This is a genomic window from Amycolatopsis sp. NPDC104819 (assembly GCF_055583145.1).
Map to the genome: position 1 here is coordinate 124,223 of NZ_JBVJON010000002.1, position 111,858 is coordinate 236,080.

105 protein-coding genes and 2 pseudogenes (2 of these 107 only partly in view) are annotated in these 111,858 nt (G+C 71.2%); 53 read left to right on the forward strand and 54 right to left on the reverse strand.

All coding sequences use genetic code 11. The features are described 5' to 3' along the window. A protein-coding gene (locus ACZ63E_RS05425) for a ricin-type beta-trefoil lectin domain protein (RefSeq protein ID WP_465334531.1) crosses the window boundary here: on the forward strand, positions 1-138 show its final stretch. The gene continues 3,306 nt to the left of window position 1, outside the view; the window shows 138 of its 3,444 coding nt (coding positions 3,307-3,444); its start codon lies beyond the left edge, outside the window; it ends in the stop codon at positions 136-138. A 98-nt stretch (positions 139-236) separates the two neighbouring features. Here ACZ63E_RS05425 and ACZ63E_RS05430 read toward each other — a convergent pair whose 3' ends face one another. Then, positions 237-1,271 carry an NAD(P)-dependent alcohol dehydrogenase gene (locus ACZ63E_RS05430; RefSeq protein WP_465334533.1) on the reverse strand — a complete coding sequence of 345 codons (1,035 nt, stop codon included), beginning with the start codon at positions 1,269-1,271 and terminating at the stop codon, positions 237-239. A gap of 94 nt (positions 1,272-1,365) precedes the next feature. On the opposite strand from ACZ63E_RS05430, the gene ACZ63E_RS05435 reads away from it, so the two are divergent. Continuing rightward, positions 1,366-1,953, forward strand: a complete 588-nt coding sequence (locus ACZ63E_RS05435; RefSeq protein ID WP_465334535.1) for a TetR/AcrR family transcriptional regulator — start codon at positions 1,366-1,368, stop codon at positions 1,951-1,953. Here the strand turns inward: ACZ63E_RS05435 and ACZ63E_RS05440 are convergent. After that, complete coding sequence (locus ACZ63E_RS05440) at positions 1,950-3,866, reverse strand: potassium transporter Kup (protein WP_465334537.1); 1,917 nt, start codon at positions 3,864-3,866, stop codon at positions 1,950-1,952. The genes ACZ63E_RS05435 and ACZ63E_RS05440 overlap by 4 nt on opposite strands. 130 nt (positions 3,867-3,996) lie before the next feature. Further along, positions 3,997-4,668, reverse strand: a complete 672-nt coding sequence (locus ACZ63E_RS05445) for a GntR family transcriptional regulator (protein ID WP_465334539.1) — start codon at positions 4,666-4,668, stop codon at positions 3,997-3,999. Positions 4,669-4,768: 100 nt separating this feature from the next. On the opposite strand from ACZ63E_RS05445, the gene ACZ63E_RS05450 reads away from it, so the two are divergent. Further along, entirely contained in the window at positions 4,769-5,554 is a 786-nt protein-coding gene (locus ACZ63E_RS05450) for an alpha/beta fold hydrolase (protein ID WP_465334540.1), read from the forward strand. A 7-nt stretch (positions 5,555-5,561) separates the two neighbouring features. Further along, complete coding sequence (locus ACZ63E_RS05455; RefSeq protein WP_465334543.1) at positions 5,562-6,023, forward strand: mycothiol transferase; 462 nt, start codon at positions 5,562-5,564, stop codon at positions 6,021-6,023. A gap of 3 nt (positions 6,024-6,026) precedes the next feature. Here ACZ63E_RS05455 and ACZ63E_RS05460 read toward each other — a convergent pair whose 3' ends face one another. Beyond that, complete coding sequence (locus tag ACZ63E_RS05460; RefSeq protein WP_465335495.1) at positions 6,027-6,590, reverse strand: TetR/AcrR family transcriptional regulator; 564 nt, start codon at positions 6,588-6,590, stop codon at positions 6,027-6,029. Between ACZ63E_RS05460 and ACZ63E_RS05465 the strand changes: the two genes are divergently transcribed. Continuing rightward, positions 6,524-6,892 (forward strand): VOC family protein, encoded by a 369-nt coding sequence (locus ACZ63E_RS05465; protein ID WP_465334545.1) that lies wholly within the window; start codon positions 6,524-6,526, stop codon positions 6,890-6,892. The two genes, ACZ63E_RS05460 and ACZ63E_RS05465, sit on opposite strands and share 67 nt — an antisense overlap. Here ACZ63E_RS05465 and ACZ63E_RS05470 read toward each other — a convergent pair. Then, positions 6,864-7,790, reverse strand: coding sequence for a LysR family transcriptional regulator (locus ACZ63E_RS05470; protein WP_465334547.1), 927 nt, complete (start codon positions 7,788-7,790; stop codon positions 6,864-6,866). The two genes, ACZ63E_RS05465 and ACZ63E_RS05470, sit on opposite strands and share 29 nt — an antisense overlap. Positions 7,791-7,916: 126 nt before the next feature. On the opposite strand from ACZ63E_RS05470, the gene ACZ63E_RS05475 reads away from it, so the two are divergent. Next, positions 7,917-8,537 (forward strand): LysE family translocator, encoded by a 621-nt coding sequence (locus ACZ63E_RS05475; RefSeq protein ID WP_465334549.1) that lies wholly within the window; start codon positions 7,917-7,919, stop codon positions 8,535-8,537. On the opposite strand, the gene ACZ63E_RS05480 is transcribed toward ACZ63E_RS05475, so the two are convergent. From ACZ63E_RS05480 to ACZ63E_RS05505, 6 genes are all read right to left on the reverse strand, one after another. Further along, positions 8,486-8,848, reverse strand: a complete 363-nt coding sequence (locus tag ACZ63E_RS05480) for a hypothetical protein (RefSeq protein ID WP_465334551.1) — start codon at positions 8,846-8,848, stop codon at positions 8,486-8,488. The two genes, ACZ63E_RS05475 and ACZ63E_RS05480, sit on opposite strands and share 52 nt — an antisense overlap. A gap of 112 nt (positions 8,849-8,960) precedes the next feature. Then, positions 8,961-10,943 (reverse strand): MGH1-like glycoside hydrolase domain-containing protein, encoded by a 1,983-nt coding sequence (locus ACZ63E_RS05485; protein ID WP_465334553.1) that lies wholly within the window; start codon positions 10,941-10,943, stop codon positions 8,961-8,963. Positions 10,944-11,156: 213 nt separating this feature from the next. Continuing rightward, complete coding sequence (locus ACZ63E_RS05490; protein WP_465334555.1) at positions 11,157-11,726, reverse strand: LutC/YkgG family protein; 570 nt, start codon at positions 11,724-11,726, stop codon at positions 11,157-11,159. Beyond that, on the reverse strand, positions 11,723-13,174 hold the full coding sequence (locus tag ACZ63E_RS05495) for a lactate utilization protein B (RefSeq protein ID WP_465335496.1): 1,452 nt from the start codon (positions 13,172-13,174) through the stop codon (positions 11,723-11,725). Before ACZ63E_RS05495 ends, ACZ63E_RS05490 begins: the two co-directional genes overlap by 4 nt. A gap of 17 nt (positions 13,175-13,191) precedes the next feature. After that, positions 13,192-13,917: a (Fe-S)-binding protein gene (locus ACZ63E_RS05500; RefSeq protein WP_465334557.1), complete on the reverse strand. Its 726-nt coding sequence runs from the start codon at positions 13,915-13,917 to the stop codon at positions 13,192-13,194. 103 nt (positions 13,918-14,020) lie between these two features. Beyond that, positions 14,021-15,463 (reverse strand): aromatic amino acid ammonia-lyase, encoded by a 1,443-nt coding sequence (locus tag ACZ63E_RS05505; protein WP_465334559.1) that lies wholly within the window; start codon positions 15,461-15,463, stop codon positions 14,021-14,023. 74 nt (positions 15,464-15,537) lie between these two features. On the opposite strand from ACZ63E_RS05505, the gene ACZ63E_RS05510 reads away from it, so the two are divergent. Beyond that, on the forward strand, positions 15,538-16,362 hold the full coding sequence (locus tag ACZ63E_RS05510) for a MurR/RpiR family transcriptional regulator (RefSeq protein ID WP_465334561.1): 825 nt from the start codon (positions 15,538-15,540) through the stop codon (positions 16,360-16,362). Then, entirely contained in the window at positions 16,328-17,659 is a 1,332-nt protein-coding gene (locus ACZ63E_RS05515) for an MFS transporter (RefSeq protein WP_465313381.1), read from the forward strand. Before ACZ63E_RS05510 ends, ACZ63E_RS05515 begins: the two co-directional genes overlap by 35 nt. 3 nt (positions 17,660-17,662) lie before the next feature. Here the strand turns inward: ACZ63E_RS05515 and ACZ63E_RS05520 are convergent, their stop codons facing one another. Both ACZ63E_RS05520 and ACZ63E_RS05525 read right to left on the reverse strand, forming a co-directional pair. After that, positions 17,663-19,477, reverse strand: a complete 1,815-nt coding sequence (locus ACZ63E_RS05520; protein ID WP_465334563.1) for a bifunctional sugar phosphate isomerase/epimerase/4-hydroxyphenylpyruvate dioxygenase family protein — start codon at positions 19,475-19,477, stop codon at positions 17,663-17,665. Further along, the gene (locus tag ACZ63E_RS05525) at positions 19,464-20,501 is read right to left on the reverse strand and encodes a shikimate dehydrogenase (protein WP_465335497.1); all 1,038 of its coding nucleotides are present in this window, start codon (positions 20,499-20,501) and stop codon (positions 19,464-19,466) included. Before ACZ63E_RS05525 ends, ACZ63E_RS05520 begins: the two co-directional genes overlap by 14 nt. A gap of 115 nt (positions 20,502-20,616) precedes the next feature. Between ACZ63E_RS05525 and ACZ63E_RS05530 the strand changes: the two genes are divergently transcribed. Next, positions 20,617-21,267, forward strand: coding sequence for a TetR/AcrR family transcriptional regulator (locus ACZ63E_RS05530; RefSeq protein ID WP_465313383.1), 651 nt, complete (start codon positions 20,617-20,619; stop codon positions 21,265-21,267). Here ACZ63E_RS05530 and ACZ63E_RS05535 read toward each other — a convergent pair. From ACZ63E_RS05535 to ACZ63E_RS05555, 5 genes are all read right to left on the reverse strand, one after another. Then, positions 21,245-21,997: an N-acyl homoserine lactonase family protein gene (locus tag ACZ63E_RS05535; RefSeq protein WP_465334565.1), complete on the reverse strand. Its 753-nt coding sequence runs from the start codon at positions 21,995-21,997 to the stop codon at positions 21,245-21,247. The two genes, ACZ63E_RS05530 and ACZ63E_RS05535, sit on opposite strands and share 23 nt — an antisense overlap. After that, positions 21,994-23,337 (reverse strand): MFS transporter, encoded by a 1,344-nt coding sequence (locus tag ACZ63E_RS05540; RefSeq protein WP_465334566.1) that lies wholly within the window; start codon positions 23,335-23,337, stop codon positions 21,994-21,996. The genes ACZ63E_RS05535 and ACZ63E_RS05540 overlap by 4 nt, the downstream gene beginning before the upstream one ends. 132 nt (positions 23,338-23,469) lie before the next feature. Further along, positions 23,470-25,764: a GH92 family glycosyl hydrolase gene (locus ACZ63E_RS05545; protein WP_465334567.1), complete on the reverse strand. Its 2,295-nt coding sequence runs from the start codon at positions 25,762-25,764 to the stop codon at positions 23,470-23,472. A gap of 121 nt (positions 25,765-25,885) precedes the next feature. After that, entirely contained in the window at positions 25,886-26,710 is an 825-nt protein-coding gene (locus tag ACZ63E_RS05550; protein WP_465334569.1) for an alpha/beta fold hydrolase, read from the reverse strand. A 99-nt stretch (positions 26,711-26,809) separates the two neighbouring features. Then, complete coding sequence (locus tag ACZ63E_RS05555) at positions 26,810-27,322, reverse strand: hypothetical protein (RefSeq protein ID WP_465334571.1); 513 nt, start codon at positions 27,320-27,322, stop codon at positions 26,810-26,812. A gap of 43 nt (positions 27,323-27,365) precedes the next feature. On the opposite strand from ACZ63E_RS05555, the gene ACZ63E_RS05560 reads away from it, so the two are divergent. Genes ACZ63E_RS05560 through ACZ63E_RS05570 form a run of 3 tightly spaced genes read left to right on the forward strand, consistent with a single transcriptional unit; the run spans position 27,366 to position 29,675 of the window. Continuing rightward, a complete protein-coding gene (locus ACZ63E_RS05560) occupies positions 27,366-28,544 on the forward strand; it encodes an alpha/beta hydrolase fold domain-containing protein (RefSeq protein WP_465334572.1) in 1,179 nt (392 codons plus the stop codon). Continuing rightward, positions 28,541-29,158: a hypothetical protein gene (locus ACZ63E_RS05565; protein ID WP_465334574.1), complete on the forward strand. Its 618-nt coding sequence runs from the start codon at positions 28,541-28,543 to the stop codon at positions 29,156-29,158. Before ACZ63E_RS05560 ends, ACZ63E_RS05565 begins: the two co-directional genes overlap by 4 nt. 46 nt (positions 29,159-29,204) lie before the next feature. Then, the gene (locus ACZ63E_RS05570; RefSeq protein ID WP_465334575.1) at positions 29,205-29,675 is read left to right on the forward strand and encodes a MarR family winged helix-turn-helix transcriptional regulator; all 471 of its coding nucleotides are present in this window, start codon (positions 29,205-29,207) and stop codon (positions 29,673-29,675) included. Positions 29,676-29,679: 4 nt separating this feature from the next. Here the strand turns inward: ACZ63E_RS05570 and ACZ63E_RS05575 are convergent, their stop codons facing one another. Continuing rightward, positions 29,680-30,627 carry a zinc-binding dehydrogenase gene (locus ACZ63E_RS05575; protein WP_465334576.1) on the reverse strand — a complete coding sequence of 316 codons (948 nt, stop codon included), beginning with the start codon at positions 30,625-30,627 and terminating at the stop codon, positions 29,680-29,682. A gap of 48 nt (positions 30,628-30,675) precedes the next feature. On the opposite strand from ACZ63E_RS05575, the gene ACZ63E_RS05580 reads away from it, so the two are divergent. The 4 genes from ACZ63E_RS05580 to ACZ63E_RS05595 all read left to right on the forward strand — a co-directional run bounded on the left by ACZ63E_RS05580 (position 30,676) and on the right by ACZ63E_RS05595 (position 33,336). Next, positions 30,676-31,266 (forward strand): TetR/AcrR family transcriptional regulator, encoded by a 591-nt coding sequence (locus ACZ63E_RS05580; protein ID WP_465334577.1) that lies wholly within the window; start codon positions 30,676-30,678, stop codon positions 31,264-31,266. 152 nt (positions 31,267-31,418) lie between these two features. Beyond that, on the forward strand, positions 31,419-31,832 hold the full coding sequence (locus ACZ63E_RS05585) for an STAS domain-containing protein (RefSeq protein WP_465334579.1): 414 nt from the start codon (positions 31,419-31,421) through the stop codon (positions 31,830-31,832). Positions 31,833-31,964: 132 nt separating this feature from the next. Next, positions 31,965-32,516, forward strand: a complete 552-nt coding sequence (locus ACZ63E_RS05590) for a hemerythrin domain-containing protein (protein ID WP_465313393.1) — start codon at positions 31,965-31,967, stop codon at positions 32,514-32,516. 1 nt (position 32,517) lies between these two features. Continuing rightward, the gene (locus ACZ63E_RS05595; protein WP_465334581.1) at positions 32,518-33,336 is read left to right on the forward strand and encodes a family 1 encapsulin nanocompartment shell protein; all 819 of its coding nucleotides are present in this window, start codon (positions 32,518-32,520) and stop codon (positions 33,334-33,336) included. A 4-nt stretch (positions 33,337-33,340) separates the two neighbouring features. Here ACZ63E_RS05595 and ACZ63E_RS05600 read toward each other — a convergent pair whose 3' ends face one another. Beyond that, a complete protein-coding gene (locus ACZ63E_RS05600; protein WP_465334583.1) occupies positions 33,341-34,576 on the reverse strand; it encodes an FAD-dependent oxidoreductase in 1,236 nt (411 codons plus the stop codon). A gap of 106 nt (positions 34,577-34,682) precedes the next feature. Further along, positions 34,683-35,318, reverse strand: coding sequence for a TetR/AcrR family transcriptional regulator (locus ACZ63E_RS05605; RefSeq protein ID WP_465334585.1), 636 nt, complete (start codon positions 35,316-35,318; stop codon positions 34,683-34,685). Positions 35,319-35,422: 104 nt separating this feature from the next. Between ACZ63E_RS05605 and ACZ63E_RS05610 the strand changes: the two genes are divergently transcribed. Further along, positions 35,423-35,668, forward strand: coding sequence for a hypothetical protein (locus ACZ63E_RS05610; protein WP_465334587.1), 246 nt, complete (start codon positions 35,423-35,425; stop codon positions 35,666-35,668). Positions 35,669-35,704: 36 nt separating this feature from the next. Here ACZ63E_RS05610 and ACZ63E_RS05615 read toward each other — a convergent pair whose 3' ends face one another. Beyond that, a complete protein-coding gene (locus ACZ63E_RS05615; protein WP_465334589.1) occupies positions 35,705-36,406 on the reverse strand; it encodes an SDR family NAD(P)-dependent oxidoreductase in 702 nt (233 codons plus the stop codon). Positions 36,407-36,521: 115 nt separating this feature from the next. Here ACZ63E_RS05615 and ACZ63E_RS05620 point away from each other — a divergent pair, with 115 nt between their 5' ends. Further along, positions 36,522-37,505, forward strand: coding sequence for an Lrp/AsnC family transcriptional regulator (locus ACZ63E_RS05620; RefSeq protein WP_465334591.1), 984 nt, complete (start codon positions 36,522-36,524; stop codon positions 37,503-37,505). On the opposite strand, the gene ACZ63E_RS05625 is transcribed toward ACZ63E_RS05620, so the two are convergent. Further along, positions 37,502-38,347: a helix-turn-helix transcriptional regulator gene (locus ACZ63E_RS05625; RefSeq protein ID WP_465334593.1), complete on the reverse strand. Its 846-nt coding sequence runs from the start codon at positions 38,345-38,347 to the stop codon at positions 37,502-37,504. The two genes, ACZ63E_RS05620 and ACZ63E_RS05625, sit on opposite strands and share 4 nt — an antisense overlap. A 100-nt stretch (positions 38,348-38,447) precedes the next feature. Here ACZ63E_RS05625 and ACZ63E_RS05630 point away from each other — a divergent pair, with 100 nt between their 5' ends. Then, on the forward strand, positions 38,448-39,212 hold the full coding sequence (locus ACZ63E_RS05630) for an SDR family oxidoreductase (protein ID WP_465334595.1): 765 nt from the start codon (positions 38,448-38,450) through the stop codon (positions 39,210-39,212). Between the two features lie 12 nt (positions 39,213-39,224). Here ACZ63E_RS05630 and ACZ63E_RS05635 read toward each other — a convergent pair whose 3' ends face one another. After that, positions 39,225-39,800 carry a TetR/AcrR family transcriptional regulator gene (locus ACZ63E_RS05635; RefSeq protein WP_465313403.1) on the reverse strand — a complete coding sequence of 192 codons (576 nt, stop codon included), beginning with the start codon at positions 39,798-39,800 and terminating at the stop codon, positions 39,225-39,227. A gap of 118 nt (positions 39,801-39,918) precedes the next feature. Here ACZ63E_RS05635 and ACZ63E_RS05640 point away from each other — a divergent pair, with 118 nt between their 5' ends. Further along, positions 39,919-41,457: an MFS transporter gene (locus ACZ63E_RS05640; protein WP_465335498.1), complete on the forward strand. Its 1,539-nt coding sequence runs from the start codon at positions 39,919-39,921 to the stop codon at positions 41,455-41,457. 13 nt (positions 41,458-41,470) lie between these two features. Beyond that, positions 41,471-41,962: a universal stress protein gene (locus ACZ63E_RS05645; protein WP_465334597.1), complete on the forward strand. Its 492-nt coding sequence runs from the start codon at positions 41,471-41,473 to the stop codon at positions 41,960-41,962. Positions 41,963-42,040: 78 nt separating this feature from the next. Here ACZ63E_RS05645 and ACZ63E_RS05650 read toward each other — a convergent pair whose 3' ends face one another. Beyond that, positions 42,041-48,379 (reverse strand): SDR family NAD(P)-dependent oxidoreductase, encoded by a 6,339-nt coding sequence (locus ACZ63E_RS05650; RefSeq protein ID WP_465334599.1) that lies wholly within the window; start codon positions 48,377-48,379, stop codon positions 42,041-42,043. A 113-nt stretch (positions 48,380-48,492) separates the two neighbouring features. Between ACZ63E_RS05650 and ACZ63E_RS05655 the strand changes: the two genes are divergently transcribed. Both ACZ63E_RS05655 and ACZ63E_RS05660 read left to right on the forward strand, forming a co-directional pair. Continuing rightward, positions 48,493-50,157: a glycoside hydrolase family 99 protein gene (locus ACZ63E_RS05655; protein WP_465334601.1), complete on the forward strand. Its 1,665-nt coding sequence runs from the start codon at positions 48,493-48,495 to the stop codon at positions 50,155-50,157. 74 nt (positions 50,158-50,231) lie between these two features. After that, positions 50,232-51,602, forward strand: a complete 1,371-nt coding sequence (locus tag ACZ63E_RS05660) for a PLP-dependent cysteine synthase family protein (protein ID WP_465334603.1) — start codon at positions 50,232-50,234, stop codon at positions 51,600-51,602. On the opposite strand, the gene ACZ63E_RS05665 is transcribed toward ACZ63E_RS05660, so the two are convergent. After that, entirely contained in the window at positions 51,587-51,847 is a 261-nt protein-coding gene (locus ACZ63E_RS05665; RefSeq protein WP_465335524.1) for a hypothetical protein, read from the reverse strand. The two genes, ACZ63E_RS05660 and ACZ63E_RS05665, sit on opposite strands and share 16 nt — an antisense overlap. 74 nt (positions 51,848-51,921) lie before the next feature. Next, a pseudogene (locus tag ACZ63E_RS05670) lies at positions 51,922-51,993 on the reverse strand (hypothetical protein); the annotation flags it as partial. A 244-nt stretch (positions 51,994-52,237) separates the two neighbouring features. Between ACZ63E_RS05670 and ACZ63E_RS05675 the strand changes: the two are divergent. Next, a complete protein-coding gene (locus tag ACZ63E_RS05675; protein WP_465313408.1) occupies positions 52,238-52,666 on the forward strand; it encodes a cupin domain-containing protein in 429 nt (142 codons plus the stop codon). 54 nt (positions 52,667-52,720) lie between these two features. On the opposite strand, the gene ACZ63E_RS05680 is transcribed toward ACZ63E_RS05675, so the two are convergent. The 5 genes from ACZ63E_RS05680 to ACZ63E_RS05700 form a co-directional block, all read right to left on the reverse strand. Further along, the gene (locus ACZ63E_RS05680) at positions 52,721-53,575 is read right to left on the reverse strand and encodes a dimethylarginine dimethylaminohydrolase family protein (protein WP_465334605.1); all 855 of its coding nucleotides are present in this window, start codon (positions 53,573-53,575) and stop codon (positions 52,721-52,723) included. A gap of 148 nt (positions 53,576-53,723) precedes the next feature. Then, a complete protein-coding gene (locus tag ACZ63E_RS05685; RefSeq protein ID WP_465313410.1) occupies positions 53,724-53,879 on the reverse strand; it encodes a hypothetical protein in 156 nt (51 codons plus the stop codon). A 199-nt stretch (positions 53,880-54,078) separates the two neighbouring features. Beyond that, on the reverse strand, positions 54,079-54,681 hold the full coding sequence (locus ACZ63E_RS05690) for a hypothetical protein (RefSeq protein ID WP_465313411.1): 603 nt from the start codon (positions 54,679-54,681) through the stop codon (positions 54,079-54,081). Positions 54,682-55,098: 417 nt separating this feature from the next. Further along, complete coding sequence (locus ACZ63E_RS05695; protein ID WP_465334607.1) at positions 55,099-55,932, reverse strand: aldo/keto reductase; 834 nt, start codon at positions 55,930-55,932, stop codon at positions 55,099-55,101. Positions 55,933-55,955: 23 nt separating this feature from the next. Further along, complete coding sequence (locus ACZ63E_RS05700; protein WP_465334609.1) at positions 55,956-57,140, reverse strand: MFS transporter; 1,185 nt, start codon at positions 57,138-57,140, stop codon at positions 55,956-55,958. A gap of 135 nt (positions 57,141-57,275) precedes the next feature. On the opposite strand from ACZ63E_RS05700, the gene ACZ63E_RS05705 reads away from it, so the two are divergent. From ACZ63E_RS05705 to ACZ63E_RS05755, 11 genes are all read left to right on the forward strand, one after another. Then, entirely contained in the window at positions 57,276-57,725 is a 450-nt protein-coding gene (locus tag ACZ63E_RS05705) for a MarR family winged helix-turn-helix transcriptional regulator (protein ID WP_465313211.1), read from the forward strand. 343 nt (positions 57,726-58,068) lie between these two features. After that, entirely contained in the window at positions 58,069-59,340 is a 1,272-nt protein-coding gene (locus ACZ63E_RS05710; RefSeq protein ID WP_465334611.1) for an ROK family protein, read from the forward strand. Between the two features lie 108 nt (positions 59,341-59,448). Next, a complete protein-coding gene (locus tag ACZ63E_RS05715; RefSeq protein ID WP_465334613.1) occupies positions 59,449-60,558 on the forward strand; it encodes an inositol-3-phosphate synthase in 1,110 nt (369 codons plus the stop codon). Next, entirely contained in the window at positions 60,555-61,382 is an 828-nt protein-coding gene (locus ACZ63E_RS05720) for an SCO3242 family prenyltransferase (protein WP_465335499.1), read from the forward strand. Before ACZ63E_RS05715 ends, ACZ63E_RS05720 begins: the two co-directional genes overlap by 4 nt. Beyond that, a complete protein-coding gene (locus tag ACZ63E_RS05725) occupies positions 61,379-62,200 on the forward strand; it encodes a sugar phosphate isomerase/epimerase family protein (protein WP_465334615.1) in 822 nt (273 codons plus the stop codon). Before ACZ63E_RS05720 ends, ACZ63E_RS05725 begins: the two co-directional genes overlap by 4 nt. Next, complete coding sequence (locus ACZ63E_RS05730; RefSeq protein WP_465334617.1) at positions 62,197-62,751, forward strand: EboA domain-containing protein; 555 nt, start codon at positions 62,197-62,199, stop codon at positions 62,749-62,751. Before ACZ63E_RS05725 ends, ACZ63E_RS05730 begins: the two co-directional genes overlap by 4 nt. Next, entirely contained in the window at positions 62,751-63,602 is an 852-nt protein-coding gene (locus ACZ63E_RS05735) for a TatD family hydrolase (protein WP_465334619.1), read from the forward strand. Before ACZ63E_RS05730 ends, ACZ63E_RS05735 begins: the two co-directional genes overlap by 1 nt. Further along, entirely contained in the window at positions 63,599-64,726 is a 1,128-nt protein-coding gene (eboE, locus tag ACZ63E_RS05740) for a metabolite traffic protein EboE (RefSeq protein ID WP_465334621.1), read from the forward strand. Before ACZ63E_RS05735 ends, eboE begins: the two co-directional genes overlap by 4 nt. Further along, positions 64,723-66,090, forward strand: a complete 1,368-nt coding sequence (locus tag ACZ63E_RS05745) for a nucleotide pyrophosphatase/phosphodiesterase family protein (protein ID WP_465334623.1) — start codon at positions 64,723-64,725, stop codon at positions 66,088-66,090. Before eboE ends, ACZ63E_RS05745 begins: the two co-directional genes overlap by 4 nt. A gap of 20 nt (positions 66,091-66,110) precedes the next feature. Then, on the forward strand, positions 66,111-67,112 hold the full coding sequence (locus ACZ63E_RS05750) for a sugar phosphate isomerase/epimerase family protein (protein WP_465334625.1): 1,002 nt from the start codon (positions 66,111-66,113) through the stop codon (positions 67,110-67,112). Positions 67,113-67,215: 103 nt separating this feature from the next. Continuing rightward, entirely contained in the window at positions 67,216-71,094 is a 3,879-nt protein-coding gene (locus ACZ63E_RS05755) for a carbohydrate-binding protein (protein WP_465334627.1), read from the forward strand. Between the two features lie 44 nt (positions 71,095-71,138). Here the strand turns inward: ACZ63E_RS05755 and ACZ63E_RS05760 are convergent, their stop codons facing one another. Both ACZ63E_RS05760 and xylA read right to left on the reverse strand, forming a co-directional pair. Then, the gene (locus ACZ63E_RS05760; protein WP_465334629.1) at positions 71,139-71,528 is read right to left on the reverse strand and encodes a VOC family protein; all 390 of its coding nucleotides are present in this window, start codon (positions 71,526-71,528) and stop codon (positions 71,139-71,141) included. Between the two features lie 17 nt (positions 71,529-71,545). Further along, a complete protein-coding gene (gene xylA / locus ACZ63E_RS05765) occupies positions 71,546-72,694 on the reverse strand; it encodes a xylose isomerase (RefSeq protein WP_465334631.1) in 1,149 nt (382 codons plus the stop codon). Between the two features lie 99 nt (positions 72,695-72,793). On the opposite strand from xylA, the gene ACZ63E_RS05770 reads away from it, so the two are divergent. Next, positions 72,794-73,957 carry an ROK family protein gene (locus ACZ63E_RS05770; protein ID WP_465334633.1) on the forward strand — a complete coding sequence of 388 codons (1,164 nt, stop codon included), beginning with the start codon at positions 72,794-72,796 and terminating at the stop codon, positions 73,955-73,957. Here the strand turns inward: ACZ63E_RS05770 and ACZ63E_RS05775 are convergent. The 3 genes and pseudogenes from ACZ63E_RS05775 to ACZ63E_RS05785 form a co-directional block, all read right to left on the reverse strand. Then, entirely contained in the window at positions 73,945-75,336 is a 1,392-nt protein-coding gene (locus ACZ63E_RS05775; protein ID WP_465334635.1) for a discoidin domain-containing protein, read from the reverse strand. The two genes, ACZ63E_RS05770 and ACZ63E_RS05775, sit on opposite strands and share 13 nt — an antisense overlap. Before the next feature lie 567 nt (positions 75,337-75,903). Then, positions 75,904-76,125 (reverse strand): annotated as a pseudogene (locus ACZ63E_RS05780) (IS110 family transposase); the annotation flags it as partial. Positions 76,126-76,225: 100 nt separating this feature from the next. Then, positions 76,226-79,459: a S8 family serine peptidase gene (locus tag ACZ63E_RS05785; RefSeq protein ID WP_465334637.1), complete on the reverse strand. Its 3,234-nt coding sequence runs from the start codon at positions 79,457-79,459 to the stop codon at positions 76,226-76,228. A 250-nt stretch (positions 79,460-79,709) separates the two neighbouring features. On the opposite strand from ACZ63E_RS05785, the gene ACZ63E_RS05790 reads away from it, so the two are divergent. The 5 genes from ACZ63E_RS05790 (at position 79,710) to ACZ63E_RS05810 (ending at position 85,137) form a co-directional block, all read left to right on the forward strand. After that, positions 79,710-80,324: a TetR/AcrR family transcriptional regulator gene (locus ACZ63E_RS05790; RefSeq protein WP_465334639.1), complete on the forward strand. Its 615-nt coding sequence runs from the start codon at positions 79,710-79,712 to the stop codon at positions 80,322-80,324. 2 nt (positions 80,325-80,326) lie between these two features. Further along, positions 80,327-81,235: an ABC transporter ATP-binding protein gene (locus tag ACZ63E_RS05795; protein ID WP_465334641.1), complete on the forward strand. Its 909-nt coding sequence runs from the start codon at positions 80,327-80,329 to the stop codon at positions 81,233-81,235. After that, complete coding sequence (locus ACZ63E_RS05800; protein WP_465334643.1) at positions 81,232-82,788, forward strand: ABC transporter permease; 1,557 nt, start codon at positions 81,232-81,234, stop codon at positions 82,786-82,788. Before ACZ63E_RS05795 ends, ACZ63E_RS05800 begins: the two co-directional genes overlap by 4 nt. 305 nt (positions 82,789-83,093) lie before the next feature. Then, positions 83,094-84,542, forward strand: coding sequence for an amidohydrolase (locus ACZ63E_RS05805; RefSeq protein WP_465334645.1), 1,449 nt, complete (start codon positions 83,094-83,096; stop codon positions 84,540-84,542). Between the two features lie 22 nt (positions 84,543-84,564). Next, a complete protein-coding gene (locus tag ACZ63E_RS05810; RefSeq protein ID WP_465334647.1) occupies positions 84,565-85,137 on the forward strand; it encodes a TetR/AcrR family transcriptional regulator in 573 nt (190 codons plus the stop codon). On the opposite strand, the gene ACZ63E_RS05815 is transcribed toward ACZ63E_RS05810, so the two are convergent. Next, complete coding sequence (locus tag ACZ63E_RS05815) at positions 85,088-85,252, reverse strand: DUF397 domain-containing protein (protein WP_465334649.1); 165 nt, start codon at positions 85,250-85,252, stop codon at positions 85,088-85,090. The genes ACZ63E_RS05810 and ACZ63E_RS05815 overlap by 50 nt on opposite strands. 12 nt (positions 85,253-85,264) lie before the next feature. Next, complete coding sequence (locus ACZ63E_RS05820; RefSeq protein WP_465334651.1) at positions 85,265-86,098, reverse strand: helix-turn-helix domain-containing protein; 834 nt, start codon at positions 86,096-86,098, stop codon at positions 85,265-85,267. 79 nt (positions 86,099-86,177) lie between these two features. On the opposite strand from ACZ63E_RS05820, the gene ACZ63E_RS05825 reads away from it, so the two are divergent. The 3 genes from ACZ63E_RS05825 to ACZ63E_RS05835 are packed head-to-tail and all read left to right on the forward strand — an operon-like array spanning position 86,178 to position 87,294. After that, positions 86,178-86,372 carry an HC3 family zinc finger protein gene (locus ACZ63E_RS05825; protein WP_465334653.1) on the forward strand — a complete coding sequence of 65 codons (195 nt, stop codon included), beginning with the start codon at positions 86,178-86,180 and terminating at the stop codon, positions 86,370-86,372. Beyond that, complete coding sequence (locus ACZ63E_RS05830; RefSeq protein ID WP_465313188.1) at positions 86,366-86,782, forward strand: hypothetical protein; 417 nt, start codon at positions 86,366-86,368, stop codon at positions 86,780-86,782. The genes ACZ63E_RS05825 and ACZ63E_RS05830 overlap by 7 nt, the downstream gene beginning before the upstream one ends. Positions 86,783-86,808: 26 nt before the next feature. After that, positions 86,809-87,294, forward strand: coding sequence for a DUF2127 domain-containing protein (locus ACZ63E_RS05835; protein ID WP_465334655.1), 486 nt, complete (start codon positions 86,809-86,811; stop codon positions 87,292-87,294). Here the strand turns inward: ACZ63E_RS05835 and ACZ63E_RS05840 are convergent. The 4 genes from ACZ63E_RS05840 to ACZ63E_RS05855 all read right to left on the reverse strand — a co-directional run bounded on the left by ACZ63E_RS05840 (position 87,280) and on the right by ACZ63E_RS05855 (position 92,460). Beyond that, positions 87,280-88,815, reverse strand: coding sequence for an ABC transporter substrate-binding protein (locus tag ACZ63E_RS05840; protein WP_465334657.1), 1,536 nt, complete (start codon positions 88,813-88,815; stop codon positions 87,280-87,282). The two genes, ACZ63E_RS05835 and ACZ63E_RS05840, sit on opposite strands and share 15 nt — an antisense overlap. 14 nt (positions 88,816-88,829) lie before the next feature. Beyond that, positions 88,830-90,815, reverse strand: coding sequence for a hypothetical protein (locus tag ACZ63E_RS05845; RefSeq protein ID WP_465334659.1), 1,986 nt, complete (start codon positions 90,813-90,815; stop codon positions 88,830-88,832). Between the two features lie 115 nt (positions 90,816-90,930). Beyond that, a complete protein-coding gene (locus ACZ63E_RS05850; protein WP_465334661.1) occupies positions 90,931-91,641 on the reverse strand; it encodes a PP2C family protein-serine/threonine phosphatase in 711 nt (236 codons plus the stop codon). 78 nt (positions 91,642-91,719) lie between these two features. Further along, on the reverse strand, positions 91,720-92,460 hold the full coding sequence (locus ACZ63E_RS05855; protein ID WP_465334663.1) for a hypothetical protein: 741 nt from the start codon (positions 92,458-92,460) through the stop codon (positions 91,720-91,722). A 77-nt stretch (positions 92,461-92,537) separates the two neighbouring features. On the opposite strand from ACZ63E_RS05855, the gene ACZ63E_RS05860 reads away from it, so the two are divergent. After that, complete coding sequence (locus tag ACZ63E_RS05860; RefSeq protein ID WP_465334665.1) at positions 92,538-92,963, forward strand: nuclear transport factor 2 family protein; 426 nt, start codon at positions 92,538-92,540, stop codon at positions 92,961-92,963. A gap of 136 nt (positions 92,964-93,099) precedes the next feature. Beyond that, positions 93,100-93,873: a hypothetical protein gene (locus ACZ63E_RS05865; protein ID WP_465334667.1), complete on the forward strand. Its 774-nt coding sequence runs from the start codon at positions 93,100-93,102 to the stop codon at positions 93,871-93,873. Between the two features lie 33 nt (positions 93,874-93,906). Here the strand turns inward: ACZ63E_RS05865 and ACZ63E_RS05870 are convergent, their stop codons facing one another. From ACZ63E_RS05870 to ACZ63E_RS05880, 3 genes are all read right to left on the reverse strand, one after another. Next, complete coding sequence (locus ACZ63E_RS05870; RefSeq protein ID WP_465334669.1) at positions 93,907-95,742, reverse strand: glycosyltransferase family 39 protein; 1,836 nt, start codon at positions 95,740-95,742, stop codon at positions 93,907-93,909. Continuing rightward, the gene (locus ACZ63E_RS05875; RefSeq protein WP_465334671.1) at positions 95,742-96,998 is read right to left on the reverse strand and encodes a bifunctional glycosyltransferase family 2/GtrA family protein; all 1,257 of its coding nucleotides are present in this window, start codon (positions 96,996-96,998) and stop codon (positions 95,742-95,744) included. The genes ACZ63E_RS05870 and ACZ63E_RS05875 overlap by 1 nt, the downstream gene beginning before the upstream one ends. A gap of 74 nt (positions 96,999-97,072) precedes the next feature. Continuing rightward, positions 97,073-98,116, reverse strand: a complete 1,044-nt coding sequence (locus ACZ63E_RS05880) for a hypothetical protein (RefSeq protein WP_465334673.1) — start codon at positions 98,114-98,116, stop codon at positions 97,073-97,075. A gap of 342 nt (positions 98,117-98,458) precedes the next feature. Here ACZ63E_RS05880 and ACZ63E_RS05885 point away from each other — a divergent pair, with 342 nt between their 5' ends. The 3 genes from ACZ63E_RS05885 to ACZ63E_RS05895 are packed head-to-tail and all read left to right on the forward strand — an operon-like array spanning position 98,459 to position 100,843. Next, complete coding sequence (locus ACZ63E_RS05885) at positions 98,459-99,205, forward strand: hypothetical protein (RefSeq protein ID WP_465334675.1); 747 nt, start codon at positions 98,459-98,461, stop codon at positions 99,203-99,205. Continuing rightward, entirely contained in the window at positions 99,187-99,798 is a 612-nt protein-coding gene (dcd, locus tag ACZ63E_RS05890; protein ID WP_465334677.1) for a dCTP deaminase, read from the forward strand. The genes ACZ63E_RS05885 and dcd overlap by 19 nt, the downstream gene beginning before the upstream one ends. Further along, the gene (locus ACZ63E_RS05895; RefSeq protein WP_465334679.1) at positions 99,782-100,843 is read left to right on the forward strand and encodes a thiamine-phosphate kinase; all 1,062 of its coding nucleotides are present in this window, start codon (positions 99,782-99,784) and stop codon (positions 100,841-100,843) included. Before dcd ends, ACZ63E_RS05895 begins: the two co-directional genes overlap by 17 nt. 6 nt (positions 100,844-100,849) lie before the next feature. On the opposite strand, the gene ACZ63E_RS05900 is transcribed toward ACZ63E_RS05895, so the two are convergent. The 3 genes from ACZ63E_RS05900 to ACZ63E_RS05910 form a co-directional block, all read right to left on the reverse strand. Then, entirely contained in the window at positions 100,850-101,347 is a 498-nt protein-coding gene (locus tag ACZ63E_RS05900) for a hypothetical protein (protein ID WP_465334681.1), read from the reverse strand. Between the two features lie 110 nt (positions 101,348-101,457). After that, complete coding sequence (locus ACZ63E_RS05905; RefSeq protein WP_465313177.1) at positions 101,458-101,718, reverse strand: hypothetical protein; 261 nt, start codon at positions 101,716-101,718, stop codon at positions 101,458-101,460. Between the two features lie 79 nt (positions 101,719-101,797). Continuing rightward, positions 101,798-102,460: a Crp/Fnr family transcriptional regulator gene (locus ACZ63E_RS05910; protein WP_465334683.1), complete on the reverse strand. Its 663-nt coding sequence runs from the start codon at positions 102,458-102,460 to the stop codon at positions 101,798-101,800. Between the two features lie 306 nt (positions 102,461-102,766). On the opposite strand from ACZ63E_RS05910, the gene ACZ63E_RS05915 reads away from it, so the two are divergent. Beyond that, complete coding sequence (locus ACZ63E_RS05915) at positions 102,767-103,819, forward strand: helix-turn-helix domain-containing protein (protein WP_465334685.1); 1,053 nt, start codon at positions 102,767-102,769, stop codon at positions 103,817-103,819. A 163-nt stretch (positions 103,820-103,982) separates the two neighbouring features. Here the strand turns inward: ACZ63E_RS05915 and ACZ63E_RS05920 are convergent, their stop codons facing one another. After that, a complete protein-coding gene (locus ACZ63E_RS05920) occupies positions 103,983-104,282 on the reverse strand; it encodes a hypothetical protein (protein WP_465334687.1) in 300 nt (99 codons plus the stop codon). Positions 104,283-104,522: 240 nt separating this feature from the next. Here ACZ63E_RS05920 and ACZ63E_RS05925 point away from each other — a divergent pair, with 240 nt between their 5' ends. Continuing rightward, a complete protein-coding gene (locus ACZ63E_RS05925) occupies positions 104,523-105,512 on the forward strand; it encodes an XRE family transcriptional regulator (protein WP_465334689.1) in 990 nt (329 codons plus the stop codon). Between the two features lie 71 nt (positions 105,513-105,583). Beyond that, entirely contained in the window at positions 105,584-106,669 is a 1,086-nt protein-coding gene (locus ACZ63E_RS05930) for a hypothetical protein (protein ID WP_465334691.1), read from the forward strand. Between the two features lie 4 nt (positions 106,670-106,673). Here the strand turns inward: ACZ63E_RS05930 and ACZ63E_RS05935 are convergent, their stop codons facing one another. The 3 genes from ACZ63E_RS05935 to ACZ63E_RS05945 form a co-directional block, all read right to left on the reverse strand. After that, positions 106,674-106,973: a GNAT family N-acetyltransferase gene (locus ACZ63E_RS05935; RefSeq protein ID WP_465334693.1), complete on the reverse strand. Its 300-nt coding sequence runs from the start codon at positions 106,971-106,973 to the stop codon at positions 106,674-106,676. A 321-nt stretch (positions 106,974-107,294) separates the two neighbouring features. Further along, a complete protein-coding gene (locus ACZ63E_RS05940) occupies positions 107,295-109,160 on the reverse strand; it encodes a glycosyltransferase family 39 protein (protein ID WP_465334695.1) in 1,866 nt (621 codons plus the stop codon). A 4-nt stretch (positions 109,161-109,164) separates the two neighbouring features. Continuing rightward, positions 109,165-110,694 (reverse strand): sensor histidine kinase, encoded by a 1,530-nt coding sequence (locus ACZ63E_RS05945; protein ID WP_465334697.1) that lies wholly within the window; start codon positions 110,692-110,694, stop codon positions 109,165-109,167. Positions 110,695-110,869: 175 nt separating this feature from the next. On the opposite strand from ACZ63E_RS05945, the gene ACZ63E_RS05950 reads away from it, so the two are divergent. After that, positions 110,870-111,412: a hypothetical protein gene (locus tag ACZ63E_RS05950; protein WP_465334699.1), complete on the forward strand. Its 543-nt coding sequence runs from the start codon at positions 110,870-110,872 to the stop codon at positions 111,410-111,412. A 37-nt stretch (positions 111,413-111,449) separates the two neighbouring features. On the opposite strand, the gene ACZ63E_RS05955 is transcribed toward ACZ63E_RS05950, so the two are convergent. Next, positions 111,450-111,858 carry the 3' portion of a hypothetical protein gene (locus tag ACZ63E_RS05955; protein ID WP_465334701.1) on the reverse strand. It continues 407 nt past the right edge of the window, so 409 of the gene's 816 nt are visible here — the last part of the coding sequence; the start codon falls outside the window, past its right edge — the gene reads right to left on this strand; the stop codon is at positions 111,450-111,452.

Here is a 111,858-nt window from a genome sequence, read left to right on the forward strand (position 1 = left end):
GGGACGGACGGGTCATTGCGCAACGTGAGTTCCGGACGCTGCCTCGACGACCCGGACAACGCCGGCCGCGCGGGTGACCGGCTGAGGATCCACGACTGCAACGCGACGGCGGCGCAGCGGTTCACCTTGGGGACGTGACGAGCGTCCGGGTCTAAGATCGACCTCGGGCGCGCCTCGCCAGGGCCGCCGAGGAACGCGCGCCGGCCTTCGGCGTGGACCGAGCTGACTCCGCGCCCTCACGGCAAATCGGCCAGGTCGAGCACGAACCGATAGCGGACATCGTTACGCCGCAACCGGTCGAACGCCTCGTTCACCCGAGCCGACGGCAGCACCTCGACGTCGGCGGTCACGCCGTGCTCGGCGCAGAACGCCAGCATCGCCGCGGTCGAAGGGCGGCCGCCGCTGCCGGCGGACGTGAGCTTCTTGCGTCCCACCAACAGGTCCATCGTCTGAACGGTCACCGGGCCGAGGTGGCCGACCTGGCTGAGCGTGCCGTCCATCGCGACGAGCCCCAGGTAGGGACCGAGGTCGTGCGGCACTGAAATCGTGTCGATGACGACGTCGAAGCGGTCGCGCGCGGCGGCCATCTCATCCTCGTCCGTGGAGACCACCACGTCCCCGGCCCCCAGCCGGCGGGCGTCGGCGGTCTTGGCCGCCGAGCGGCTGATGACCGCGGTCTCGGCGCCGAGTGCGACGGCGAACTTGACCGCGAGGTGCCCGAGCCCGCCCAGCCCGGCGACCGCGACCCGCGTGCCCGGCCCGACCCCGAGGCTGTGCAACGGTTCCCAGACGGTGATCCCGGCGCAGAGCAGCGGCGCCGCGCCCGCCGGGTCGAGGCCGTCCGGGAGGGGGTAGGCGAAGCGGTCACGGACGACGTATTCACGCGAGTACGCGCCCGCCGTCGTCGAGCCGTCGTGGCGGTCGGTGCCGCCGTAGGTCAGGGTCGGGAAGTCGCGGCAGAAGTTCTCCTGCCCGGCTTCGCACATCACGCACACCCCGCACGAGTCGACGATGTTGCCGACGGCGACCGGGTCGCCGGCCGCGAACGCCGTGACCGCCGGCCCGACCTCCGTCACCACGCCGGTGAACTCGTGGCCCGGCACGAGCAGGCCGCCGGTGTGGGCGCCGACGGAATGAAGATCGGTGTGGCAGACGCCGCAGTAGTCCACGCGAACCGCGATGTCGTCGCCGCGCAGGTCGCGCCGGTCGAGACGCACCTGTCGCAGCGTGTCCGCGTCGCTGTCCACTCCCCAGGCCGTGGTCGTCCTCATGCCGCTCCTTCAAACAGACTGTTCGGTCTATTCCACCGTAGCCACACCCGACCCGGAAAAGCAAACCGACTGTTCTGTTTGGTAAGCTGCCGCCATGGTCGACCGGCCCCTGACGTCCCGCGGCACCGCCACCCGCGACCGCATCCTCGAGGTGGCGACCCGCGAGTTCGCGGACCACGGCATCGCCGGAGCGCGCGTCGAGCGGATCGTGAGCACCGCGCGCACCAACAAGGCCCAGCTCTACGCCTACTTCGGCAGCAAAGACGGGCTCTTCGACGCCATCTTCTTCGCCTCGCTCGAGCGGATCATGAACGTCGTCCCGATCGACGCCACCGACCTCGCGGACTGGGCGGTGCGCCTCTACGACGAGTACCTGCGCCGCCCCGACCTGATCCGGCTGGCCACCTGGGCCCGCCTGGAACGCCGCCCGGCCGGCCACCTGGTCGCGGACGCCGACCGGGTCGACGACCACAAGCTGCGCGCGATCGCCGAGGCCCAGGCCGCCGGTCTGGTGCGCCCGGGCGACCCGTTCGACGTGATGGCGATGGTCATCGCGATGTCGATGGCGTGGTCGCCGGTCAGCAACGTCTACGCCGCGACCGCCGACGAGCCGGCCGACCACCACGACGGGCGCCGCGCGTGGTTGCGCGAGACCGTCCGGCGCGCGGTGATGACGGACTAGACCTCGATGTGCGACCCCATGATGACCGTGCGATCGCGGGGCAGGCCGAAGTACTCCGCGGCGTCGGCGGTGATGTACGACGTCGCGATGAACAACCGCTTGCGCCAGCCCGCCATCGTCGGCTGCTTGCCGCGTTGCAGCTCGATCTTCGACAGGAAGTACGACGCCTCGTCCAGCTGCAGCCGGCCTTCGGTGACCGCCGGGTCGAGGCGCGCCAGTGCGCCCGGGACGTCCGGGGTCTCCATGTAGCCGTAGCGGGCGGTGACGAAGATGATCCCGTCGTCCTTGTGCCCGAGATCCGCCACCGTCACGCGCTCTTCGGGCGGCACACGCGGGATCGGCTCGGTCTCGAGCGAGAGGATCACGACGTGCTCGTGGCGCACGTGGTTGTGCTCGGCGTTGGCACGCAGGGCCAGCGGCGCCGTCCGGTTGCCCCGGTTGAGGAACACGGCCGTGCCGGGGACGTGCCGGATCGGCAGGTCGCGGTCGCGCAGCTCCTCGACGAACTCCGTCAGCGAGCCTTCGTCCCGTTCGCGTTCGGCGGTGACGATCTGGCGGCCGCGCTGCCAGGTGGTCATGATCGTGAACGCGGTGAGCCCGATCAGCAGCGGCAGCCACGCGCCGTGCACGAGCTTGGTCAGGTTGGCGCCGACGAAGAGCAGGTCGACGGTCAGCAGCAGGGTCGCGCCGATGCCGATCAGCCAGCGCGGGGTCCCCCACTTCGACCCGGCGAGGTAGAAGAACAGCAGGGTGGTGATGGTGATCGTGCCGGTGACCGCCATGCCGAAGGCGAACGCCAGCGCCGTCGAGCTGCGGAAGGCGAACACGAGCGTCAGCACCGAAACCAGGAGGAGCCAGTTGATCCACGGGACGTAGATCTGGCCGCGTTCGGTCTCCGACGTGTGCGCGATCCGCAGCCGGGGCAGGTACCCGAGCTGGGCGGCCTGGGAGGCGACCGAGTACGCCCCGGTGATCACCGCCTGGGAGGCGATCACGGTCGCGGCGGTGGCCAGCACGACCATCGGCAGCCGGCCCCACTCCGGCACGAGCAGGAAGAACGGGCTGCTGATGTTCGCCTGGTCCTCGAGGATCAGCGCGCCTTGGCCGAGGTAGCCGAGCGCGCAGGCGGGGAGCACCAGGAAGAGCCAGCCGCGGGTGATCGCCCGCCGGCCGAAGTGGCCCATGTCGGCGTACAGCGCTTCGGCGCCGGTGACCGCGAGCACGATGGCGGCGAGGGCGAAGAACGCGATGTCGAAGTGACCCACCAGGAACTCGAGCGCGTAGGTCGGCGAGAGCGCCTTGAGGATCGCCGGGTTCCCGGCGATCCCGGCGATGCCGCAGGCGCCGATCACGACGAACCAGGCGATCATCACCGGCCCGAACACCCGGCCGACCGCGGCGGTGCCGCGCCGCTGCACGAGGAACAGCCCGATGATGATGACGGCGGTGATCGGCACGATCCAGGCGTCGAGCCCGTCCGAAACGACTTTCAGCCCTTCGACCGCCGAGAGCACGGAGATCGCGGGGGTGATCATGCTGTCGCCGAAGAACAGCGCGGCGCCGAAGATGCCGACACCGGCCAGGACGACGGCGGCGCGCTTGCCGCGTTGCGCGCCCCAGCGCCGCAGCAGGGTGATGAGGGCCATGATGCCGCCCTCGCCGTTGTTGTCGGCGCGCATCGCGAGCAGCACGTAGATGACGGTCACGATGATCATGACCGACCAGAAGATCAGCGACACCACCCCGAAGACGTTCTGCGTGGTCACCGGCACCGGGTGCGGGTCGGCCGGGTTGAAGACGGTCTGCAGGGTGTAGATCGGGCTCGTGCCGATGTCGCCGAAGACGACCCCGAGCGCGCCGATCACCAGCCCCAGCCGCACCGTGTCCCGCACCGGCTTGGTTTCCGCGCGCACCGCTCCCCCTTCCACCCGACCCTACCGGTCCACTGTGGCCGGACCGGGGCAGCTCCGGCTCGAAAGAGCGGGCTTCGAGGAAGAATTGACGAAATTTTTGCGCCGTCCGGGTGAAGCGGCCGGGCGCCCGTTAGTGCCCCAGCAGGCGCGCGCTCTCCTCGGCGCGGCGCAACGCCGTCAGCAGCGCGGCCCGGCCGGTGTGGTCGATGTCCTCGGTCAGGGCGTCCGTCGCGGCTTCGCCGCCCAGGCGGAGCTTGTCGACCAGGCCCCGGTGCACCGCCGCCAGGCTCGCGGCGTCGAAGTCCGGCCGGACGAACGTGAGCAGCAGCCGCACTTCGTCCTCGCAGCGGCGGTAGCCGTCCAGGACGTGCTGGTTGCCGGCGGCCGCGACGATCGCCCGGTGGATCGCGCTGTGCACGCCGGTCAGCTCCCGCCACGACGGCCGCGGGGTGCGCTCGGCCAGCGCTTCGAGCCGCTCGACCTCGGTGACCACCGGGGTCAGGTCCGCGCCCGCGGCCAGCGCCAGGCGCAACGCGCCGAGCTCGAGGACCTTGCGGTAGTCGAAGACCTCGTCGATGCGGGCCTTCGTCAGCGGAGCGACAACCGCGCCGCGGTGGCGTTCGTGGGCCACCAGGCCGCGCTCGACCAGCAGCCGCAGCGCCGAGCGGACCGTGTGCCTGCCGACGTCGAAGCGCTCCGCCAGGTCCTCCTCGCGGAAGCGGGTGCCGACCGGGTGCGCCCCGTCGAGCAGCTCGTCACGCACCGCCGCGGCGATCCGCTCCGGCGCGGCGGGCACCACCATGGCTCCCCCTCGTCTCGCTGATCGCGTCACAGTACACCGGCAGATTGTGTCACAATCTTCGTGTACGCTCTGCGGGACGGACCGACGGTGAGGGGCGCGCATGGAGATCGACGGAGTCCGGGTGCACGGCGAGTCCGGCCCGCCGGTCATCCTCCTGCCCGGCGGGGCCGAGGCCTGTGACGGCTTCTTCCCGGGCCTGGTCGAAGGACTCTCCACGCGGGTGGTCGTGCACGACCGCCCGGGCACCGGAACGTCCACTGTGGACGGATCACTGGCCGGTGCCGCGGCCCACCTCAGCTCGCTCGTCGACCGCCTCGGCCACGGCCCGGCCGTGCTGGTCGGGCAGAGCCTCGGCGGCGCCGTCGCGGTGCTGCTCGCCCGCGACCACCCGGACCAGGTCGCCGGGCTCGTCCTGCTCGACCCGACGCCGATCAACGACGCCCGCACCTGCGCGGGCCTGGAGCGCATGACGCGCGTGCTCGGGGCGCTCGCGGCCGTGCCCGGGCTGCGCCGGGTGCTGACCGCGGCCGTCCGCTCCGCCGCCCTGCGGACCGCGCGCGGACATGACCTGCGGCCCGACTGCGCGGAAGCGCTCGCCCGCACCGCCGAGCTCGACATCCCGACGCTGGCCCGCGCGGTCCGCGGCATCACCGAACTCTCCCGCGGGGTGAGGGAAGCCGACCTCCCGCACCTCCCGGCCGTGGTGGTGACCGCCGACCGCAAGCCGGACCACGCCGTCCGCCGCGCCCACGAACGGCTCGCCGCCGCGTTCGGCGGGGACCTGGTGAACTGGCCGGGCTCCACGCACAGCGTCCACCTCGACCACCCCGACGAGGTCCTCACCACGGTGCGGGAGCTGGTCACCCGCGTCGGTTCCGCGAGCTGAGCGCCCGATGCGGATCACCGACGAGGACTACCTCTGGTTCTGCGGGCGCGCCCTCGACGGGCTGGCCGCGATCCTCACCGAGCTCGGCGACGAACTCGCCAACCGGCGGCCACCGCTGCCGGGAGCGAACACGCCGTACGCGATCGTCACGCATTGCCTGGGAGTACTGGACTTCTGGGCCGGCGCGCTGGTCGCGGGACGCTCGGTGGAACGCGACCGCGAGGCCGAGTTCACGGCGTCGGGCCCGGTCGCCGGGCTGCTCGACCGGGTCGCCGCCGCGAAGGCGCAGCTCCCGCTGGACGTGGCCGCCGCTTCACCTGACGAACCGCTTCGCGGCCCGGTGCCGGTCAAGTACCGCGACACCCCGGCGGGCCGTTCCCAGGGCGGCGCGCTGCAGCACGTGTACGAGGAGCTGGCCCAGCACCACGGCCAGCTCGAGCTGACGCGGGATGTGCTCCTCGACCTCTGAGCGTCAGTCCCGGGGCCGCAGGCCGGCCACCAGGGTGTGCACCGTCCCGGCCACCACGGCGTCCGGCGAACGGTCGCCGATCAGGCCGCCGGTGACGACCGACGCGAGGCCCTGCAGGACGGCCAGCACGGCCATCGCGACCCGGTCGGGGTGGTCGGCGACGATCTCACCGCGTTCCCGCGCGCCGTCGATCAGGGCGGCCGGGGCCGCGAACGTCCGCTCGTTCGCCGCCCGCAGCTCCGGGCGGGCCGGGTTGTCCTTGTGCGCGAACACCAGCGCGAGCAACGCCGGACGCCGGGATGCGAACCCGACGTAGCTGCGGGCGAACGCCGTCAGCCGCTCTTCGAAGCCGCCCTGCGCCCGAGCCAGGCCGTCGTCCAGCTCGGCGCCGAGCCGCTCCAGCCCGCGCAACGCGAGCGCGTCCAGCAGCGCCCGCTTGTCGGCGAAGTGCTGCCGCGGCGCGCTGTGACTGACCCCCAGCTCCCGGGCCAGGCCGCGTAGTGACAACCCCTCGACGCCGCCGTCCTCCAGCGCGCGTTCCGCCAGGTCCAGCAGCTCGGAGCGCAGGTTGCCGTGGTGTCCGGACCACCGTCCTGCAAGCCGCCGGCGGTCTCCGGATCGAGCTGATCGCCCGCTCGGGTTCCGGGCGCGCGCAGACGTTCACCGACCCGATGGACGCCCTGCGCGCCCAGGGTTACGGCCATTGGGCCCTCGAAGTCGACGACCTCGAGACGACGTACGGCCACCTGACCGGCGCGGGCGCGCAAGCGGTGTGGCCGCCGGCCGACGCCGTCCAGCCGGGCGCGCGGTTCGGCTACGTCAAGGACCCGGAAGGCAACCTCATCGAGCTGGTCCAGCCTGCGCGGTAGGCGCCCCGGCTTCGGTGCGGAGGGCGGCGACCATCGTGCGGACCGGCGTGGTGCCGTCGACCGCGGGGCGGGTGGCGGCCAGGACGTGCCGGACGGGCTCGGCCGGGTGCGCCAGCCGCCGCACGACAACGCCGGTGTGGAGCACGCCGAGCGCCAGCGCGGGGATCAGGGCCAGCCCGAGCCCGGCGGCCACAAACCCTTGCGCTGGCCAGTATTCGTCGGCCTCGATCGCCCGGTGCGGCTCGAAGCCGGCCGTCTCGAAGGCCGCCGTGGTGGCCTCACGGCAGCAGCCGATCTCACACCTGATGTCGATCCACGGTTCGGCGGCGGTGTCGGCGAGCGTGACCGTGCGCTTGGCGGCGAGCCGGTGGCCGCGAGGCAGGACGATCCGGAACGGGTCGGCACACAGCCGGTGGTAGGTCAGCCCGCCGTCCGGCTCGGGGAAGTCGTGGGCTTCGATCACGGCCAGGTCCAGCTCACCCTGGCGCAGGAGCCCGAGCGCGTGCTCGGTTTCGGCGCTGCGCAGGCTGATCTCCAGGCCGGGCAGCCCGGCCCGGATCCGCGCGAGCGCGGGCGGCACGAGCTCCGCCCCGGCGGTGGCGAACGACGCGAGCCGCAGCACACCCAGCTCCCCCGCGGTCAACGCGGCGAGCGCCGCTTCGGCCTCGGCGAGCTGGTCCAGGAGGCCGCCGGCGTGCCGCGCGAGCAGCTCCCCGGCCGCGGTGGGCCGCACGCCTCGGCCCGCGGGCTCGAGCAACGCCGTGCCGGTCCGGCGTTCCAGCGCGGTGATGTGCTGGCTGATCGCCGACGGCGTGTAGCCGAGCCTCGCGGCCGCGCCGCGGACCGACCCCGTGGCCACCACGGCGTGCAGGGCCCGCAGGTGCCGCATGTCCAGCATGCGGGGAGCGTACAGCGTCACTTAACGGTCCGGTAGGAACATTCGCTTGTGCTGCACTGACCGGCACGCGACCGTGGGCGTCGGCGAGCAGAGCGCTCGCCGACGTGACGAACGGAGCTTCCGGGAATGCCCACGCAGCAGACGCTGATCGCGTTCGCGCTCGTCTCGGCGGGCATCGTGCTCGTGCCGGGCCCGTCGAACTTCTTCCTGCTCGCACAGGGCGTCGGGCACGGCCGCCGGGCCGCGCTGGCCGCCGCCGCGGGGATCGAAACGGCGTCGCTCGTCCGGGTCCTGCTGGCCGCGACCGGCCTGTCCGCGCTGGTGGCGACATCTACGGTGGCGTTCGACGTCGTCCGCTGGGCCGGCGCCGGTTACCTGGTGGTGCTCGGCGTCCAGGCCTGGCGCGCGGGCCCGCCCACCGCGTCCGGCGCGGCGGTCGCCGGGTCGATCGGCCGAGGGCTGGTCGTCGGGCTGGCGAACCCCAAGATGCTGGTCTTCTTCCTGGCGTTCCTGCCGCAGTTCATCCACCCGGACCGCGGTTCGGCGGCGGGCCAGATCCTGGTCCTGGGCGCGGTGTTCTGGGTCCTCGGAGCGGCCTGGGACCTGGCGTTCGCGTGCGCGTCGGGCGCGATCGGCGGGTGGCTGCGCCGCCGGCCGCGGATCGGCGCCGCGCAACCCCGGTTCGAGGGCTTGGCCTACTTCGGCTTGGCCGGCTGGGCGGTGCTCACCGGTTCCCCGGCGCGCTGAGACTCCGGCAGGGCGAAGAGGGTGTGCTGGCCGGGGTCGTCGGGCTCACCGCCGAGGCGCAGGCACTTGCGGCAGCTGACCGGGCCGTGGGTCGGGGTGATCTCCCCCGCCGCGCCGACTCCCGACCAGCCCTGGTGACACGCGGGCGCCGGCAGGGTCAGCTCGTCCAGCCAGGGCACCCACGCGACCCGGTGGGCGATGCCCGACCGGCCGATGTGCAGGCGCATGCCGGTGAACAGGCGGTGCTGCGCGGCCGCGAACCGCTCCGGGTCGACCCGGGTGACCGGGAACAGCGGGATCGGTTCGCTCACCCCTCCAGTATGCGTGCGCGGTGGCCGGCCGGTCGGGGGGCGTGCCGCCCGGCCACCGCAACACCCGACATGAGGGCTCCCCGCCGCCGAAATGACGGCCGGGTGCCCGCATTCACCGGACCGGGTGACGGTACTCGAGCCAGTCGAGGTTGATCCGGCCCGTGTCCCCTGGCGCGTACGAGAGCGTGACCACCGGGTCCCGGCCGCTCAGGGGCAGGTCGCCGACGGTCACCGTGCCCCAGGTGTCCCAGCTGTCGGACACCTTCGGGAAGCTCACCTGCCGCACGGGCCGCCCGTCGACCGACAGCGTCATCGTGCGTGCGTCGCCGTTGGCGTTCGCGTACCGCAGGGTCAGCGCGCCGGACTCCGGACCGGCCGACGCGCGGTGCAGCGTGAACGACGACGCCGCGCCCTCGGCCCAGAGCCCGTCGACGAACGCCCGCCCGGAGTAGCCCGTGTGGTTGTCGTTCGTCTTCACCCCGCCGGTGTTTCGGGCGTCTTCGGCTTCGAGGTGGGCCGGTGCGGGGCAGCCGGCGACGGTGCCCGCGGTGTCGGCGCAGCGGTCGCTCGCGTCGGGCACCTGGTCGCCGTCGCGGTCACCGCCGGCCGCGCCGGTGAGGGTGATCTCGACGGTGTGCGCGCCCTTGAGCGTTGCCGGGATCTCAGCGTGGGACGGCCGGCCGTCGAGGGTCACCGAGCGGATCCTGGTGCCCGCGCCGCGCAGGGTGATCGTCAGGTCGGCGTCGCGGTAACGCAGGTTCCGCAGCGTGACGTCGCCCCAGCCCGCGGGCAGGTCCGGTGCGAGCGTCAGGCCGTGGTCGGTGAACGTCAGGCCGAACAGCCCGCTGTGGATCATGTCGAGGAACGCCGTCGCCGACCAGGTCTGGTCGGGTTGGGAGCCCCAGTGGAACTTCACCGTGTCGCCGAGGCGCTGCCAGCCGCCGTCCACTACCCCCGTGGTGCCGTTGTAGATCTCCCAGAAGCCGCTGTTGTTGTTCGCGAGTTTCGCCAGGCGTGCTGTTTCCGATGCGAAGGAGCTCTGGTCGCCTTGTTTGGCCAGTGCTTTTGCCCATAGGCCTTGGACCAGTGGCCAGACGATCGCGTTGTGCCGGCCGGGTTGCGTGTCGGAGTAGCGGTCCCAGTTCGGGTATGTGTCGGGGATGCCCCAGGGCATTTCCCGGGTGTGCGTGAGGATCGACCGCGTCTGGGTGGGGTCTGCTACGCCGAAGAGGATCGCGAAGGACAGTCCGGTGCCCTCCTGGTAGGCGCCTCGGGTGCCGTCCGCCAGCAGCTGGTAGTCGTACAGGCCGGTGGTGCGGTTCCAGAAGTTGCGGTTGATGGCGGTCTTCAGTGCTGCCGCCTTGGTCCGGTAGGCGGAGGCTTCGCTCCGCTGTCCCAGCTGGTCGGCCATGTTTGCCGCGTTCACGTATGCCGCGTAGTAGACCTCGTTCGTGCTCAGGTACATGCCGGTTGCTACTCCCGGCCAGGGCATGCTGCCGGTGCTCACCGACTCGGTCGCGTCTGCGGGCGGTGCGGGGTAGCCCGCGATTCCGTCGTTGAAGAACGATGCTCCGGTGAACAGGCCGTACTTCGGGTTGAACCCCGCTGTGGTGGCGTGTTCTCGGATGGTGAGAGTGTTGCCTGCGGTGCGGTAGGCGTTGTTGAGGAACTCGCGGTTGCCGGTGACCAGGTAGTGGTTCCAGGCTGCCGTTACCCAGATGACCTGGTCCCACTGTTGGTCGTCCTGTTGGACCTGGAGGGCGCCGGTGGTGTCCTTGTCCACTACCGCCCAGAGGGTGTTCTGGGCCGTCGGTGGGGACAGGAGGCTTGTTGCGTTCCAGCTGTTGATCGATGCGTCTCGGGTCCACGGCTGGTTGTATCCGCCGCCTGCTCGGATGATGCCGGCTGTGGGGTCCAGTAGGCCGGATTTGTTGTACGTGGCGTTGTAGGCCATCGTGTTCGTGGTCAGGAGGTTGTTCAGGGCGGTGTTGTATGCCGTTGCGAACAGCGTTTGGCTGTTGGGGTTCGTGAACTCCAGGGACGGTGTGGTGGGCTCCGCTTTCGCTGGCGCCGCGGCGATTACCGTCGTGGACAAGGCTAGGAGGACGAGCGCTATTCGTCGACTCATGCCGAGGGCCTCTCCCGGCTCCGGGAGGCTTCCGGGGCCGGAGATCATTGCACCATGGGGTTCTGGGTGTTGTCGGGATTCTGTCCGGTTCTGTCAGTGGTTCCTTGTTCGGTGGCTGCACCCCGAAGCTGGGGTGGGGGTGGGTGCTTCCCGGGTTTTGTTGGTTCCTCGCGTCTTCTCTTACTTCTGGACGATGATCACGTGCAGGGTTCTGGGGCCATGGACGCCTTCCACCCTCGTCAGCTCTATGTCGCTCGTTGCGCTTGGGCCGCTGATCCAGGTCTGGGGGCGTCCTGGGTCCAGTGCCGCTATCGCCTGCGGAACTCCTGGCACTATTCGGTCCTCCTCCAGTACGCACACATGCACGTCTGGGAGCAGGGTCAATGCTCGTCTGCCCTGGCCTGGGCCGTGGTCCAGCACCAACGTTCCTGTTGTTGCTATGCCCAACGTTGCCGTGGTTACGACCGCGTCGACCGTGTCCAGGTCGGTGGTGCCCTCTACCTTGATCGGGAAACCCTCGGGCACCAACACCTTGCTTGCCGGGCCCAGTGCCGTGCGGATTGCCTTCGGGAGTTCGGGCGTTGTGCAGCGGGTCACCGTTGCGCGGTAGTCCGCTACCCGCTCGGCGAACAGGTTCACCATGTCCGGCGTCGTGGTCGATCGGTAGGCGCGCGGGACCGGGGTTTCCGTGCGGTCCGCTTCTCGTAGTGCTCCGCGGACCGCGGCCAGGATTTCCTCGCGTGCGTTCACGATCGGCCTCCCCTTCGCCACCACGAGCGGAACGACTCCTTGGGTGGTGCGGGCAGATCGCGGGCGTTGGTCCACAGGGAGCCCGGCCACGGGAGGCGGCCCACGGCTCGGCGGCCACCCGGGAGCACTCGGCGTCCGAAGCGGGTCAGGAACGAGTGTGCGATGCCCAGGCCGCGTTCGGCTCTGGTCAGACGTCGGGCGTCCGACAGCAGCCATGCCGCCGACTTCATCGCCACCGCCTCGGGTTTCGGGACGCCTTCGCGGTGGGCGTCGACCACCTTTGCGCGCAGATGGACCAGGACCTCGGGGATGTCGATGCGGACCGGGCACGCCTCGAAGCACGCGCCGCAGAGGCTTGACGCGTACGGGAGGGAATCCGTCTGGTCGTCGACGCCGACTCCCTTGAGCAGCGGGTTGAGGATTGCTCCGATCGGGCCCGGGTAGACCGATCCGTACGCGTGGCCGCCCGTGCGTTCGTACACCGGGCAGACGTTCAGGCACGCCGAACAGCGGATGCAGCGCAGGGCCTGGCGGCCCACCTCGTCGGCCAGGGCTCGGGTGCGGCCGTTGTCCAGCAGCACCACGTGCATCTCCTGGGGGCCGTCGCCCGGTGTTATCCCTGACCACGTTGATGTGTACGGGTTCATCCGCTCGCCCGTGCTCGACCTCGGGAGCAGCTGGAGGAACACGTCGAGGTCCGCCCACGTCGGCACCAGCTTCTCGATGCCGACCACCGAGACCAGCACCTCCGGCAGCGTCAGGCACATGCGGCCGTTGCCCTCGGACTCGACGACCACGAGCGTTCCGGTCTCGGCCACCGCGAAGTTCGCGCCGGACACCGCCATGCGGGCCCGGAGGAACTTCTCCCTCAGGTGCAGCCTCGCCGCCGCGGCCAGGTCTGCTGGGTCGTCCGACAAATCAGCCGGCGCGGGGCGGCCCGCGCCGGCCATGCCGCGGCGGAAGATTTCGCGGATCTCCGCTCGGTTGCGGTGGATCGCCGGGACCAGGATGTGGCTCGGGAGGTCGTCGCCGAGCTGGACGATCAGCTCCGCCAGGTCGGTCTCCCACGCCGTCACGCCTTGGCCGGCGAGCGCCTCGTTGAGGCCGATCTCCTGGGTGGCCATCGACTTGACCTTCACAACCTCGTCGACGCCGTGGGTGTGCGCGATCTTCGCGACGATCTCGCACGCCTCCGCCGCGTCGCGCGCCCAGTGCACCGTCGCGCCGCGGGCCTGCAGGGACTCCTCCAGCTTCAGCAGGTGCTCGTCGAGGCGGCGCAGCGTGTTGTCCTTGATCGCCGCGCCGGCCAGGCGCAGCTCCTCCCACTCTTCGACCTCACCGACGACCGCCGCGCGCTTGGCGCGGATCGTGCCGGTGGCGTGGGCGAGGTTGCGGCGCAGCTGGGTGTCGGCAAGCGCCTTCCGCGCCGCTTCGGGAAACGCGGGCATGCCGACGAACGTGGCGCTCACGCGTCCTCCTCGGTCGAGGCGAGCACGTCGGCCAGGTGCATCACCCGGACGCCGCCGCGTTCGCGCGAGAGCAGGCCGCCGATGTGCAGCAGGCACGAGTTGTCCCCCGCCACCAGCACTTCGGCGCCGGTGGCGCGGACGTGGCGGGCCTTGTCCGCGCCCATCGCCGTCGACGTCTCGGCGTTCTTCACCGCGAACGTGCCGCCGAAACCGCAGCACTCGTCGGCCGCGGGCAGCTCGACGAGGTCCAGGCCGCGCACCTTCCGCAGCAGCCGCAGGGGTTTGTCGCCGACGCCGAGCATCCGCAGCGAGTGGCAGGTCGGGTGGTAGGTGACGCGGTGCGGGAAGTAGGCGTTGACGTCGGTGACCCCGAGGACGTCGACGAGGAACTCACTCAGCTCGTAGACCCGCGGCCCGGCCGAGGCCAGCCGCTCGTCACCGGCACGGCGCGCGACGATCGAATGCTGGTGGCGCACCGAACCGGCGCACGAGCCGGACGGCGTGACGATCGTGTCGTACCCCTCGAAGGCGTCGACGAAGGTCCGCACCACCGGCACGGCTTCGTCGAGGTAGCCGGTGTTGACCATCGGCTGGGCACAACAGGTCTGCGCGGCGGGGAAGTCGGCGTCGACCCCGAGCCGGCGCAGCAGCCGGAAGACCGCCTTGCCGGTGTCCGGGAAGAGGGCGTCGTTGACGCACGTGACCAGCACGGCGACCTTCACGGCGCCTCCTCGTGATTGAAAGGTTTCACAACCTGGGCGGACCGAAAGTACCCCGCCGGGCACATCTGGTCAATTCTCGCTAAATCGTTTCAATATATCCTGCTCACAGCACCGCGAGCCGGTCCAAGAGACGCTCGGCCTGCTTGACCTCCGCACTGAGCGGGTGGTCCTCCGGGATGTGCGGAAGGCCCCCATCGGCAAGGCGGAACGCCTCCCGCAACGGCGTGTCGGGCAACGACGTCCCCGCCAGGCGCAACGCCCGCACCGCGCCGAGCAGCTCGCACGCCAGCACCGTCCGGTACGCCGCCGTGGCGGCGACCGTGCTGCGGACCGCGTGCGTCGAGAAGCTCGCGTGGTCCTCCAGCCCGCGGGAGATCACCGCGGTGCCGAGGGTGACCGGGGAGGCCGCGTGGCGCAGCGTTCCCAGCGCGTCGTGCGCGACGTACTCCAGGATCATGATCCCCGAGCTGCCCGCCGGCCCCTCGGCGAGGAACGGCGGCAGGCCGCTCAGGTCCGGCTCCACCAGGTCGCCGAGCCGGGCGGTGGACAGCTCCGCGACGTGGTGCAATGCCGCCCGGAGCTGGTCGAAGGCCAGCGCCACGTGGGCTGTCGAAAACTGGCCGTGGTGGTACGCCTGCTCGGTCTCGACGTCGATCAGCGGGTTCTCCGCGGCGGCGTTGATGTCGATGGCCAGCACCCGCTCGACCGCGGCCGCGGCGTCCAGTGCCGGGCCTTGCACCTGCGGGAACGCACGCAGCCCGAACGGGTCCTGCAGCCGCCGTCCCTCCGCGACGCCCGTCAGCAGGCGGCGCAGTTCCGCCGCGCACCGGACGGCCCCGGGGTGCGGGCGCGCGGCGTGCACGCGCTCCGAATACGCCTCGGCCGAACCGCCGAGTGCGCAGAACGTCAACGCCGTGACGACGTGGCTCGCCGCCAGCAGCCGGCTCAGGTCGTGCCAGGCGAGCACCGCCTCGCCGAGCGTGGCGGCGTTGCTGGAGATGAACGCGAGCGCGTCGCCCGGGCTGATCGCGACCGGGTCCAGGTCACCCGCCGCCCACGGGAGCTCCCCCGCCAGCGTCAGGGCGATCTCGGCGAGCTGGGCGAGGTCGCCGGTGCCGATCGCGCCGCGCGAGTGGACGTGCGGGAGCGCGCCGACGCGCAACGCCGTCTGCAGCACCTCCAGCAGCCGGGGGTGCACGCCGCTGCCACCGGCGGCGAGCTGGTTGAGGCGGATCGCCATCACCGCGCGCACGGCGTCGTCGGGCAGCGGCTCGCCGGTGCCGCCCGCGTGGCTGCGCAGCAGGCGCAGGCCGTGGTGGTCGGCGGACTCCGGGTCGACGACGGTGTGCCGGTTGGCGCCGACGCCGGTCGTGCGGCCGTACACCGCGCGCTTCGCGCCCAGCTCCACGGCCAGCTGGTAGCTCGACTCCGCCTGCTTCACCGCGTCGGCGCCGAGCTCGGTCGACGCGCTGCGCCGGGCCACGCGCACGACGTCGGCGCACCGGAGGCCGGCGCCGGTGATCTCGATGCGGTTGGTGTCGGTCATCGCCACCTCTCTTGACAAGTTTTCATTCATTCTTAAGGTGGCATGAAACTACTCATTCACACAAGGAGACCCGGGTGCCCCGGTCGCTGCACGAGCTGCTCACCGCCCACCGGCTGACCCCGGCGCAGCGGCGCATCGCCAGCTACCTCGCCGACCACGCGGCCGAGGCCGTGGCGCTCACCAGCGCCGAGCTCGCCGAGTACGCGCAGGTCAGCCAGCCGTCGGTCACCCGGTTCGTCGCGCTCCTCGGGTTCGACGGGTACGCCGGGTTCCGCCGCTACCTGCGGGAGGCCTCGGCCGAGCCCGCGCCCGAGCCGGGCGGCAACAAGTTCCAGGAGGCCATCGACGCCGACCTGCGCACCCTCGCGGCGTTGCGGGCCCAGCTGGCCGACGACACGCGGCTGCGCGCCATCGCCGCGGGGCTGATGGACTCGGACCCGCTCGCCGTGGCGGGCTACCGCGTCTCCTCGGCGCAGGCGGCGTCCTTCGCCTACCTGGCCAGGAAGATCCACCCGGACGTCCGGCTGCTGACCGACTCCGGCAGCGTGTTCGGCGACTCCCTGCGCCACGCCCACCGGTGCGGCGCGCGGTCCCTCGTTCTGGTCGCGCTCCCCCGCTACCCGCGGGAGAGCCTGGCCGCGCTCGACGACGCCCGCACGCTGGGCCTGCGCACCCTCCTGATCACGGACCGGCCCGTCACGGCGCTCACCCCGCACGCCGACGACGTGCTGAGCGCGGGTGTCGCGTCGGAGTTCGTGTTCGACTCCCACGCCGCGGTCGTCTCGCTGACCGTGGCGCTGGTCGAGGCGATGGCCGACGCGGCCGGCGCCACGGCCCGGCAACGACTGGAAGGCTTCGAAGACTATGCCGCAGAGCACGACCTCTTCGTCCCCGAGTGAGGTCACGGCGTTCGACGACGTCCCCCTCAACCGGTTCCACCTGCGCATCACGGCGTTGACGTTCTGCGCCAACTACTCCGACGGCTACGAGCTGGGCATCATCAGCATCGCCCTGCCCGTGATCGCCTCGCGGCTCGGTTTCGGCACGGTGTGGGAGGGCCTGCTCGGCGCGTCGGCGCTGATCGGGATCTTCCTCGGCAGTGTGCTCGTGGGCTGGGCGGCGGACAAGATCGGCCGGCAGCGGCTGTACACTTTGGACTTCCTGCTGATCGCCGTCGCCTCGGCGGCGGAGTTCTTCGTCCAGGACCCAGTGCAGCTGTTCGTCCTGCGGCTGTTGATCGGGATAGGCATCGGCGCGGACTACGCGCTCGGGCCGACGCTCGTCGCCGAGTTCGTGCCGCGCAAGTACCGCGGCGGGCTCTTGGCTTCGCTGACGGTGTTGTGGACCGTCGGGTACGTCGCGGCGTTCTTCCTGGGCAACTACCTGGTCTCGCTCAGCGACGACTCGTGGCGGTGGCTGCTGGCGACCAGCTGTGTGCCCGCGATCGCCGTGGTGCTGCTGCGCATCGGCGTCCCGGAGTCACCTCGGTGGTTGCTCACGCAGGGCCGCCTCGAGCAGGCCCGCGCCGTCGTGCGCCGGCTGCGTGGCGACGAAGCGGCGTTCGACCAGCTCGTGGCCACCCACCGCCCGGAGCGGCGCGCGAAGTACCGCGAGCTGTTCGGCCCGAAGTACCGGCGCGCCACGGCGTTCGGCGCGATCTTCTACAACGCCCAGGTGATCCCGTACTTCGCGATCTACACGTTCCTGCCGCTGGTGCTGCTCAAGATCGGCATCGGCGAGGAGGACACGACCAGCGACGGCCTGCTCAACCTGTTCCTCCTGCTGGGCAGCCTCGGCGGGCTGTGGCTGGTGGCGAAGATGAGCCGCCGCGGCCTTACCATCTGGTCGTTCGTGGTGCTCATCGTGTCGATGGCCCCGATGGCCGTCTGGCCGGACGCCCCGACGGCGCTGCTGTTCCCGCTGTTCCTGGTCTTCACCTTCACCATGTCGGCGGCGGTGAACCTCGACCAGGTGTACCCGCCGGAGCTGTTCCCGACGGACCTGCGCAGCTCGGGCGTGGGCCTGCTGAACGGCTTGAGCCGCATCGGCTCGGCCATCGGCACGTTCCTGCTCCCGCTGGCCCTGGACGGGATCGGGTTCTCCCCGACGATGCTGATCCTGACGCTCGTGCTGGTCGTGGGTCTGGTGGTGTCGGTGAAGTGGGCGCCGGAGACGAAGAACTCCATGCTGGACTGAGGGTTACGCGGCCGCCTCGCGCTGCCGCCGGTGCGCCGCCATCCGGACCGGCGAGTTCGCGGCGCCGTCACCGGCGTACCCGCCGATCCGCTGCACGACTTGGAAGAAGACGCGGCCGCCGAGGACGACCGTGAAGAAGTGCAGCAGCTCGCCGTGTTCGTCGCGGTCGTAGAGCACGGACTGCTGTCGCAGCGCGGCGAGCAGCTCGGGATCGGGGGCCAGGCGCGCGTCGAGGTCGTCGTAGTAATTCCCGGGAATGTCCAGCAGCGGCGCCCCGAGCTCGCGCATCCGGCGGGCGCTCGCCAGCGCGTCACCGGTGGTCACCGCGACGCGCTGCGGCTCGCGCACGCCGGGCGCCCAGTCGCCGCGGCGGAGCAGGGCCGCTTCGAGCGCGATGCGGACGCGGCCGGAGGTGTCGGTCACGGTGCGGCTGCGCACCAGCCCGAACGGCGCGGCGAACTCCGTCACCGGCTCGGGTGCAAGTCCGAGGACCGCGCGGTAGAAGAGCGCGGCCTCGTCGAAGTGGTCGAAGGGCTGGGTCAGGGCGAGGTGGTCGATCCCGGTCACGCCGGCGCCCGGGCCCGGCGTCTCGGTCACCGTGAAGTCGCCCAGCCAGCCGGTTTTGCCGGCGGTGCGGCAGAAGAAGAGCGACGTCCCGTCCGGGGCGGCGATCGCCGCCAGGTCCGCCTCGTCCGCGCGGTGGCTGCGCGGCAGGATCGGGGCGAGCAGCCGCTGGGCCCGGCGGGCCGAGGCGACCGGGTCCGCGCTCTCGACGGCGACCGCGCCGACCGACGCGCCCGCGGCCCCGGAGCCGTTGAGCAGGATCCGCGCGTCACCCTGCTGCCACAGCCGGACGGGCTTGGACCGATGCGCGCCCGTCTCGGTGAAACCCATTCCCTGCAACGCTTTCGCGAGTTCGGGCTCGGCGGTGTCGTCGACGGCCAGCTCGACGAAGGCGTGCCCGGCGAGCGCCGGAGCGGGCGGCAGGTCGGTGACACCGAGGGTTTCCTGCAGCGCCAGCAGCGACCGCATGGCGTCGACGGCCGCCGGCGCCGGGTCGGCCTGGCGGAAGACGTCGTTGAACACCTCGAGCGACAGCGGCCCGGAGTAGCCGGCCGCGAGCACGTGCCCGGTGAAGGCGGTCAGGTCGAACGCGCCCTGGCCGGGGAAGAGCCGGTGGTGCCGGCTCCACTGCAGGACGTCCATCTGCAGCCGCGGCGCGTCGGCCAGCTGCAGGAAGAACAGCTTGTCGCCGGGAATCGTGCGGATCGCGGCCGGGTCGCTGCCGCGCGAGAGGATGTGGAAGCTGTCCAGGCACAGCCCGAGCGCGGGGTGCGCGGCGCGGCGCACGATGCGCCACGAGTGTTCGTAGGTGTTGACGAACCGGCCCCAGGCGAGGGCCTCGTAGGCGATCCGGATCCCGCGGGCGGCGGCGTGCTCGGCGAGCAGGTGGAGCTGCTCGGCGGCGAGATCGTCGTCGTCGACCGCGTCCGGTGACACCGACGAGCACACCAGCATGGTGTCGGCGCCGAGCTCGGCCATGACGTCGAACTTCAGCTCGGCGCGCCGGAGGTTCTGGCGCAGCACGGCGGGCGGGACGGCTTCGAAGTCGCGGAAGGGCTGGTAGAGGTCGATCGAGAGACCCAGCTCGGCGCAGTGGTCCCGGATCTCCTTGACCGACCACGACGAGGCGACGAGGTCGTTTTCGAAGATCTCGACACCGTCGAACCCGGCGCGGGCGGCCGCGGTCAGCTTGTCTTCGAGGGTGCCGGAGAGGCAGACGGTGGCGATCGAACGGCGCGGCTCAGTCGAGGACATCGGCGGGCTGCCTTTCGGGAGTTCCGGTGAGGGCGCCGAGGTGACGCAGCATCCGCGCGGCATCGGGTTCGGCGCCGGTGAAGAGGGTGAAGGCCTCGGCGGCCTGGAAGACGGCCATCCGGCCGCCGTCGAGCACCCGGGCCCCGAGCGCGCGGGCGGTGCGGACGAGCTCGGTTTCGAGGGGGCGGTAGACGACCTCGGCGATCCAGAGGTCGGGGCGGAGCAGGGAGGAGGGGAAAGGGAGACCGGGGTGGGCGGCCATGCCGGTGGGGGTGGCGTGCACCAGCCCGTCGGCGGCGGTGATCGCGGTCGCGAAGTCCATGGTCGAGATCGCGCCCGCTCCCGCGGACACCCGGTCCGGGCCGAAGCGGCCTGCGGGCGCGAGATCCGCTGCCGCAGAACCCGTTCCCCCACCGCCGATCACCAGCCCCGCCCCCGCGGACACCCGATCCACCCCGAACCGACCGGCGAGCGCAACCGCCAGTTCCGCAGCCCGCTCACCGTCCAGGTCGAACACCCGTACATGCCCGGCTCCGGCCGTCAGCAGGCCGTAAGCCACCGCCGCACCGGCGCCACCCGCGCCGAGCACCACCACCGACTCCAACGCCACCCCCGGCAACCCCACCCGGAGCCCACGAGCGAAACCCGACCAGTCCGTGTTGTGGCCGATCGCCCGGCCGTCGCGGAAGACGACCGTGTTCACCGCCGCCAGGGCGGCCGCGTCCGGGGACAGCTCGTCCAACGACTCCAGCACCACCTGCTTGCAGGGATGCGTGATGTTGAGCCCGCGGTACCCCGCGTCGCGCGCCGCGGCCACCAGGGAACCCACCGCCGTGGCCGGGACCGCGTGCTCGTCGAGGTCGAACCTCGGGTACACCAGATCCAGCCCCAGCCGGCGGGCCTCCGTTTCGTGCAGCGGTGGGCTCAGCGACGGCCCGATGCCCGTGCCGATCAGGCCCGTGAGCACCGTGGCCGGCGTTGCGCGGGCCGCCTGGGCGTGGATCGCCTCGATCGCCGAAGACAAAGACACCGACCCTCCCTTAATGTACGAACCAGTACGTTACCTCACGTGGCTCCCGCCGTGAAGAGCTCGGACGTCCTAGAGTGGGCACGACCAGCCGAAGCGAGGAAGGACGCCCGTGGCAGCACCATCGTCGGAAGAGGTGGCGAAGCGCACCCGCGACGCGGACCGCACCCGCGCCGAGATCCTCGACACCGCCGCCCGCGAGTTCGCCGAAAAGGGCTTCGACGGCGCGCGGGTGGACGAGATCGCCGCGAAGACCCGGACCACCAAGCGGATGATCTACTACTACTTCACCAACAAGGACCAGCTCTTCGTCGAGGTGCTCGAACGCGCCTACACCGTCATCCGGTCGCTCGAGCAGCACCTCGACGTCGACCACCTCGACCCCGCCGAGGCGATCCGGCAGCTCGCCGGGCTCACCTTCGACCACCACGAGTCCCACCCCGACTTCGTGCGGCTGGTCAGCATCGAGAACATCCACCGCGCCGAGCACATCGCCCGCTCGACCGCGCTGTCCAACCTGGCCAACCCGGCGCTCGACGTGCTCACCCGCATCCTCGCCCGCGGCCGCGAAGCCGGGCAGTTCCGCGAAGACGTCGACGCGCTCGACGTCCACATGGCCATCAGCGCGTTCTGCGTGTTCCGCACCGCGAACCGCTACACCTTCAACGCCATCTTCGGGCGCGACATGCTGGACCCGGCGCACCGCGACCACCACCGGCGCATGGTCGCCGACCTGCTCGTCAGCTACCTGACGACGCGCTGAGCCGCACGATCCGGTCCGCCACCAGCGGGTACCGGCTCAGCACCCCGGGGTCGTGGCCCGGCACGACGATGCCGGAGCCGGCCAGTTCGCGGACGCGGTCGAAGGCGGCGTACACGCCGGGCATCGAATGCAGCAGCGGCGCCGGGCGGTCGTCTTCGAGGTTCTCATGGAAGTGGGCGGCGTCCGAAGCCAGCACGACCGGGCCGCCCGCCGTCTCGACCCGGACGACCTGCATCCCGGCTGTGTGCCCGCCGACGAGGTGGACGCTCAACCCAGGCACCACTTCGGCGTCGCCGTCGACCGGGTCGGCGCACAGGTCCTCGAGCGCCACTTCGTCGAGCAACCACCGCTCCCGCGCGATCCGCTTCGCCCACGGGCCGGTCCAGTAGTCCACTTCGGACTGCTGGACCACGCACCGCGCATCCGGGAAGTCGGCGACCGTGCCGCAGTGGTCGTAGTGCAGGTGCGTGAGGACGACGATGTCCGGGGCCGCCCCGAGCCCGGCGAGCAGCCGGCCGGGCTCGACGTAGTCCAGCCCGGGGACTTCCCGCGCCCGCGCCGCCCGGATGCCCGCATCGATGAGCACCGTGTGCTCCGGCGACACCGCCAGCCAGACGTAGTAGGCGGTCGGGTGGGGTTCCGCGGAATTCCCGTCGTAGCCCAGGAAGTGCTCTCCGCGGAACCCGTTCCGCCTGCCGTAGCAGAGCGCGTAGACCTCGAACTCGCTCACTGCGGGACGCTGACCTCGTTCCGGACTGGGTCCTTGCGGCCCAGCTGCGCGGTCGGCACCCGGTAGGTCTCCCGTCCGGTGGCCACGGCGATCACGTTGACCAGGCACAGCGCCGCGGTGAAGACGGCGACACCCAGCCACGCGCCCCGGCCGGTCCCCGCCACGCCGACGGCGATCGTCGGCAGGAAACCGCTGATCGCGAACCCGATTTGGGTGCCGATCGCGGTGCCCGACAGGCGCACCCGCGCCGGGAACATCTCGCCGTAGAACGACGGCCACACGGCGCTCGTCGCGGTGTAGACGATGCCGAACATCCCGATGCCGACCACGAAGATCCACAGGTAGCTGCCGGAGGCGATCGCGCCGAGGTACGGGAAGATCAGGATCGCGCAGCCCAGCGATCCGGCGACGAAGATCCGCTTGCGCCCGACGCGGTCGGAGAACTTGGCCCACAACGGGATCGTGACCACGGCGGCGACGTTGGCCAGCACGCCGACCCACAGCATCGGCGTCCGGCTCAGGCCCACGGTGTTCACCGCGTAGCTGAGCGCGTAGACGGTGAAGATCGTGCTGACCGAGGCGATCAGCGCCGCCACGACGACGCGCAGGACGTCGGCCCAGTGGTCGCGCAGCAGCACGGCCAGCGGCATCTTGGCGACTTCGCCGCTCGCGACCTCCTGCTGGAACACCGGGGTTTCCTCCAGCGAACGGCGGATGTAGTACCCGACCAGCACCACGACGGCGCTGAGCCAGAACGGCACCCGCCAGCCCCAGGACAGCAGCGCGTCCTGCGGCAGCGCGGCGACCGGCAGGAACACCGCCGTCGCGATGATCTGCCCGGCCTGCGTGCCGCTGAGGGTGAAGCTCGTGTAGTACGCGCGCCGGTGTTCCGGGGAGTGCTCGAGGCTCATCGAGTTGGCGCTGGCCTGCTCACCCCCGGCGGAGAGGCCCTGCAGCAACCGCAGCAGGACCAGCAGGATCGGCGCGGCGACCCCGACGGTGCCGTACCCGGGCAGGCAGCCGACGAGCACCGTGGACAGCCCCATCAGCAGGAGCGTGGCCAGCAGGACCCGCTTGCGGCCGAACTTGTCACCGAGGTGCCCCAGCAGCAGCGCGCCGAGCGGGCGGGACACGTACCCGACCCCGAAGGTTGACAACGCCAGCAGCGTGCCGGTCGCCGGGGACGAGGCCGGGAAGAAGATCTTGTTGAAGACCAGCGCGGCCGCCGTGCCGTAGATGAAGAAGTCGTAGTACTCGAGCGCGCTGCCGATCCAGGCGGCCAGTGCCGCTTTGGCCGGCCGGCCCACGGGCGGGGCGGTGCCGTTCGGACGATCGGTCACGTCAGTCTCCTCCGTGGGTGCGCCGTCGCAGTCCAGGTAACTAACCAGTCCGGTATGAACCGTACGGTTAATTAGAGAGATTGAACGGCGCCCGCGGAGTTGTCAAGGGCGAGTTGCGCCTGGTGATCGACCTCAGCCGGTGGTCAGCGACGGCGGCGGGGTCGCCGCGCCCCACGCCCGGTCCGGCGTCGCGCTCATGCGAAGAACCAGCTCACCACCGCGGACCACCTCGTCGTGCGTGAGCCACGCACGGTGCAACGGCTTGCCGTTCAACGTCGCCGCCGAGACATACACGCGGTCCGGCGCGTTCCCGATTGCGCGCACCGTGAAGGTCCTCCCCCGCCCCGTCGCCAGGCGGACGCGGTCGAAGACCGGGCTGCCGAGCACGTACACCCCGCTCGCCGGGGAAACCGGGTAGAAGCCCGCCGCCGCGAGGACGTACCAGGCCGACATCTGCCCGGCGTCGTCGTTGCCGGCCAGCCCCGTCGGGCCCGTGCGGTAAGCGTTTTCGCAGACGTACCGGGACCACTTCTGCGTCAGCCACGGCGCGCCCGCGTGGGTGAACATGAACGGCATCTGCTGCACGGGTTCGTTGCTGTGGTTGTAGTTCTCGTTCCACTTCATCATCTGCTCGGGCGGCGTCCGCTCGAAGATGCCGTTCAGCCGCGCGACGAACGCCGCGCGCCCGCCGGCCAGGCCGATGAGCCCGCCGACGTCGTGCGGCACGAACCAGCCCTGCTGCTCGGGGTTGCTCTCGATGCAGCCGTCGGTGTCGCCCATCCAGGTGCCGTCGGCGTTGCGGCCGCGGAACCAGCCGGCCTCCGGTTTGAAGAGGTGCCGGTAGTTCTGCGACGACGCATACAGCCGGGCAGCGTCGTCATGCTTGCCGAGCGCTTCCGCGAACCGCGCGAGCGCGTAGTCCGTGTACGCGTTTTCGAGCGTCGCCGAGAGGCTGTAGGTGACGCAGTAGCCGAGCGTGGACCAGTTCCCGAAGTCCGTGCGGTTCGAGCGCGCCGCGGGGCCGAGCGCCACTTCGCGGCAGAAGCGGTAGGCCTTCTCGACGTCGAAACCGCGCAGCCCCTTGAGGTAGGCCTCGGCGATCACGTTCACCGCGGCGTCGCCGAGCATGGTGTCGGTGTCCTTGCCGAGCAGCTCCCAGCGCGCCAGGCCGCGCACGTGCCCGGCGTCGGTGAGCGAGACCAGCGACGCGATCGTCTCCTCGACCACGGCCGGGTTGACGATGGTGAGCAACGGGAACTGCGCGCGGAAGACGTCCCAGCCGCTGAACAACGTGCGGTGCGTGACGCCGTCTCGCACCGGCGCGGTGTCGCCGACGCGGTGGCGGCCGTCGACGTCGCCGAACAGCCGCGGGTCGATCATCGAGTGGTAGAGCGCGGTTTCGAAGATCTGCCGCTGCTGCGCCGTGCCGCCTTCGACGACGACCTTGTCCAGCGCCTGCGCCCACGTGCGCCGCGCGCCGGCCGCGGCGGCGTCGAAGCCCCAGCCCGGCAGGTCGTGCCGGAGGTTCCGCCGCGCGCCGTCGAGGTCGACGAACGAGACGCCCGCCTTGACCGGCACCTGCTGACCGGCGTGGACGGGGAACTCGGCGAAGAACCCCAGCGCGGTCCCGTCGCGCTCGGTCAGGTCCGTGCGGACGTCGGCGCCGTCCCAGGTACCGAAGACGGCGACCGGCTGCGCGAACTTCAGCACGAAGTACACCGTGTAGGCGGGGCTTTGGGCGCCGCAGCCCCAGCCGCCGCCGGTGTGGTCGCAGCGCAGCCACCCTTCGACGGTCGTCGGGTCGGCCTGCCGGACGTGCTGCGCGATCGAATGCGAGCCGTCGGGCCCGATGCGGCGGGTCAGGTCGACCTTGACCCGGCCGGTCCCGGCGTCGTGGAAGGTGAACCGCAGGAGCCCGGCGCGCTCGGTGGCGGTCAGCTCGGCGCGGACGCGGTAGCGGTCCAGCTCGACGGCGTAGTACCCGGCGCGCGCGACCTCGGTTTCCTTGCGGTACGGGCTCTTCGCCTCGTCGCGGCCGGTCACCAGCGGGCCGGTCTGCGGCAGGACCTGGAGGTTGCCGAGGTCGCCGTAACAGCCGACGCCGGACAGGTGGAGGAAGCTGAACCCCTCGATGGTGGTCATCTCGGCGGAGTAACCGCTGCCGTTGTCCCCGCCGGACACGGTGTCCGGGCTCAGCTGCACCAGGCCGAACGGCGCGACCGCGCCCGGGAACGTCTTCCCGCACGCCGTGTCGGCCGCCGTGGTGACCGCCCCGATCATCGGATCGATCTCGCTGACCGAGGCGGGACGGCCTCCGGTTCCGACGAGCGCCGCGGCCGCCGTCCCCGGCACGGCGGTCGCGGCGAGCACCCCGCCCGCACCGGCCAGAAACCCGCGCCTGGAAAGAGAACCCGGCTGCTCCGCCATGCCGTCCCACCCTTCGGCCGTGCCACGCTGACACCAGCACCCTGGCCGAGCAAGCCGAGCAGGTCAACCCAGACATCCGATGTCTGGCTGTTTCTGTCCGATGCGTGTCCGGCACCCGGGGTCAGGACCGGATGAACTCCAGCAGGTCGGCGTTGATCGTCTCGGCCTCGGTGGTCGGCATGCCGTGGGGGAAGCCCGGGTAGGTCTTGAGCGTGCTGTTCGCGAGGAGCCCGGCGGTGAGCGGCGCCGAGTCGGCGTAGGGGACGATCTGGTCGTCGTCGCCGTGCATGACCAGCGTCGGCACGGTGATCTTCCCGAGGTCCCCGGTGAAGTCCGTCTGCGAGAACGCGACGATGCCGTCGTAGTGGGCCTTCGCACCGCCTTCCATGCCCTGGCGCCACCAGTTCCGGACGATCGCCTCGGACTTTTCGACGCCGGGCCGGTTGTAGCCGTAGAACGGGCCCGCCGCCAGCGAAAGGTAGAACACCGAGCGGTTCGCCGCGAGCTGCGCCTGCAGGTCGTCGAAGACGCTCAGGGGCAGGCCGCCGGGGTTGGCGTCGGTCTGCAGCATCAAGGGCGGGACCGCGCTGATGAGGACGGCCTTGACCACCCGCGACTCGCCGTGGCGCGCGAGGTAGCGGACCACTTCGCCGCCACCGGTCGAGTGTCCGATGTGGACGGCGTCGTGCAGGTCGAGGTGCGCGGTCACCGCGGCCAGGTCGTCGGCGTAGTGGTCCATGTCGTGGCCGTCGCCGACCTGCGCCGAGCGGCCGTGGCCCCGGCGGTCGTGGGCGATGACGCGGTAGCCGTGCCGGGCGAAGAACAGCATCTGGCCGTCCCAGTCGTCCGCGGACAGCGGCCAGCCGTGGCTGAAGACGATCGGCTGCCCCGAACCCCAGTCCTTGTAGAAGATCTCCACACCGTCGTCGGTGGTGAGCACCGGCATCTCAGTTCTCCCTTCCGGGTGCCGACAGGACGTGCCGATGCTCCACCGCGCGGTGCGCCGCGGACAGGCCCGAACGGCTCGATTTCCGGCGGGATCGGCTCACGCCAGCAGTTCGGCCCACTGCCCGGCCGTTCCGCGCACGGGCGCGGCGCCGGTTTCGGCCGACAACCGGCCGGTTGTCGCGGTGATCGTGCCGACCACGTGCGCGATCCGGCGGACCGACGCGGGGTCGCGTCCCGCGGCCACGGCCACGGCCGCGTCGTCGATCAGGCGGTGGGCTTCGGGCCACTTCTCGCAGGGCAGGTACGCGGCGGCTGATGGCGTCCCAGTACCCGCCCGCGCCGAGGGCCAGGCTCGAACCGCCCGCCGGGGACACGACGTCGAGCGCGGCCGCCGTCTTCGCGAGCACCGAGGGCGGCCGCAGGGGCAGGTGGCGACGTTCGGGAAGACGCACAGCGTGCGCGCGGCCGCCGGCACCTGGCCGAGCACCACGAAGGTGTCCGGATACGAGCCCGCCTTCTTCGGCCGCCACGGCGCTGGCGCGGATCCGCGCCAGGTCCGTGCCGGCGTCAGGGATACCCCGAACCTCGGCGCACCCGTCAAGTTAGTCATGTATTATGACTATCATGAATCTGGACCAAGTGAGGAGCTGAGGATGTCGGTCATCGAGCTGACCACGTTCACCGTGGCGCCGGAGAAGACGCAGGCGATGCTGGACGCGCGTCCGGGCATGGTGGCGGCGTTCCGGGCCGACCGGCGCGGGTTCCTGTCCGCGCGCCTCGTCCGCCTCGACGAGCAGACCTGGCTCGACTTCGTCGAGTGGACCGACGACGCCGCGTGGGACGAGTCGAAGGCCAAGGGCGCGAACCTGCCGGCGATCGGGGCGTTCTTCGCCACGATCGGCGCGCTGGTCGGCGCCGAGCGCGGCGCTCGCTACGACGACGCCGAGGACGGCCGCCGCGCCGTCCGCACGGTCGCCTACGGACCCGAGCCGTCGCAGGTCGGCGAGCTGTACCTGCCCGAAGGCGACGGCCCCTTCCCGGTCGTGGCCGTTCTCCACGGCGGTTACTGGGCCGCGATGTGGGACCGCCGCCAGATCACCGACGTCGTCGACGACCTCGTCGCGCGCGGGTACGCGGTGTGGAACGCCGAGTACCGGCGGATCGGCGAGCCGGGCGGTGGCTGGCCCGGCACCTTCCTCGACGTCGCCGCCGCGATCGACGCCCTCGAAGGCATGGACCCGGCGCTCGACACCGGTCGCGTGGTGCTCCTCGGGCACTCCGCCGGCGGCACCCTGGCCACCTGGGCCGCGCACCGCGGTGGGCTGCCGCCGGAAGCCCCCGGCGCGAACCCGAAGATCACCCCGGTCGGCGTGGTCGAGCTGGCCGGCGCGCTCGACCTGAAGACCGCCGACAGCACCGGGTTCGGCGTCGTCCTCGCCGACCCGGCGGCCGAGCCGCCCAAGGACGCGCCCGAGCCGGCGCGGCCTGAAGCGTGGCCCGCGGTCGCCGAAGCCGTCGGCGACGGGATCGTGAAACTCCTGCTGGGCGGGCACTTCGCCGACCGGCCCGAGCACTACGCCTGGACGTCCCCGCTCGAACTGGCCGACGCCGGTGTCCCGGTGCTCGCCGTGCACGGCACCGCCGACGAAGCCGTTCCCGCCGAGTGGAGCCGTCGCTACGCCGAGAAGATCAACGGCGAAGGCGGCACCGCGCGGTACGTCGAGGTCGAGGGCGGCACCCACTTCGACGTCGTGCACCCGGACCACCCCGTCTGGCCGGTGGTCACCGGCTGGCTCCAGGAAACCGTCACCAGCCACGAGGAGCGGGCATGACACTCGACCACGAAGCGGTCTTCGAACAGGCCTGGGCCGCGCCGGGTGCCACCAAGGTCGACCTTCCGCCGGTCCGGGTCAACACCGTGCTGCGCGAGCGCTACGACGTCCGGCCGCCGTTCGCCTACACCGGCGCGCAGCTGTGGGACATGGAGGTGCGCAAGGCCGCGGCGCCCGACAAGTACATCCCCACGGTCGTGAAGGCGGGCAGCGCCGAGAAGTTCCCGAGCGTGCGCCACGGCCGGTTCGAGGACTTCACCCGCGTGTCCGACCAGCGGCTGTGGGCCGCCCCGGACCGGTTCGCGACGATCATCGAGCACGTGCGCCTCGACCACGAGAACCGGCGCGCGTTCTTCCTCGGCGCCGAACGCTTCGAGGCGCCGGACGGCCGTGTCTTCACCGCCGGCGAAGGGCAGCCGATCTTCCACGTGGAGCACTCGGTCGGCGGCCCGGAGGACGACCCGCTCAACCTCTGGCGGATCGTGCACCTGACCGCAGCGCCGGAGCAGTCCTTGGTGGACGCGTTCGACGCGCTCGCGAACGACCGCTACCTGCGGGTGTTCGTCGAGGTCCACCTGCGCGACGACCTCGGGCGAGAGCTCGTCCGGCGCTGAGGGGCCGATCGTTAGGGTGGGCGGCAGCTGAGCGGAAGGAGCGGTGATGGTCACGCGGGCGGAGCGGAACGCGACGGACCCCGACCTGGGTGTCCTGGCGGGCCGGCTGTTGTTCGCGGTGCAGCGTGAGCTGTTCTCGACGCTGGCCGAGGAGGGGTTCGCCGACCTGAAACCCCGCCACGGCGCGGTGCTCGCCTACCTCGACCCGGACGGCGTGCGGGCGACCGACCTGTCCCGGCTTTCCGGCCAGCACAAGCAGAACGTCGGGACGCTGATCGACGAGCTCGAGTCCCTCGGGTACGTCGAGCGGCGCCCCGACCCGAGCGACCGCCGCGCGAAGCTGATCTGCCCGACGGTCCGCGGCCTGGCCCAGATGCGGGCCGCGGACACGATCATGGCCGCCATCCAGCGGCGGCACGCCGAGCGGGTCGGGGCCGAGGACTACGCGCGGTTCAAGCGGATGTTCACCGACATCACCGTCCACCAGCGCAACCACGCGGGCGCGGACGAGGACTGACCGGCTAGGGCACCAGCACAAGACGTCCGAAGACCTCGCCGCCGGCCAGCTTCCGATGAGCCGCCACGGCTTCCGTCAACGGCAGCACTTCGTGCACCACTGCCTTCAGCTCACCTCGGACGGCCGAGCCGAACAGCTCCGCCGTCACCGCGCGCCGGTCGGCTTCCGGGACCGTGTTCGTGCTGAAGGTCGCGAACGACAAGGACTTCTGGAACGCCGCGAACATCGCGGTACCGAAGTCCACCGGTGGATCGCCCGCCACCGCGCCGACTGCCACCAGGCGGCCGTTGGGGTTGAGCCTCGCGAAGTACGACGGCAGGTCCGCGCCCGCGACGACATCGATCACGACGTCGTAGCCCGAGCCCTCGCCGTCGCGGCCCAGCACCTCGGTGGCGCCGAGCTCGCGCAGGCGGGCGCCGCGCTCGGCGGACGACGTCGTGACCGCGATCGCGCCCGCTCCGGCGCGGGCCGCGAGCTGGACCGTCATGATCCCGATGCCCCCGGCCGCGCCGCGGACGAGCACCGACTCGCCGGGCGCGAAGCGCGCGTGGCGCAGGCCGAAGTGGGCCACCATCCCGGAGCTGCCGAGCGTCACGGCGTCGACAGCGGACAGGGTTTCCGGCAGTGGCACCAACGTCGCCGCCGGGGCGACCGCCTGCTCGGCGTACCCGCCGCCCACCCCGGCGAACGCCCACACGCGCCGGCCCACCCACGACGGGTCGACGCCGTCGCCGACGGCCGTCACCGTGCCCGCCACTTCGCCGCCGAGGACGTGGCCCTCGGTGAAGCCGTACGCGGCGAGCGCGCCGCTCCTGACCAGGACGTCGACCCCGCCGACGCCGATCGCCTCGGTGGTGACGAGCACCTGCCCGGCACCCGGGCCCGGGTCCGGGAGGGTGACCACCGCGAGGCCGTCCGGGCCGCCGAACTCCTGCACCGCAATCGCTTTCACCCGGCGGACCGTAACGGACGGGGGCGTCCGGTTGGCTAAAGTGAGAGGGTGCCCGACCGGTTGCCTCACATCCTGCGTTCCGACGCCCGGGACAACCGCGCGCGCCTCCTCGAGGCGGCGCGCGAGGTGTTCGCCGTCGACGGCCTGGACGTGCCGATGCGCGAAATCGCCCGGCGCGCCGGGGTCGGTCCCGCCACGCTCTACCGGCGCTTCCCGACCAAGGAGGACCTGGTCACCGAGGCTTTCGCCGAGCAGATGCGCGCGTGTTACGCCATCGTCGACGACGGCCTGGCCGACCCGGACCCCGGGCGCGGATTCCGCGAGGTGATCGAGCGGCTCTTCGAGCTCCACGCCCGCGACCGCGGCTTCACGTCGGCCTTCGTGGCGGCGTTCCCGCACGCGATGGACTTCGCGTCGGACCGCGCGCAGGGGGCGAAGTCCCTCGCGGAGCTGACCCACCGCGCGAAGGAAGCCGGCTACCTGCACCCCGACGTCGTCCCGGACGACGTCATTCTGGTGCTCACGGCCAACAGCGGCATCCACGCGTCGTCACCGGCCACCCGCGTCGCGGCTTCACGACGCTTCGCGGCGCTGGCGATCCGCGGCCTGCGGCGTCACCCGGAAGCCCGGGACGGTTGAACTCGCCGCAGGCTGGGAAGTAACCCGATCGTGTACCGCGGTTGAGACCAGCAGCCGCCCCCGCAACCGCACGGCCTCGCCCGCCCAGGGCGGCCGGCACCGCGGGCGGCCGTGACCGCGCAGGCTTCCCGCGTCTACGAGAAGGCCGTCGCATGCTCGACACCGCCACCAGCCCCAGCCCCCGCCACCTCGCCCCGGCGCATCCCGGCCCGACGACCGTCACGGTGACCACGACCTACGAGCACACCACGGTCGCCGTCACCGGCGAGATCGACCTGTCCAGCACCGAGCGGGTCCAGGACAGACTCCGGGACGAGCTGCGGTTCGACCCCGCCGCGCTGGTCATCGACCTCACCGGCGTCACCTTCTGCTCCTCCGGCGGCCTCGCCGTCCTGCTCGACACCGTCACCACCGCCCACGCCCGCGGGCTGCCGTGCGCGATCATCGCGACCCACCGCAGTGTCGTGCGCCCGATCCGGCTTCTGCGGCTCGACCGCGTGCTGCCGATCCACCCCGACCGCGCCGACGCCGAAACCTGGCTCTCGCTGCTGCCGCGGCTGCGCTGAGCTCCGTCACCTCTTTCGGTGAACCACACCGAGGCAGGCGTGTTTTCCACGCCCCGGGTTGGGGTAAAAAGCGGCATGGCACCTTCCACCACAGCGGGCCACGAGCCGGCCCTCCTCCCGGGCTGAGCGCCGATGGCCGACATCACGAGCCTGATCCTGGACGACCACGACTGGTTCCGCCGCCAGTTCGCCCGGCTTGACGACCTCACCGACGCCGCCGACCTGGCCGAGGTCTGGCAGCCCCTCGCCGACCTGCTCGACGTGCACGCCCGCGCGGAGGAGGAGATCTTCTACCCCCACCTGCTGCGCCGCGGCGACGACGCCGAAGCGGAGACGCTCGACGCGATCGGCGACCACAACGACATCCGCGACGGTGTGCACGAAGCCGCGCTGCACCCCGTCGGCAGCACGGCGTGGTTCGCCGCCGTGCGCAAGGCCCGGCTGGCCAACAGCGAGCACATGGCCGAGGAGGAGGACGAAGGGCTGGCCGACTTCCGCCGGCACGCCGATCCCGGCCTGCGCGAAGAGCTCGGCCGCAAGTTCACCGCGTTCAAGAAGCAGCACGAAGGCGCTCGCGACCTCGACGTCAGCGACATCGACCCGCAGGAGTACGTCGAGGAAGAGCGCGGCGACCGCCCGGCCGGCGACTCCCTCGGCATCGGCAGCCTCAAGGAGCAGGACTGACATGAACCACCTGATGCGCGCCCTCGCGCCGATCTCCGACGCGGGCTGGAAGGAGGTCGACGCCGAGGCCAAGGAGCGCCTGCAGACCCACCTGGCGGCCCGGCGCCTGGTCGACGTCGCCGGACCGCACGGCTGGGGCCACTCGGCCACCGACCTGGGCCGGACCACCACGCTCGCGTCGGCGTCGCTGACCGACGTCGACGACGGGGTCGTGGTGCGGCAGCGGCGGGTCCTGCCGCTGGCCGAGGTCCGGGTGCCGTTCACGGTGTCGCGCGCCGAGCTGGACGACGCCGAGCGCGGCGCCGACGACCTGGAGTTCGACGACCTCGACCGCGCGGCGAAGCAGATCGCGATGATCGAGAACCGCGCGGTCTTCCACGGCTGGTCCGCCGCCGGGATCACCGGCATCGCCGAGACGTGCCCGTACCCGACGGCGCCGCTGGGCGACGAGCCCGAGGCGTACCCCGGCGGGGTCGCCCGCGCCGTCGACAAGCTCCGGCAGGCCGGCATCAAGGGCCCGTACGGCCTGGCCATCGGCCCGGCGGGGTACACGCGGATCGTGGAGAGCACCGAGCACGGCGGCCAGCTGGTGTTCGACCACATCCGCCGGGTCCTCGGCGGCGGCAAGGTGGTCCGCTCCCCCGGCCTGGACGGCGCCCTGGTCGTCAGCCTCGACGGCGGCGACTTCGTCCTCGAGCTGGGTCAGGACCTCGCGGTGGGCTACAGCCACCACGACGCCGAGAACGTGACGCTGTACCTGGAGGAGAGCTTCAGCTTCCGGGTCACCGAACCGGACGCGGCGATCTGCCTGACCCTCTGAGGCTTCAGCGGAGCGCGGCGGTCACCGGGGCCGCGAGGGTGGTGGCGACGCGGGAAAGCAGCCCGAAGGCCGGGTTGGCGATGCGTCGCTGCCACACGATCGGCTTCAGCGACACCCGCACCGCTTCGGCGGCGTAGGCGTTGAGGCCGCGCTCGTACTCGTGCACGGCGAGCGCGATCGTCGTGCGGCCCTTCACCGCGTCGGCCAGGTGGGTGGCCAGCAGGTCGGCGTCGCGGACGGCGGTGGCGGCCGCGCGGCCGCCGGTCGGGGGCATGGCGTGCACGGCGTCGCCGAGCGCGGTGACCGTGCCCGAGGCCCACGGCGTGAGGTGCGCACGCGGATCGCTTGTGTGGTAAGGAAAAGTACTCACCGTGCTCAACTCGGCGCCGGCGACGATCTCCCGCAGCACCGGTGACCACGCGCGCACCAGGCCGGCCGCGGCGCGCACGGCGGCCTCGGCGCCGATCCTGCGGACGTTCGGCAACCGGTCGAGCGGGACGTTGATCCCCCAGTAGACGACCGGCGACTCCGGGAACGCCGGCACGTCGACACACAGCTTCGGGTCGAGCATGGGGCCGGCTTCGGTGTCCTGCACCGTGATGAACGCGCTCGTCGAACCGGGGCCGAGGGCGAGGATCGAGCCGATGCGCAGCCGCTTCGGCAACTGCTCGCGGATCTCCGGGGTGAGCGGGCTGCGGCCGGCGACACCGCCGATGCCGACGGGCGTCGACGTGGGTTTGCCCGCCAGCGCCGTGGTCACCCGCGAGGTGGCGCCGTCCGCGCCGACGAGCAGGTCGCCGTGCTCGGTCGAGCCGTCGGCGAAGTGCGCGGTCACCGTGCCGTCGGGGTGGGTTTCGTGCCGGACGAACTCGCTCTTCCAGTGGATCGCGTCATCGAGGCCGTGGGTGAGCAGCACGCGCAGCGGCAGGCGTTCGACGAAGAGCATCTCCTCCTCGAGCGGGATCGTCGCCTTGGCGAGCGGGCGCAGCCGGTGGTCGGCGAACGTGATCCCGCGGTGGGCCGCCCGGTTCGGCGAGCTGGCCAGCAACGCCTGGTACGCCGCGGCCGGGAGGACTCTGCGCAGGACCCGGCACGCGGCGTCGTCGATGTGAAGCCGGTAACCGCCGGTCGCCTCGGCGCGGGGGTCGCGGTCGTGCACCGCGACGTCGATCCCGTGGGTGCGCAGGGCCTGGGCGAGGGTCAGGCCGCCGATGCCCGCGCCGATGATGATGACTCGCATGACTGTTCCTCATTGACTACTGGTTTGTCAGACTTCACTATAATCAATATAGTCAGATCCACTCAATTGAGGCGACAGTGACCCCCGTCACGAGGGTCCTCGAAGATCAGCGGGTCAGCTGCCGACCGAGGATCTCGGTCAGCCAGCTTTCGTACCGGTCGTCGGTCCAGCCGAGCCCGGTGGTGCCGCGGAAGTAGAGCTCCAGCGCGCTGAGCATCCACGCGTGCTCGACGGCTTCTTCTCGGGTGACGTTCGCGGGCAGCACACCGGCCTCGTCCAGCGACGCGATGATCGGCACGAGCCACTCCCGCGCTTCGCGCTCGCCGTGGTTCTTCAGCTCGACCACGGCGGGATCACTCGAGGCGTTGACCGCCGCGGCCCACATGTCCCGGCCGTTCGAGTACAGCTTGCGGAGGAACGACGCGTAGAGCCCGAGCTTGCGGTGCGGATCGGGCTCGGCCTGGATGCGCGCGCCCCACTCCGCGCGGTCCGCCTCCGCCTCCAAGCGGGCGATCAGCTCGCCGACGATCGCCGCCTTCGACCCGAAGGTCGCGTAGACCGTGGGCGTGGCGACCTTGGCGTGCTTGGCGATCATGGCGACGGTCGTCCCGGCGAACCCCTGCTGCGCGAACAGCTCCCGCGCGGCGTCGACGATCCGGGCCCGCGTCGCGACGGCCCGCTCCTCACGCAGCGGCGACTCGTACGCGCGCCGGGACGGGGAGGGGCCGGCCGGATCACTCACGCCGCGAAGTTATCACTGCGGCCGGCTCTCTTCGATTCGATGGCGGCGGCCGGGCCCGGCGGCCATCCGGGTGAAAGCGGGCGCCGGGGTGAGGAGTCGCACCCATGAAGCTCGCCTCAGCGCTGCACACCCGGTTCGCCGCGGTTTCGCCCGCCACGATCACCGCCGCGGTGACCGGGACCGCGGCCGCGACCACCGAAGCCACCGGGTACGCGCGGTGCCCCGCAGCCAAGTTCTGCGTCTTCTCCGGTGTCAACGGCTCCGCCACCAGCTACCCCTACGGCAACGGCACGAACCTCGACACCCCGTACCGGAACACGACGAGCTCGCTCGTCAAGTGCCTCTTCTAGCCGGCGTCAACCGAGGCGGGCCGAGCCAGGGGCGCCTCACCACGGCACGGTCTCGCCCCACCGGTCCAGGAACTCGAGGCCGGGCTTGCCCAGCCGGGACATCAGGACGTCCACCACGAGCGGGACGGTTTCCTCGAGCGTGAACGGCGCGTCCGGCCCGCCCAGGTCGGTGCGGATCCAGCCGGGCGCCATCAGGACGATCGCGCGTTCCGTCCCGGCCTGCCGGGCCGCGAAGCCGCGCATGAACATGTTCAGCGCCGCCTTGCTGCCGCGGTAGAGCTCGCGCAGCCCGGTGGTGTTGTTGGTGATGCTGCCCTGCCCCGACGACATCGCGCCGATCAGCCCGGCCGGCGTCACGAGGTCTTCGAGCGCTTCGATGACGCGCAACGGGCTGAGCGCGTTGGTCACCATCACCGCCACGAAGTCCTCGGTCGGCACCTCGCCGATCGGCGTCTCGACGTTGTTCGTGGTTCCCGCGTTGACGAAGAGCAGGTCCAGCTTCCGCGGCGACAGGCGTTCGTGCAGCGGCGGGAGCTGGGCCGGGTCGGTGACGTCGAGGTGCTCGATCGTGAGGCGGCCGCCGGAGCGGTCCGCGAGCTCGTGCAGGGGCGTCCGGGCGGCGGGGTCGCGGACCGTGCCGATGACGTCCCAGCCCCGGCCGAGCAGCTCCGCCACCAGCGCACAGCCGAGGCCGCGTGAGGCCCCGACGATCAGGGCGGTCTGTGGGTGTCCGTTCATGCTCGCAGTCTGCCTCCGGTGTTCGCCGGCTTGCCCGTCCGAGACGCCGGTTCGTAGGATCACCTCGATGACAGCGTCACAGATGAGTGAATCCGGCGAAGTAGCGCCCGAGGATGTGCGAATCATTCGCGCGCTGCAGGTCGCCCCGCGTGCCTCGTTCGCGGCAATCGCGGCCGTGCTCGGGGTCACCGAGGGCGCCGTCGGCCGTCGGTATCGGCGGCTGCGCGCCGACGGCGTCGTGCGGGTCGCCGGCATCCTCAACCCGGGGGCGCTGGGGCAGAGCCGATGGCTGGTGCGGCTGCGCTGCCGCCCGGGCAGCGTCACGGCGATCGCCGACGCGCTCACGAAACGCGACGACGTCAGCTGGGTGACGCTCGGCGCCGCGGGTTCCGAGATCACCTGCGCGGTGCGCTCCCGCACGCCGGAGCAGCGTGAAGACCTGCTCGGGCAGCGGCTTCCGCGCACGGCGGCGGTCCTCGACATCCACGCGGCCGCGATGCTCCGCCAGTTCGTCGGCGGCCGCGGGCACTACTGGGCCGCGCTGCGCGGCATCCTCACGCCCGCCCAGGAAGCCGCGCTGGGCACCGAAGGCAGCCCGTTCCCGGAGGTCCCGGTCGTCAGCCGCGAGCCGGTGGACCTCACGCCCGAGGACGAGAAGCTGCTCGACGTCCTCGCCGAGGACGGCCGCGCCAGCCTCGTCGACCTGGCCGACGCGTCCGGTCTCACACCCGGGCGCGTGTCCCGCCGCCTCGAAACCCTGCTCCGGACCGGTGTCGTCCACATCGACGTCGAGCTCGCGGCCGCGGCGCTGGGCTACCGCGCCGGGGCGCTGCTCTGGCTGCGGGTGCACCCGTCGGCGGTCAAGAGCGTCGGGCGGACGCTCGCGCGGGAGCCGGAAATCGCTTTTGCCGCCGCCATCTCCGGTCCGCACAACCTCCACGCCGTCGCGCACTGCCACGATCTCGACGAGCTGTTCGAGTTCACCACCGACCGGGTCGGGTCGCTGCCGGGGTTGCAGAGCATGGAGATCTCCCCCGTGCTCCGGCAGCTCAAGCAGTCCGGCACCCTGCTGGCCGGCGACCGCCTCGCCGCGCGCTAACGAGCGTCTTCGAACCGCTGGTTGCCCAGCACGCCCAGCAGCTGCAGCTTCTCGAACGCCTCCGTGCGCGGCGCCGCGGTCAGCACCAGCAGCGCCTGCGACTGGTCTTCGGTGAACAGCGCCTGGCAGTCGACTTCGATCTCGCCGACCTGGGGGTGCACGAGCACCTTGTGGTCCTCGAAGCGCTTCGCGACCTCGTGCCGCTCCCACAGCGCCGCGAACTCCGCGCTCTCCCGCTTGAGCGCGCGGACCAGCTCCCCCGCCCGTGAGCTCGGGCCCATCGAGCCGTGCGCGGCGCGCAGGTTCGCCACCAGCGCGCGGCTCTGCCGGTCGCGGTCGTGCTCGGGGTAGATCAGCCGTTCCGCCGGCTCGGTGAACCAGCGGTAGATCTCGCTGCGCGCCAGTCCTTTGTGGTCGGTCCGGCCGCCGTAAAGAGCTTCGGCGAGGCGGTTCTGCACCAGAACCTCGCCGAGGTTGGACAGGATCAGCGCGGGGGTGTCCGACAGCCGGTCGAGCACCCGCAGCAACGCCGGCGCGACGTGCGTGGCCGTCACCGCTGGCGAAGGAGCGTTGCGGCCGGCGACCACGAACAGGTAGTCCCGTTCGTCGTCGCGCAGCCGCAGCGCGCGGGCCAGCGCGGCCAGCGTCTGCTCGCTCGGCTGCGGCCCGCGTTGCTGCTCCAGGCGGGTGTAGTAGTCGGTCGACATCGCGGCCAGCGACGCTACCTCTTCCCGCCGCAGCCCGGCCGTCCGGCGGCGCGCCCCCGGCGGGAGGCCGACGTCTTCGGGCCGCAGCTGCTCACGGCGGCGACGCAGGAAGGCCGCCAGCTCCGCTCGATCCATGCTCCCCAGTATCCCGCTCTCCCGGCGGCCGGCCAGGGATCGCCGGTCCCCCGATAGCCGCTCTCTGGCGGCGTCGTCGCCGGTGGCCGAAGCTCAGGACATGGACATCACCGGAAACACCATCTTCATCCCCGGCGCCACCAGCGGGATCGGCCTGGCGCTCGCACTGGCCCTCCGGGAGCGCGGCAACACCGTGGTCGTCGGCGGCCGGCGCACCGACCGGCTGGCGACGATCGCCGCCGAGCACCCCGGCCTCGGCACCGCGGCGATCGACACCGCGGACGCGGCGAGCGTCGAGGCCGCCGCGAAGGACGTGCTCGCCCGCTACCCGGAGCTGAACGTGCTGGTCACCATGGCCGGCGTGATGCGGGCGGAGGACTGGCACCGGCCCGAGACGTTCCTGGAGTCGGCCGAGAACGTCGTGACGACCAACGTCCTCGGCCCGATCCGCCTGATCGCGGCGTTCGTCGAGCACCTGCAGACCCGGCCGGACGCCACCATCGTCACCGTCTCATCCGGACTGGCGTTCACCCCGCTGAAGGTCACCCCGAGCTACAACGCGTCCAAGGCGGCGATCCACATGTTGAGCGAGTCGCTGCGGCTGCAGCTGGCCGACACGTCGGTGAAGGTGCTCGAGCTCGTGCCGCCGTCGGTGCAGACGGACCTCATGCCCGGCCAGGCCGACAACGAGCACGCCATGCCGCTGGCCGAGTTCATCACCGAAGTGGTGACGCTGCTGGAAACCCAGCCGGACGCGACCGAGATCCAGGTCGAGCGGGTCAAGTTCCTGCGGTACGGCGAGGCGCGTGGTGACTACGCCCAGGTGGTCGCGGCGTTGAACCAGACGGATCCCCACGGAAAGTGAGGCCGAACCCGGCTAGCTGAAGGAGACGCGGCCCAGCAGCCGGTCCACCACCGCGGGCAGCGGCTGCTCGCCCGAGCCCTCCAGCCAGCGCAGGATGCCGGTGCGGGTGGCCGCGAGGAACGTCGCCGTCATGAGGCGGGCCAGCTCGTCGTCGACGCCGCGGGCGGTGAGGACGCCGGCCAGGTCGCGCTCCAGGGCGATCTGGTCGCTCGCCTGCTGCGCGAGCAGGGACGGGTGGCGGCGCAGCAGCCGCAGCTGCGCCACCCACTCCGGGTCGGGGACGGTCCGGTCCTGGTACAGCTCCCGGCTCGCCGCGCGCAGGGCCGCCCACGGCTGCTCGGCGGGCGGGCGGCCGGCGGCCAGGGCCACCAGCACCCGGGTGCGCTCGCGGTCGCCGTGCAGGATCGCGTCTTCCTTGTTCGCGAAGTAGTTCGAGAACGTCCGGCGGGACACCCCCACCTCGTCGGCGATGTCCTCGACCGTCACGGCGTCGAGCCCGCGCTCCATCGCCAGCCGCAGCGCCGCCTCGTGCAGCGACTGCCGGGTCGCCGCCTTCTTGCGGGTGCGCAGCGTGTCGACGGTGTCCATGCCGCCAGCCTAGCGACGGGAATACACTGCCCATTGCGCAAGTTTGCTCAGTGGGCAATAATTTACCCGGACGTGAAGGGGTGCTGTGAAAACCGAGAGAAACACGGCGGACGCGGCGATGCGGCACCGCGAGGTGCTGGAGTCGCTGTCCGGGCTGCTGCTCGCGCTGTTCGTGGCCATGATCAGCTCGACGGTCGTGTCGACGTCGCTGCCGCTGATCATCGGCTCGCTGAACGGCAGCCAGACGCAGTACACGTGGGTGGTCACGGCCACCCTGCTGGCGGCGACGGCCACCACGCCGATCTGGGGCAAGCTCGCCGACCTGTTCAACAAGAAGACGCTCGTCCAGGTCGCGATCGTGATCTTCGTGGCCGGGTCGATGATCAGCGGGTTCAGCCAGGACACCGGGCAGCTCATCGCGGCCCGCGCGTTCCAGGGCATCGGCGTCGGCGGCCTGCAGGCGCTGGTCCAGGTCGTGATCGCCGCGATCATCCCGCCGCGCGAACGCGGCCGCTACAACGGCTACCTCGGCGCCGTCATGGCGGTCGCCACCGTCGGCGGCCCGCTGCTCGGCGGGCTCATCGTGGACGTGCCGTGGCTCGGCTGGCGCTGGTGCTTCTTCGTCGGCGTGCCGATCGCGGTGATCGCGTTCGTCGTGCTGCAGCGCACCCTCAAGCTGCAGACCGTGCGGCGCGACGACGTTCAGGTCGACTACCTCGGCTCCGGCCTGATCGCCGCCGGCGTGAGCGTCCTGCTGATCTGGGTGTCCTTCGTCGGTAACTCGTTCGGCTGGCTTTCGTGGCAGACCGGCGTCATGGTGGCGGGCGGCGTGGTGCTGCTCGCGCTCGCCGTGCTGGTGGAGACGAAGGTGCGCGAACCCGTCGTGCCGCTGAAGATCGTCGTCCAGCGCACCCCGGCGCTGGCGATCATCGCGAGCCTCGCGGTCGGCATGGCCATGTTCGGCGGCGCGGTGTTCCTCGGCCAGTACTTCCAGATCGGCCGCGGGTACACCCCCACCGAAGCCGGCCTGCTGACCATGCCGCTGATGGCGGGGGTGCTCGTCTCCTCGACCGTCTCCGGGCGGCTGATCAGCCGCACCGGGAAGATCAAGCCCTACATCGTGGCCGGCACGATCATCCTGGTGCTCGGTTTCCTCGGGCTCGGCCTGGTCGATCACGCCTCACCGCTGTGGATCGTCGGGGTCGCGATGGCCGTCGTGGGCGTCGGTGTCGGCATGACCATGCAGAACCTCGTGCTGGCCGTGCAGAACGACGTCCCCCTGCGCGACCTCGGCGCGGCGAGCGCGACGGTGACCTTCTTCCGCTCGCTCGGCGGCACGATCGGCGTCTCGGTGCTGGGCGCCGTGCTCGCCAACCGGGTCACCGCCGACCTCTCGGCCGCCCTGCACGTGCCGGCGGGCCAGGCGTCGACGGGCAGCGTCAGCGCGCTCAACCTCAAGGCGCTGCCGCCCCAGGTGCAGACGGTCGTGCACACCGTGTACGGCGACGCGACCGCGCACATCTTCCTGATCTCCGCGGCGGTGGCGGTGGTCGGGGTGATCGCGGCGCTGCTGCTCAAGCCGATCACCCTGCGCACGACGATCGACCTGGAGCAGCCGGCCGGCGAGCCGGCGACGACCGAACCCGTCGCCCGGTAAGGGGGTGGGTGGGGTGAGCGGCAGCGCGGCCGGGATCAACGCCTTCGAGTCCACAGTGGAGCGTTTCGGCCCGCTCCGGGAGACCGCGGCGCGGGCCATCCTCGCCGGCGTCGACGGCTCCGACACTGCGATGCGCGCGGCGGCCTACGCTTTCGGCCTGACCCGCCGCCAGGGCGGCCGGCTGATCGTCGCCTTCATCGCCGGCCGCTCGGCCCTGACCACGCTCGGGCCGCCGATCGCGGCCGCGGCCGAACACGACACGACCCTGCAGCTCTACACCGAGCTGCGCGAGCAGATCCGCACCGGCGCCGAGGAGCTCGAGGTGCCGGTCACGCTGCTCAAGATGTTCGGCGACCCGTACACGGCGCTGCGCGACACCGCCGACCGCTGCCAGGTCGACACGGTGGTGGTCGGCGCGTCGCAGAAGGCGGGGCACCGGTTCGCGGGTTCGGTCGCGACCAAGCTCATCCGGGCGGGGCACTGGCCGGTGCTGGTCGTGCCCTGAGCCGGATTCGAAGCAGGGCACGCCGGTCTACCGCGGCTGGTCGTGAGTGTTTTTTAGGGTTAGAACCCTCATTACCACTCACGACGAGCGGGGCCGGGCGCCGTGGAGGTACGCCGCCAGCTCGGCGACCGTCGGGTGGTCGAACAGGGCCACCGCCGGGATGTCGCGGCCGGCCAGCGTCGTCAGGCGGGCGCGGACCTCCAGCGTGGTCAGGGAGTCGAACCCCAGCTCGGGGAACGGCCGGTCGTCGGTGACCGCCCGCGGGTCCGGGTGGCCGAGCACCGCGGCCACCTCGACGCGCAGCAGCTCCCGCAGCTCGGCCTCCGACGGCTGGGCCGGCCAGCTGCGCTCCCCGGTCGTCGACGGCACGACTCCGCGGGCCGCCGGCGGGGTTTCCACCGCCGCCGGGGTGAAGCGGACCGGGACCAGGACCGGCTCGGCCGACCCGAGGGCCGCGTCGAACAGCTCGAGGCCCTGCTCGGCGGTCAGCCCCGCGACGCCGGAAGCGTGGATCCGCTGCCGGGCGGTCGCGGAGATGCGGTCGCCGAGCCCGGTGCCGACGTCCCACAGGCCCCACGCCAGGGACAACGCGGGCAGGCCTGCCGCCCGCCGTCGGACGGCCAGCGCGTCCAGGAACCGGTTGGCGGCCGCGTAGTTGGCCTGGCCGGCCTTGCCGAACGTCCCGGCGATGGAGGAGAACAGCACGAACGCCGTCAGCGGTCGGTGCCGGGTCACCTCGTCCAGCACCACGGCGGCGTCCGCCTTCGGGCCGAGCACCGTGTCAAAGCGCTCTGGCGTCTGGGCGGTGAGGACACCGTCGTCGACCACGGCCGCGGAATGCACGACGGCGGTCAGCGGCGGGTCGCAGGTGTCCACGAGCCGGGACACCACGGCCCGGTCCGCGACGTCCGCGGCGACGATCCGGACGTCGACGCCGAGCGCGGCCAGCTCGGCGCGCAGTTCTTCGGCACCCGGCGCGGCCGGCCCGCGGCGGCTCACCAGCAGCAGGTGCCGGACGTCGTGGCCGCGGACGAGGTGGCGGGCCAGCAGTCCCCCTAGAGCGCCGGTGCCGCCGGTGACCAGGACCGTCCCGGCGGGGTCGATCGGCCGGGTGCCGGACGGCGTCGCGCGCGCGACCCGGAACACGTGCGGCACCCCGTCGCGGATCGCGATCTGCGGTTCCCGGCCGTCCCCGGCGAAGTCCGGGACCCGCTCGAGCGGGAAGCCGGGCTCGACGTCGACCATGGTCAGCCGGCCCGGGTACTCGGCGGCCGCGGAACAGCCGAGGCCCCAGACGGCCGCCGCGGCCAAGTCCGGCTCCGGGCCGGTGGCGTTGCGCGTGACCAGGGCCAGCCGCTCGGGCAGCCGCTCCTGGAGGAGCCGGAGGGCGGCCGTGGTCGCTTCACGCACGTCGCCCGTCGTGGCTTCGACGACGGCGACCGGCTCACGGGCGGCGACCGGCGACACCGGTGTCCACTTCGGACGGTAGAGCATCGTGTCGCGCGGGTGCACCGGCCGGGTGAGCAGCGACGCCACCCGCGCGATCGGCTCACCATCCGTGTCGAACAGCTCGACGCGCAGCGCGCCGGAGTCGAGCACGCCGTGCACCCGGGCCCGGCGCGCGCCGGGGGTGTACAGCTCGACTCCGTTCCACAGGAACGGCAACCGCGGTTCGACGGCCGCCTCACCGGTGAGCGCCACGGCGTGCACGGCGGCGTCCAGCAGGATCGGGTGCAGCCCGAACCGGCCGGCGGCGCCCGGCGGGAGCTCGACGTCGGCGAACACCTCGCCTTCGCGCCGCCAAAGCCGTTTCACCGCCCGGAACGCGGGGCCGTAGGTGTGGAACCCGTACGCCTCGGTGACGTCGGCCTCCGTCGCGCCCGCCGGTGGCCACTCCCCTGTCCACGTGCCGGGCAGCGGGCCGCGGGGCCGGATCCGGCCCGTCGCGTGGCGCCGCCAGTCCTTTTCGCTCCGCCGCCGGGCGTAGACGTCCAGCCGCGGCCCGTCGACGACCACCTGCAGGTAGGTGTCCTCGGTCCCGTCGAACGGGAGCGGCGCCTCCAGGGCCAGCTCCTCGACGGCCTCCCCCGCGTGCAATGCCAGCTCGACGAACAGCGAGCCGGGGACCAGTGGGGTGCCGCCGACTGTGTGGTCGGCCAGCCAGGGGAATGCGCGCGGGTCGAGGGAACCGCCGTGCACGACCCGCGATGAGTCCGGGGCTTCCAGCGCCGGGCCGAGCAGCGCGTGCCCCGGCCCGGTGACGACCGGCGCCGACGGCTCCAGCCAGTACCGCGTCCGCCGGAACGGGTAGGTGGGCACCGGCACGGTCCGGGCGCCGCTGCCGCGGAACACCGTCCGCCAGTCGATCGGGACGCCGGAAGTGTGCACCGCGCCCAGCGCGGCGAGCACCCCTTCCCCCGACAGAGTTGTCGTCACGGCGGGAAAATCCGCGAGCCGGCTGAGCACGGCCGCCGGGCCGAGCTCGAGGCCGGTGTCGGGCGCGGCGGCGGCGAGCGCGTCGGCGAACCGCACAGTCTCGCGCACGTGCCGCCCCCAGTGCCCGGGCTCGAGGACGTCGGCCCGGGCGCCGGTCAGGCTCGACACGAACGGGATCTCCGCGCGTTCGTGGCGCACCGACGCGACGACGGCGGCGAACTCGCCGAGCATCGGGTCCATCAGCGGTGAGTGGAACGCGTGGCTGACCCGCAGGCGGGACCCGCCACCCAGCCGCTCGGCCACCGCCGTCGTCGCGGCCTCTTCGCCGGAGAGGACAACCGAACGCGGGCCGTTGACGGCGGCGATCGCGACGGACCCGGTGAGCAACGGCGTGACTTCGTCCTCGCTCGCGGCGACGGCGATCATGACACCGCCGGCCGGCAACGCGGCCATGAGCCGCCCGCGCGCGCTCACCAGGGTGGCCGCGTCGCGCAGCGACAGGATCCCGGCGACGTGGGCCGCGGCGATTTCGCCGACCGAGTGCCCCACCACGACGTCCGGGCGGACACCCCACGACTCGAGCAACCGGAACTGGGCGACCTCGAACGCGAACAGCGCGGCCTGGGCGTGGTCCGTGCGGTCCGGATCGTCGTCGGCCGGCTCCGCGCCGAGCGCGGCCCAGGCCGCGTCGAAGGCGTCGGCGAACACCGGGAAGGACCGGGCGAGCTCACGTCCCATGCCCGCCCGCTGGGCGCCCTGACCGGAGAACAGGAACGCCAGCCGCGGCGCGCTCCGGACCGTGCGCCCGCGGACCCGTCCCTCGGCGACCGCTCGCAGCGCCTCACGGTCACCGGCGGGCACGAGCACGCGGTGCCCGGGCGCCAGACGGGTGGCCAGGGTGTAGGCGACGTCGAGGCTGTCCGGGACGTCCGCGAGCCCGGCGGCGACGGCGCGCAGCGAGGCCTCGTCGGCCGCGGCCAGCAGCCACGGCGTCGCCGGGAAGCCGTTGCGCGCCAACGGCTTTTCGGGTGGCGGCTCCTCCAGCAGGACGTGGGCGTTGGTGCCGCCGATCCCGAACGCCGACACCCCGGCCCGCCGCGGCCGGTCCCCGGCGGGCCACGGCCGCGCCCGGTCGAGCAGGGCGACGCTCCCGGCCGACCAGTCGATCCGCGGGCTCGGGTTGTCCGCGTATCGCGACGGCGGCAGCTGTTCGTGCTGCAGGGCCAGCACCATCTTCAGCACCCCGGCGACACCGGCGGCGGCCTGGGTGTGGCCGAGGTTGGACTTCACCGAACCGAGCCACAGCGGCCGGTCGCGGTCCCGGCCGTACGCCGCGATCAGGGCCTCCGCCTCGATCGGGTCACCCAGCGGGGTCGCCGTCCCGTGGCCTTCGACGGCGTCGACGTCCGCGGGCGCCAGTCCCGCATCGGCGAGTGCCGAGGCGACCACCGCGCGCTGCGCCCGCCCGCTCGGCGCGGTCAGCCCGTTCGAGGCGCCGTCGGAGTTGACGGCCGATCCCCGCAGCACCGCCAGGACGGGGTGCCCGAGCCGTCGTGCGTCCGAAAGCCGTTCCAGCAGCACGACTCCGGCGCCTTCGGCCCACGCGGTGCCGTCGGCGTCGGCGGCATAGGGCCGGCAGCGGCCGTCCGGGGACAGCCCGCGCTGGCGGCTGAACGCGAGGAACGTCCGCGGGGTCGCCATCACCGTCGCGCCACCGGCGACGGCGAGCGAGCACTCCCCCGCTCGCAGGGCCTTGGCCGCCAGGTGCAGGGCCACCAGCGACGACGAGCACGCCGTGTCGACGGTGAGCGTCGGCCCGGTCAGCCCGAAGGTGTAGGCGATCCGGCCGGACGCGACCGCGTGCGACGAGCCGATGCCCAGCCAGGCTTCGAGCTCGTGCGAGTCGAACCGGCTCGCGTAGTCCTCGTTCATGACCCCGACGTACACACCCGTGTTGCTGCCCCGGAGCGCCGCGCGGTCGAGGCCGGCGCGTTCGAACAGCTCCCACGTGGTTTCGAGCAGCAACCGCTGCTGCGGGTCCGTGGCCAGGGCCTCCCGCGGCGAGATCCCGAACAGCCCGGCGTCGAAGTCCCCGGCGTCGTAGAGGAACCCGCCACGGCGGGTGACCGAGGTGCCGAGCCGGTCGGGGTCCGGGTCGTGCAGCGCCTCGACGTCCCAGCCGCGGTCGGCGGGGAACTCCCCGGTCGCGTCGACGCCGTCGCGGACCAGCCGCCAGAGGTCCTCCGGGGACCGCACCCCGTCGGGGAACCGGCACGCCATCGAGACGACGGCGATGGGTTCCGCCGCCGGGGTCACCGCGGTTGCCGGGGCCGCGGACCGCGCGCCGGACGTCAGCCGCGTGAGCTCCGCGATCACCTCGCCCGGCGTCGGGAAGTCGTAGATCAGCGACGCGGGCAGCGACACACCGGCGAACTCGGTGAGCCGGTGCCGCAGCTGCACCCCGGCCAGCGACGAGAGCCCGAGGTCGGTGAACGGGCGGTCGCGCCAGCCGTCCCCGCCGTCGTGCCCGCACAGGGCGACGACTTCCGCGCGCACGATATCCGCGAGATCTGCTTGCGGCACAGGGGTTTCCGGAGCGGTCAGGATCCCGCGCCGCGGTTTGCCCGACGCCGTCCGCGGAATCGTGTCGACCCGGTGGAACGCCACCGGGACCTTGTACAGCGACAGCCGTTCCAGGCACAGCCGCCGCAGCTGCGCCGGATCGACGGTGTCGCCGGCCGGCACGACAAACGCGATCGGGACCTCGCCGACCACCTCGTCCGGCCGGCTGCCGACGAGCACGTCCCGCACGGACGGCGACTCGGCGAGCACGGCCTCCACCTCGGCCGGGTGCACGTTCTGGCCGCCGCAGACGATCACGTCGTCGACCCGGCCCTGGAGCACGACCTTGCCGTCCTCGAGACGGCCCGCGTCGCCGGTGCGGTACCAGCCGTCTTCGAACGGCGAGCCGGCCTGCCCGTGGTAGCCCAGCATCAAACCCGGGCCACGAAAGAGGATCTCTCCGCTTTTGACACGGATCTCGTTGCCCGGCAACGGGACCAGTCCCGTCTCGCCGGGTACTTCGACGGCGATCTTGCCGCCGGTCTCGGTGGCGCCGTAGCCGTTCAGCAGCGGCACGCCGAACAGGTCGCGCACGGCGGCCCGCGCGGCCGGGCCGCACGGCGCGCCCGAGGTCAGGCACAGGCGCGGCGGGACCACCGCGCCGCGGATCTCCTGCCGCAGCCCCGCGTACGTGGCGGGAACGCCGGCGAGCACACAGCCGGGGTGCTCGGCCAGCAGCTCGGCCGAACACCGGTCGGCGAAGCGGGTGTGCGCGCCGGTGGCGATCGTCGCGAGCACCGCCAGCGACAGCGCGTAGGCGTGGTGCACCGGGAGCGGCCACAGCACGGTGTCGTCCCGGCTCAGGCCGAACATCGGGACGTAGGCCACGGCGGTGGACCACAGCATCGATCGCTGTGTCGTCAGCACGCCTTTCGGGCGGCCGGTGGTGCCGGAGGTGTAGAGCAGCCACGCCGGCTCGTCGAGCCCGAGGTCGTCGCGCGGCGCCCCGGACGCCGAGGGCGGGTCTTCGACGAACAGCAGTCGCAAGTGCGGCCGGCTCGCGGCCAGCCGGCGCGCCAGGTCCGCGTGCCGCGCCTCGGTGACCAGCAGGACCGCGCCCGAGTCGTCGGCGACGGCGGCGAGCTCCGCCTCCGTGGCCCGGACGCTCACCGGAACCCCGACGGCGGCCGCGCGCACGGTGGCCAGCAGGAACTCGACGAACTCGACCCGGCCGCCGACGTGCAGCAGCACCCGGTCCCCGCGGGCCACGCCGAGCGCGGCGGCGAGGCGTCCGCTCGTTTCGGCCAGCTCCCCGTGCGTCACCGCACGCGTGCCGTCGGAAAACGCCGGCCGGTCGTCACGACGTCCTGCGAGCAGAACCGGCAACGGCCGCACGAGATCGTGCTGAACCTCCCCCATGGACGCCACGATAGCGACGTCGGGGCCCTACTGTCTTTGCAGGCATATGTACGAAAATTTCTGAAAAATGTATGACTATTGCCACTCTTTGTCTCAGAGCCTACAGTTCCGGCATGGCGATCTCGCGCAGGACGTTGCTCGGTTCAGCCGCCGCCGCTTCGGCCTGGGGAGCGCTTTCCCTCGCCGGGGCTCGCACCGCCGCCGCGGCGAGCCCGCCGGGTGACGTCGTCGGCAAGATCACCGTCGGGTACCAGGGCTGGTTCGCCTGCGCCGGCGATGGCGCGCCGATCAACGGCTGGTGGCACTGGGGCCAGGACTGGGGGCGGACGCCGTCGCCGTCCAACAACGTCATCAAGGCCTGGCCGGACATGCGTGAGTACACCCGCACGTACCAGACCGCGTACGCCAACCTCGGCAACGGCCAGCCGGCGACGCTGTTCTCCTCCTACGACCAGCAGACCGTCGACACGCACTTCCTGTGGATGCAGCAGAACGGCTGCGACACCGCGGCGTTGCAGCGCTTCAACCCCAACAGCAGCGAAGGCCCGACCCGCGACGCGATGGCCGCGAAGGTCCGCAGCGCGGCCGAGGCGCACGGGCGGAAGTTCTACATCATGTACGACGCGACCGGCTGGGCGAACATGCAGCCGGAGATGAAGGCCGACTGGACGGCGAAGATGGCCGCGCACACGGCGTCGCCGGCCTACGCGCGCCAGAACGGCAAGCCGGTCGTCTGCATCTGGGGGTTCGGGTACAACGACGGCAACCACCCGTGGGACGCGGGCACCTGCCTCGACGTCGTGAACTGGTTCAAGGGCCAGGGGTGCTACGTCATCGGCGGCGTGCCCCGCGAGTGGCGGACCAGCGACGGCGGTTCGCGGCCCGGCTTCGGCGACGTCTACCGCGCCTTCAACATGATCTCGCCGTGGATGGTGGGCGCGGTGAGCGACATCGCGGGCGCCGACTGGATGTACCAGAACCTCACCGTGCCGGACCAGGCCGACTGCACCGCCCACGGCATCGACTACCAGCCGTGCGTGCTGCCCGGCGACGTCTCCGGACGGCAACGCGCCCACGGCGACTTCATGTGGCGCCAGTTCTACAACATGGTGCGCGCGGGGGTGCAGGGCATCTACATCTCGATGTTCGACGAATACGGCGAGGGCAACCAGATCGCGAAGACGGCCGAAAACGCGTCCATGTCCCCGGTCGGAGCCGGGCTGCTCGCCCTCGACGAGGACGGGACGGCGTGCTCGTCGGACTACTACCTGCGGCTGACCGCGGACGGCGGCCGCATGCTCAAGGGCCAGCTCCCGCTGACGGCCACCCGGCCGACGTCACCAACGCTGACCACGGGCGGCTCGACCGACCTGGCCCGCGGCCGCGCGACGGCCGAGAGCAGCCACACCCAGAACTACGGATCGGGCAACGCCGTCGACGGAAACCCGGACAGCTACTGGGAAAGCGCGAACAACGCGTTCCCGCAGTGGCTCCAGGTCGACCTCGGCGCGGCGGCTTCGGTGACGCGGGTGGTGGTGGCGGTGCCGCCGTCGAGCGCGTGGGGTGCTCGGACGCAGACGCTGACCCTCTCCGGCTCCACCGACGGCGGCTCGTTCACGACGCTGGTTCCGTCGGCGGGGTATGTGTTCGACCCGGCTCGCGGGAACAGCGTCACCCTCAGTGTTCCGGCGGGTAGTGCGCGTTTTCTGCGGCTGACCTGCACCGGCAACACCGGGTGGCCGGCCGGTCAGATCGCCCGGTTCGAGGTCTACCGCTGAGATGACCTGCGGCTCGGCCGGGTCGCGGGCCACACTGGAGGTGCCCGCCACCCGGCTGACGAGGGGACCCCCGCATGGCATCCGACGACGTCGAAGCCTTCGACTCCGTGCTCGACGCGATCGGCGAGACGCCGTTGATCCGGCTCGCGCGGGTCGCGCCGGCGGACGGGCCGCGGATCTACGTCAAAGCCGAGTTCCTCAACCCGGGCGGGAGCGTCAAGGACCGGGCCGCGCTCTCCATGGTGCTCGACGCCGAACGGTCCGGCGCGCTGCGGCCCGGCGGGCTCATCGTCGAGGGCACGTCGGGCAACACCGGGATCGGCCTCGCGATCGTGGCCGCGCAGCGCGGGTACCGGCTGACTGTCGTCGTGCCGGACAAGACCAGCCGGGAGAAGACGGCCATCCTGCGGGCCTACGGCGCCGAGGTCGTCGTCACCGAGGGCACCGTGGCGCTCGAAGACCCGGCCCACGTCCGGCGGACGGCCCGGCGTCTCGCCGAGGAGAACGACGGCTGGCTCGCCGACCAGTACGACAACCCGGCCAACCCCGCCGCCCACGAGACGACCACCGGGCCGGAGATCTGGCGGCAGACGCGCGGGCGGCTCACCCACTTCGTCGCCGGCATCGGCACCGGCGGCACGATCACCGGCGCCGGCGCGCACCTCAAGCGGGTCAGCGACGGCCGGGTGCGGGTGATCGGCGCCGACCCCGACCATTCGGTGTACTCCGGCGGGGACGGCAGCCCGTACGTGGTCGAGGCCATCGGCCACTACCGGCACCCGGACACCGCCGAGGACGTCTGGCCCCGCTCCTACGACCCCGGTGTCCTCGACCGGGTCGAAGCCGTCAGCGACCGCGAATCCGTGCTCGTCACGCGACGCCTCGCGCGCGAAGAAGGGCTGCTGCTCGGGGCGTCGGCGGGCACGGCGGTCGCCGCCGCGCTGCGCGTCGCGCGTGACCTCGGGCCGGACGACCTGGTCGTCGTGGTGGTGCCCGACTCCGGCCGGTCGTACCTGTCCAAGTACTTCGACGACGACTGGCTCGGGCACCTCGGCTTCCCGACCGGCGTCGAGGTGGGCGAGGAGCCCGTGCCGGCCGCCGTGCCCGGCCTGGCCGGGACGGCGTCGGTCGGTGAGGCGCTCGCCCTGGCCGACCACCACCCCGAGGCCTCGTTCTGGCCCGTCGGCCCGGCTCGCCCCGGGGCTTCGGGACCGATGTCGTACGCCGAGGTGACCGGCACCCTCGAGGTTCCGGCGCTGCGGCAGCTGGTGGCCGACGGCGTGGCGAAGCCGGACGAGCCGATCTCCGGGTACGTCACGGGCCCGCTGCCCGCGGTGGGCGTCGGCGAGCAGCACGCGGCGGAGCGGCACGAGCACGCCTGGGTTCTGGTGGACGGACGGGTGGCCGGGATCGTCCACAAGGGACAGGCTCAGCCCGGTTCCTGACCGGCGCTCAGCGCTTCGACGGCCGTGTCCACATCGGACAGGGTGCTCCAGCGGCCCCGGGTCCCGTCGATGCCGACGTTGAGCGTGTTCGGCAGCCTCCGCTCGGCGGAGCCGTTGAGGTGGACCCGGCCCGGCAGGGCCGCGGCCAGCCGTCGGTGCAGGTCGTCCCGCAGGCCGGCGATGCGCCGGGCGCCGCCGGCCGCGAGGTCGTCGGCGGCCGGCCGGGCGGCGGTCCCGAGCGCCACGGCCGGCGCGACGTTGCGACCGCGGGCTCGCCGTCCCGCAGCGCCGCTTTCAGCGCCTCGAGGGCGACCGAACCGTCGTGGTCGACAGGAAGCACGGTGACCCGGACGCCGTGCAGCCGCTCGAGCGCCCGGGCGTTCTCCAGCACGGCCGGGTGTTCCGTCGCCTGGACGACCAGGTGCGCGCGGGGGTCGCCGGCGTACGGGTGGTCGCTGGAGGGATTGCCGAAGAAGCCCGCCCAGTACGGCGAAGCCGCCTGGCCGACCCGGGGGTTGACCGGCGTCGTGGCGTTGTAGTCGAGGTAGCCGGGCCCGGCGGCCAGGCCCGGCGGGAACCCGGCGAGCAGGGCTACGCCGGACGCGGTTTCGGGTCGCAGCGCTTACGATTCCCCGATGAGCGACCTCTGGCACCAGCCGCTGCGCCACGTCCGCGGGGCGGACCTGACCGGCGAGACGAACCAGACGACCGGGATGACCCGGCTCGAGGCGATCTCCGGCAAGACCGTCGGGTCGTCGAAGGTCTGGATGGGCGAGACGCACGTCGCGCCGGTCACCAACTCCGGCGACCACCACCACGGCGAGGCCGAGACCGCGATCTACGTCAAGTCCGGGCACCCGGTGTTCGTCTTCGCCGACGGTGACGAAGAGGTCCGCATCGAGACCGGACCCGGCGACTACATCTTCGTGCCGCCGTACGTGCCGCACCGCGAGGAGAACCCGACGGACGAGGAAGCCGTCGTGATCATCGCGCGCAGCAGCCAGGAGGGCATCGTGGTCAACCTGCCGAGCCTCTGGTCGCCGGTCGAGGTGCCCGGGGACTGACTCGTCCACTGTGGACGCGCCGGGAGGGACGAGCCAGTCCGCGGGCCGGGCCGGTCAGGCCGGGTTGTCCAGGGTCAACGCCGTGCAGCGGATGCCACCGCCGCCCTTGCGCAGCTCGGTCGTGTCGAGCTCCACGACCGTCAGGCCCAGCGCGCGCAGGTCCGCCGCCAGGTGGGGCGCGCCCGTGGTCATCGTGACCGTGCGGCCGTCGCTGATGAGGTTCAGCGCGAACCGCGCCGCTTCCGCCGGGCGGACCTCGATCAGCTCCAGGCCGAGCCCACGCAGTGTGCGCAGGCTGGGCCGGTCCAGGGCTTCGGGGTTGTAGGCCAGGGTGCGGCCCGGGTGGATCACCGCGACCGCCAGGTCGAGGTCGTACCACCGGGCGCTCGTGGTGCGCAGCGCGACGACCTCGTACCCGAGGTGCCGGGCCAGGACGCGGTGGGCCCGGACGTCGGTGCGCTGCCCGTGCGCGGCCAGGAGCAGGTCCCCGCACGCCAGGGCGTCACCTTGGCCGCTGAACGCGTACGGCGTGTCGGCGACGTCGAACCCGTTGGCCTCCAACCAGACGCGGTGGTGCGGGGTCTCCGCGGCGCGTTCCGGCGGGAGGGTGGCGAGCACGGCCCGGTCACCGCGCACGGCGGCCGCGTTCGCCGTGTACGTCATGTCCGGGCAGGCCGGGTCGGCCTCGACGAACTCGACCGTGCGGCCCGCGGCGAGGTGCGCGGCGACGATGCCGTCGTGCTCGGCCGCCGCGGCCGCCGGGTCCGGCTGGACGTCGGCGTGCATGTAGGGGTTGATCTCGTAGTCGATGCGGAAGTGCTGCGCCGAACACATCAGCAGCCTGCGGTGGGACTGTTTTTCCCGGGTGGCGGCGGCCGGTGCGGTGACGGCGGGAACGGTGCTGGTCATCATGGCTCTTTCGTCGGGCGGGCGGGACGGAGGGCGGGCCCCGCCGGCGGGGCCCGGCCGGTCCCGGGCTCCACCGCCGCACCGAGTCCGGGCGCACGGCACTGGGCGTCCGGAGCCGACCGGGCGGCCCCGGCGAACGCGACGCCGGTCAGCCCAGGCCGCGGAGCCGGAACAGTTCGATGGTCAGCAGGTAGTCCGTGGTGGAGCGGGCTTCGTCGAGCCGCTGGCCGATGCTGCTCGACCGGTTGAGCGCGCCGGCGGCCCGCCGGGCCTGACCCAGGACGCGCGAGACCTTGGTGATCATGGTTCCTTCCTTTCGTGGACTTCCCGGCCGCATTCCGCTCGGGGGGCCGGGTGTTCTCAGAGTGGCGTTCGCGGGCCCCGCTCGTCTGGCCAGATCCGGACAGCTCGGCGGGCGCGGCGGAAACAATGGCTGACAACACGTGTTCGATCCTGTGGGGTTGTGGCGTTTCGCCGGACGCGGAAACGAAGGGCGGGCGAATTCAGCGGGTCGCGTTCAGGAAACCGATGACCACGGCACCCCACCAGCAGATCTGCGAAACCGCCGTGGTGACGGCGCCGCGGACGAGCAGCCGGGTTCCCGGGGTGCCGGTGACGCCGGCCATCCGCCGGCCCAGCACGGCCGTGTGCACGCCGTTGACGGTGAGCCCGAGCACCAGCCCGAGCTTCAGCAAAGTGGCCGGGGAACGCAGGTCCGGCTGGAGCAGCACACCACTCGCGACGAGCCCGGTCAGCCCGGACCACACGAGCAGGTGCAGCTGTGAAGTGCTGCGCACCGCCTCGGCGAAAGTCACGCGGCGGAACAGCCAGAGAGCGAAGAAGTAGTCCGCGACCAGAACCGCGCCGAGCCCGAGAACGAGGGACGCGAGATGGGCGAACAACGCGATTTCGTGCCAGCGGGGGCCGGGGTCAACGTGGGCCGAGAGCCAGATCGCCACGGCGAGCAACGCGGTCGCGGCGGCCGCCACCAGATAGGTCGAGCAGTTCCGGATCCGTTGCCAGGCCAGGCTTCCGCGCACCGGCGGGCCGGCCGCGACGAGCCGTTCGGGTTCGGTGACACGTACCGGAATCCGGTCCTCGAGCATGGCCATGTCCTTCCGGAAGAGAACCGCAGGGGGTTCGGCGAACGGATCGCGCGGCGCCGTTCTTTCTTCCGGTATTACAGGTCATCGCGGGCCTTGGTGGCGACCCTTGGCCACGGAGGACAATTAACGCGATTCTTGCGGCGGCAAAGGGGGAACGGAAGGATGGACGGCAGGCACCTTTGCCCGGCCGCCCCCGGTTCCGGTGTCGGGGGGGGGGGGGGGGGGGGGGGGGGGGGGTGGGAGGGAGGAGGGGGGGGAAAAAAAGGAGGGGGGAGGAGGGGGGGGGGGGAGGGGGATGCTTTCTCCCCCCCCCCCCCCCCCCCCCCCCCCCCCCCCCCCCCCCCCCCCCCCCGCCCCCCCCCCCCCCCCCCTCCTTCCCCCCCCCCCCCCCCCCCCCCCCCCCCCCCCACGACGGGGTCAGGCGGCGTTGAAGGTGTCCGGGTCGGGACCGGTGCGCTCACCGCGGTCCAGCGGGGTGAGCAGCTCCAGCTCCTCCTCCGCGAGGGTGAACCCGAACAGGTCGAAGTTCTCCGCGATCCGCGACGGCGTCACGGACTTCGGGATCACGACGTTGCCCAGCTGCAGGTGCCAGCGCAGCACGATCTGCGCGGGCGTGCGGCTGTGCTTCACCGCGAGGTCCGCGATCACCGGGTCGCCCAGCAGCGAGCCGCCCTTGGCGAGCGGGCTCCACGCTTCGGTCGTGATGCCGTGCTTGGCGTCGAACTCGCGGACCTCCTGCTGCTGCAGGTAGGGATGCAGCTCGACCTGGTTGACCGCGGGGGCGACGTCGGCCGCGTCGAGCAGGCGCTCGAGGTGCGCGGGCTGGAAGTTGGACACGCCGATCGCGCGGACGCGGCCGTCGGCGTGCAGCTTCTCGAACGCCTTCCACGTGGCGAGGTACTTGTCGCGCTCGGGTGTCGGCCAGTGGATCAGGTAGAGGTCCAGCTGCTCCAGGCCGAGCTTGGCCATGCTGGCGTCGAACGCCTTGAGCGTCTCGTCGTACCCCTGGGCGGAGTTCCACAGCTTGGTGGTGACGAACAGGTCTTCACGGGCGACGTCGGACTCGGCGAGCGCCTGGCCGACGCCCTTTTCGTTGCCGTAGACGGTGGCCGTGTCGATGCTGCGGTAGCCCGCTTCGAGGGCGGCCTTCACGGCGGCGGTGGTCTCGTCGTCCGGGACCTGGAACACGCCGTAGCCGAGTTGCGGCATCCGGACGCCGTCGGCGATTTCGATGACGGGCACGCTGGTCACGAGGGTTCCTTTCGGTGGGTGGTTCATCGGGCGGGTACCCGTTCCCCGGCGGGGAAACTGACGGGGGTCCGGCGGTCGAGCAGGCCGGAGAAGAGCGCCACGGCGAGGCCGGCCGCGGCGAGCAGGGCGCCGATCCAGTTGGGCGCGGTGTAGCCGAGGCCGGATTCGATGGCCCGGCCGCCGAGCCACGCGCCGCCGGCGTTGCCGAGGTTGAACGCGGCGATGTTCGCGGCCGAGGCCAGCGCCGGGGCGCCCTCGGCCTTGGCCATGACGCGGGCCTGCAGCGGCGGGACCGTGGCGAACCCGGCCGCGCCGAACAGCGCGATGGTGATCGCGGCCGGCACCTTGCCGTGGGCGGTGAAGACGAACGCGGCCAGGATCAGCGCGAGCGCGGCGAGGATGACGTACAGGCTCGGCATCAGCTTGCGGTCCGCCGCCTTGCCGCCGAGCAGGTTGCCGGCGAACAGGCCGGCGCCGAAGAGCACGAGCAGCCAGGTGACGGCGCCACTGGAGAAGCCCGCGACCTCGGTCATCATCGGCGCGATGTAGGTGAACGACGCGAACACCCCGCCGAAGCCGAGTGCGGTCATCGCGAGCGCGAGCCACACCTGCGGGCGGCGGAACACGGCGAGCTCACCGCGCAGGCCGACGTTGTCGCTCTTGGGCTGGTGCGGCACGAGCGCCAGGATGCCGATCGCGCCGGCCACGCCCAGGGCGCTGACCACCCAGAACGTCGAGCGCCAGCCGAAGGCCTGGCCGAGCGCGGTGCCGGCGGGCACGCCGAGCACGTTCGCCACGGTCAGCCCGGTGAACATCAGCGCGATCGCGCTGGCCTGCTTGGCCGGGGCGACGAGCGACGCGGCGACGACCGAGCCGACACCGAAGAACGCGCCGTGCGAGAGGGCGGCGACAACGCGGCCGGTCATCAGCAGGCCGTAGCTCGGGGCCAGCGCCGAGAGCACGTTGCCCGCGATGAACAGGCCCATCAGGGCGACGAGCACGGTCTTGCGCGGGACGCGCGATGCGAGCGCGGTGAGCAGGGGCGCGCCGACGACAACACCGAGCGCGTACCCCGAGATGAGCAGGCCTGCGGACGGGATCGAGACACCGAAGTCGCCCGCGACCTCGGGCAGCAGGCCCATGATCACGAACTCGGTGGTGCCGATCCCGAAAGCGCTGATCGCGAGGGCGAGCAGAGCGGCGGGCATGGACTTCCTTCTTCCGGAGTAGACTTGTGGGCGTGAGCAACTACGAGCGTCCGAGATAGTTGCACGCGCCGTATATTGCACAAGCTTTAGAGTGCCGCGCGCAAACGTATGCGGCAAGTCCGGGAGAGGTGAACCGTGTCACTGGACGACGACGCCGTCGAAGCGCGCGCGCAGGGTTGGCGCACGCTGGCCGCGCTCCACGCGCGCATCGAAGACAAGCTGCAGCGCGCGCTCAACCGCGACCACGAGCTGTCGGTGAGCGAGTACACGGTGCTGGACGTGCTGGCCCGCCAGGACGGCTTCCACCTGCGGATGAACCAGCTGGCCAACGCCGTGGTGCTCAGCCAGTCGGCGACGACCCGGCTGGTCACGCGGCTGGAGGACCGTGGGCTGCTGGCCCGCTACCTCTGCGCGGACGACCGCCGCGGCATCTACACGGAGGTGACGCCGGCCGGCCAGGCCCTGCTGACGGCGGCGCGCCCGACCCACGACACGGCGCTGGCCGAGGCGCTGGCGGAAGCCGAGGCGCTGCCGGAGCTGGCCCCGCTGGTCGCCGCGCTCGGCACCCTCACCTTCGCTCCCTGACGCGGGGGGTTGCGGAAACTTTCGGCGTGGCGGCGATAGTTTTCGCGCCTCGGGAGCCCGCAAGTTTCCGTGTCGCCGGACATTTTGGTTATGCGCCCGGCCTCGTCCCGGTCACCGGGACACGACTAACGGCGGGTCCCGATCGGCGGCGGGATTACGGTGGCCGCGCACCCGAACCAGTGCTCCATCCGTGGGACCCTTTTGTCACGCGCGTTCGATAGTTTCGCTGGTCAGCCTGATTTGTGTGCCTTTTGGTGACAGTGCGCGCCCGGCCACCTCGTTGACCTGTTCGTTCCGGCCGCCCTAATTTGTTGTCCCACCAGACGAACCGGGGTGTGTCGGCGTGGACTCCTCCTTCTCGCTCAAACCGGTGCGCCCGGCCGACCAGACCGCTGTCCGCCGGAGCAACCTCTCGCTCGTGCTGCGGCACCTGCGTGACGGGGGCCCCCGGTCGCGGGCGGGGATCGCCGCGGACACCGGCCTGAACAAGGGAACCGTGTCGAGCCTGGTCTCCGAGCTCGTCGGGCGGGGGCTGGCCCGTGAGGGCGAGCGGGAACGCGCCGGCGCGGTCGGGCGGCCGGGGACGATCGTCCGGCTGGACGGCCGGGGGGTCGGCGGGATCGGCGTCGAGATCAACGTCGACTACCTGACCGCGCTCGCTCTCGACCTCACCGGCACGGTGCTCTTCGAACAACGCGTCGCGCTCGACGTGCAAGCGCTTCCCGTGGCGAAGGTGCTCGACGCCGGCGCCGAGCTGACCGCCCGCGCGCTGCGGGAGTGCCGCCGGCTCGGCGTGCTGCCCGCCGGGGTGACCGTCGGCATCCCGGCGCTCGTCGACGTCACGAGCGGCACCGTCGCCTTTGCGCCGAACCTGCACTGGACCGACGTTCCGGTCGTCGGCGGGTTCACCGAGCGGCTGACGCGGCGGCTCGGCCCGCTGACGTTCCCGATCCGCACGGCCAACGACGCCAACCTCGGCGCGCTCGGCGAGTACGCGATGGGCAGTGTCGCCGGGACCGCCGACCTGGTCTACCTGACCGGGGAGATCGGCGTCGGCGGCGGCGTGATCTCCGGGGGCCGGCTGCTCGGCGGCGCGGAGGGCTTCTCCGGTGAGATCGGGCACATCCAGCTCGACCCGGCGGGCCGCGTCTGCGGCTGCGGCCGCCGGGGCTGCTGGGAGACCCTGGTCGGGCTGGCCGGGATGCTGCGGCTCGCGGCGGCGCCCAACGACCCGGTGCACGACCCGTCCCTCGACCTCGAGCAGCGGCTCGACATGATCCGCCGCCGCGCCCAGCGCAAGGACAAGCGCACTCTCGACGCGCTCGCGCAGGTCGGCACCGGTCTCGGGGTCGGCGCGGCCGTGCTGATCAACGTCTTCAACCCGCGCGTGGTGCTGCTGGGCGGCTACTTCGCGCAGCTCGGCCCGTACCTGCTGGGCCCGATGATGGCCGAGCTCGAGGCGCGGGTGGTCGCCCCGGGCATCGGCGGCTGCCGCGTCGAGCTGTCCTGGCTCGGGTTCTCGGCGGCTTCGCGTGGCGGGGCGCACGTCGCGCTGCAGGCGGTTTTCGACGATCCGGCGCTGGTGCCGGAGCGAGCGGAGAGGGACAGCGGATGACCCGGTGGAAACGCTTGATCCAAATGGGCGATGTAGTTCGGGTGGGCCTCGGCACGCCCGGCGAACTGGCGACGGGCACGGGCTGAGGCCGAACTGGGAGGCAACAACATGGGGAAGATCGGTGTCTGGCTGATCGGAGCCCGGGGATCGGTGGCCACGACGGCCGTCGCCGGGGCGGCCGCGATGCGTGCGGGACTCGCCGCGCGCACGGGCTGCGTGACCGAGCTGCCGGACTTCGCCGGGGCGGAGCTGCCCGGCTTGGACGACCTGGTCTTCGGAGGGCACGACGTCGTCGACACACCGCTGGTCAAGCGGGCGGAGCAGCTGGCGGCGGCGGGCGTGCTGCCGGCGACGCTGCCCGGCCCGGTCACGGCCGAGCTGGAAGCGGCCGAGTCCCGGCTGCGCCAAGCGCCGGCCGAGGGCGGCCGCGCGGCGGCGGATCAAATAATCGCGGACCTGACCGAGTTCCGGAAGGGTCTGGACCACGTCGTGGTGATCAACGTCTCCTCCACCGAGCCGCCGTGCGCGCCGCACCCGGCGCACGAGTCCCTGGCTGCGCTGGAAGACGCGCTGGAGACTCTCCCGCCCAGCGCGCTGTACGCCTACGCCGCGTTCCGCGCGGGTTGTGGCTTTGTCGACTTCACGCCGTCCACGGGCGCGCGGCTGCCGGCGCTGGACGAGCTGGCCCGCACCGCGGGGCTGCCCTACGCGGGCCGCGACGGCAAGACCGGCGAGACGCTGCTGCGCTCGGTGCTCGCGCCGATGTTCGCCCAGCGCGGGCTGAACGTCCTGGCGTGGTCGGGCACGAACCTGCTCGGCGGCGGGGACGGCGCCACGCTCGCCGACCCCGGCGCGGCGGCCAGCAAGAACGCGTCCAAGCAGCAGGTGCTCTCGCAGAACCTCGGCCGCGAGGTCGACGGCGAGGTGCACATCGACAACGTCCCCGCGCTCGGCGACTGGAAGACGGCCTGGGACCACGTCCTGTTCGAGGGGTTCCTCGGCACCCGCATGACGCTGCAGCTCACCTGGCAGGGCTGCGACTCCGCGCTCGCCGCGCCGCTGGTGCTCGACCTCGCCCGGCTCACCGGCAAGGCCTGCCGCGACGGCGTCGCGGGCCCGGTCGCCGAGTTCGGCTTCTTCTTCAAGGACCCGGCCGGGGACGGCCCGCACGACCTCGCGTCCCAGTACGCGGCGCTGCGTGAGTGGGCGCACCGGTGAAGGCCTTCGTCGAACTCGTCCGCGCCCCCGCGGCGCTGACCGTGCCCGGGGACGTCGTCGCCGGAGCCGCGGCTTCGGGCTGGCCCTTCGGCCGCCGCACGCCGGCCCTCACCGCCGCGTCCGTCTGCATCTACTGGGCGGGCATGGCGCTCAACGACTACGCCGACCGCCACCTCGACGCGATGGAACGGCCCGAGCGGCCGATCCCGTCCGGGCGGATCAAGCCGGAGACCGCGCTCGGTGTCGCGACCGGGCTGACCGCGACCGGGCTGGGCATCGCGGCGGCGGCCGGCGGTAAGCGGGCCCTGCGGGTCGCCCTGCCACTGGCCGCGACCGTCTGGGCGTACGACTTCGTGCTCAAGGAGACGGTGTTCGGCCCGGCCGCGATGGCCGCGGCCCGCACCCTCGACGTCCTGCTCGGGGCGGGCGGGGCCCGGGCCGCGACACCCGCGGCGCTGACCGTCGGGGCGCACACGTTCGCGGTGACGACGTTGTCGCGGGCCGAGGTGCACGGCGCGAAGCCGGCGCTCCCGGCCGCCACGCTGGCCGCGACGGCCGGGGTGCGGGTCGCCGCCGGACGCGTCGGGCCGCTGGCCTCGGCGCTGCTCGGGACGTACGCGGTGACGACCGGGCGGGCGCAGTACGACGCCGTCCGCGACCCGGTCGCGCCGAAGATCCGCCGCGCGGTCGGCGCCGGGATCCACGGCATGATCCCGCTGCAGGCCGGGCTGATCGCGCGGACCGGGGCGTGGCGCTCGGCGCTGGCCGTCGCCGCCGCGTTCCCGATCGCCCGGGCGCTGAGCCGGAAGGTGTCCCCGACATGAGGTTCGGCTACGGCACCAACGGCTTCGCCAACCACCGGCTCGGGGACGCGCTGCGCGTCCTTTCCGACCTCGGGTACGACGGCGTCGCGCTCACCCTCGACCACCAGCACCTCGACCCGTTCGGGCCGGACCTCGCCCGGCGCGTCGCCTCGCTGCGCGCGGACCTGGACCGGCTCGGGCTCGCCGTGGTCGTCGAGACCGGCGCGCGGTTCCTGCTGGACCCGTGGCGCAAGCACTCGCCGACGTTCCTCGACCCCGACCGGTCCTCGCGGGTGGAGTTCCTGACCCGGGCCGTCGAGATCGCCGCGGACCTCGGCGCCGAAGCGGTGTCCTTCTGGAGCGGGAACAAGCCGGCCGAGCTGTCCACTGAGGACGCTTGGACGTACCTGGTCGACGGCTGCGCGGATGTGCTCAAGGCGGCCGACGACCACGACGTCAAGCTCGGGTTCGAACCCGAGCCGGGCATGCTCGTCGAGGACCTCGACGGGTACTTCGAGCTGGCCCGGCGCCTGGGTGACCCGGAGCGGTTCGGGCTGACGCTGGACATCGGGCACTGCCGGTGCAACGAGACGGCGTCCGTGCCCGACTGCGTCCGGCGCGCCCTGCCGCGGCTGGTGAACGTCCAAATCGACGACATGCGCCGCGGCACGCACGAGCACCTGGAGTTCGGGAAGGGCGAGATCGACTTCCCGCCGGTGCTGGAAGCGCTGTCGCCGTATGCCGGGCTGGTCGCCGTCGAACTGCCGCGGGACAGCCACGCGGCCCCGCGGATCGCGCGGGAGTCCCTGGAGTTCCTGCGGAAGGCGGTGGTCGCGTGAACGCCTGGCTCGACGAAGCTCTGACGAAGGTGGCCACCGACGCGACGGCGTTGCGCACGCTGTTCCCCGGGGTCGGCCGCCGGGTCGGCCGGGGTCCCTCGGACACCCCGGGCTGGACGGTCGACGACGTGGCGCGCGTCCGGTTGCTCGAAGCCGCGGCCGGCGCGGCCGCCGAGATGCCGGACCTCTACCGCTACGGCGACGCCGCCGAGAAGCGGGCCGTCCTCCGTGGACTGTCGATTGTAGACACAGTGGACCTCGGGGACGCCGGCCTCGAACTGGTCGCGGACGCCCTGCGCACCAACGACACCCGGCTCGTCACCGCGGCGATGGGGGAGTACGCGGCCACGCACCTGGACGACTCCGCCTACCGCCACGGCGTGCTCAAGTGCGTCTTCATGGGCATCCCCCTGGCCGAGGTGGCCGGGCTGGACCGCCGGACCGACGAGGAGCTGCTGCGCATGATGCGGTCGTTCGCCGCGGAGCGCACCGCCGCCGGCCGCGACGTGCCCGCCGACCTCCTCCCGCTGCTGAACGAACAGGACGCCTGATGCGCATCTTCGACCCGCACATCCACATGAGCTCCCGGACCACCGACGACTACGCGGCGATGCACGCGGCGGGCGTCCGCGCGCTCGTCGAACCCGCGTTCTGGCTGGGCCAGCCGCGCACGAACGTCGGCAGCTTCACCGACTACTTCGACGCGCTGGTCGGCTGGGAGCCGTTCCGCGCGAGCCAGTTCGGCATCGCGCACCACTGCACGATCGCGCTGAACCCCAAGGAGGCCAACGACCCGCGGTGCGCGCCGGTGCTCGACCTGCTGCCGCGCTACCTGGAGAAGGACGGCGTCGTCGCGGTCGGCGAGATCGGCTACGACTCGATGACCGCCGAGGAGGACAAGACGTTCGCCGCGCAGCTCGCGCTGGCGATCGACCACGACCTCCCGGCGATGGTGCACACCCCGCACCGCGACAAGGCCGCCGGGACCGAACGGAGCATCGCCGTCGTCCGGGAGTCGGGGATCGCGCCGGAGCGCGTGGTGCTCGACCACCTCAACGAGATGACCGTCGCGATGGTCAAGGAGTCCGGCTCCTGGATGGGGTTCTCGATCTACCCGGACACGAAGATGGACGAAGAGCGGATGGTCGCGATCCTGCGCGAGTTCGGCACCGAGAAGGTGCTGGTGAACTCGGCGGCGGACTGGGGCAAGAGCGACCCGCTCAAGACCCGCAAGACCGGCGACGCGATGCTGGCCGCCGGCTTCACCGAGGACGACGTCGACCAGGTGCTGTGGCGCAACCCGGTCGAGTTCTACGGCCAGAGCGGCCGGCTGTCGCTGGACGGCGTGTCGCCGGAAGCCGAGTTCGCGGGCAACTCGATCCTGCGAGGTGCGCGCAAGTGAGGTTCCGGCACCCCGACGGCACGCTCGTCCACCTCGCCTACTGCACCAACGTGCACCAGGCCGAGGACCTCGACGGTGTGCTCACCCAGCTGGCCCGCTTCGGCGAGCCGGTGCGGGAACGCCTGGGCGTCGACCGGCTCGGGCTCGGGCTGTGGCTGGCCCGGCCGGTGGCTTCCGAGCTGGTCGAGAACCCGGCGGCGGTGGCCCGGCTGCGGGCCGAGCTGGCGGCGCGCGGGCTGGAGGTCGTCACCTTCAACGGGTTCCCGTACCAGGGGTTCCACGACCCGGTGGTCAAGCACAAGGTGTACCGGCCGGACTGGTCGACCCCCGAGCGGACGCGGTACACCCTCGACCTCGCGCGGCTGCTCGCCGAGCTCATGCCGGAGGACGCGGTCCGCGGCAGCGTGTCGACGTTGCCGCTCGGCTGGCGCACCGAATGGCGGGACGACGCCGGTCAGCTCGAACTGCTCGCCAAGGGACTGGCCAAGCGGGACCGGCCGGTGCGGGTGGCGTTCGAGCCGGAGCCCGGCTGTGTCATCGAGACGACCACGCAGGCGGCGTCGCTGCTGTCCGAAGTGGACAAAGAGTGGCTCGGCGTCTGTCTCGACACCTGTCACCTCGCGGTCGGGTTCGAGGACCCCGCGGCCGCGCTCGGCCGATTGGACGCCGCCGGGCTCGACGTCGTCAAGCTTCAGGCGTCGGCCGCGCTCGAAGCGGCGAACCCGGCGGATCCCGCGACGCGGCGGGCGTTGGAGTCCTTTGTGGAACCCCGGTTCCTGCACCAGAGCAACGAAGGCGCCCCGCCGGGCGCCGACGACCTCGATGAGGCACTGGCCGGTGGCCTCCCGGGCCGGGAGCCGTGGCGCGTGCACTTCCACGTGCCGCTGCACGCCGACCCGGCGCCGCCGCTGACGTCGACCCGGCCCGTACTGGCCGGGACCCTGGCCGAGCTGTTCGGCGGCGCGACCGCGCGCACCGACCACGTCGAGGTCGAGACCTACACCTGGCAGGTGCTCCCGGACGCACCCGCCGACACCGCCGGGCTCGTCGCGGGCATCGCCGCCGAGCTGGACTGGACCCGGCGCTCCCTGATCGAACTAGGCTTGGAAGAGGTTTCCCGATGAGCTTGCTCGTCATCGACGTCGTCGGCCTGACGCCGCGGCTGCTCCCGCACATGCCGAACCTGCGCAAGATGGCCGAACCCGGCTTCACCGCGCAGCTGGACACCGTGTTCCCGGCGGTCACCTGCTCGGTGCAGTCCACCTTCCTGACCGGCCTGCAGCCGGCCGAGCACGGCATCGTCGGCAACGGCTGGTACTTCCGCGACCTCGGCGAGATCTTCCTCTGGCGCCAGCACAACCGGCTGGTGCAGGGCGACAAGTTCTGGGACGCCGCCCGCCGCGCGCAGGCCGGGCATCGCGTCGCCAACGTCTGCTGGTGGTACGCGATGGGCATGGACGTCGACCTGACGGTGACCCCGCGACCGATCTACCACGCCGACGGCAAGAAGTCCCCGGACGCCTACACCCACCCGCCGCAGCTGCACGACCGGCTCGTCGGCGAGCTCGGCGAGTTCCCGCTGTTCACCTACTGGGGTCCGACAGCGGCCATCACGTCGTCGAAGTGGATCATCGCCGCGGCGCAGAAGATCATGGCCGAGGACAAGCCCGACACCACGCTGGTCTACATCCCGCACCTGGACTACGACCTCCAGCGCTTCGGGCCCGACGCCCCGCAGGCCGCGGCGGCCGCGCGGGAGATCGACATGGCTTTGAAGCCGTTGCTGGACTTCGCCGCCGCGGGCGGCCACACCGTCGTCGCGCTGTCGGAGTACGGCATCACGAACGCGAGCCGTCCGGTCGACATCAACCGGGCGCTGCGCCGTGAGGGCCTGCTCAACGTGTACGTCCAGGCGGGCATGGAGTACCTCGACCCGTGGACGTCGCGGGCGTTCGCGGTCGCCGACCACCAGGTCGCGCACGTCTACGTCGCCGATCCGGCCGACATCCCGCGGGTGCGGGACATCGTCGCCGGACTGTCCGGAGTGGACGTCGTCCTCGACCGGGAGGGCCAGGCGGGCATCGGGATCAACCACGAGCGGGCCGGGGAGCTCGTCGCGATCGCCGAGCCGGACGCGTGGTTCACCTACTACTACTGGCTGAGCGACGACCGCGCGCCGGACTTCGCGAAGACCGTCGAGATCCACCGCAAGCCGGGGTACGACCCGGCCGAGCTGTTCTTCGACCCGAACGACCCGAAGGTGAAGCTGAAGGCGGCGTCCGCGCTGGCCCGCAAGAAGCTCGGCCTGCGGTACTCGATGCAGGTCGTGCCGCTCGACCCGGCGCCGGTGAAGGGCAGCCACGGGCGGCTGCCGGACGCGCCCGAGGACGGGCCGGTCCTGCTCTGCTCGGACTCGGCGCTCGCCCGCGAAAAGATCCACGCCACCGAGGTCAAGGACCTGTTGCTGGCGGCCATCCGTACCGAGTAGGACTCACCAGGAGGTCAGACATGGCACGACCGTTGACCCTGTTCACCGGGCAGTGGGCCGATCTGCCGTTCGAGGAGGTGTGCGAGCTGGCGAGCGGCTGGGGCTACGAAGGCCTCGAGATCGCCTGCTGGGGAGACCACTTCGAAGTGGATCGCGCGGTGGCGGAGGACGGCTACGTCGAGGCGAAGCTGGAGACGCTGGCCAAGTACGACCTCAAGGTGTGGGCGATTTCGAACCACCTGCTCGGCCAGGCCGTCTGCGACCACCCGATCGACGAGCGGCACGAGGCCATCCTGCCGGCGCGGATCTGGGGCGACGGCGAGGCCGAGGGCGTCCGGCAGCGGGCGGCGGAGGAGATGAAGACCACCGCCCGCGCCGCGGCGAAGCTCGGAGTGTCCACCGTGGTCGGTTTCACCGGCTCGTCGATCTGGCACACGGTGGCGATGTTCCCGCCGGTGCCGCCGTCGATGATCGAGCGCGGGTACGCCGACTTCGCGACGCGCTGGAACCCGATCCTGGACGTGTTCGACGAGGTCGGCGTGCGCTTCGCCCACGAGGTGCACCCGAGCGAGATCGCCTACGACTACTGGAGCACGGTCCGGACGCTGGAGGCGATCGGGCACCGCGAGGCGTTCGGGCTGAACTTCGACCCGTCGCACTTCGTCTGGCAGGACCTCGACCCGGTCGGCTTCCTGTGGGACTTCAAGGACCGCATCTACCACGTCGACTGCAAGGAGGCCCGCAAGCAGCTCAACGGCCGCAACGGCCGGCTCGGCTCCCACCTCCCGTGGGCGGATCCCCGCCGCGGCTGGGACTTCGTCTCGACCGGCCACGGCGACGTCCCGTGGGAAGACGTCTTCCGGATGCTGAACGCCATCGGCTACGACGGCCCGATTTCGATCGAGTGGGAGGACGCGGGCATGGACCGGCTGATCGGCGCACCGGAAGCGCTGGAGTTCGTCCGCAAGCTCAACTTCACCCCACCCACGGCGGCCTTCGACGCCGCCTTCTCCTCGAAGTAACCGCTTCTGTTCAACGGGTGACCGCCAACCCCGTCGGAAGGTGATCAAACCGGCTTCGCGCCACTCCGGGGCGAAGCACGCGCAAAATCAGGAAGGATCCAGCATGTCTCCGTCCCCACCGAAGTGGGCGAGGCTGTTCGGCGCCGCACTCTTGGGCACCGGCCTCCTGCTCACCCTCGACACCCCGGCGCGCGCGGACATCCCGCCCGCGGACTACCAGCAGGTCGCCCTCGCCACCGGTGCGGCCGAGCTCGGCGAGGCCATGTCGCTCGCCGTGCTGCCGGACCGTTCGGTCGTGCACACCTCCCGCGACGGCACCGTCCGCGTCACCACCGCGGCCGGCGCGACGTCCGTCGCGGCGAAGCTGAACGTCTACACCCACGACGAGGAAGGCCTCCAGGGGGTCGCCGCCGATCCCGGGTTCGCCACCAACCGGTTCGTCTGGCTGTACTTCTCGCCGCGGCTGTCCACACCGGACGGTGACGCGCCCACCGACGGCACCGAGGCCGACTTCGCGCCGTTCAAGGGTGAGCTGCACCTCTCGCGGTTCGTCCTGAAGACCGACAACACCCTCGACCTCGCCAGCGAGAAGGTCGTCCTCAAGGTCGCGAACGACCGCGGCCAGTGTTGTCACGTCGGGGGTGACATCGACTTCGACGCCGCCGGCAACCTCTACCTCACCACCGGCGACGACACGAACCCGTTCTCCTCGGACAGCTACTCGCCGATCGACGAGCGGACCACGCGCAACCCGCAGTTCGACGCGCAACGCTCGTCCGGCAACACGAACGACCTGCGCGGCAAGCTCCTGCGCATCCACCCGCAGGCCGACGGCACCTACACCGTCCCGTCGGGCAACCTCTTCGCGCCGGGCACCGCGAACACGCGGCCGGAGATCTACGCGATGGGCTTCCGCAACCCGTTCCGGATGAGTGTCGACAAGCCGACCGGCGTCGTCTACCTCGGCGACTACGGCCCGGACGCCGGCGTCACCAACCCCGACCGCGGGCCGCAGGGCCAGGTCGAGTTCGACCGGATCACCGGGCCGGGCAACTTCGGCTGGCCGTACTGCACCGGCTCGAACACGACCACCGAGACCTACAACCACTTCACCTTCCCGAGCGGGCCGTCCGGCGCGAAGTACGACTGCGCGGGCGGGCCGACGAACTCCTCGTTCCGCAACACCGGGCTCGCCAAGCTGCCGGTGCCGAAGGCGGCGTGGATCAAGTACGCCGGGGACGAGGGCTCGCCGCCGGAGTTCGGCAGCGGCTCGGAGTCGCCGATGGGCGGGCCGGTCTACCGGTACGACGCCAATTCGACGTCCACGATCAAGTTCCCGCAGTCCCTCGACGGCAAGTTCTTCGCCGGGGAGTACGGGCGCAAGTGGATCAAGGCGGTCACCGTCAACGCCGACGGCAGCCGCGGCACGATCGACAACTTCCCGTGGACCGGCACGCAGGTCATGGACATGGCGTTCGGCCCGGACGGCGCCCTGTACGTCCTCGACTACGGCACCGGGAGTGACAACCAGGCGCTCTACCGGGTCGAGTACCTCGCGGGCACCAACCGCAGCCCGGTCGCGAAGGCCGCGGCCGACAAGACGTCCGGGGCCAACCCGCTGACCGTGAACTTCTCCTCCGCGGGCAGCACCGACCCCGAAGGCGGGGCGCTGAGCTACCGCTGGGCCTTCGGTGACGGCGCCACGTCGACGTCGGCGAACCCGGCGCACACCTACACGACCAACGGCACCTACTCGCCGACGCTCACGGTGACCGATCCCGACGGCCTGACCGGCACGGCGAGCCTGGTCGTCACGGTCGGGAACACCGCACCGACGGTGAACCTGACCACTCCCGGTGACGGCGCTCTCTTCTCCTTCGGGGACACCGTGCCCTTCCAGGTGACCGGCAGTGACCCCGAGGACGGGCCACTGGACTGTTCGAAGGTCAAGGTCACCTACCTGCTCGGCCACGACAGCCACCAGCACCAGATCACCCAGGCGACCGGGTGCAGCGGCTCGATCGCGGTCCCTGTCGACGGTGAGCACGACGCCGCGGCGAACATCTTCGGCGTGTTCGACGCGCAGTACACCGACAACGGCGGGCTGACGTCGCACAGCGTGCACAAGCTGCAGCCGCGGCACCGGCAGGGTGAGCACTTCTCGGCGCAGTCCGGGATCCAGCTCGCCGACCACGGCGCGGCCGAAGGCGGCCGGACCGTCGGGTACACCGACAACGACGACTGGATCTCGTTCACGCCGTACGCGCTGGGCAACGCGACGTCGATCAGCGCACGCGTGTCCTCGGCGGGTCCGGGTGGCACGCTCGAGGTCCGCGCGGGCTCGCCGACCGGCACGCTGCTCGGGTCCGTGGCGGCGCCCAGCACCGGGGACTGGGAGGTGTTCCAGAACGTCACGGCGAACCTGACGAACCGGCCGTCCGGCACGACAACGCTGTACCTCGTGTTCAAGGGCGTCACCGGGCAGGGCAACCTGTTCGACCTCGACTCGTTCACCTTCACCACGGCGACGCAGGCGGGCGCGATCGAAGGCGAGTCGTTCACCTCCGGCTCCGGCGTCCAGATCGCCCCGCACGCCGCGGCCAGTGGCGGCAACACGCTGGGCTACATCGAAAACGGCGACTGGGCCGGGTACGCCTCGGTGAGCACGGCGGGCGCGCGGACGTTCTCCGCGCGGATCTCCTCCGCCGGCCCGGGTGGCACGATCGAGATCCGGTCCGGCTCGGCCACCGGGACGCTGCTGGGCAGCGTGGCGGTGCCACCGACCGGCGACTGGGAGGTGTTCCAGAACGTCACGGCGTCGGTGTCGGGTGGTTCCGGGCCGCTGTTCCTCGTGTTCCGCGGCGGTTCCGGTTCCCTGTTCGACATCGACACGTTTAGCCTGAGCAGCATGCCGACCCAGGTGGATCCCGCGTACGACGTGCTGGTGTTCTCCAAGACGGCCGGCTTCCGGCACGACGCGATCCCGGCCGGGATCCAGGCGATCCGGGAGCTGGGCACGGCCCAGGGGTTCGGCGTCACGGCGACCGAGGACGCGTCGGTGTTCACGGCCACCGAACTGGCGAAGTACAAGGCGGTGATCTTCCTTTCGACCACCGGTGACGTCCTGGACGCGAACCAGCAGGCGGCCTTCCAGTCCTATGTGGAAGGTGGGGGCGGGTACCTCGGCGTCCACGCCGCGGCCGACACCGAGTACGACTGGCCGTGGTACGGGCAGCTCGTCGGCGCCTGGTTCAAGAGCCACCCGGCGATCCAGCAGGCCCGGTTCGTGACGGAGGACGGCACCCACCCGGCGACCGCCCACCTGCCGGCGGTCTGGACCCGGACCGACGAGCTGTACAACTACCGCACGAACCCGCGGGCGCAGGTGCACGTGCTGCAGACGCTCGACGAGTCCAGCTACACCGGCGGTGAGATGGGCGCCGACCACCCGATCACCTGGTGCCACCCGCAGGGGAGCGGCCGGGCGTTCTACACCGGTCTCGGCCACACGATCGAGTCCTATTCGGACACGGCGTTCCGGACCGAGCTGCTCGGCGGAATCCGGTACGCCGCCGGAGTGGTCGCGGCCGACTGCGGTGTCGCGCACTCGTCCACAGTGGAGGGTGAGTCGTTCACGTCCGGATCGGGCGTGCAGATCGCCCCGCACAGCCCGGCCAGCGGCGGCAACACGCTGGGCTACATCGAAAACGGCGACTGGGCCGGGTACGCCTCGGTGAGCACGGCGGGCATCACGCGGTTCAGCGCGGTGGTGTCGTCCGCGGGCGCGGGCGGCACGATCGAGATCCGTGACGGCTCGGCCACCGGCGCCCTGCTGGGCACGGTCGCGGTGCCTTCGACCGGAAGCTGGGAGACGTTCCAGACGGTCACCACCACGGTGACCGGCGGTTCCGGCCCGCTCCACCTGGTCTTCCGGGGCGGCGCGGGTTCCCTGTTCGACATCGACACCCTGACGGTGTCGTAACGCGGGGAGGGGGCCGCCGTGCTGTCACGGCGGCCCCTCTTCCGTCAGCGGACCACTTCGGCGACCCCGAGCATGTTGCCCTCGCTGTCGCGGAACCAGGCGGCGCGTTCGCCGCGGCCCTTGCTCGGGTAGTTGCCGCGGACGTCCATGATCCCGTCCACGGCGCCGTCGTACTCCTCGAACACCACGCCGCGCGCCCGCATCTCGGCGACCGCCGCCTCGATGTCGTCGACGTAGAACCCCATCTGCGTGAAGGATCCGTCCGACGCGCCGGCGGAGGCGAAGAGGCAGAAGACGCCCGACACGCCTTCGTAGCGCAGGCCGCCTTCACGCTCCTCGGCCGGTTCGAGGCCGAGCTTCTCCGAGTACCACCGGCGGGCTCGGGCCAGGTCCTGGGTCGGGATACGGGCTTCGAACCGCGCGTTGCTCAACATCACCCGAGGGTAGCCGCTTACCGCACGCCGAGCAGGTGCTCCAGGGCCAGCTGGTTCAACCGCGTGAAGTGGTAACCACGGGCCGCGGCCGCGTCGAGGTCGAAGTCGTCCTTCAGCAGGTCGTCGAACGACTCACCCGGCGCCAGTGTCGGTGTCGACAGTTCCGGGACCCGCGACGCGGCCAGGGCCTCCGCGACCTCGGGGTCGGCCCGGAACTTCGCTGCCTTCTCCTTGAGGATCAGGTAGGTCCGCATGTTCGCGGCCGCGGACACCCAGACGTCCTCGGAGTCCTCGGTGCGCAGCGGCTTGTAGTCGAAGTGCCGCGGGCCCTCGTAGCCGCCGTTCTCCAGCAGGTCGACGAGGAAGAACGCGCTCTTCAGGTCGCCGTGGCCGAAGATCAGGTCCTGGTCGTACTTCGGGCCGTGCTGGCCGTTGAGGTCGATGTGGAAGAGCTTGCCCTGCCACAGCGCCTGCGAAATACCGTGCACGAAGTTGAGCCCGGCCATCTGCTCGTGGCCGACCTCCGGGTTGAGCCCGAACATCTCGGAGCGCTCCAGCTGGGAGATGAAGCCCAGCGCGTGCCCGATCGTCGGCAGCAGGATGTCACCGCGCGGCTCGTTCGGCTTCGGCTCGAGGGCGAACCGCAGCGAGTAGCCCTTCTCGACGACGTAGTCGGCGAGCAGGTCGAGGCCCTCCTTGTAGCGGGCCAGCGCCGCGCGGACGTCCTTCGCGGCGTCGGACTCGGCGCCCTCGCGGCCGCCCCAGAGGACGTAGGTCTCCGCGCCCAGCTCGGCCGCGAGGTCGAGGTTGCGGCGCACCTTCCGGAGCGCGTAGCGCCGGACGTCGCGGTCGTTGCTGGTCAGGCCGCCGTCCTTGAACACCGGGTGGGTGAACAGGTTGGTCGTGGCCATCGGCACCTTGAGGCCGGTCTCCGCGAGCGCCTTGCGGAACCGCTCGATCGCCTTGTCGCGGTCGGGCTCGGTGGCGAGCAGGTCGTCGTCGTGGAAGGTCACACCGTAGGCGCCCAGCTCCGCCAGCCGGTGCACGCTCTCCACCGGGTCGAGCGGTGGCCGCGTCCCGACCCCGAACGGGTCGTTCGCGGGCCAGCCCACGGTCCAGAGGCCGAAGGTGAACTTGTCGGCCGGCCGGGGGGCGTAGTCGCTCATGACTGTCCCTTCATTTAGTTCACGTTGTAGACTAAATATGCGCCGCGGCCGTCCCGGGCGTCAAGAGGCCGGTTAGAGTGCTTCGCAGGGAGGGACGCGATGACCCAGGCCGTGCGGCACGACTCGATGCGCGCCCGCAACCTCGAGGTCGTGCTCGGCGCGGTCAGCCGCGGCGGGCCGCTGACCCGGGCAGCCCTCGCCGAGCTCACCGGGCTGACCAAGTCGACGGTCTCGAAGCTCGTCGGCGACCTCGTCGACGCCGGGCTGCTCGTCGAGACCGGCCCCGCCCGGGCGGGCGAGCGCGGCCGGCCGGGCGTGGAGGTCGTGCTCAGCGGGGCGCGCGTGGCGTCGCTGGGGCTGGAGATCAACGTCGACTACCTCGCGGTGCGCGTGCTCGACCTCACCGGCGTGGTCCGTTTCGCCGCGCGGCGCTCGCGGGACAACCGCGGCTCCCGGCCGAAGAAGGTCATGGCGGAGTTGCAGGCCCTGGCCGCGGAGGCGCTGACGGAGTCCCACCGCCTCGGGCTGGAGCCGGCGGGCGCGGTGCTGGCGGTGTCCGGCCCGGTCGGTGACGGTGTGCTGTTCAGCGCCCCCAACCTCGGCTGGCAGGACGTCCACCCGGCCGACCTCCTGCGCCTGCCGGTCCCGGTGGAGCTGGACAACGAAGCGAACCTCGCGGCCCTGGGCGAGCTCTGGTACGGCGACGGCGAGCGTGACTTCCTGTACGTGTCCGGCGAAGTCGGCATCGGCGCGGGCCTGGTGGTGAACGGCGCGCTGTTCTCGGGCGCCCGCGGCCTGGCCGGCGAGCTCGGGCACGTGGTGGTGGCGCCGCAGGGACCACCGTGCCGCTGTGGCGGAAGCGGCTGCCTGGAGACGTACGCGGGTCAGGAAGCGTTGCTGGCGGCGGGAAAGGCCGCGTCGGTGCCGTCGTTGCTGGCGGCGTTGGACCGCGGCGACGAGGTCGCGTTGTCGGCCTGCGCGGCGGCCGGGCAGGCTCTGGGGATCGCGCTGACGTCGGCCGTGAATCTCCTCGATCTGGACCGTGTGGTGCTGGGTGGGGTGTTCACGCAGCTGTACCCGTGGTTGTCCGGGCCGGTTTCGGAGGTGCTGGCGGCGCGGTTGGGTGGTCTGCGGGGTGCGCCGCCGGTGTTGTCGGCGTCACGGCTGGGTGGTGACGCGGCGACTTTGGGTGCCGCGGGGCGGGTGGTGCATCGGGTGCTGGCTGATCCGGCGCCGTTCTTGGCGCGGGCTCAGGAGGCGTAGGCCTCCACTTCGGACAGTTGCCCGGCGGGCCAGCCGGTGTTGCCGGTGAAGGTCAGCCGGACGTACTGGTTCGCTGTTGCCGGGACCGGGATCGTTGCCGTGTTTCCGCTCGCCGGGTCGAAGACGTAGCCCGCCGGGGCGGTGCCGTTCACCGAGATCGACTGGGTTCGCGTGCCCCAGGATGGCGGTAGCTTCAGCACTAGGCGGCTGACCGTGCGGGGTGCGCCGAGGTCCACCGTGAACGTCTGGGGGAACGCGTTGTTCGTGCTTTCCCAGTAGCTCGACGCGTTCCCGTCGACGGCGTTCCCCGGCGGGAACCCGCCTTGCGAGCCGCTCGCGGACGCCGCCTTGCCCAGGGCCAGGTTGGTCACCGGGCCGGCCAGCTGCGACGCCCAGTAGCGCGTCCGGTCCAGGTAGGCCGTTTCCGAAGCCGCGCCCGAAGTTCCGTAGGCGCCGGAGAACGTGTCGTACCCGAACGGCGGCGGGGAAGAGCGGGCCGGCTCGATGATCGAGCCTTCGTGCCACTCGTTGAACGACGTCACCGAGACCCAGTCGGCGTTCGATGCCAGCGCGTTCTGCCACTCGCGGTCGTAGGTCGCGCCGTTGTCGCGGGACAGCGTCGGGGTGGTGTTGCCGGGGACCGCTCGGTCATCGTTGTAGCCCGGGCCCACCGACGGCGCCCAGACGAGTCCGTTGGCCTTGCAGTACGCGCTCGCTTCACGCCAGCCCGGCGCCGTCGCCCCGGCGATCGCGTCGTAGGTGTACATGCCGCCGAAGTGGGCGACCTTGCTCGTGTCCGTGGTCTGCGCCAGCACGATCGCCGACGAGCGCACCTGATCGAGCGCCGACCAGTCCGTGATGCGCAGGCTTTCGAAGACGTAGAACGCGCCGCGCCCGCCCTCGCGGTAGAACGCCGGGCTCCCGCCGTAACGCCCGGTGAGGTAGTTGACGTCCGCCACCGTGGACGCGGCGGTGCGCCCGGCGTAGGGCTCGAGGTGCCAGGCAACGCGGATCCCGTGCCGCGCCGCGGCGGCCAGCACGCCGGCCGCCAGACCGTCCTCATAGGACCCCTGACCCCACCAGCTGTAGACGAGCACCCCGGCGCCGGACTGTTCGATCCACCGCATGTGCTGCTCGACCACGCCGCCGTCGCCGGAGTCGTAGGGGCCGAGAACCGGGTAGAAGTTCGCGCCGACGTCGTCCGGTGGGGTGTGGCCGCCCTGCTGCCAGTGGCGGTAGGCGCCGGAACTGTTGCCGTACCAGGGGTAGTAGAAGAGGTGGGTCCGGCCCGAGAGCGCCGCGGCGGCGTGCGCGGCCGGTGCGGTCAGGGTGGCCACCAGGAGGAAAAGGGCGGCGAAGATCATCGTGAACCGTCGCATGGGGAGCCCCTCGTCGCGCCGTTGCGTGGGAGTGGTCCCGACCATACGGACGGGAACCGAGCCCGGGCAATAGTTTTCCGGACATGCGCAAACTTGCGTCGGAAAGCCACCAGGAGAACGAAAAACGCCTCAGGTGAACCCGGGGTGGCTCCCGTTGAGCGGGACTGGTCGTGTTGCCCGGGTGGGGTGGGGGCAGGGTTCCGGCAAAGTCGGGGCGGACGTGACCGGCGGGCCGCTGTGATGTCGTGAATGACTCATTCACCTCGTCAGAGGTCATGAATGAGTCATTCATGACACTTCCCGGGCCGCTACCGCAACGTCCGGTGTGGTGTACCTGGCCGTCCGCGCTGCGAGCTGACCGGCGAATCCGACTTGGCCGGAACCTGGGGCAGCCACCGCCGCAGCGCCGCTCAACGTTCGGTGTCAGAACGCGACCGGGTCTCGTCGGCCGGGATTTCGCCCGGCCTTGGGTGTTCGTACCGGCAGCCGATGCGGGCCCCGCCGGCGCGGGACGCGGACTTTCGCCGCAGCGGTCGGCAGCCGTCCTCGCCGACGCAGTCTGCCGGTCAGGAGGTGGGGCAGGGAGCGAGCGGCGTCGGCGGCGACGAACGCGTCCCGGGCATCGGTCTTCGCGCGACCTGATGCCCGGCTACGCGGGCGACCGCGACCGGCACGGTCCCGGTGGTGGCGGGGTCGGCCGACCACGATCGGCACGGGGCCGCGCTGGGAGAGTTTGTCGAACAGAGTTTTCGGTTCGGTGTTGGGCAGCGGGCCGTCGTGCAGCCGGGTCGTCAGTCATGCCGGGCCTGGTGACCACAACTGGCCGGGAGTCACGAAAACACGAAAGCCGCCCCGGGGCGGACCCCGGGGCGGCTTCCGATGAGCGGGACTAGCTCACTGCGTTGACCTGCACCAGCGAGCTCCCGACGGTGACACCGGTGTCGGTCTGCACGGTCAGCTGACCGCGCAGGATCCGGCCGGCCGCCGGCGGGGCCTTGACCGTCACCGTGCCCGGGACGGTCCACGAGCTGCCCGACGCGTGCGCCGCGTTCGTGTCAGCCACCTCGACCGAGCCGAACGACGGGTTGGTGAACACGTCGAGGTAGTCGTACTGCGTGGTGCCCGCGGGCACCGCGTACCCGTCGACCAGCGCGACCCAGACGCCCGCGGCCGGGTTGGCCACGGTCACCGACTCCTCGGAGTCACCGTCCGCGCTGACCGCCGCCTGCACGCAGGAGCCGGTCGTGCAGTTGTACAGCACCAGGTCCAGGTCGGCGCCGACGTCGGACGTCTTGCCGATCGTGGCCGTCAGCGACGTCGAACCCGGCGTCACCGCGATCTGGTACTGCTGCTGCGCGCCTTCGGCGATCGACGGCCGCGCGACCTTCGCGCTGCCCAGCGTGGCGCCGTTCAGCTTGCCGGTGAACGCGCCGAGCGTGTTCGTCACGGTGTACGAACGCGCGATCGGCGTGTTCAGCGTGGCCGAGGCGATGGTGTCCGGGTTCGGCGAGATCGCCGTGCCCAGCACCGAAGCCGACAGCTTGTACGCCGCATTGTCCACATCGGACGTCCGGCGCGCTTCGACGACGATCTCCCACACACCCGGCAGCGGGTTGGCGATGGTGCGGCTGGTCGGCGTGCCACCCGGGCAGCCGGCCCCCGCGTCCGGCAGGTAGCAGAACGTCGTCGACGTGCTGGCCTCGGCCGGGACCCCGGTCGGGTCGTAGCGCAGGAACCGCACCTGGCCCTTGCCCGGCGCGCCGGCGCCGGCGTCCAGGTCGACCTTCAGCGCGCTGGCGCCCTGGGGCACCCGCACGAAGTAGCTCGTCGCCTGGTTGCGGGCGATCTTGCCGGAGACGTCGACCTGGAAGCCCTTGGCCGCGGTGAACTCCTGCGGCGCGAAGACCGTGTTGAGGGTCTGCACGTCGATGCCCACGGTCAGCGGGTTGTCCAGGTACAGCAGGGACGAGTGGACGCCCGCGGTCTTCGGGTTCACCTTGACGTCGAACTTCACCGGCGTGTTCAGCGGCAGGACCACCGTGGCCGCCGAGGAGAACGTGCCGTCGTTGCCCGTCCACCGCGCGAAGTACGGCACCGGACGCTCCGAACCCGTGGTGCGCGTGATCGTGTACGTGCGGGTGTAGGCCGTGCCCGTGGTCACGCCCTCACGGTCGTGGATGCCCACGCCCGTGTTCGGCTTCGCGAGCAGCCCCGACAGCGCGGTGTGCACCTCGACCGACGTCGAGACGGCGTCCGGCTTCGGGTTGAGCGACAGCGCGACGAACGCGGCCGGGACGTTGAACAGGCCCGCGCCCTGGGCGTACGCGCCGATGCCCGGCACGAACCGCGCGGTCGACTTGATCGCCGAACGCAGCTGCGCCACCGGCGGCCGCTGGCCCTGGTGCGTCGCCTTGTACGCGCTCACCAGCAGTGCCGCCGCGCCGGTCGCCTGCGGCGCCGCCATCGACGTGCCCTGCAGCATCGCGTACCCGGCGGGCAGGCCGTACGTGCCGGCCACCGGGCCTCCCGCCTCCCAGCGCGGGGTGGTGGAGATCGCCGCGCCCGGCGCGATGATGTCCGGCTTGAAGCCGCCGTCCTCACGCGGGCCGCGCGAGGAGAACGGGTGCAGCGACTCGGCGTTCTGGGTCTTCGAGCCGTAGTTCGAGAGCCAGGTCTCCTTGGTGATGTACGAGCCGACCGAGATCGCGTCCGTGGCCACCGACGGGTCGCCGACGGTGTTCGCCCCGTAGCCGCTGTTGCCGGCCGAGATGAAGATCTGGACGTTGTACTCGGCGATCGTGCGGTTGTAGAGCTCCGCGCGGGCGTTGTTGCCGTCGTTGAGCGCCGGCAGGCCGCCGATCGAGATGTTGATGACGTCCGCGCCGTGGCTGGCCGCGTAGACGACGCCGTCGATCAGGCCCGACGACGTGCAGGCGGTGCCGGTGAGGCAGACCTTGACCGCCAGGACCTTCGCGCCCGGGGCCGCGCCGTCCATCTTGCCGCCGAACAGGTCGTTGCCGGTGGCGATGCCCGCGACGTGCGAGCCGTGCTCGGCGCCGGCGATGCCGATGCCGACGAAGCCCGGCTTGTCGGTCTGGACGACGAAGGCCATCCGCTCGGCGATGTCGGTCGCCGGGTTGTCGGTGCCGAAGTAGCCGACGTCGTACTTCTTCGCGTAGTCGGTCATCGGCTTCTCGTCGGTGAAGTCGCCGTTGCCGTTGAGGTCGACGCGGACCTCCTTGGTGACGCTGTCCTCGAGCACACCCCAGGAGTCGGCGCGGTCGCCGTCGCGGTTGACGTCACCGCCGGTCTCGCTGTCCGCGCCGCCCAGGTCGCCCGCGGTCTCGCTGAAGACGCCGAACGTGTACGGGCCGCCGGTCGCCGGGGCCGTCCAGGTCTTGCCGTTCGCGGTGAAGGTGCCGGTGTACGTCGCGGCCGACTGCGCGACCCAGGTGCCGTCGCCGGAGTTGGTGGCGTTGGCGTTGTACCAGTCGACGATCTTGCGCTCGCCGTGGCTGGTCTTCGCCAGCGCGGGGGAGTCGAGGTCGACGCCGGAGTCGAGGACGGCGACCGTGGTGTCCTTGCCGTCCCAGTTGGGCAGGACCTGGCCGAACTGCGCCGCGTAGGTGTCGCCGGTCGGGAGGTAGGGGTTCACGCGCGGGGTGTTCTTGCCGGGCGCGGGCTGCGGCGCCGGGTCCTGCGCGCCCTCGGGCTTCGGGTCGTCGCGGTAGACGAGGCCGTCGACGTCGACGGCGTTGACCGACTTGAGCTTCGCGGCCTTCTCGGCCTTGGCGGTGGGAACGCTGACCTTGACGTAGTCGAGCTTGGTGTCGGTGGACTGGACGACCCCGCCGAGCGCCTTGAGCTCGGTGACGGCCGCGCCGGTCTGGCCCTTCTCCGCCGCGATCAGCAGCGTGACGTCGGGCTTTCCGGCCTTTTCGGCCTCGGCGACGAGGGCGCGGTCGTGCTCGTCGAGGGTCTTGCCGTCGGTGGCGCCCGCCGTGGCCGGGGCCTGCTGGGCGGAGGCCACCGGGACGGCGATGCCGAGGACGGAGGCGCCGAGGGCGGTGGCGAGGACGGTGATCCCGGCCCGCCGTCTCCAGCGCGGTCTGTGCTGTGTCACTGAAACGACCCTTCGTGAAGAGATGCGTCCGACAAGTAGACGTCCGTGAAGTACACAACGTGAGATCTTCGTCAGCAATCAGACAGTTAGCCCATCAACCGCAATTGGTTGCGAGCCGAATGGCCTAACCGGATCACCAGTTAGGAGGCCACTCGAAGCGGAGCTTTCACGTGAAAGCTCCGCCTTGCTGTACGTGCGTATAGGGGGCTACATTGCTGTGTAGTCGGCTATCCGAACGTATAGGACGCTCATGAACACCGAAGACCTCACCGCGCGGGCCCGGATCCGCGACGCCGCCATCCGCCTGTTCACCGAACGCGGCATGGAGAAGACGTCGGTCCTGGACATCGCGAAGGAGGCCGGGGTGTCGGGCGGGCTCATCCGCCACCACTTCGGCTCCAAGGACGGCCTGCGCGAGGCCTGCGACGTCCACGTCTTCGACGAGCTGCTGAAGTTCAAGGAGGAGGCGCTGGCGAAGGGGCACGCGGACCCGGGTTTCGTGCCGACGTTCGACGCGCGCCAGCTGCTGTTCCGCCGCTACCTGGGCCGGGCGATGATCGACGGCTCCGAAGCCGCGGCCGCGCAGTTCGTCGACATCGTCGACGGCACCGAACGCTATTTCCGCGAGCAGCACCTGGACATGCCCGACCCGCGCGGGGTCGCCGCCGCGCTCGCCGCCATGACCGGCGGACTGATGATCCTGCAGGACCACGTCGCCCGCGCGCTCGGCGAGGAGCCGGGCACGCACGAGGCGATGCTGCGCATGTCGCTGGCCGCCGGGCACCTCTTCCTGAACCCGCTCGGCGACGCCGACGTCCTCGACAAGGCCCGCGAATCGCTGGCCGCGTACCGACGAAAGGAATGACGATGGCTGAGGCGATCACCGCCGACGGCCTCACCAAGGCGTTCGGTCCCGCGAAGGCCCTCGACGGGCTCGACCTGACCGTCCACACCGGCGAGGTGCACGGGTTCCTCGGACCCAACGGCGCCGGCAAGACCACCACGATCCGCGTCCTGCTGGGGCTGATGCGGGCCGACGGCGGCCGCGCCACCCTGCTCGGCGGCGACCCGTGGACCGACGCGACCGAGCTGCACCGGCGGCTCGCGTACGTGCCGGGCGACGTCACGTTCTGGCCCAACCTCACCGGCGGCGAGGTCATCGACCTGCTCGGCCGGCTGCGCGGCGGCCTCGACAGGACGCGCCGCGCGGAGCTCGTCGAGCGCTTCGACCTCGACCCGCGCAAGAAGGGCCGGACGTACTCCAAGGGCAACCGGCAGAAGGTCGCGCTGGTCGCGGCGCTGGCGTCCGATGTGGAGCTGCTGGTGCTCGACGAGCCGACGTCCGGGCTCGACCCGCTGATGGAAGAGGTGTTCCGGCAGGTCGTCGCGGAGGAGCGGGAGCGCGGCGACCGGACCGTGCTGCTGTCCTCGCACATCCTTTCCGAGGTCGAGGCGCTGTGCGACCGCGTCACGATCATCCGGGCCGGCCGCACCGTCGAGTCGGGGACCCTGGACGAGCTGCGCCACCTCGGCCGGATCACCATCGACGCGTCGCTCGCGCGGGTGCCGGCGGACCTGGCGTCGCTGCCGGGGGTGCACGACCTGAGCACGTACGGCTCGCACGTTCACCTGTCCGTGGACCAGACGGCGTTGGACGACCTGATGCGGCACCTCGCCGAAGCCGGGCTGCGCAACCTGGTGAGCCGGCCGCCGACGCTCGAGGAGCTGTTCCTGCGGCACTACCGCCAGGACGCGCCGGTCGGAGCGGCGCGATGACCGGGACCTGGGCGCTGCTGCGGCTGGTGCTGCGCCGCGACCGGCTGCTGATGCCGCTGTGGGTCGTCTGCCTGGCGGTCGCGCCGCTGGGGTACCTGTCGTCGATCAAGGCGGCGTACCCGGATGCGGCGTCGCGGCAGCACTTCTACGACCTGAACGCGTCGAGCGCGACGTTCGTCGTGCGCAACGGGCCGCTGTACGGCTCGTCGGTGGGCAACCTGCTGGCCTGGCAGTGCGGGTTCGTGCCGGTCGTCGTCGGGCTGATCGCGCTGCTGACGGTCGTGCGGCACACCCGCACCGAGGAGGAGGCGGGCCGCCGCGAGCTCACCGGCGCGACCGTCGTCGGGCGGCACGCCGGGCTGGCGGCTGCGGTGCTTTTCGCTTGCGGGGCTTGCCTGGTGTACGGCCTGCTGGTCGGGCTCGGCGTCGCCGCCCAGGGCGAGCCGGCGGCGGGTGCGTTCGCACTGGGGCTCGGGTTTTCCTTGGTGGGCTGGGTGTTCGCCGGGGTCGGCGCGATCGCGGCGCAGCTGACGTGGGGCGCGAGCGGGGCACGCGGGATCGGGATCGGCGCGCTGGTGCTGGCGTTCCTGCTGCGCGCGGCGGGGGACAGCAATGCGTCGGCCGACTGGCTCGCGTGGCTGTCGCCGATCGGCTGGGCGCACCGGCTGCGGCCGTTCGCGGGGGAGCAGTGGTGGATCTTGGTCTTGGCGTTGGCCTTCACCGGCGTGCTGGTGGCGCTGGCGGTCGTCTTGTCCGCGCGGCGGGACCTCGGCGCGGCATTGCTCCCGGCACGGCTGGGGCGAGCGACGGCGAAGGCGTCACTGCGGTCGCCGTTGGCGCTCGCCTGGCGGCTGCAGCGGGGAACGCTGCTGGTCTGGACCGTCTGCCTGGTGCTGGTCGGCCTGCTGATGGGCGGCGTGGCGCAGAACGTCTCGGACCTGCTGCGGGACAACAAGGCCGTCGGGGACGTGTTCGCGCGGCTCGGCGGAGGCGGCGCGGTGGTCGACGCATACCTGGCCGGAACGATGACGTTGTACGGCCTCGCGGTGGCGGGCTACGCCATCCAGGCGACGCTGAAGCTGCGCGCGGAAGAGGCGGCGGGCCGGGCAGAACCGCTGCTGGCGACGGCGGTCAGCCGGCTCGCCTGGGCGGCGTCGCACCTGGTGATCATGGTGCTGGGCTCAGCGTTCCTGCTGGCGCTGACGGGGTTGACAACCGGCTTGGCGTACGGCGCTTCACTGGTCCCGACGGCACTGGCCCAGCTCCCGGCGGTGTGGGTACTCGCCGGGCTGGCGGCGCTGCTGACCGGCGTCTTCCCGCGCTTCGCGGCGGCGACGTGGGGGCCACTCGGGGCGTTCCTGCTGCTGTCCCTGGTGGGTTCGGCGTTGCAGTGGAACTCGTTCGTGCTGGGGATTTCGCCGTTCCAGCACCTGGCCCGGCTGCCGGGCGGAAGCTTCACGCTGACGCCGGTGCTCTGGCTGGCGGCGATCGCCCTGGTGGCGGGGATCGGCGGCCTGACGGCGTTGCGACGCCGTGACATCCCGGTGGGCTGACAGCGAAAGGCGACCACACCGGGGGTCCAGGGGGCTTGCCCCCTGGCGGGGGTCTGGGGGTTTGACCCCCAGGAGACACGGCGAGCGAGGTGGGTGCGCGCTTTCCGCGCACACACCTCGCCCACTCGCTCGCGGCAACCGAGGGAGTCGAACCCTGCGCGGCTTATGAGGGCGGCGCCCATGGACCGGCCCTGACCCTTCGGCGGGCGACGGCTGCCATCTCGTACAACGGTAGCTAATACCCATCTCATTCCCATCTCACTCCGTGCTTCACCCGGACGGGTCCGGCTGGCAGGGTGGTCGGCATGGATGATCTACTGCTGCGCCGTGTGCGGCCGGGACTTCGCGGCGAGCTCGCGGACGTCCGGGTGAACGACGGCCGGGTCACGGCGATCACCGAGCCGGGGTCCGGGGCCTTCGCCGCGCGGGTGGTGGACGGGCACGGCGGCACGCTGCTGCCGGGGCTGGTCGACGCGCACGTCCACGTCGTGCAGTGGGCGACGTCCCGGCGCCGGATCCCGCTGGACGCGGCCCGGTCGGCGACGGAGGCGGTCGAGCTGCTGCTGGCCCACCTGCTGGCGACGCCGGCGCCGCAGACGGAACTGGTCGTGGGCGCGGGTTTCCGCGACGGGCTCTGGCCGGACAAGCCGCACAAGGAGCTGCTGCAGCGGGCGCTGCCGGGGCGCGCGGTCGCGTTGTTCAGCGCGGACCTGCACACGCTGTGGCTGAGCCCGGCGGCGCTGAAGCTGATCGGCCGTGAGCACCCGACGGGGGTGCTGCTGGAGAACGACTGCATGAGCGCGACGGCCCAGCTCCCGACGGCCGCGGTCGACGTCCAGGACGAGTGGGTGGCGGAAGCGGTGTCCGCGGCGGCCGCGCGGGGTGTCACGGAGATCGTCGACTACGAGTACGCGGACACGGTCACGGACTGGACCCGGCGGGGCGCGCCGGCGGCCCGGATCTCGTGCGTGATCGCCCGGTACCTGCTGGACCAGGCGATCGAGCGCGGCCACCGCACCGGAGACGTCCTGCCGGATTCGGGCGGGCTGCTGACGGTCGGGCCGTTCAAGCTCTTCGTGGACGGTTCGCTGAACACCCGCACGGCTTACTGCCACGACCCTTATCCGGGTTCGGACTCGCCGGGGCTGCTGGAGCTGCCGCCGGCCGAGCTGGTTCCGTTGCTGGAGCGGGCTTCCGCGCACGGCTTGGTCCCGGCCGTGCACGCGATCGGCGACCAGGCCAACACGATCGCGCTGGACGCGTTCGAGCGGGTCGGCTGCCCGGGCCGGATCGAGCACGCGCAGCTGCTTTCGCCGGCCGACGTCTCGCGGTTCGCGGCGCTGGGCGTGATCGCGGCGGTCCAGCCGGCGCACCAGCCGGACGACCGTGACGTCGCGGAGAAGTATTGGCACGGAAGGACTTCGCGGGCTTTCCCGTACCGGTCGCTGCTGGAGTCGGGGGCCCGGCTGGAGTTCGGGTCGGACGCCCCGGTGGCGCCGCTGGACCCGTGGGACGGGATCGCGTCGGCGATCTCCCGGACCGACGACGACCGGCCGGCTTGGCACCCGGAACAGGCGTTGTCGCTGGCGGACGCGCTGGCGGCGTCTTCGGGCGGACGTCGGGGAGTCGCGGTGGGGGACGTCGCGGACCTGATGGTGACGGCGGCGGACCCGTCGGTGCTCTCGCCGGCCGACCTGAGGGCGCTCCCGGTGACGGCGACGGTCCTGGCCGGACACGTCACGCACCTCGTCTAGCCCCGGCCACTACGATCCCCGGATGCCGGACGTCCGCCAGCGCATCCTCGAAACCGCCACGCGGCTGTTCGACCGGCACGGGGTGCACGCCGTCGGGATGCAGCGGATCATCGACGAGTGCGGGTGCGGCAAGAACCTGCTCTACGGCCGGTTCGCGGGCAAGGACGACCTGGTCGTCGCGTACCTGGCGCACCACAGCGGCGACTGGGACGCGCTCGTCGCGGACATCCGGACGGCGGGCGACCCGGAGTCGCGCCTGGTGGACCTGGTGCGCGGGGTGGGGGTGCGGGCCATCGCGCCCGGCGCGCGCGGCTGCCCGCTTCGCATCGCCTTGACGGAGTTCCCGGACCGCGCCCACCCGGTCCACCGCGCGGCGATCGACCACTTCCGGCGGGTGCGGACGCAGCTGCGCGAGCTGGCGGCCGAGACGACGGCGCGCGAGCCCGGTGATCGTCGACGGCCTGTACGCGAACGGCCCGACCCTCGGCGCGGAAGCCGCGGAGACGGCGGTCGCCCTGGCCGCGGACGTGGTGCGGGCCGAGGTGTCAGCGAAGGGTGCGGAGGGCTGCTGACCAGGCCTGACGGGACACGGTGAGCTGACCGGACGCGGGGGCTTTGCTGTCCCGCACCCCGACGGTGCGCTCGATCGCCACCTCGACGCAATTGCCTGAATCGCCGCTGTAAGACGACTTGCGCCAGTTGCGGTGCATCCGTGCCTCCGGCTATCTCGTGACCTCCGCGATGAGGTCGCGGGAGGCATCCTCGCTCAATGCAGTTCCCGTCAGCATCTTAGCAAGCCGGCGATAAGTGGTCATGTGACGATCATCGGAGAGAAAAGCGCTCCCGCCATGGTATTCGAGGAAGATGACCGGTGGCAGGTCGTCGTATTCGTAGACGATAAAGCTGCCCAGCAGGCCGGGGTGGTACCCCCGGCCCGACCGGACGATCCGCAGCGAGACGTTCGGCAGCCGGGACATCTCGAGAAGATGGTCGTACTGGTCGGACATGATGTCTTCGTTGCCCACCTGCTCGCGGATGGCGGCCTCGTAGATAACCGCGTTCAGTCGGGCGGGGTCGGGCCGCGTGAGGATCTTCTGCCGGTCGAGCCGGACTTTGAGGCGGGCGTCGGCCTGGTCGACCGTGAGGTTCGAATTGCTCAACAAGGCCCAGGCGTAATCGGCGGTCTGAAGCAGTCCGGGGATGATGGCGAGTTCCCAGTTGACAATTTTCGTCGCGGTTCGCTCACATTCGAGCAGACCGCTCAGGGGTGCCGGAATCTCGGGCGATCCGGTGGTGATCCAGTCCGGCTCGCGGGCGCTCTGCGCCAATTCCAGCAGGTGCTTCTGCTGCTCGCCGCGGATCTCGAAGAAGCCGAGGATGAGCGCCACCGCCGAGATCGGCGGCACCCGCAACCCCTTCTCCCACAACGACAGCAGCTGCGGCGTGAAGCCGAGGATCGTCGCCAGCTTGCGCAGTCCCATCTTTCGCGACTCGCGGATCTCGCGGAGACCGGCGGCCAGCGTCCGCGCGCGAGGTGTGGAAGAAGTCGGTTTCATGCGCCCGATCGTACAAAGCGTTGTCCATCACCCACTCAGCGTGTTGGTGTCCACCGGACAGGACGGATTCACTGGAGTCATGTTGAGGTGGCAGCAAGCGGAGGGAAAGCGCCACGCGCTCGACGGCGCTTTCCCTCCGCGTCCGGAAGAAACGTTCGTGACTTTGTGCGGGGAAGAGGTGACCGTCGCGGTGTGCGACGTCCCGCAGCTCGGCGGGAACTGGTTCGACCCGACCTGCACCGGCTGCCGGGACGCGTGGCTGGCCCGGTGCTGACCGACGCCGGCCGGGACCACCGGCTGCTCGACCGCATTCGCGACCTCCACGCGTCGCTCGCGCTCGACCTGGCCTGGCTCGCCCGCACGCTCGACGAGGAGGCCCCGCGGCCGGACATCCTCCGCGACCTGGGGGAGCGCCTCGCCGACCTGGGCACGGATCTCGTCGGCCGCGCCGACGAGCTGGACGCCCGGGTCCGGGCCACCCTGCCGGACCACGGGTGGCTCCCCGAAGCGGGCGCACGGCGGCGAGCGCTGGCCGTCGCCCACCAGGTCGGCCCGCACCCCCTCCGGTGCGGGCCGATCTTCCTGGCCGTCTGCGGCGCGGCGTGTTTCCCCTTCTACGGCACGGACCCGACGGGCCGGACGACTCGCCACGAACGGTGCGAAAGGTGCCTCCAGGTGCGCTGACCTGCCGTTCGTGCTGAGCTGGGGGCATGACCGAGGCGAAGACGACGGCGACCGAGCGCTTCTTCCGGATCGCGATCGCGATCAAGGGGCTCGACGGCGGGCTGCAGGTGGTCGGGGCGCTGATCCTGGCGTTCATCCCCGCGTCGGCCGTCAGCGGGTTCACCCACGCCGTCATCACGCGCGACCTGCTCGGCGACCCGTCCGGCACCCTCGCCCGCCACCTCGAGTCGGCCACCGAGAACTTCCTCCACGGCGACACGAAGACGTTCGCAGTGGCGTACCTGCTCGCCCACGGCCTGATCAAGCTCGGGCTGGTCTGGGCGCTGGCGCGCAAGATCGTCCGGGCGTACCCGGTCGCGGCGATCATCCTCGCCGCGTTTGTCGTCTACGAGGTGATCCGGGCGATCCACACCCATTCGATCGCGTTGCCGTTCTTCGCCGCGCTCGACGTGGTCATCATCGTTCTCGTGCTGCGCGAATACCGGCAGCTGAAGCGGTCACGAAGTGCATGACGGCGACGTGTCGAGCGGCCGGCCCTGCGACCACACGAGGTCGACGAGGTTCGCCGCACCGTCGGCCCCGATGCTCAGGATCGGCAGCACTTTGTCGATCTGGTTGCCGCTGTCCTGCCGGAACGCGATGAAGCCGGTGGCGCCCGGCACGGCGGAGGTGCAGTTGATCTGCGAGACGAAGTTCGCCACCGACTGCGAGTTCGACGACGGGTCGTTGTCGGCCGCGCTGAGCGCCGTCGCGACGGCGTCGTGCTCGATCATCGCCGCGCCGTCGGAGAGGCCACCGGCCTCGAACGCGTGCGTGCCCGCGAAACTGTTGAGGAAGTCCGCGTAGTTCTGCCGGTAGGCCAGCGCGGCGTCGTTGCCGGTGAACTTCGTCCACTGGTCCGGGTAGGCCAGCGCGGTGTACATCGGCGTCACGGCGATGTCCCCGGTCAGCGGGAGTTTCGTGCCGACGAGCGTCGCCGCGTCGTCACCGGAGATGACCTTGACCGAGCGGAGCTGCTCGCACGCACCGCTGTTGGACAGCGCGTAGATGAACGACCGCAGGTCGACGCCGCGGCCGGCGAAATAGATGACGTCCGGCTGGGTGTTGCAGATCTCGGAGTGCATGCGACGGAACAGTTTCTGGAAGTAGTCGTCGCGGTTCGTGCCGGTGAGCTGCCCCGGGTAGGTGTACCTCTGCGAGGCCTTGATCGGCACCGACTGCTGCTCGGTGAACGCCTTGCTCAGCGTGCCCGCGTATGTGTCGGCTTCGTTGCCGTCGGCGATGAGCATCGCGCTGCGGTTCGGGAGCTTCGTGATGTAGTTGACCGCGGCGTGCGCTTCGTCGCTGTTGGTCGGGCCGACGCGGAAGAAGTTCTTGATGCGCTTGCCGTCGGCGTCGACGTTGAGGTCGTCGGCGGTGACCGTCGCGCCGATCGTGACGATGCCGTTGCGCGACAGCTCCGCGATCGCGTCGCGCGTGCTCTGCAGGCTGATGCCGACACCGGTGACGGCGGCGATGCGCAGCGCCTCGGCGTTCGCGACGATCTGGTCGACCGCCGCGCGCCAGTGCTCGGCGCTGCTGCCGTAGTTCGCCAGCAGCAGCTTGACCCCGGTGGTGTCCGGACGCGGCCACGCGGCGGCGATCGCGCCCTGGACCTCGTGGCGGATGAAGTCGATCGGCGTGCTGTCGACGTCCGGGTCCGGGGTCAGGTTCTCCAGCACCACCACGGTTTTGTAGTTCGCGCCCGCCTGGGCGTTCCGGGCGGCGATCACCGCTTCGAGCTCGGCGAGGGGATCGTCGTCGCGCAACGGCCCGGAGTCGAGGGAGAGGCCGACGCAGACGTCGTTCTCCTCGGTCAGCCCGGCGCCGCACTGCTGCCAGGGCTGCTGCCAGACGAGGACCACGCCGACCAGGAGCACAACGACGGCGGTGACGGCGATCCAGTGCCGGTGGAGGACGCTGCGCGGCCGGACGGGTGGCTCGGCGGCGCGGGTCCGCGGGGTGAAGCGGTCGAGCAGGGCGGTGCGGGGCATCGGCGTTCCGTCCGTCAGGGCCAGAGGCCGTCGAAGGCGAGCTTGGCGGTGTCTTCGAGCGCCTGGGTGTCCGAGCGCTGCGAGATCGACGACAGGTTGGTCAGCGCGGTGCGGATGCTCTTGTTCTGGTCCGGGCCGCGCACGGCGAACGGGTTCGCGCTGAGCCAGCTCGCGGCGACCAGCCGGGCGAGGTTGTTGCGGATTTCCGTGCGGTCGTCGGGGTTTCGCTCGATGTCGGCGTCGACGAGCTTGCCGAAGAGCCGTTCGTAGTTCTCGTCGAGCGGCTGGGCGTCCGGGGCGTGGACGACGACCGTGAGCCGGTCTATCCACTCCTGGTGCGGGAGTTTCGGGAAGTCCCGTTCGAACAGGTCGACCACGGCGGGGAAGTCGCCGAGGGCGAGCAGGCAGTAGGCGAGCCGGACGTCGTCGGCCTCCGGGGCGCCGCGCAGCGCGGAGAACTGGGCCGCGTAGGTCGGGCCGCCGTCGCCGTTGCGCCGGGCCAGCGCGGACACCAGGTTGCCGGCGAGCCAGGGGTGCAGCGTGACGTGGTCGGGCGTGCCGCCGCCGTGGCCCGGCGCGTTCACCCACAACGACGCGCGCAGCTCGGTGAGGATCGGGCCGACGTGCGGCTGGCCGACCAGCCCGTGCTCGGGCAGCGGGACCAGCCACGGCGCGGTGGCGAACGGCGCGGCCGTCACCAGCGCCTCGGTGTCCACACTGGACAGCCGGAGGTCGGTGAGCCAGCGGCGCCACGGGTCGGGACCGGACGTGCCGAGCACATCGCGGGCGCCGGGGCGGACCGAGGTGTCGCGCAGGGCCGCGGCGAGCTGCTTCGCCGCCTTCGGCAGGCCGCCGCTGGCCCGGTGGACGAACTCGGCCGTCGTGCGCGCGACGGCCTTGCCCAGCAGCGCCGCGACTTCGTGGACGGTCAGGGGCTCGAGCAGCACGGGGTAGTAGGCGGGCGGGCGCGCGCCGTCCGGGTGCTCGGCCCAGTCGTCGTAGGAGGCGTCGCGGCAGCTCGGCACGACCCGGGCCGCCGTCCCGCCCGGCTGCCACGGCGGCCGCCAGGCGCGGGCCAGCTCCCGCTCCCACTCGCCGTCCCACTTCCCGCTCGTCGCCACGACCAGCAGCGGATCGCCGGTGCCGCGGTCGCCGTGCTTGCGGCGGTAGGCCTCGCGGGCCGCCGTCAGCGCCTTGAGGAACGCGAGCCCGCCCGGGTGGTCGACGTCGTCGAGCAGCACCACCCAGTTGTGCACGTGGGACACCTTCTCCGGGTTGACGCAGTCGCACGGGCTGCGCCGCTCCGGGACGGACATCCGGCGGTGGTTCTCGCGGACGTCGGCGAGGAACGCCTCGGTCAGCCACGCGGTGACCCCGTCGGGGTCGGGCTCGGCCCCGCGCGCCAGCCAGTTGAGGTCGACCAGCGCGTCGAGGGCGTCGCCGGTGGTGAAGCGGTCGAACTCGGTCAGCGAGCGCAGGATGTGGCCCAGCCGCGGGCGGAGGGTCTGCAGCAGCCCCGGGACCTCGTCGGCGAACGCGGCGCCGAACGGGGCCGGCACGGCGGTCTTCGCGAAGATGCGCAGCCAGGGATCGAAGCTGCCGTTCCAGCGGCTGCGCTTGAACTTCCGGAGCTCTTCGCGCAGCGTCTCGCGGTCCCGGCGGCGGTCGGTGGTGCTGAGCTCCGCGTTGACGGCGATCAGGGCGACGGCCAGGCGCAGGAACCGCGGCCGCGCGCGGTGCCGCCACTTCCGGGAGAGCTCGTAGGCGAGCCTGATCAGCACGTCGACCGGGGCGGGCTCGTCACCGGCGAAGTCGAACCGGGCGTGCACGACACCCCAGCCCAGGTGGCCGGTGATCTCGGACAGCGCGTGCGACTTGCCGGCGCCGACCGGGCCGAGCAGCAGGACCACCGGTTGCGGCCGCGGCGGTTTGCCGGTGACGCCGTTCCAGAGCAGGCGGCGGGTCAGCAGAACGGAACCGGAATGATCCGCTTCGACCATCAGTGTGTACTCCCCCAGTGAACCACGACCACGTCGGGTTACCAGGTTAAACACTCCGTGAGCACTCGGCTACGGGTTCCCCCCGTTTGGCCGACTTTTGTCCATGATTTCCGGCTCACGCGGCGACGGGAAATCGCACCGTCGTGCTGTCGGCCTCCAGGGGTTCGACGTAGAGGGCGGTCGCGTTGTCCGAGCCACCCCGGGCGAGCGCGGCGCCGACGAGCTCGGCCGCGCCGGCGCCCGGATCGGCCAGCACAGCACGGATCCCGCTGCCGGTGAGCGGTTTGTGGACACCGTCGCTGGTCAGCAGCAGGCCCGCGCCCGGCGTCTCCGCCGTGCCGATCTCCGCCGGCTTGGTGGTGCGGACGCTCGTGGTGACGACGTGTTCCATCCGCGGGGTCACCGGCTGGTGGCGGGCGCGGAAGTACTCGGCGAGCGTGTGGTCGGTGGTCAGTCGGGTCAGCGTGGCGCCGTCCCAGGTGTACGCGCGGGCGTCGCCGACCCAGGCGATGCGGTACCCGCCGTGTTCGGCCGGCATGGCGACGACGAGCACAGCGTCCCCGAGCGTCTGCTCGCGCACCGCGCGCTGCGCCGCGAGCACCGCTTCGACGGGTCCTTTGTGGACCGGCGTCCGGGCGGCGGCCGCGGCGGCGGTCCGGGCCGCCCGGGCGGCGGCGGGCTCGTCCCCGACCCCGTCGGCGAGGGCGAAGACGATGCCCGGCCCGCCGGCCGCGGCGTACGCCCCGACGGCGTCGGCGTTGAGCTCACGGGGCCCCTGGGCGCTCGCGGTGTGCCAGCGCGGGTACTCCGGTCGTGTCGTGATCATCGCGGCCTCCTCGTCCCCTCTGCCTTCGATGATCCGCTCGTTACCTGTGTGCCGTCTGAGACTTTTCTGTGCGGCGCGTCAGTGGATGCCCGCCGGGTAGGGCGACGACCGGAAGTCGTGGTCCAGCTGCGCGGGCGAGCGCGGCAGCCAGTGCCGCGCGACGGCGCGGACCTGCTCCCGCGGCAGCGGCGGGTTGACGTGACGGTGGTCCGGCTTCGCGATGGACTGCAGCGCCCAGGCGAACCCGAGCACCGGGTCGAGCCGCGCCCACCGACGGCGGTCGATGTCGAGCAGCATGTGCGCCCGCTGGACGGCGTGCCAGAAGTGGTAGCTGCTCGGCGGGTCGCCGTCCATGGTGTGCACCTCGGACTCGACGTCCGCGCGCCCAGGGTCGAAGAGGATGCCCTGCCCGAAGGCGGCGAAGGCGCGGATGAGGCCTTCGTCGTCGTTGCGGTAGAAGCGGTCGAAGTTGCCGAGCTGGAGCTTCGAGATCGTCTTGAGTGGCGCTTCGACGGGCTTGAGGAACTCGACGTAGTTGTTCGGGTAGCCGGGTTCCTGGCTGAGCTTCAGCCATTCCGCGTAGATGCCGTCTGTCTGCTGGAGGTAGCCGAAGAAGACCTTGTAGGCGTCCTGGGTTTCTTGCGACGGGTGGTACAGCGCGATTTCGTCGAGCTGGTACCAGAGCTCGTTGGCGCGGCGGTCGCCGAGCATGCCGGGCACGGGCGGGAGGCCGGTGTCGGCTGTGGCAGTCCCCCCGAGCACAACGGTCCCGGCCACGGTGGCCGCGCCGATTTTGAGCAGGTTCCGACGATCGAGCACGAGAACAACCCCCTGGCCGGCGGCCCCCTGCCGCCGTTCACCGCCAAGGTACCGAAAATCCCGGTAAGATCGTTTCCGTGGACGATCACCGGGCGATTTCCGACCTGATCGCGTCGTACGCTTTCCTGGTCGACGCGGGGGACTTCGCGGGAGTGGGGGCCCTGTTCGCGTCGGGGACGTTCGTGGGAAGCGGCGGCGCGTTTCGCGGCGCGGCGGAGGTTTCGGGGATGCTGCGGGACACGGTGATCCTGTACGAGGACGGAACGCCGCGGACCAAGCACGTGACTTCGAATGTGGTTGTTTCGGTGAGCGGGACGTCGGCTTCGGCGCGGGCTTATGTGACGGTGTTGCAGGCGGTGCCGGGGTTGGTTCTGCAGCCGATCGCCGCGGGGTCGTATGCGGACTCGTTCAGCTTTGTGGACGGGGAGTGGGCGTTCTCGGAGCGCCGGGTGAAGATCGACCTGCTGGGCGACGTCAGTCATCACCTGAGGTCCCGATCTTGAGCTCGACTCGGGCCGATGCTCCATTCGACGGCATGCTCCGTACCGAGTGAAGTGATTTGATGACTCATTGGTAACGGCGAGTCGGTGCCGCACGACTTGCAGGGGACTCCACTCGCCGGGGTGAGGATGGCCTTGCATGGTACTCGTTGGCAGTGACGTCTCGGGCTGGTTGATCACCGCCTTCCCGGACATCTCGAGCAACTTGATCGCCGCGGCGATCGGGGGCCTCGCTGTCTGGCTGGCCACTCGGACGGCCAGAAGGCTGAGGTTACTGCGCGCACGCCGGTTCTGGCGTGCGATGGGTAGTCGTCGTCCGCTCATCGTCCTGGGCGCCCCCGACGAGGAAGCGTTACAGAAATGGGAGAGGTCGGGGATGGTGGGCCAGGGCGACATCCTGGCGCTCGTCGAGATCGAGACTCAGCTTCGCCGGCTGGGGTACGCTGGACGGATCGTCGAATCGAGAGAGTTGACCTCATACGACCTGAAGTCGGACCTCATCTTGATCGGCGGTCCGGACGGCAACTCCGTGACTGCGACGATGATGAAAGAATTGCGCGGGAGGATATCGTTCGAATTCGCGGAGAAGGCTGCGAAGCTGTACAGCAAGGACTCCGCTGTGGAGTTGATGCCGCAGTACGACGACCGCGGCAATCCGATCAACGACTACGGTCTGATTGTCCGAGCGACGAACCCGCTCGCTCCGGGAACGGCGGAGATCGTAATCTTGGCTGGGTGCTGGGGGTTTGGCACGGCAGCCGCCGCGGCGAAACTGGGCGATCAAAAATTCCTGCGCAAACAGCGGCGATCGAAGCACTTCGAAGCGCTGGTCGAGACGACCGTAGTGCGCGGTGGGTACTACAACACCAAGCTGCTGGAAGCGAAGCAGATCCTGCCTGGCCTGCGCGACTGAGGCCCGGGCCTCCGAAGAGACCCGGGCACCTCGTCAGCTCTGCAGGTCGTACACCGTCTGGCCGTCCACCGTCGTGGCGGTGAAGTTAGCCGTCACCCACGCGGTGATGTCCGACGAACCGCCGCCCGGGCCGCCGCCGCGGCCGCCGTCGACGAAGTACTTGATCTCGCCCGCCGCGACGTACGCCTTGAACTCGTCCAGCGTCGGCGCCGGGTCCGAACCGCTCCAGCCGCCGATGCCGATCACCGCCTTGCCGCTGGCCAGCTCCAACGACGCCGCACTCTGCGAACCCGTTGTCGCCGCGGCCCACTTCGTCGTCGTCGCGGCCAGCAGCGAACCGACCGCACTCGACGCGGAGTCGCCGAAGCCGCCGCCCATCGCGCTCGACGTCGGGCCCGACGTCGGGATCGAACCGCTGTGGGCCACCGACGCCGTTTCGACTCCGTAAGCGGCCGTCGACAAACCGAGCGTCAGCACCAGCGCCGCCCCGACGGCCGCGACCAGGCGGCGGACCGGCGGCACACCCATCACCAGCACCGTGCCGACCAGCACCCCGAGCACCGCGACGATCCAGCGCAGCGCCGGGAACCAGTCCGGCGTCCGGTCGAGCAGGATGAACGACCACACCGCCGTCACCACGACCATCGCCGCCAGCACCGCCCGCGGCGCCAGGTTCGCCCGGCCCTGCCACAGCGCGCGCCCCGAAATCGCGACCAGCGCGGCGATCGCCGGTGCCAGCGCCACCGAGTAGTACGGGTGGACGATGCCGCTCATGTAGCTGAACACCAGCGCCGTCACGACCAGCCAGCCGCCCCACAGCACCAGCGCCAGGCGCGTCCGGTCGGTCCGCGGCGCGCGGCGCGTGAACCACAAGCCGGCCACCAGCCCGATCAGCGCGGCCGGCAGCAGCCACGAGATCTCCACGCCGAAACTGGACCCGAACATCCGGAACAGGCCGGACGCGCCGCCGAACCCAGTGTTGCCGCCCATGCCGCCGCCACCGCCCGGCCCGCCGCCGTCACCGCCGCCGAAGATGCGCGACAACCCGTTGTAGCCCAACGCGAGTTCGAGCAGACTGTCCCCTTCGGACCCGCCGATGTAGGGCCGCGACGCCGTCGGCCACAGCTCGACCAGCGCGACGAACCACCCCGCCGAAACCACCAGCGACACGACCGCGCCGCCGAGGTGCAGCAACCGCTTGCCCAGCGACGTCGGCGCGGCGATCAGGTACACCAGCCCGAACGCCGGCAGCACCAGGAACGCCTGCATCATCTTCGTCAGGAAGCCGAACCCGATCGCGGCGCCGGCCAGCGCGAGCCAGCCGGGCGACGCCTTTTCCGTGGCCCGCACGACGAAGTAGGCGCCTGCGACCATCAGCAGCACGAGCAGCGCGTCCGGGTTGTTGAACCGGAACATCAGCGCCGCGACCGGCGTCACCGCCAGCATCGCCCCGGCCAGCAGCCCGGCGACCGGGCCCGAAGTCCGTTTCACCGTCAGGTAAAGGATCCCGACCGACGCGACACCCATCAGCGCCTGCGGCGCCAGCACGGTGAAGCTCGAGAACCCGAAGATCCGCGCGAACGCCGTGCCGACCCACAGCGCGGCGGGCGGCTTGTCGACGGTCAGCACGTTGCCGGAGTCGAGCGAGCCGAACAGCCACGCCTTCCAGCTCTGCGTCCCGGACTGCACGGCCGCGGCGTAGAACGAGTTGCCGTAGCCGGACGCGGTCAGGTTCCAGAAGTACAGCACCGCGGTCGCGGCCAGCAGCCCGAACACGGCCGGACGGACCCAGCGCGGCGGCGCGTGCGCCGCGGAATCCTTGCGGTGACGCGGTTCCTGCGTCACGGGGTCGGACAGGACGGCGGTCATCAGTACTCCTTCTGGGTGGCGGCCTGGCGGCGCGGGTTGAACACCCAGCCGCGCAGGAGCAGGAACCGGAGCACCGTGGCGGCGAGGTTCGCCAGCACGAGCACGGTGATCTCCAGGACCAGGCCAGGGGTGGTGGATCCGTTGAGCAGGGCGAGCGAGCCGCTCGTCAGGGCGAGCCCGAGGCCGAACACGATCAGGCCTTCGAACTGGTGCCGCCCGGCGCCGGCGCGCCCGCGGATGCCGAAGGTGAGCCGCCGGTTCAGCGCGGTGTTCCCGATCGCGGTGACCAGGAGCGCGGCGAAGTTCGCCGGCTGGGCGCCGACGGCCGTCCGCAGCAGCAGGAACAACACGAGGTAGGCCAGCGTGCTGCTGACGCCGATGGCGGCGAACCGCACCAGCTGCGTCACCAGCCGCGGCGGCACGCCGGGAGCGTCGACGCCGATCGGCTGCCGGCCGAGCTGCTCGCGCAGCTGGCTGATCGGGATCTCGCCGGTGAAGGTGGCCTTCGTGACGCGGGCGATGCCCTTGAGGTCCGCGGTGGCCGTCTTGACGATGTTGACCGACGAGTTGGGGTCGTCGACCCAGTCGACGGGCACCTCGTGGATCCGCAGCCCGGCGCGCTGGGCCAGGACGAGCAGTTCGGTGTCGAAGAACCACCCGGTGTCCTCGACGTGGGGGAGCAGCTCCCGCGCGACGTCGGCGCGGATGGCCTTGAAGCCGCATTGCGCGTCGCTGAACTTCGCGGCGAGCGTCGAGCGGAGGATCAGGTTGTAGGCACGGGAGATGAACTCGCGCTTCGGCCCCCGCACGACTCGCGCCCCCCGGGCGAGCCTGCTGCCGATGGCGAGGTCGGAGTGCCCGGACAGCAGCGGAGCGACGAGCGGCCCGAGCGCGGCGAGATCGGTGGAGAGGTCGACGTCCATGTAGGCCAGGACGGCGGCGTCGGAAGCCCGCCAGACGGCGTTGAGCGCGCGGCCGCGGCCCTTCTCGTCGAGGTGGTGGACGGCCACCTCGGGGAACTCGCGGGCGAGTCGTTCGGCCACCTGCAGCGTCGTGTCGGTGCTCGCGTTGTCGGCGACGGTGATCCGGTACGGGTAGGAGACGTGTTCGGCCAGGTGCGCGTGCAGCCGGCGGATGCACGGTTCGAGGTCGGCCTCTTCGTTGTAGACCGGGATGACGACGTCGAGGACGGGCTGCGGTCCGGCCAGGTCGACCGGGACGGTCCCGGGCCGTGCTGCGGAGGCGGTGGCTGTCATGCCTCATACGGTCGCCGGTCCCGCTTTGGTGATCGTGTGATCGCCCTGTGCGCTTGCTGTGCGCTCTGCCGGTCTCAGCGGTAAGGGTTGGTCGGGTTCAAGGCGAGTTCGCGGATCGAATCCAGAGACAGCCCGGTGAGGGTCTCTTCCGTGATGCCGACGTCCCGAAGCACCCGGAAGACGTCGTCTTCGGTGACGTCGGCCTTCTTGGCAGGGACTCGCACGTCGCTCTTCGCCTTCAGGACGGGCTTGAGCGAGGTAAAGCTGAGGTCGAAGTCCGCGCGGTACGCGTGGTACAGCGCAGAGGCGTCTCCCAGCCGGCGGATGTGCAGCGCCGGGAACTGGCTGTCTTCGTTCGTGATGATGATCGAGTCGGGGGAGATGTCGTGCCGCAGGGTCGAGAATTCGGACCTCAATCTGATTTCGACGACGAGGAACTCGTGCTGCTGATGCCACTGAGCGGCGAAGATGGTCGCGAGGCAGCTCGTCTGGACGTATTCCGTGGTCCAGGTGTCCTGAGTGGCGTTTTCGGGCCGGCGCGAGAGCTTGGCGCGGTACTCGGCGTACTCCCGGCAGCGGGTCGTGTTCTGCGGATCCAGTATCTGCAGTTGAATCCGCCAGTGGGTGCCGGTGCTGCTTTCGCGAGCCCGCGCGGCGAGCTTGGGCAGGGTCCAGGCGCGAGTGAAGGAGCCCGTGCCGCCTCGGAATTGCCACACGTCCGCCGTGGCCATAGCGGCTTCAAACGCTTTTTGCCGCGAGGCGAGGGTGGTCAGTTCACCGACCGACGGGTTGATCGTCACCGCGTGTTCGACACCGTCGAGTCCATCCTGGACCGCGCGCACCGACCGAGCCAGCTCGATCACTCGCCGATCATTCGCATCCTGGCGCATGGCCTGCTTGAACAGTGAAAAGCCCAGAATGGCCAGTGTGGCCAGAGTGGCCGCGAGAAGCGTTTTCACATCGTTCACGGTGTCGGTCGCGCCGAGCACCGCGACCGTCGCGGCGGCGACGAGGATGATCAGTTGCTCCGGATCGCGGCGCAGTCCGTAGAGCAGACGGGCTGACCTGCTGCCGGAGCGCTTCGGCTCGGAACCGCGGTTTTGGTCGTGTGCCGTCATGCGGACCTCTCGGAGTAGGTGTCGGTCATCCGTTTCCGGCCAGCCGGATATCCCCCAGATGGCTCCTTGACTGAGCGCCGTCGATTGTGAAGCACGTGCATAAAGAGGGGGTCTCGAGCCCGGGCGGTTACCATGGATGCGCGTTTGGAACTCGTCGCGTTGTGAGAGCGGGCATGGCGAAGGGGTATGACGATTGCTGCGGAAGTCCGTCCGGATGAGGGTGTTCTCGACGCGTTCCCACACGAGGTTCACGTCGGCCGCCGGGCGTCTGGTTGCCTTCGCCGTGGTAACCGTTACGGTCGGCAGGTTCGGTGCACGGAGTACAAGGACGGAGTGCCGGACATGAGCGCATCAGCGAAGTCCGGCATGGCCGAATCCCGGTTTCTCGACGACCTCACCGCCTCGATGGGGCGAGGCGTCCTCGGAGGACCCCGGTTGGTCGCGGCCGTTGAAACGGTGCGTGACGATCCCGGCCGCTTCATGCGTTGGCTGACGGCCACAGCCCGTGACGTCGAAGCCGCCAGAGCCGCGGTGGCGCGCTCGTACTGGCATCCCAACGGCTTCGCCAAGCTGGTCCTGTACGCCTCGGGCGAACCGGAGTTCAAGATCCGCATGCACGTCTGGCCGGGGTCGGCTGCATCGAGACGGGGAGAGACGAACCCGCACAGCCACCGCTGGGAGTTCGCCTCGACCCTGATCGCCGGCCAGGGCCTCCGCATGCCCGAATATCGCGAGGTCACGACCGGTGGGGAGCGATTCGTCCGCAATCGGTACGGCACGGATCCGGCTGATCCCGCGCTGCTCGTCGCCGACGGAGCCGCGTGGCTGGCTGAAGCCAGGTCGTCGCAGCTGGCGCCGGGTGGTGTCCACTTCTGCGGTACCGACGTCATCCACACCGCCGAGCCCGTGGGGAAGGACCTGACAGCGACGGTCGTCGTACAGGGCCCGCACCGCACATCGACGACCGCTGTCTTCTGTCGACCCGATGAGAACGCCGACCAGCCCAACCGCCCGCTTTCGGCGGCGGATTTCCAGCGGCTCGTGAACGAGGTCGCAACCGAGGTCCACGGATGCTCTTCCCGTCGTTGACGTGGCGTTTGTTTGCCGGGCGGCGGGGTGTGCTGACCGATCGCGCGATCCGGCGCGCTCATGCGACCGGTGAGTTGTCCGTCGAGCCTTTCGACCCCGCTTTCATCCGCCCCGCTTCGATCAGTCTCCGGCTCGGAGCAGAAGCGTTCCGCCTGGAGACAAAGGGACCGGTCGATGCCGCCGATCGGACCACTCACCCGGAGCTGGTGGCGAAGGACCTCGACGAGAGGGGCCGGTTCGTGGTCGGGCCCGGCGAACTGGTGCTCGCTCCGACATGGGAGCGGATCGGGTTGTCCAGGAACCTCGTCGGTCTCGTCGACGGCACGAGTGATTACGCCCGGCTCGGCGTGAGCGTCGTGCTCTGCGGCCAGGTCAGTCCGGGGTTCGGCCAAGAACGCGGCGCGGTGTTGACCCTGGAGATCGTAAACCACCTGCGGCACCCGATACTGCTGCACCCCGGTACGCGGATCTGCAACCTGATGCTGTTCGCTTCGACAGGGAGTGAGCAACCCTACGGGGCGATGCCACACAACTATTCGAACGACCACGCTGTCGTCGCGTCGCGATTGGCGGATCATGACCGGTACCACTGAGCTCTGTCTTGACGACCTCGGCGAGCGCGGGATACAGGAACAGGTGTTGTGGCCGCGCTACTGCAGCACGGAAGGTTTCGGGGACGACAGCGCCCTGCTGGCCGCGATAAGCGCTCCGAGCGAACTCGTCGCCACCACCGACAGCTGCCCGACCCCCGTGGTCGTCGACCTCATGGGCACGCCGGACCTCTATCACGCGGGTTGGCTGCTGGCGACGATCAACCTGTCGGATCTGGCAGCCACGGGCGCCGAGCCGCTGGGGCTGGTCGCCGGTTACACCCTGCCCGGAACCACCACGGTGCGCGAGTTCGAGAGGCTCCTGGACGGCGTTGATGATTGCTGTGCCGAGCACGGCACCAGGATCGTCGGAGGTGACACCCGCGATGGTGACGCCGTCCAGCTGACGGCGACGGCCATCGGGCGTTGCGCTCCGGGGAGCAGGCTACGGCGATCAGGAGCACAGGCCGGCGACCGGTTGCTGCTGGTGGGGGCGCCCGGTTACCTGTGGGCGGCGGCACTGCTGGAGGCCGGGCGCGCAACCCTCCCGAAAGCGGCTCGGGACGAGGTGCGACGCCGGGCCGCCCGGCCGATTGCCCAGCTGAGGGCCGGTCAGGTGCTGGCCGCGACCGGGCTGGCGCAGGCGGCGATGGATGTCTCGGATGGACTGTTCGCCACGGTACGAGGTCTCTGCAACGCGAACCGGCTCGGTGCGGCGGTCACCGGGGACTACGAGCTGGACCCGCCGGTCGCGGAAGTGGCGCGGCAGAGTGGATTGCGGCCCTTCGACCTCGCTCAGACCTGGGGTGATTGGGGTCTGGTCGCCGTGGCCCGGTCCGAAGACGTCGATCTGGCCACAAAAGCGCTGCGAGCCGAAGGGATCGTGGCTCAAGAGATCGGGGTGCTGACCGCCGACCAGCGGATCACTGTGGGCGCCGAGGCACGCCCCTGGAACGGCATCGCACAGGAGCGGTTTTCGGCGAGCTCCTGGCACGGTGGTGACTTGGGCGCTTTGATCACCGCCGTGCTCGGAGCTCCCCGACACTGACCCGGCTCAGCTGTGCACGCGCAGCGGCACGACGTTGCTCGGCGGAAGCGCGCGGCTCGGCTCCCGGCGGGCCTCGGTCGGGCTGATCGTCAGCGTCACCAGGCTCGCGTAGCGCGGGTGGCGGTCGACGTAGACCTCGGGCACCCCGCACGCCGCCGCGAGCACGGATCGGTTGCGGTGCAGGTGTTCGAAGGCATCCGGGCCGAACAGCGACACCACGATGTCACCACTGCGCGGACGGCTCCACAGGATCGCCGGACGCAGCCGCAGCCGCGGGAACGTCGCCCGCAGCCGGTGCTGCAGCCGGACGGCCTGCACCCGCGCCCGCACCTGGCGGCGGCGCAGGAACGCCGTCCCGAGGACCGCCGCGAGCGTGGCGCCGGACCACACCGGTCCGGCCCACAGCGCGAACACCACCACGCCGTAGGGGAGAAGCGTGAGGGAGAGGATCTCCCACCGCCAGTGGTAGAGGCGGACGGGGAACGACGCCGGCCTGCTGGTCATTTCCGAGCTCCTTCCGGTCAACCGGCGGCGCAGAAGGCCGCCGAGGTGGCGTGAGAGACGTCCGGCGGCAACCCCGGCCACCAGGGCCGCGACGATCACCGGCGCGGAGGTCATGTCGGAATCCGGGTCTCGGGGGCGCGCCGGTCCTTGTCCCGGCCGAGCTGCCAGGTCCAGCGCCACCCCACCCAGACAGCGACGACGGAGCCCAGCAGGATCAGCACGAAGGCCTGCCCGACGAGCCCATCGAGCGGCGCGAGCCGCAGCAGCACGAGAAGTGCCCAGAGCTGGGAAGCGGTGAAGGGAATGACGATCCCGGCCGCGTAGACGCCCCGGCGCCAGCGGCTGCGCGGTGCGGTGGTGTAGGGGTCCATGAGTGCCCTCCTCCTCGGTGGATCCAGGAAACCTCCGGGTCGCCGCGTCGTGTGTGTCAGCTGACACACAAGGCGGGATTCAGCTCGCCAGACGTCGAAGTTCAGCCAGGCGGTGGATCGTCACTTGTCTCCGGCCGGTGCTGATGACGCCTCGCTGCCGCAGCTCGCGGGTCGCGCGCGCCCAGGACTCACGGGAGATCGCGGCGGTCATGGCGAGCTCGGCCTGGGTGGCGGGAACGGTGATTTCGATGTCCCCGCCCCGCGCGACCCCATGCTGGACGGCGAGCTGCATGAGCTGCGCGGCGACCCGCCGGGCGGCTGTTCCGCCGCCGAGGTCCAGCCAGTGGGTTCCGACGGAACGGAGACGGTCGGTGAGGACGCGGAGCAACGCCCAGGAGATCCGCGACCGCGCCCGGCACAGCGAGGTGAACCGCTCGCCGGGGATCTCCAGCACCTCGACGTCGCCGAGGGCCTGGACGGTCGCCGACCGCGGCCGCGCGTCGATCGCCGCCAGCTCGCCGATGACGTCCCCGGCGCCGCGGACCGCGATGACGATTTCGCGGCCGTCGGGCGTGCCGTGAACGATCCGCACGTGCCCGGCCAGCAGCAAGACCACCGCGCTGGAGCGGTCGCCTTCCCGGCAGAGGAACTCGCCGCGCCGGTAGGAACGCCGCGGACCGGCGGCGGCCAGTTCGCTGCGCTCGGCCGGTCCGAGGCCGGCCCAGAATCCCGTCGGTTCCACGTCCCACCTCTTTCCGGTCTAAGCGGTCAGGTCCTCCTCGGGCTCGCGAGCACGGGGCGCGTAGAGCCAGCCGCGAATCCGTTCTCCGCCGAGCCTGGTGTGGACGGCCTGGGTGATGGCACTGCGATCGGGGTGCCGCGGTGCACTTCGTCGGCGTGCACGGCGATTCGCAGGCGAAGGCCAGCTCAGGCCGGTTTACGTCGTTCAAACGTCGCTTCGGTAAGTCGCTGATCGGCATCTGGGCCTCGAGGAGTATCATCAAGAATTCTCTGCAGCACTGAAATTTGCTGAAGGGTAGCGGACGCCGTGTCCCCAGTCGCACCCCGCGCGCTCGCACGTCGCCTCAAGGCGCTGCGCGAGGAGCAGTGGCCCGGCGCCGGGCTCACCCAGGCACAGCTGGCCCAAGCGCTCGGCGGCCTCAGCATCTCGCTCATCTCGTCCTGGGAGAACGCCGACAAGCCGGTCCGGACGCCGATTCGGCGGCTCGAGGCGTACGCGACTTTGTTCGCGACGCCGCGTTCATGGGACGGGCGGTCCTTGCGAGTCCTTCCCCTCGAAGAGCTGACGGACGACGAGCAGGACCAGCGCAAGGAACTGCTGGACGAGCTCCTTTGGTTGCGGGAGGGCAACGACGACACCCCGGCCCGCCCCGAGGCTCGAGAGCTCTGGACTTTCCCCAAGGACCACGACGTGACCATCGTCTGCGCCCAGCTCCCGGAGTACCTGCGGGAGCATTTGAGCTACGCGGACCCGGACAGCCCGGATTTCGTCTCGCTGTACACCTACGCCGACCCGGACGCGCTGATCGAGCTGTTCGGCCACATCCGTTCGCAGAACCCGGACAACCACGTCAAGTTCCTCACCAGCGAGGATCTGAGCCCCGACGACTACACCGCTCATCTCGTCCTGCTCGGTGGCGTCGACTGGAACACGGTCACCAAAGCTGTGATCGCGCGGGTCGACCTCCCTGTGGAGCAGGTCGGCCGGCAGGAGGACGGATCACCTGGCGGCTTCCGCGTGAAGCGTGAGGGGGAGTCTGTGCTCTTCCCGCCCGAACTCGACTCCGACGGGCACCTGCTCGAAGACGTCGCCCACTTCTACCGCGGATTGAGTCCGTTCAACCGAAAGCGCACCGTGACCGTATTCAATGGTATGTACGGTCGCGGGACGTTGGGCGCAGTCAGGGCAATGACCGATGTCCGTTTCCGTGATCGCAACGCGGCCTACCTCAAGAGCCGGTTCGGCGTCGAGGAGTCCTACAGCATCATCAGCCGTGTGCCCGTCGTGGGCGGACAGGGCCTGACTCCCGACTGGACTCTCGCCGAAAACCGGCTGCACGAATGGCCCGAGGCCGGATGAACACACGTCCGCCGACGGAGATCTGCTGAGCTTCCGACAGTTTATCCAGCGGGTTCGGCACCAGCCACGAACAGGGCCCCGTCTCCTCATTGCAGCCGCCACCTGCATCTGGAGGCCGGCGCCCAAGTGATCGCCCAGTGAGCTAGATGGTGCTCCTCTCCGGCTATTCATGCAGGCGGTTATCAGGCAGCGTCCAGCCGGGAGCGAGGTCTTGGCTGTTGAAGACACGGACCCGGCTGATGATGCTGAACGACTCGTCGTCGCCGAACCGGCCGTTGAGGTAGGCCTGGTGGAATCTGACGTCGGTCAGTGCCTGGGCCGACCCGAGCGTGCCGCGGCCTACATACCGTTGCAGATGGTTACCGTGCGGCTGCACTTGAAGGGGACTGATGCGGTGGTAAAAGTGCGTGACGTCGGACAGCAGACGGTCGTTCGAGGAGAGTCCGGCGGTGAGGGCCGACACGGAGATGTTCTCCCGAGGGCTTTGGAGGCCGTTGTCTCGGAGCTCTTTCTTGATCGGCCGGGAAAGAGCTGCCGCGTAGACGTTCCGGTGCCGGCCGGTACGCCCGGGCTAGGTTATTGAGCCAAGCGGGTGAGGGGCACCCGGGCTACGGCTGAATTTCAATGGATTTGCCTGTACTCGATCAGTACAGTACTGGTTTCGGCCGAGTTGAGAACGAAGCTGGTTCAAGGCGGTGACTTCATGGCCGCGGTGACTTCATCGGCGGCGCTTGCCCGGCGGCTCAGAAGCCTGCACGAAGAGGAGTGGCCGGAAGCGGGCATCACGCAGACGCAGTTGGCGGCTGCCGCTGGAGGTTCCAAGCTCCTCAGCACCTCGTTGATCTCCACGTGGGAGAACGTCGATAAGCCGATCCGGCCCCCGGCCAGGTGGCTGAAAGCCTACGCCTCCTTGTACTCCATCCGGCGGTCCATCGTCGGCGGCAGCGCGCGGTTGCTTTCTCACAAAGAGTGGACAGAGGAAGAACGGGCGCGCCGAAAGGAACTGCTCTCGCTCCGGACCGACGACGAAGAAGAGTCCTGCTCGCCCATGGCGGACATCAGGACGTTCCCTGACGACGAAGGCATCACGATCGTGTGTGCCTCACTGCCGCGAGCGTTCCTGGCATCTTCCTACCCCAATCCCGAGAGTGCGGAATTCGCCTCCCTGTCAACCTGCGCAGACCCGGATGCGCTGATCGAGATCTTCGGTCATCTGCGGTCGGTCAACCTTGGCGGCGTCGACTGGAACCAGGCAACTCGTGAAGTGCTTGAGCGTGTGGACCTCCCAGTGGAGCAACTCGATCGTTGCGGCGAGGACGAGCGCGGGGGGTTGCGAGGGCGGCGCGGCAAAGACTTCAGGTTGTTCGGGCCGCGACTGGACAAAAACGGCCGGCTGCTCGATGGTGTCCCGCACTTCTACCGGGGCTCAAGACCGTTCAATCGGAAACGGACGGTGACGACCTGTAACGGTATGTATGTCCGCGGTACGCTAGCGGCGCTCAGGGCGGTGACCGATCCTCGGTTCCGGGACCGCAATCAGGAATACCTCAAGACCCGTTTCGACAAGGCGGAGTCGTTCAACATCATCAGCCGTGTACCTGTCTTGGGCGATCAAGGACTGACCCCGGACGGGACGATGGCCGAGAACCGGTTCCACGAGTGGCCTGGAGAGGCCCCTTTGGCACGCGCATGACAGGACCAGTGCGCCAGCACCAGTCACACCAGAGTCTGCTGACCCGCCCGGAGCCTCGTGGTGCTTCGCCAGTGCCGCCGGACGCGATCATCGTTCCTCACGGCCGTCCGGCCGCCTACCTGGCACAAGCGGTCCATGCGGCGAGGGAGAACGACTCCTTGCTGGTCCTGCTCTGCAGTAAACGTGCCGACGCCGCCTGTGCCGCCCTGGCGGCTGAGCGGGGCGGCGCGCGGGCGGTAGCGCTGGACATCAACACACTGCCTGCCGGGCTCGTGCCCGAGTTCGGAATGGACAGACTTCTCGGCGCCCATCGGTTCGGGCGGCCTACGGACACCAGCTTCAAGCGAAACCTCGGCCTCGTCCTGGCGACCGTCGCGGGATGGGAGCGGGTCGTATTCCTCGATGATGACATCGTGCTTCCCGATCCCGGCGATCTTGCTGCCGCAATGGGATTGCTCGATGTCTACCCGGTGGTCGGCCTGGCGAACGCAGGCATGCCCGACAACTCGGTGGTTTGCCACGCTCTCCGAGATGTCGGTCTTGAGCAGGACACTTTTATCGGCGGTGGTGCGCTCGCCGTCGCCGAGCCCGCCTTCGGCTCGTTCTTCCCCAACATCTACAACGAAGACTGGCTCTTCCTGCTGGAAGGTACGGGTCTGCGGCCGTCAGCCGTCACCGGTATTGCCGTGCAGAGCCCCTACGACCCGTACGGCACGTCCCTGCGTGCTCGGGGTGAGGAGTTCGGGGACACATTGGCCGAGGGAGTCTTCGCGCTCTTCGACAACGGACTCGACCTCGCGGACGCGGGTGAAGAATATTGGCGTATCTTCCTGCAAGGCCGCCGCGAGATCATCTGCGAAACCATCGGAAGAGTGGCGGACTCGCCCATCGAGGTCGGGCAGAAGTCCCGAATGGTGGATGCACTCAATGCGGCGATCAGGTGCAACCGCCTGATTAATCCGGAGCTTTGTCTGTGTTACCTCAGGCATTGGGGTCGAGATTCTTTGAAATGGCGTGCGCATTTGTCTGACCTGCGGATGCGGCACTCAGCAGTCTGTGGGATCGAGGGTGCGCTCGAGGCCTTGCGTATCACTCATCCGGCTGAAACTCGGAAATGGATCGGGCTGGGTACCGTGGCTCGTTCGCTGTTTAGCTGAATGCTCAGCGCGGCATCGTCGTCTTGACGAGCAAGGTGCACTTTTCCGTTACTCGCTGAAGTCGTCTATCGCGGCGCTTCACTTGGGCGTAACAGACAACTACGCCGATTCCGGGGTCTTGATAGCCCATTCGCGTATAGAGCCGGGCGGCACTGACATTATCCGTGCGGAGCGCCAGTGCCACTCGGCGGTGACCTCGTTCGATCGCGATCTGCTCGCATACTTCCAAGAGCATGCGGCCAGTACCGTGGTTGCGGTACGAAGGCGCTACCCTGAGATGAGTAAGCAGGGGAACGCCGGGCAAGTGCCTCCTGATGGCTGCTTCCTCGGCTTCTTCCAGTCAGAATTATGTGATGCCCGCTGGGTATTCCGCAATGTGGGCGACGAGTAGCACTCCCAGGCCCAGTTTCTGACGATGCAGTCGATCCGTCAAGAGTTCGGCTTCTCCGAAGGTGGCGGCCAGCCTTTCAAGTTCGTCATATGTGGCAGGCCGGATTTCGGGTTGCGACACGTGAGGACTCCTGTTCGCCCAAGTCGGCCTTTGTGCCGGGTTGAGCGCATGGTGACGTAATCACGTTACGTGAGGTGTTGCCTGGGTAGCCATCACTGTCGGTGTCTTCTAGCGTCAAGTCGTTGCGAGTTCGTAGACCATTACACCGTCGACAGTGGTCGCCTGGTAGTGCTCTGTCACCCAGTCGGCGATTTGCTGGGCCGCGTCGGAGCCGGTGCTTCCCTGCATCGTCATGCCGTCGCCGAGGAAATAGTGGATCTGGCCGCTGGCCACGTACTGCTGGAACTGCTCCAGCGTCGGGTACGGGTCCGTTCCGTTGAAGCCGCCCACTGCCATCACTGGGGCGTCGCTGGCCAGCTGGTAGCCCGCTGCTGCGTTTGAAAGGACCGTTGCTGCCGTCCACCGGTACTCAGACGCGTCTTGCTTCAGCAACGCTGTCAGCTGGGCGCCGGGGAGGGTTGTCGAGAGCAGGGAGCCAGGGCCGCCGCCTCGGCCGCCGCCGAAGCCGCCAGGGCCGCCGAAGCCGAAGCCGGACGATGAGCCTGCTGAGGGGATTGCTCCACTGTGCGTAGTCGACGCCGTGGCCAGCGTGTACGCACCCGTTCCCGACAGCAGCGCTACCAGCGCAAATGCCGCCACGAACGATGCTGCCCAGCGCGTCAGATGCGACGCGAAGAACAACCCCACCGCCGCCAGGAGGCCGCCGATGAGGACCGTCGGTGCCAGCCACGGCTGCCAGGACGAACCTGACAACAAGAGGTACGTCGTAAGCGCAGTGAGAGCCACGCCGCCGCTGAGGAGTCCCGAAGCGGCCGGATTGGACCGTAGCCGCCACAGCTGTACTGCCGCCGTTCCGACAAGAGCGCCCACCGCAGGAGCCAGCGCCACCGTGTAATACGGGTGGATGATTCCGCCCATGTAACTGAAGACCAACGCCGTGATCACCAGCCAGCCGCCCCACAGGAGCAGCGACGCGCGCGAGCGGTCCGTGCGCGGCGCCCGGCGCGTGAACCACAACCCCGCCACGAGAGCAAGCAACGCCGCGGGCAGGAGCCAAGCGATCCCGCCCGCCATCTCGCTGCCGAACAACCGGGTCAGGCCCGTCGAACCCCAGCCACGTCCAGCGCCGCCGCCGACGCTGCCTACCTCGTCGCCCGTGAGGCGGCCGAAGCCGTTATAACCGAACACCAGCTCCCACAGGGAATTGGTCTGCGAGCCGCCGATGAACGGGCGATCCGCCGTCGGCCAGAGGGCGACCACCGCCAAGTACCAGCCCGATGCCACCAGCGTTGCCGCCAGGGCGCCCAGCAAGTGCAGCAGACGGCGACCCAGCGATGTCGGCGCCGCCACCAGGTAAGCGAGCGCGAACGCCGGCAGGACCAAGAACGCCTGCAGCATCTTCGCCAAGAACCCGAAACCGACCGCGACGCCCGCCAGCGCCAGCCAGCGCGGGCTCGCCTTCTCGACGGCGCGCACCACGCAGTACGCGCCGGCGACCAGGAGGAGCACCAGCAGCGCGTCCGGGTTGTTGAACCGGAACATCAGCGCCGCCGCCGGGGTCAACGCCAGCACCAGGCCCGCCACCAGCCCGGCCGCCGGGCCCGACGTGCGGCGGACCGTCGCGTAGAGCAGCCAGACCGAGCCGACGCCCATCAGCGCCTGGGGCACCAGGATGCTCCACGCGCTGACGCCGAACACTCGCGCCGACAGGCTCATCACCCACAGGGCGGCAGGTGTCTTGTCGACCGTGATCGCGTTCGCCGCGTCGCTCGAGCCGAAGAACAGCGCCTTCCAGCTCTCCGAACCGGCCTGCGCGGCCGCCGAATAAAAGGCGTTCGCCCAGCCCGACGCGCCGAGGCCCCACAGGTACAGCGCCGCCGTCGCCAGCAGGAGAACGGCGAGCGCGGGCCGGTGCCAGGTGCGGCCGGCCGGCGGTGAAGGGGTCACGGCGGGGGTTTCACGAGACGCGAGAGCGGTCATGAAGTCAGCTTCCGGTCTCCAGCTGGGGCCGGGTTGTGCCGATGCTGTGCACTCGCTGTGCGGGCACGGCCACGGGCAGGCGCACCGCGAACTCCGTCCGGCCGGGCCGGCTGTGCACCTCGATCGACCCGTGGTGGGCGACCACGACCGCGGACGCGATCGCCATCCCGAGGCCGGTGCTGCCCGCGTTCCGCGAGCGTGACGAATCCCCGCGCGCGAACCGCTCGAAGACGTCCGGCAGCAGGTCCGGCGCGATGCCCGGGCCGTCGTCGGTCACCGTGAGGACCGCGCTGCCGTCCGCCGAGCGGGCCAGCGTCGTCACGACCGTCGTGCCCGGTGGGGTGTGCGTGCGGGCGTTGGCCAGCAGGTTCGCCAGCACCTGGTGCAGCCGCTGGACGTCCCCGAGGACGAGGACCGGGTCCGGGGGCAGCTCCAGCTGCCAGCGGTGGCCGCGGCCGGCTACCTGGGCGTCGCCGACCGCGTCGGCCACCAGGCGGGTCAGGTCGACCTCGCGGACGTCGAGGGGGCGGCCGCCGTCGAGGCGGGCGAGGAGCAGGAGGTCCTCGACGAGCGCCGTCATCCGGACGGCCTCGGACTGGATCCGGCCCATCGAACGCGCGACCTCCGGCGGCACCAGCGCGCTGCCGCGGGCGGCCAGCTCGGCGTACCCGCGGATCGCGGCCAGCGGCGTCCGCAGCTCGTGGCTGGCGTCCGCGACGAACTGCCGGACGCGCAGCTCGCTGTCGTGACGCGCTTCCAGCGCCTGGGCGACGTGGCCGAGCATCAGGTTCAGCGCCGAGCCGACCTGGCCGACCTCCGTGCGCGGGTCGGTGTCGGGCTCGGGGACGCGGATGGAAAGCGCCACCTGGCCGCGGTCGAGCGGCAGCTCCGTGACGCGCCCGGCGGTGGCCGCGACGCGGTCGAGCGGGCGCAGCGTGCGGCGGACCGCGAACGCGCCGAGGAAGGCCGCGCCGAGCACGCCCGCGGCGGCGACGCCGAACAGGATCAGCCCGACCGTGAGCAGCGTGTCGTCGACCGGCTTCAGCGGCAGGCCGGTGACCACGACATCGCCGCTCCCGGTGACCGGCAGCGCCATCAGCCGGTACGCGCCGAGGTCGGCGAAGGACACCGTGTGCGGCTTGCCGTCGGCGGGCACCGAGAGCATGACGGCCTGCTGGGCCGCGGTGAGGAGCAGCCGTTCGCCGTGCTCGGAGATGCTGTCGTCGCGGACGAGCAGCTGCCCGGAGAAGGTGGCGCTCACCGTGCCGACGTTCTGGCCGAGCGGGTGCTGGCCGTCCGGCTGCGGCCCGCCGTCGTGCGGGCCGGTGTTGCTCGCGAAGACCTGGGAGCGGGTCGCCGCGGCGGAGAGCTGCTGGTCGATCTGGCGGGTGAGGAACACGTCGAGCGCGAGCTCGCTGACCACACCCACGATCAGGCACACCACGGTGAGCAGCGCGACCATCGAGCCGGTCAGTTTCGCGCGCAGCGAAAGCCGCCCCCGGCGGGGGTGCGACGTGGTGGTTCGCGCGGCCATGGGTTCAGCGTCCGTCCGCGCCGTGTGTGCGGGTTGTGTGCTGCCTGTGAGGCGGCTGTGCGGTGCGGCTGCCCGATTCCTCCGGTCACAGGAACGGCTGACGCCCACCACAGTCCGCGCACAGCGAGCGGCCCCACGGTGGATCCCACCGCAGCATCTCGTTAAGGAGCACGACATGACCACACCGCAGGCACCGTCCACTTCGGACCAGGCGTGGGGCGGCACACCGGCCCCGGGCGCACCTTCCCGGCCGGCCTGGTCGACCGGGAAGAAGGTCGCGGCGGGCGCCGTCGCGGCGGTGATCGTGGCCGGCGGCGGAGCGGCGGTCTGGGCCGCGTCGTCGTCCGCCGCCACCGACACCACGACGGCCGCCGGGCCGGGCGGGATGCCGGGCGGCCCGGGCGGCATGGGCGCTTTGGGGTCGACCCTGCACGGCGAGTACGTCGCCTCGGACGGGAACGGCGGTTACGTCACGAAGATCACGCAGACCGGCGAGGTGACGGCGCTTAGCGCGACGTCCCTGACCGCGAAGAGCGATGACGGCTTTTCGAAGACGTACACGATCACGTCGGCCCAGGCGACGGGCCTCGCGACGGGAGACACGGTCACGGTGGTGGCGACGGAGTCCGGCGACACGGCGACGGCGACGTCGGTGACGGACGGCGATGCGGGAGCGCAGGGGGCGCCGCCGGCGGGCGCGCCCACCCGGACCGGCTGACCGAGGTTGCGGTGGCCCTGGGGCAGGGCCACCCCGGTCATTCGGTTCGCCAGTGTCCGCGGGTGTCGATCCAGCCCCGGTCCCTGGACCACATCAGGCAGCGGCCGGGCGAGTGGGCGTTCATGATCCAGCAGTGGGTCAGGTAACCGGGTACGGCCGGTGGCTTCGACGGCAAATCGGTGACCTCGAGGGAGAGCGGGAAGTACAGCTCCCACTCGCTGGTGTGGGTCAGGCCGAGGAAGAGGTGCTTGCCGGTGCCGTCGGCCTGCTCCAGCTTCCGGCACTTCGCCATGGTCCGGTCTGCGCGCAGGAGCCGGCTCAGCGCCTGGTGCCACTGCTCCCAGGTCACGTCGGTCGGGCCTTCGGTTCCTTCGGGGTACAGCAGAATCGCGGCCTCGCCGTCGGCCGCCGGTCGCCATGAGGCGCGAGTGATGCCGAGCTTTCGC

Bases quoted from the DNA above. Each gene is read 5' to 3' on its own strand.
- ACZ63E_RS05745 (WP_465334623.1), top strand. From the start codon at position 64,723: ATGAGCTTGCTCGTCATCGACGTCGTCGGCCTGACGCCGCGGCTGCTC.
- ACZ63E_RS05515 (WP_465313381.1), top strand. From the start codon at position 16,328: ATGCCGCAGAGCACGACCTCTTCGTCCCCGAGTGAGGTCACGGCGTTC.
- ACZ63E_RS05775 (WP_465334635.1), bottom strand. From the start codon at position 75,336: ATGCGACGGTTCACGATGATCTTCGCCGCCCTTTTCCTCCTGGTGGCC.
- ACZ63E_RS05735 (WP_465334619.1), top strand. From the start codon at position 62,751: ATGCGCATCTTCGACCCGCACATCCACATGAGCTCCCGGACCACCGAC.
- ACZ63E_RS05815 (WP_465334649.1), bottom strand. From the start codon at position 85,252: ATGCACCGCAACTGGCGCAAGTCGTCTTACAGCGGCGATTCAGGCAAT.
- ACZ63E_RS05590 (WP_465313393.1), top strand. From the start codon at position 31,965: ATGGCCGACATCACGAGCCTGATCCTGGACGACCACGACTGGTTCCGC.
- ACZ63E_RS05470 (WP_465334547.1), bottom strand. From the start codon at position 7,790: ATGCTGGACATGCGGCACCTGCGGGCCCTGCACGCCGTGGTGGCCACG.
- ACZ63E_RS05640 (WP_465335498.1), top strand. From the start codon at position 39,919: ATGCGGCACCGCGAGGTGCTGGAGTCGCTGTCCGGGCTGCTGCTCGCG.
- ACZ63E_RS05835 (WP_465334655.1), top strand. From the start codon at position 86,809: ATGACCGAGGCGAAGACGACGGCGACCGAGCGCTTCTTCCGGATCGCG.
- ACZ63E_RS05570 (WP_465334575.1), top strand. From the start codon at position 29,205: ATGGTCACGCGGGCGGAGCGGAACGCGACGGACCCCGACCTGGGTGTC.
- ACZ63E_RS05870 (WP_465334669.1), bottom strand. From the start codon at position 95,742: ATGACCGCCGTCCTGTCCGACCCCGTGACGCAGGAACCGCGTCACCGC.
- dcd (WP_465334677.1), top strand. From the start codon at position 99,187: ATGCTCTTCCCGTCGTTGACGTGGCGTTTGTTTGCCGGGCGGCGGGGT.
- ACZ63E_RS05680 (WP_465334605.1), bottom strand. From the start codon at position 53,575: ATGACCAGCACCGTTCCCGCCGTCACCGCACCGGCCGCCGCCACCCGG.
- ACZ63E_RS05945 (WP_465334697.1), bottom strand. From the start codon at position 110,694: ATGGCCGCGCGAACCACCACGTCGCACCCCCGCCGGGGGCGGCTTTCG.
- ACZ63E_RS05550 (WP_465334569.1), bottom strand. From the start codon at position 26,710: ATGCCGGTGCTCACCACCGACGACGGTGTGGAGATCTTCTACAAGGAC.
- xylA (WP_465334631.1), bottom strand. From the start codon at position 72,694: ATGAGCGACTACGCCCCCCGGCCGGCCGACAAGTTCACCTTCGGCCTC.
- ACZ63E_RS05865 (WP_465334667.1), top strand. From the start codon at position 93,100: ATGGTACTCGTTGGCAGTGACGTCTCGGGCTGGTTGATCACCGCCTTC.
- ACZ63E_RS05905 (WP_465313177.1), bottom strand. From the start codon at position 101,718: ATGGACCCCTACACCACCGCACCGCGCAGCCGCTGGCGCCGGGGCGTC.
- ACZ63E_RS05505 (WP_465334559.1), bottom strand. From the start codon at position 15,463: ATGACCGACACCAACCGCATCGAGATCACCGGCGCCGGCCTCCGGTGC.
- ACZ63E_RS05715 (WP_465334613.1), top strand. From the start codon at position 59,449: ATGGGGAAGATCGGTGTCTGGCTGATCGGAGCCCGGGGATCGGTGGCC.
- ACZ63E_RS05520 (WP_465334563.1), bottom strand. From the start codon at position 19,477: ATGTCCTCGACTGAGCCGCGCCGTTCGATCGCCACCGTCTGCCTCTCC.
- ACZ63E_RS05840 (WP_465334657.1), bottom strand. From the start codon at position 88,815: ATGCCCCGCACCGCCCTGCTCGACCGCTTCACCCCGCGGACCCGCGCC.
- ACZ63E_RS05875 (WP_465334671.1), bottom strand. From the start codon at position 96,998: ATGACAGCCACCGCCTCCGCAGCACGGCCCGGGACCGTCCCGGTCGAC.
- ACZ63E_RS05495 (WP_465335496.1), bottom strand. From the start codon at position 13,174: ATGCCCGCGTTTCCCGAAGCGGCGCGGAAGGCGCTTGCCGACACCCAG.
- ACZ63E_RS05845 (WP_465334659.1), bottom strand. From the start codon at position 90,815: ATGGTCGAAGCGGATCATTCCGGTTCCGTTCTGCTGACCCGCCGCCTG.
- ACZ63E_RS05610 (WP_465334587.1), top strand. From the start codon at position 35,423: ATGAAGCTCGCCTCAGCGCTGCACACCCGGTTCGCCGCGGTTTCGCCC.
- ACZ63E_RS05565 (WP_465334574.1), top strand. From the start codon at position 28,541: ATGACACTCGACCACGAAGCGGTCTTCGAACAGGCCTGGGCCGCGCCG.
- ACZ63E_RS05800 (WP_465334643.1), top strand. From the start codon at position 81,232: ATGACCGGGACCTGGGCGCTGCTGCGGCTGGTGCTGCGCCGCGACCGG.
- ACZ63E_RS05850 (WP_465334661.1), bottom strand. From the start codon at position 91,641: ATGATCACGACACGACCGGAGTACCCGCGCTGGCACACCGCGAGCGCC.
- ACZ63E_RS05435 (WP_465334535.1), top strand. From the start codon at position 1,366: ATGGTCGACCGGCCCCTGACGTCCCGCGGCACCGCCACCCGCGACCGC.
- ACZ63E_RS05805 (WP_465334645.1), top strand. From the start codon at position 83,094: ATGGATGATCTACTGCTGCGCCGTGTGCGGCCGGGACTTCGCGGCGAG.
- ACZ63E_RS05555 (WP_465334571.1), bottom strand. From the start codon at position 27,322: ATGACTAACTTGACGGGTGCGCCGAGGTTCGGGGTATCCCTGACGCCG.
- ACZ63E_RS05770 (WP_465334633.1), top strand. From the start codon at position 72,794: ATGACCCAGGCCGTGCGGCACGACTCGATGCGCGCCCGCAACCTCGAG.
- ACZ63E_RS05595 (WP_465334581.1), top strand. From the start codon at position 32,518: ATGAACCACCTGATGCGCGCCCTCGCGCCGATCTCCGACGCGGGCTGG.
- ACZ63E_RS05545 (WP_465334567.1), bottom strand. From the start codon at position 25,764: ATGGCGGAGCAGCCGGGTTCTCTTTCCAGGCGCGGGTTTCTGGCCGGT.
- ACZ63E_RS05950 (WP_465334699.1), top strand. From the start codon at position 110,870: ATGACCACACCGCAGGCACCGTCCACTTCGGACCAGGCGTGGGGCGGC.
- ACZ63E_RS05450 (WP_465334540.1), top strand. From the start codon at position 4,769: ATGGAGATCGACGGAGTCCGGGTGCACGGCGAGTCCGGCCCGCCGGTC.
- ACZ63E_RS05940 (WP_465334695.1), bottom strand. From the start codon at position 109,160: ATGACCGCTCTCGCGTCTCGTGAAACCCCCGCCGTGACCCCTTCACCG.
- ACZ63E_RS05925 (WP_465334689.1), top strand. From the start codon at position 104,523: ATGGCCGCGGTGACTTCATCGGCGGCGCTTGCCCGGCGGCTCAGAAGC.
- ACZ63E_RS05755 (WP_465334627.1), top strand. From the start codon at position 67,216: ATGTCTCCGTCCCCACCGAAGTGGGCGAGGCTGTTCGGCGCCGCACTC.
- ACZ63E_RS05825 (WP_465334653.1), top strand. From the start codon at position 86,178: ATGTTGAGGTGGCAGCAAGCGGAGGGAAAGCGCCACGCGCTCGACGGC.
- ACZ63E_RS05445 (WP_465334539.1), bottom strand. From the start codon at position 4,668: ATGGTGGTGCCCGCCGCGCCGGAGCGGATCGCCGCGGCGGTGCGTGAC.
- ACZ63E_RS05660 (WP_465334603.1), top strand. From the start codon at position 50,232: ATGGCATCCGACGACGTCGAAGCCTTCGACTCCGTGCTCGACGCGATC.
- ACZ63E_RS05880 (WP_465334673.1), bottom strand. From the start codon at position 98,116: ATGACGGCACACGACCAAAACCGCGGTTCCGAGCCGAAGCGCTCCGGC.
- ACZ63E_RS05700 (WP_465334609.1), bottom strand. From the start codon at position 57,140: ATGCCCGCCGCTCTGCTCGCCCTCGCGATCAGCGCTTTCGGGATCGGC.
- ACZ63E_RS05725 (WP_465334615.1), top strand. From the start codon at position 61,379: ATGAGGTTCGGCTACGGCACCAACGGCTTCGCCAACCACCGGCTCGGG.
- ACZ63E_RS05685 (WP_465313410.1), bottom strand. From the start codon at position 53,879: ATGATCACCAAGGTCTCGCGCGTCCTGGGTCAGGCCCGGCGGGCCGCC.
- ACZ63E_RS05630 (WP_465334595.1), top strand. From the start codon at position 38,448: ATGGACATCACCGGAAACACCATCTTCATCCCCGGCGCCACCAGCGGG.
- ACZ63E_RS05790 (WP_465334639.1), top strand. From the start codon at position 79,710: ATGAACACCGAAGACCTCACCGCGCGGGCCCGGATCCGCGACGCCGCC.
- ACZ63E_RS05750 (WP_465334625.1), top strand. From the start codon at position 66,111: ATGGCACGACCGTTGACCCTGTTCACCGGGCAGTGGGCCGATCTGCCG.
- ACZ63E_RS05615 (WP_465334589.1), bottom strand. From the start codon at position 36,406: ATGAACGGACACCCACAGACCGCCCTGATCGTCGGGGCCTCACGCGGC.
- ACZ63E_RS05690 (WP_465313411.1), bottom strand. From the start codon at position 54,681: ATGCTCGAGGACCGGATTCCGGTACGTGTCACCGAACCCGAACGGCTC.
- ACZ63E_RS05675 (WP_465313408.1), top strand. From the start codon at position 52,238: ATGAGCGACCTCTGGCACCAGCCGCTGCGCCACGTCCGCGGGGCGGAC.
- ACZ63E_RS05635 (WP_465313403.1), bottom strand. From the start codon at position 39,800: ATGGACACCGTCGACACGCTGCGCACCCGCAAGAAGGCGGCGACCCGG.
- ACZ63E_RS05600 (WP_465334583.1), bottom strand. From the start codon at position 34,576: ATGCGAGTCATCATCATCGGCGCGGGCATCGGCGGCCTGACCCTCGCC.
- ACZ63E_RS05810 (WP_465334647.1), top strand. From the start codon at position 84,565: ATGCCGGACGTCCGCCAGCGCATCCTCGAAACCGCCACGCGGCTGTTC.
- ACZ63E_RS05760 (WP_465334629.1), bottom strand. From the start codon at position 71,528: ATGTTGAGCAACGCGCGGTTCGAAGCCCGTATCCCGACCCAGGACCTG.
- ACZ63E_RS05475 (WP_465334549.1), top strand. From the start codon at position 7,917: ATGCCCACGCAGCAGACGCTGATCGCGTTCGCGCTCGTCTCGGCGGGC.
- ACZ63E_RS05430 (WP_465334533.1), bottom strand. From the start codon at position 1,271: ATGAGGACGACCACGGCCTGGGGAGTGGACAGCGACGCGGACACGCTG.
- ACZ63E_RS05455 (WP_465334543.1), top strand. From the start codon at position 5,562: ATGCGGATCACCGACGAGGACTACCTCTGGTTCTGCGGGCGCGCCCTC.
- ACZ63E_RS05895 (WP_465334679.1), top strand. From the start codon at position 99,782: ATGACCGGTACCACTGAGCTCTGTCTTGACGACCTCGGCGAGCGCGGG.
- ACZ63E_RS05820 (WP_465334651.1), bottom strand. From the start codon at position 86,098: ATGAAACCGACTTCTTCCACACCTCGCGCGCGGACGCTGGCCGCCGGT.
- ACZ63E_RS05625 (WP_465334593.1), bottom strand. From the start codon at position 38,347: ATGGATCGAGCGGAGCTGGCGGCCTTCCTGCGTCGCCGCCGTGAGCAG.
- ACZ63E_RS05650 (WP_465334599.1), bottom strand. From the start codon at position 48,379: ATGGGGGAGGTTCAGCACGATCTCGTGCGGCCGTTGCCGGTTCTGCTC.
- ACZ63E_RS05655 (WP_465334601.1), top strand. From the start codon at position 48,493: ATGGCGATCTCGCGCAGGACGTTGCTCGGTTCAGCCGCCGCCGCTTCG.
- ACZ63E_RS05795 (WP_465334641.1), top strand. From the start codon at position 80,327: ATGGCTGAGGCGATCACCGCCGACGGCCTCACCAAGGCGTTCGGTCCC.
- ACZ63E_RS05900 (WP_465334681.1), bottom strand. From the start codon at position 101,347: ATGACCAGCAGGCCGGCGTCGTTCCCCGTCCGCCTCTACCACTGGCGG.
- ACZ63E_RS05885 (WP_465334675.1), top strand. From the start codon at position 98,459: ATGAGCGCATCAGCGAAGTCCGGCATGGCCGAATCCCGGTTTCTCGAC.
- ACZ63E_RS05560 (WP_465334572.1), top strand. From the start codon at position 27,366: ATGTCGGTCATCGAGCTGACCACGTTCACCGTGGCGCCGGAGAAGACG.
- ACZ63E_RS05585 (WP_465334579.1), top strand. From the start codon at position 31,419: ATGCTCGACACCGCCACCAGCCCCAGCCCCCGCCACCTCGCCCCGGCG.